The following is a 115,343-nucleotide window of genomic DNA, read 5'->3' as shown; positions in this document are numbered from 1 at the left end:
GCACTCTATGATGATGCAGAAAAATCTGTTACCTTTCATCGTGATGAGAAAGGCAATATTATATGGGATGCAGGCTTAGCCAGTTTGATTCCAACTTTGGTGGTAGGTTACTATGCGTTCCATGGCTTTTCAGCTCCAAAGGCATATATGGATGCACCCAGTATGACCTATCGTGCTACATCGCCACTTACACCTTTTGATGCAAATACAGGCGCTAGCAAATCTAATAGTGTAAGAGTGGCTAGGACTATTAATGAGATGACTAGAAATCGTTACAATACTAAAACGAGTAATCGAGCACATAGAATTGGTGAAAAGTATGGCTTTGGTAGTGTAGGGGCTCGAACTTCGAGCGGTGCCTCTTAATGAAAGGATGAACAATGAAATCCTATATTGATGAGCTTGATAGAAATATATTTAATTTCGTAGAATATGAAGGGTATGATGATCGGTATCCTTCCTTGTCTATGCAGGCCTTTTCATCCGACTTTTACGATGAAATTCGCCATGCTTCACGTAGATTATTTCAAATATTTTGTAAAGCTGCAAAAGTATTTCAAATGGCACCAGATGACTTTGCTCGAAATATGGATATGCCAGACAATTTAATTCCTTATTTACATAAGTCGAATGCCTTAGGGTTACCAACGTGGTTATCACGCTTTGATTTTGTTCTCGATGTAAATGGCAATTTGCGGATGGTAGAACTTAATGCGGATACGCCATGTTTTCTTATTGAAAGCTATTATGCCAATGAAGTTGCAGCTAATTATGTAGGACGAAAACATCCTAATATAGAATGCCGAAAAGAATTACATACATTTTTAAAGCGCATGTATGATGTTGTTTTATCTGCTAAGTATGGTAGAAACCAATATGAATCTATGCGGGCAAATAGAGAGAGCTTACCTAAGGATCCTTTTGTATTCTCTTGTTTTCATGATTATTTTGAAGACTACGGTACAACACAATTCCTTATGAAGGAATTAAAAACAGCCTGTCCTGAGGCAGATACGCGATTCATATCCTTTTATGATATGAAGATTGATGATGAGGGCATTCCTTTAGAAGATGGTAGTCATGCGACTCTATTATATCGATTGCATCCTATGGAACTTTTGATTGATGAACAAACACCAGATAATGAACCTTTGGGTGAGATGTTTTTAGATCTTTACGAGGAGAATAGATTTGCTCTTTTTAATCCGCCAGAGTCCATTATTTTACAAAATAAATCATTTATGTCCTTAGTATATGCATTGTATTTAACAGAACAATTTTTTACGAAACCAGATCGAGATATCATCGAGCGTTATTTGGCACCATCCTATTTTGAAAATGATTTTTCCTCTCTTGATGATGGCCTTTATATTCAAAAGGAGATTTGGGGCCGTGAAGGAAGGCATGTACAAGTTGTTCAAAAGCGTGGTGATATATCTGAGCTTTACATGGAAAAGTTAGTTGATAACTATGACGATATTGTTTGTCGCGATAGTAAAAAGGTTATGTATCAAGACTTTATACAGCAGAAACGTTTTACTCATACAGTTGATTGTGGAGTGAAAGATGGATTTTTAACCTTATCCTGTTTTATGCTTGGTGATCAAGCTTCTGCGGTAGGATGCCGTTTTTCTCCGGAAGAGATAGCTGGTACAGAAGCATACTTTGTACCATTACTAATAGAGTAAGTGAAATACTATGGAATTTGTGGATATATAGTATGTTAAACGAATGATAATAGGTTTACTTCGCAGCAGTTGTGGTTATGTCTATTTTAGCGAGGGTGCGTATGGAGTTTAATTGTTATGATGTCTTAGAGGTTCATGGCAGCCGTTATGTAATCACTGAGAAAATTAAATATATAGAGATTATTCCAAAAGCAGATAAGGAACAATCCTATAGGGGCCAGCCGTCTATGACAAAATCACCAGGTGATTATTGGCATGAATATGGACTAGAGGCTGTTGAGGGAATCGATAAAATATGGTTAACCATTGAGTACAATGATAATGAATGGTGTACCGTATCTAGAACATCCTTTCATACACGGCCGGGGAAAGATTTTACATTACATCAAATCGGCTTAGAAAAGGTTGTCGATGTGGATGGTGAAAGTGGTGCCTCCGTAGGGGACCGCGCAGGATATAGAGAATATCAGCTACCTTGTGAAGGTGGTGCTAGTGTATTCTTTGAAGAAGAGTGGTTTGAAGGTAAAAAAATGTTTGCCGAAGGATCACGAGTACCCTTGGTGAACATTCGTCTTTGTAATGATGCAGCCGCTCAAGCTATTAAGCAAAAGATGCGTAACAAATCAATGAAAAAGAGGTTTGGATCTATTGCTGTTGGCGTGGGGTATGGTGTACTATTTTTACTATTTCTATTTTGGTCGGACAATGATTTGTCTTGGCATAGTATACGCGCTATGTTTGGAGTGCCTTACACGGCAAAAGAACATATGCATGACACATCTGCATATTATACAAAAACAGATTCGGATAGCGACTATGTATACACGTCTACACTAGATCCTGTTAGTACCGCATTAGACTTGATTGATTCTGTGAATGGTGATATTAAGAATGAGCGGGATAACTTAGAAGAGGGACATGAAGTTATTGTATTTTATTCTGGGGACTTGGTGTATCTCATCACTAATACGGATGGACAAACTAGAGTTAAGGTATGTGAACAATCAAAATTAACACAAGAGGATTGGAAAATTATTGATCGTACATTAATCAGCTCTCATATACTCGATAACTATGCGACCATGGTTCGACTAGGGGATAATACGGGACGCGAACGATTGTATCCTACTAGCAACTCTAACAACACATCCAATACAAAATTATATTATTAGGAGGCTTATTATGATTTATATACCAGATGTATTATTGACAATTTTTTATGCTTGTTTTGGCATTATGCTGATGTTGACAGCGAACACGGTTATCGATTTCTTCGTGCCTGGAAAATTTAGTGAAGAAATTAAGCGTGGTAACTGTGCTGTGGCGTGGCTTTCAGCGGGATCATTTATCGGTATCGGTGAAATTTTGCGCGCTGTTATTATGTCACCAGCCGTGACTACGGCTGATACGTCCCTGTTACATGGCATTGTAGCCAGTGTTGTATACGCTGTACTAGGTATTATACTATTTGTAACGGGCTATATGTTTATCAATATTTGGCATCGTAAATATAAATTATCCGAAGAAATTATGCGTGGTAATACAGCGGCTGGTATTCTTGTATTTGGCATTTTCGTTGGTCTTGCTCTTGTTATTAGCGGTGCTGTGCACTAAGGGAGCGTTTTATGTATAAGCCAAGTAAGAAAACCATATACCTTACAGGTGCTTTCGCCGCAGTTGCTGGTCTTGTAGGTGTGTATTCATACTGGAACGATATCTCCTATGCTGTGTGTGATAAGGTTTATCCAGAGGCAAATGAGGGGGAGGTTCGATTAAAGGATAGTCAAGGTAATCGGTATTCTCTTTTAAACCATGGCGATGGAAAAGAAACCGCCTTGTATGACGATAATCGTTCAGTTACCTTTCACCGTGATAATGGTGGAAACTTAGTGTGGGATGCTGGTTTGGCAAGTTTGTTACCAACTATTGCAGCTGGGTATTATATATTTCATGGGTTTAATCCTCCTACGGCACGTATGGATGGACGAACTATGACGTATCGCGCGGTATCGCCATTAAAACCGTATGAACAACCTAATGAATATACGTCATCAGGATCAACTATACATGGCTATGGAGGTGGAAGAAGCTTTCGTAGTTATGAGAATAATAGAAGTAAGAAAGCATCATCTATAGGGCAAAAGTCTGGCTTTGGCAGTGCTGGTGCACGGTCTAGTGCTTCATAATGGATGCGATGACACTATATGTTGATGGAAGTTGTTTAGAAACCAGGAGATTTAGCATTGGCTAATTTATATATCGGACTTGTTCATTATCCGATTATGAACAAACATAAAGAGGTCATTACGACGGCCATTACCAATTATGATATTCACGATATTGCACGCGCATCTATCACCTATGATGTATCTAAATATTTTGTGATTCATAATATACCGGCCCAACGAGAATTAGCAGCTACCATTATGGAGCATTGGAAGTCAGGCTTTGGTAGTACCTATAATCCGGACAGAAAAGATGCTTTTACAGGCGTTGAACTCGTTAATTCTATCGCTGTTGCGGTGCGTACTATCGAGGAGCTGGAAGGGGTAAAACCTATCGTAGCAACTACCGATGCTAGAACTTATGATAATACAATTTCCTATGCACGGATGCGTGAACACCTTGAAAATGAGGGCCGCCCTGTGTTAGTATTATTTGGTACCGGTTATGGTATGACAAAAGAAACGATGGAAAGCTTTGACTATATTTTAGAACCTATATATGGCCATGGTGAATACAATCATTTATCTGTGCGTAGTGCCGTTTCAATCATCTTAGATCGATTGCGGGGCGAGGCATGGTGGAATAAATAGGAGGCGTCTATGTCAGGACATTCAAAATGGGCAAATATTAAACATAAAAAAGGCAAAACTGATGCTTTGAAGGCTAAACTAGCTACAAAAATCGGTCGCGAAATTACCGTTGCAGCACGCATGGGTGGTGCCGATCCAACAGGTAATATGCGTTTGAAATTGGCTTTGCAAAAAGCTCGTGAAAATAATATTCCTAAGGATAATATTCAACGTGCCATCGATAAAGGCGTTGGTGCTACGGATATGAACGCATACGAAGAAATCGTATATGAAGGGTATGGTCCAGCTGGTGTGGCTGTTACTGTAGAGGTTATGACGGATAATCGTAACCGTGCGGCTGCCGATGTACGTCATGCATTTTCTAAACAAGGTGGTAACCTTGGTGAAAGCGGTTGTGTAGGTTGGATGTTTAAATCTAAAGGCGTATTCGTTATCGATAAAGAAGGTCATGACGAGGATGAATTGACTATGCTAGCTCTTGAAGCAGGTGCAGAAGACCTTAAGTCCGAAGATGATGTATTTGAAATTTATACTACTCCTGAAGATTATGATGCGGTAGAAGCAGCTCTTGCTGATGCGGGCATTGAAACAGAAGTAGCGAAAATCACAATGATTCCAGATACTACAATTGAATTGACTGGCGATGATGCTGTAAAAATGCAAAAAATGCTCGACGTATTGGATGATCTTGATGATGTACAAAACGTATATCACAACGGTATTTTGCCAGACGACGAAGAAGAATAATATTAAGGAGTACTCTGAGGGGTGCTCCTTTTTATTGATTCATGAAATTTAGATTTTTTGTAAATGTTAAGAATACTAATAGATTTCTTATAAATTTTATATTGAAATTCATGAACTTCGATGTGGTATTGTGCTATAATAAAATAGATTATGTAATGGAGGTAGGCGACAGCTTATCTCATTTTTAAACTAAGGTGGGTTGAGGTGCGAATAATAGGTATTGACCCAGGCACGGCCATATGCGGGTATGGCATTATTGACGTGAAGGGTAGCAAGTTAACACCAGTAGTCTATGGGGCTATTACCACTCCTAAGGAATTAACTGATTCACAACGGTTAGAAATTTTATTTAATGATCTAAGTGATATTCTAGAGGAATTTAAACCGGATAAGTTCGGCGTAGAGGAATTGTTCTTCAATCGCAATGTAACGACGGCGATTAAGGTTGGGCAAGCACGTGGAGTTATCTTGTTAGCAGCTGAACAACAGCGTATTCCTATTTATGAATATACACCGCTACAAATCAAGCAAGCTGTTACAGGATACGGTAAGGCTGATAAGAATCAAGTTATTTATATGACGATGAATATTTTGGGGATTCGTGAGAAAATTAAGCCCGATGATACAGCGGACGCATTAGCTGTTGCTATCTGTACGGCCCATAGTTCTCACAATGATAGATTGAAGAGGTTGGTATAATGATAGGGTATGTACGGGGCATCGTAACACATCTCTTTAAAGAGTCTTGTTACGTAGATGTACATGGTGTAGGGTATCGCGTTTATGTGCCGACCACTACGCGTCAACAATTGATCGAAGGTCATGAGGCAACGCTATTTACGTATTTGAATGTGCGGGAAGATGCAATGCAACTCTATGGCTTTTGGACGGAAGAGGAATATGAGTTGTTTATTTTACTCATTTCTGTTTCTGGTATAGGGCCTAAGGTGGGGCTTGGCATTTTGTCTGGCATGACACCAGAGGCTTTCAAATTAGCTGTTATCAATGGACAAGTGCAGCAATTAACGAAATTGCCGGGCATTGGTAAGAAGTCTGCAGAGCGACTTGTTCTTGAATTAAAGGATAAGTTAGCGAAGATGACGCATATATCTGCAGAATCTCCAGCAGCTATACAGCCTATTGGCGTTGCTGCTAGTGGTGCTGCCGGAGAGGCCATTGAGGCTCTTGTGTCGCTAGGCTATTCAGAACGAGATGTGGCTGACATTGTAGAGTCTTTAGATGATGGTAAGCGCGATGTATCTGAGTTGATTAAAGTCAGCTTGATTGAGCTTGGGAAAGGACGATAAGGATGAACGAAGAAGTACGCCTTGTCGGAAATGGCGAGCACGAAGAAGATATGTGGCAATATAGTCTACGACCAAAGTTCTTTAATGAGTATGTAGGTCAAGAAGAGGCTAAAGGTAATCTAAATGTGTATATTCAGGCGGCTAAGCAACGTGGTGAAGCCTTAGATCACGTATTGCTCTATGGTCCACCAGGTCTTGGGAAGACTACTTTGGCAGGGATTATTGCGAATGAATTGGGTGTTAATTTTCGCATAACCTCTGGGCCTGCCATTGAAAAGTCTGGTGACTTGGCTGCGATCTTAACAAATTTAGATGACCACGATGTACTATTTATCGATGAAATTCATCGCTTGTCTCGTAGTGTAGAGGAAGTATTGTACTCTGCAATGGAGGACTATGCTATCGATATCATCATCGGTAAGGGCCCAAGTGCTCGAACGGTACGCATCGATTTGCCAAAGTTTACTTTGGTAGGTGCCACTACACGGGCCGGGGCTTTGGCGGCACCTTTAAGGGACCGCTTTGGTATTATTAACCGGTTGGAATATTATAAACAAACGGAATTAGAGTTTATTGTGACTCGGGCCGCAGAAATACTCAATATTGGTATTGAGCCAACTGGGGCTAGCGAAATTGCGCGTCGTTCAAGGGGGACGCCGCGTATCGCAAATCGTCTACTTAAACGGGTACGTGATTTTGCACAAGTTATTGGTGATGGGGTTATTACTCAAGACATTGCAGATGATGCGTTACAACGTTTATATATAGACAAAGAAGGACTCGATCGAATCGATCGACGTGTGTTGGAGTGTATTATTGAAAAGTATGATGGCGGTCCAGTAGGTATCGATACTATTGCGGCAGCTATCAGCGAAGAGAGAGATACCATCGAAGATGTGTATGAACCATATTTGATGCAACTAGGATTTTTAGGACGTACACCGCGTGGGAGGGTGGCTACTAAACTTGCCTATGAGCATTTAGGTATTTCACAGACAGGGAAATAACAATGAAAACGAAACGATTACAATTGATGATAATGGCAACTTTGTTTTTAGGTGTAAATATTGGCGGTGCTTCTGTTGCGCAAGGGGCAACATTGCAACATAAAAGTACAGTAGTAACTAAAAAGCCAATGCCGAAATCAACAGTATCTACAATAAATGTATCGAAAGTAAATACGACGAAGCGGTCAACTTTTCGACCACTTGTAACTAAACCGGCTCCAAAGCCTGTGCCAAAAGTGACTCCGAAGTCAAATGCAACTAAGGCTGCAACAACGGCTCAAAAGCCTGTTGCAAAATCTACAGTTACTAGTGCTAAGGCTACAACGGTAAAGCCTGCTGCCTCTAAGGCTGTAAAAACTTCTGATGCCAATAGTATTAAAGCTAATACGGCTGCTATTACGCGTAATAAAGTAGGGTCTGTTGTTACACCTGCTACGGAGCGTGTAGAAAATGTACCAAATGTACGCGTGTTATTGGGGAGTCGCAGTTCCGATGCTACAGTTACATCTACTGCTAATATGGTTGTGTTAAATAGTGCTAATGGTCAAGTTAGCACAATCAGTGCAAACCGTGGAACCTCTGTTGGTATTCGAAGTGGTAAAATTGCTGTCAATGGCAAGGTCATTGATACAGTAGTTACATTAAAACCAGCCAATAGTGATGCACCATTCTTGTTTGAAGGCAAAGGCTATCGTGGAGGACTTACATTACGTGCTAATAATGGAAAGATGATGGTCATTAATTCTGTGCCTCTTGAAGACTATCTTTATGGCGTAGTTCCGCAAGAAGTCGTTCCATCTTGGCCAGCAGCTGCACTAGAAGCACAAGCTGTAGCTGCTCGAACTTATGCTCTTCATACTATGGAAGAGAATAAAGGTAAGCTGTATGATGTGAGTACGTCCACAGATCACCAAGTTTATAATGGGGTTAGTGGTGAAACGCAAGCTACTACAAATGCAGTTAATAAAACAAAGGGGATGGTTATGTTATATAACCAACGCCCTATCAATGCTTTATTCCATTCTGATGGTGGCGGTTATACTGAGGATAGTGTCAATGTTTGGGGTAGTGATGTACCGTATTTGAAAGGTGTAAAGGATTTTAGTACTGGCACATCTACATCGAACTGGACGGTTACTACTTCTCGTCAGGCCCTTGAAAGTAAGCTTAACGCAGCTAGTAAAGGGGTTGGCAAATTGAAGAGCATTCAATTGACACCTCTTGGCAAGCCAGGTCAACAAACATCTGACCGCGGCGTATCTGGTCGAATTAAGAGTGCTACTTTCATAGGTACCTCTGGAAAAACGACTATTGATGGGGATTCTTTACGTAGTATTTTAGGCTTGAAATCGACACTATTTGATTTTTATGTAAATCATAACCCAGCTAAAGATACAGGTAAGGCGTATCATAATTTTACTGGTAGTAATGATACTGTCTATATTAAAGGCCACGGTTGGGGACATGGTCTTGGTATGTCTCAATGGGGCGCTGCAGAAATGGCTAAGCGTGCGACACCAGGGGATACAAATTATTACCAAACTATTTTGCGTCACTACTATAGTGGCATTACATTAAAGAAAATGTACTAATAAGGATTGCGATGAAAGTTACAGATTTTGATTATGAATTACCAGAGGAACTTATTGCTCAACATCCTGTAGAGCCTCGTGATACGGCGAGACTGTTGACCTTGGACAAGGTTACAGGTGAGGTTGCGCATAAAGAGCATTTTTACGATTTGCTAGATGAACTCCATGAAGGGGATGTACTTGTATTTAATAATACAAAGGTTATTCCTGCGAGATTATATGGGCAACGTCAAGGCTCTGGTGGCAAGGTTGAGGTATTGCTCCTCACACCATGTGGTGAAAATCGCTGGGAATGCCTTGTTAAACCTGGTAAAAAATGTCCTATTGGTCAAGTTATCGAATTTGATGACCGATTAAGTGGGACCGTTATAGATAAAACTGAGTTTGGAGGTCGTATCATTGAATTCACTTGCGATGGTGTATTTGATGATGTGATACAAGAAATCGGTGAAATGCCATTACCTCCATATATTCATGAGAAGCTAGAAGATAAAGATCGTTATCAAACCGTTTATGCTAAGGAAAAAGGTTCAGCGGCTGCTCCAACAGCAGGGCTTCACTTTACACCTGAACTATTAGAAAAGATAAAAGCGAAAGGTGTAGAGCTAGAATTTGTTACCTTGCATGTTGGTCTTGGAACATTTAGACCTGTATCAGCAGAGACAATTGAGGACCATGAAATGCATAGTGAGTTCTTCGTGGTATCTCAAGATACAGCTGATCGTATTAATGCAGCTAAGCGAAACGGACGCCGTATCATTGCGGTAGGTACTACTTCTGTGCGTACCCTTGAGTCGGCTACCAATGATGATGGTGTCCTACAAGGTATTAGTGGATGGACACAAATCTTTATCTATCCTGGCTACAAATTTAAGATGATTGATGCATTGGTAACGAATTTCCACTTGCCTCAATCTACATTATTAATGTTGATTAGTGCATTGGCTGGTCGTGAACATTGTTTGGCGGCCTACGAAGAAGCTGTACGCGAACGTTATCGTTTCTTTAGCTTCGGCGATGCTATGTTTATACGTTAGGAGGGACTATGCCGAGTATTACTTATGAATTACAAAAGACATGTCCTCACACGGGGGCTCGTGCTGGTTTATTGCATACGCCACATGGTACCTTCCAAACGCCTATGTTTATGCCTGTAGGTACACAAGCTACAGTTAAAACTATGACGCCTGAGGAATTAAAGGCAATGGGATCTCAAGTTATCTTGAGCAATACGTACCATTTATTCCTTCGTCCTGGTCCTGAACTCGTAGAGGAAGCAGGTGGCTTACATAAATTTATGAACTGGGATCAAGCTATTTTAACTGATAGCGGTGGGTTCCAAGTATTTAGCTTAGGCGATATGCGTAAGATTACTGAGGAGGGTGTAACCTTTAGATCTCATATTGATGGGTCTAAACAGTTTTTATCTCCAGAGGTGGCAACAAAGGTACAAGAGCAATTAGGTTCTGATATTGCGATGGCCTTTGATGAATGTATTCCCTATCCTGCGGACCATGATTATGCAAAGCGCTCAACAGCTCGTACCACACGTTGGGCTCATCGTTGCCAAGAGGCTCGTAAAGCGCATGACCGACAAGGGATGTTTGGCATCGTCCAAGGTGGTATGTACAAAGACTTGCGCAAACAAAGTGCGGAAGAGCTGGTAGCTATGGACTTTGAAGGCTATAGTATCGGTGGCTTATCCGTTGGGGAACCTCATGATTTAATGAATGAAATTCTTGAATACACAACACCGCTATTACCTACTAATAAGGCTCGTTATTTGATGGGCGTTGGTACGGCGGATTGTCTTGTAGAAGGCGTAGCACGTGGTATTGATATGTTCGACTGCGTATACCCTACACGGGTTGCCCGAAATGGGATGGCTATGACTTGGAACGGTCGCCTTAATATTCGAAATGCGCAGTTTGCTCATGATTGGGGTCCGTTAGAAGAAGGCTGCCAATGTTATACATGTAAAAATTATTCTCGTGCTTATATTCGTCACTTGTATAAGGCGGAAGAAATTTTGGCATTGCGTCTCGTAACATACCATAATCTTTACTTCTTGCTTGAGTTTATGCGTCAAATGAGACAAGCCATCTTAGAAGATCGGTTCCCACAATTTAGAATGCAATTTTGGGATAGCTTTAAAAAATAGTAATTAAGTCTAGTCAAATCTATATTAGGTGGCTATACTAGAAAAGAAAAACATATTTATTATACTAGGAGGATAAAATGGAAGATATTTTACAAGTGTTGCAAACTAGCTGGCCTATTTTGTTGATGGTCGTAATCTTTTATTTCTTATTGTGGCGTCCACAAAAGAAACAACAAAAAGAGCGCGCTAATTTGTTAGGCAGCTTGAAGAAAGGCCAAAAAATCGTTACTATTGGTGGTATTTATGGCGAAATCGTTGAACTTGATGATGAAAAAGTAAAGGTTCAAGTATCTGAAAAAGTAGAGTTAACATTTGCACGTTCTGCAATTGCTAACGTTCTTTCCAAGAAAAACAAGGAAGAAAAATAATGAATACAAAGGAAGCAGTGCGCCGGGCGTGCAAGGCCCAGCGCGCTGCTTTATCCGTTGCTGATTGTAATACATGGATTGCGCTTTTAACAGATCAAATTGTTAATAGTCCTGAGTATATATCAGCTAATACCATTATGGCCTATTTGGCGATGCCCAAGGAGGCCAATTTAGACGATGTTATTCGTCATGCTTTAGAACATGGTAAATCCGTATATGTTCCAGTATGTACAGATAAGACGACCATGATTGCAGTTCGTCTTAAGTCTCTAGAATCTATCACTCGGGGTGTGTTAAATATACGCATTCCCTCTGAGCCATACGAGGTTATTAATCCACATGACTTGGATTTGATTTTAGTGCCTGGTGCTGGCTTTGACCGTCAAGGCGGTCGCATGGGGATGGGGAATGGGTATTACGATCGATTTCTCAAGGAACTTTCACCACGTACATTTATGGGCGTATGCTGGTCAGTACAATTGTGGGATACACCAATCCCAATGGATGAACTGGACCAACGGATGAGCAAAATTGTAACGGAGCAAGGCGTTATACATTGCGTATAGTAGTAGAAGGGAGCAACTATTTTGAACGGTAAAGCTATTATCAAGTTTTTAGTAGTCATTGCTGCCATCATTGGATTATTTGCGTATTTTATTCAACCATTAGCAGGCTCTTTGAAACAAGGTCTAGACTTGCAAGGTGGTACGCACATCGTATTGGAAGCAGAGGACTCTGCGACTGGTACAGCTGACAATGATGCAGTGGAACGGGCGAAGCAAATCTTAGAGCGTCGTATTAATGAAATGGGTTTGTCTGAACCACTAGTACAACGTGAAGGTGCTCGTCGTATTATCATCGAATTGCCAGGTGTAAAAGATCCTGACGAAGCGATTAAACGTATCGGTAAAACAGCGGTCTTGGAATTTAAAAACGACCAAGGTCAAACTGTTATGACTGGTGATGATTTAAAAGATGCAAAAGAAGAGTTAGGTCAAAATAAACAACCACTCGTTGCTATTGAATTAAGCGATGAAGGGGCTAAGAAGTTTGCTGATTTAACATCTAAAAATATTGGTCGTCGTATTGCCATTACATTGGATGGTAAAGAATTGACTAATCCTGTAGTACAACAAGCAATTACAGGTGGTAAAGCAACTATCTCTGGTAGTCAAAGCTTAGAAGAAGCTAAAGACTTGGCTATTTTATTACGTTCTGGTGCATTGCCTGTTAAAATTAATGTATTGGAAGTGCGTACAGTCGGTCCTTCTTTGGGTCAAGACTCCAAGGATAAATCTGTTGTAGCCTTCAGTGCTGGTATTGCCATGATCATGATTTTCTTGGTTATTTTATATCGTTTTTCTGGTATCGTAGCTAATATTGCATTACTTGTATATGTTATGCTCTTATTGCTCGTATTAGGCAAAGGCTTTAATGCAACTATGACATTGCCAGGTATCGCTGGTATTATCTTATCCATGGGTGTTGCTGTAGATGCGAACATTCTTATCTTTGAACGTTTCAAAGAAGAGGTGTTCTCCGGTAAGTCCATGCGTGTAGCCATGGAAGCTGGTTTCAGTCGTGCTTTAGCAACAATTACAGATGCGAATGTATCCGTTATCATTACTGCTGCTATCTTGACAATCTTAGGCTCTGGCCCTGTAAAAGGTTTCGCTATCAGCTTAGGCGTAGGTGTTGTTGTAAGTATGTTCACAGCGATTACTGTGAGCCATTTCTTATTACGCTTACTTATTGACTGTAACTTTACGAACCATCCATTCTGGTTTGGTGCGAATATCTCTCCAAGCACAAGTGCTGACGCATTTGCACCAAAATCTTTGAAAGGAGGTAAACGCAAATGACATTAGACGTAATTAAGCATCATCGTTGGTGGTTTGCAATTTCCTCCACACTTGTTATTATCAGTTTGATTTCCATCTTTACTAAAGGCTTTAACTTTGGTATTGATTATACTGGTGGTACGATTGTTGAAGTTGTATTTGATCAACCTGTAGAGGTTAGTCAAGTTCGTGACGTATTAAAAGAATATAATCTTGAAAACGCACAAATTCAGCTTTCTGGCGATACTACTGGTGATACAGCGGGCGAAGACGTAATGATTCGTACACGTAATCTTGAGCCTAGTGAAAGTGCCGCTGTGATTGAATCTTTGACTAAATCTATTGGTAACAATACAGTTAAACGTATTGAAACTGTAGGTGCTGTAATTGGTTCCGAAGTTACAGAACATGCGTTGTTAAATCTTGTTATAGCGTTTGCGGCATTAGCATTGTATATTTCTTATCGCTTTGAATATAAAGTTGCTATTTCTGCGCTCGTTGCTATTTTCCATGATTTGATTATGGTTCTTGGTGTATTCTCTTATTTCCAATTAGAAATTGATGCGTCTTTCTTAGCGGCTATTCTTACGGTTGTAGGTTACTCCATGAATGAATCTGTAGTTATCTTTGACCGTGTTCGTGAAAATACACATACACATAAACGTTCTGATACATTTGCAGATCTTGCGAATGCATCTATTACACAAAGTATTCACCGTAGTTTCTATACATTGGCTACCGTTATGTTTGCCTGTGTATCCCTTTATCTATTCGGTGGGGACACTACAAAGAACTTTGCTCTTTGTATGATTATCGGTTTTGCTAGTGGTGCGTACTCCTCTATCTGCGTAGCTACATCCTTATGGGTTATGTGGAAGAGTCGCAATAAAAACGATATCCGCAATCAACAATAATATATAACTGCTTTTACTATAATAATGGTAAAAGTACTGAACCTCTCTAGCATACAGTCTAGAGAGGTTCTTTTTAGTCTGTGGCATATTATATATGACTCATTATGTATTGGTAGCTGCATTACCTATAGTGATTACTTCCGAACTAAGCGGTAGTGATTTAGATGCAGGTCTGGCGATGACGTATTGCTGTTAAGTAATGTTATTCCTCTTTCAAAAGAGTTAGCCTTACCAAAACTGTCTAAGCGCAAAGGCTGGCATATTTCTCAATTTATAGAAAGTAAAAGTTTGCCTTGGGCATTAATGGGTTTATTCATAGGTTTTACTTATTCAGGTGTTTTAGTATTTATTCCTATCGAGCTGAATAGTATGGGCGCAGGTATTTGGGGTAGTGCTTTTTTTGCTATCTTTGCTTTGATGATTATAATCAGTCGACCTTTGGTGGGGAAAGTCTATGCTCGTTATGGATCTAAATTCATTATTTATCCTGGGTTAGGCTTATTTATATTAGGCCTATTTGGCTTAGGCCTTGCCACAACACCAATGGCTATTATTCTTACAGCCCCATTATTGGGCTTAGGCTATGGGGCGGCCCAGCCGGCATTTCAAGCGTTAGCCATACAATCAGCACCTATTGAACGAGCAGGTGTATCAACGGCGACATATTTCTTAGCTCTTGATATAAGTGTAGGCGCTGGTTCAATTATACTTGCATTACTGGCAAATGCATTAGGATATCAATACCTATATATTATTGCTGCGTTAGTTATGGTCATAGCGCTCAGTTTATATCATGTATGGATTAAAAAATATACTCCATTAGAAATATAGTTATATAGGGATTTTATTTGTGAAAGTTTCCCTTCGTAGATTTAGATAAAACCATAAATCCTTATAGGATACTTTTGAAAGTATCCTATAAGGATTTTTTTGCTTTAGTAGTAATTAGTGAAAGTTAGTTAAAAATAAAATGAACTAAAGTAATTGAAAAAAAGGTGTTATACAATTTAAAACCTGAATTAATAAGGAATTAAGGCGTGCTTATGATGAGATGTAGTGAATTTAAAATGAAGTTGTAAAAACAAGGTTTTTATATGTTGACGATTATTTTATTTGTGCTATACTTATACAAGTCGTTAGGACACAGCACAAACGATGAGCACAAAAAACTTCTGAAAAAAGTTTTAAAAAGTGCTTGACGTAATGAGCTGAACTTGATAGAATAATCAAGTCGCCAGTTGATGAAACACTTCGAAAGAAGGTAGTGGAAACTGGTACAGATCTTTGAAAACTGAACAATGATAGGTAATCAATCAATACGATTGAACATATGCCAGAGTGCGGGTTTTGACAAAGTCAAAACCAACCATAATTCAAAGTTACTTAAATGTAACGACAACAAATAAAATGAGCTATTCAAATAGCTTCAAGATATCTTGGAGAGTTTGATCCTGGCTCAGGACGAACGCTGGCGGCGTGCTTAACACATGCAAGTCGAACGAAGAGCGATGGAAGCTTGCTTCTATCAATCTTAGTGGCGAACGGGTGAGTAACGCGTAATCAACCTGCCCTTCAGAGGGGGACAACAGTTGGAAACGACTGCTAATACCGCATACGATCTGACCTCGGCATCGAGGATGGATGAAAGGTGGCCTCTATTTATAAGCTATCACTGAAGGAGGGGATTGCGTCTGATTAGCTAGTTGGAGGGGTAACGGCCCACCAAGGCGATGATCAGTAGCCGGTCTGAGAGGATGAACGGCCACATTGGGACTGAGACACGGCCCAGACTCCTACGGGAGGCAGCAGTGGGGAATCTTCCGCAATGGACGAAAGTCTGACGGAGCAACGCCGCGTGAGTGATGACGGCCTTCGGGTTGTAAAGCTCTGTTAATCGGGACGAAAGGCCTTCTTGCGAATAGTTAGAAGGATTGACGGTACCGGAATAGAAAGCCACGGCTAACTACGTGCCAGCAGCCGCGGTAATACGTAGGTGGCAAGCGTTGTCCGGAATTATTGGGCGTAAAGCGCGCGCAGGCGGATTGGTCAGTCTGTCTTAAAAGTTCGGGGCTTAACCCCGTGATGGGATGGAAACTGCCAATCTAGAGTATCGGAGAGGAAAGTGGAATTCCTAGTGTAGCGGTGAAATGCGTAGATATTAGGAAGAACACCAGTGGCGAAGGCGACTTTCTGGACGAAAACTGACGCTGAGGCGCGAAAGCCAGGGGAGCGAACGGGATTAGATACCCCGGTAGTCCTGGCCGTAAACGATGGGTACTAGGTGTAGGAGGTATCGACCCCTTCTGTGCCGGAGTTAACGCAATAAGTACCCCGCCTGGGGAGTACGACCGCAAGGTTGAAACTCAAAGGAATTGACGGGGGCCCGCACAAGCGGTGGAGTATGTGGTTTAATTCGACGCAACGCGAAGAACCTTACCAGGTCTTGACATTGATGGACAGAACCAGAGATGGTTCCTCTTCTTCGGAAGCCAGAAAACAGGTGGTGCACGGTTGTCGTCAGCTCGTGTCGTGAGATGTTGGGTTAAGTCCCGCAACGAGCGCAACCCCTATCTTATGTTGCCAGCACTTCGGGTGGGAACTCATGAGAGACTGCCGCAGACAATGCGGAGGAAGGCGGGGATGACGTCAAATCATCATGCCCCTTATGACCTGGGCTACACACGTACTACAATGGGAGTTAATAGACGGAAGCAATACCGCGAGGTGGAGCAAACCCGAGAAACACTCTCTCAGTTCGGATCGTAGGCTGCAACTCGCCTACGTGAAGTCGGAATCGCTAGTAATCGCAGGTCAGCATACTGCGGTGAATACGTTCCCGGGCCTTGTACACACCGCCCGTCACACCACGAAAGTCGGAAGTGCCCAAAGCCGGTGGGGTAACCTTCGGGAGCCAGCCGTCTAAGGTAAAGTCGATGATTGGGGTGAAGTCGTAACAAGGTAGCCGTATCGGAAGGTGCGGCTGGATCACCTCCTTTCTAGGGAGACATACACCGAGCCAAGAGCTTGGATGTCACTTAGGTCGACACTTTGGCACCTAACATTGTTCGGTTTTGAGAGATCTGTAAAGACTCTCAAACATAATATGAATATGTCGCAAGATGTAGTCAGATTATTGTTCTTTGAAAACTGCATAGAAGATAATTATTATATTTGTAAGGTCATCTCTTAGAATTTCTAAGTAGGTTGACCCGAGCACATAGGAATAATTCTCTGACTTAATGGTGACGTACATGAAAATGTACGGCTACAAAAAACGACAATGTATCTAATGCATGTCAATAAAATCTCAAATACGAAAGTATTTTAAGTAAAGATTTTAAGGGCGTACGGTGGATGCCTTGGCGATATCAGCCGAAGAAGGACGCGGTAAGCTGCGATAAGCTACGGAGAGGTGCAAGCAACCTTTGACCCGTAGATTTCCGAATGGGGGAACCCGGCAGTGGTTATGCACTGTCACCCATAGCTTAGACTATGAGGAGGGCACCTGGGGAACTGAAACATCTAATTACCCAGAGGAAAAGTAATCAAACGAGATTTTCTTAGTAGCGGCGAGCGAACGGGAAAGAGGCCAAACCGGAGCGGGCAACCGCACCGGGGTTGAGGACAGTCATCAAGTGTAAATGAGGTAGAAGAATCGAGCTGGAAAGCTCAGCCGCAGAAGGTGAAAGCCCTGTAATCGAAACCTTGCATACATGGGACTGTATCCAGAGTACCACGAGACACGTGAAACCTTGTGGGAAGCAGGGGGGACCACCCTCCAAGCCAAAATACTGATATCGACCGATAGCGCATAGTACCGTGAGGGAAAGGTGAAAAGAACCCCTGGCGGGGAGTGAAAGAGAACCTGAAACCGTATGTCTACAAACAGTCGAAGTCTGTATATATATCAGGACGACGGCGTGCCTATTGAAGAATGAACCGACGAGTTACTGTTGCTAGCGAGGTTAAGTGGAAAACACGGAGCCGCAGCGAAAGCGAGTCTGAACAGGGCGTTTAGTTAGTAATAGTAGACCCGAAACCGTAGTGATCTATCCATGGCCAGGTTGAAGCACAGGTAAAATTGTGTGGAGGACCGAACTCGTGAGCGTTGAAAAGCTTTGGGATGAGTTGTGGATAGGGGTGAAATGCCAATCGAACACGGAGATAGCTGGTTCTCCCCGAAATAGCTTTAGGGCTAGCCTCGAGGTTGAGAGTATAGGCGGTAGAGCACTGATCGGGCTAGGGGCCATACCGGTTACCGAACCTAGTCAAACTACGAATGGCTATACTTATACTCGGGAGTCAGACAGTGAATGATAAGGTCCATTGTCAAGAGGGAAACAGCCCAGAACACCGACTAAGGTCCCAAATGTTACACTAAGTGGCGAAGGATGTGGAATTTCCAAAACAACCAGGATGTTGGCTTAGAAGCAGCCAACATTTAAAGAGTGCGTAATAGCTCACTGGTCGAGAGACTCTGCGCCGAAAATGTCCGGGGCTAAAGTGTAAAACCGAAGTCGTGTCATATGCAGCAATGTATATGGGTAGGGGAGCGTTCTCATCGGGCTGAAGCAGTACCGTAAGGAGTTGTGGACTGATGAGAAGTGAGAATGTCGGTATGAGTAGCGAAAAGAATGGTGAGAATCCATTCCACCGAAAGCCTAAGGGTTCCTGAGCAACGATCGTCGTCTCAGGGTAAGTCGGGACCTAAGCCGAGGCGGAAAAGCGTAGGCGATGGACAACAGGTTGAAATTCCTGTACCGGTGTGAATCGTTTGATCGATGGAGTGACACAGTAAGGTAGGTCAGCACGCGATTGGAAGTGCGTGTTTAAGCATGTAGGTTGAGCTATAGGCAAATCCGTAGCTCTAAAAGCTGAGATGTGATGACGAGTTACTAGCGATAGTAACGAAGTGATTGATCCTACACTGTCGAGAAAAGCTTCTAGGTAGAGACACATCGCCCGTACCAAAACCGACACAGGTAGGCGGGGAGAGAATCCTAAGGTGCGCGGGAAAACCCTCGTTAAGGAACTCGGCAAAATGCCTCCGTAACTTCGGGAAAAGGAGGACTCATGTAGTGTGAAGTGCAGCAACGCATGGAGCATGAATGAGTGGCACAAGAGAGGCGCAAGCGACTGTTTACCACAAACACAGGTGCCTGCTAAAGCGAAAGCTGATGTATAGGTGCTGACACCTGCCCGGTGCTGGAAGGTTAAGAGGAGGGGTTAGACTTCGGTCGAAGCTCTGAATTGAAGCCCCAGTAAACGGCGGCCGTAACTATAACGGTCCTAAGGTAGCGAAATTCCTTGTCGGGTAAGTTCCGACCCGCACGAAAGGTGTAACGACTTGCGCACTGTCTCAACGAGGGACCCGGTGAAATTGAAGTACCTGTGAAGATGCAGGTTACCCGCGACTGGACAGAAAGACCCCATGGAGCTTTACTGCAACCTAAGATTGAACTTAGTTAATGAATGTACAGGATAGGTGGGAGACGTAGAACCTAGGACGCCAGTTTTAGGGGAGTCATTGTTGGGATACCACCCTTTCATTAATTGATTTCTAACGGGCCGAGTAACGACCGGCCGGACAGTCTTAGGCGGGCAGTTTGACTGGGGCGGTCGCCTCCTAAAGAGTAACGGAGGCGCCCAAAGGTTCCCTCAGAGCGGACGGAAATCGCTCGAAGAGTGTAAAGGCAGAAGGGAGCTTGACTGCGAGACGGACAGGTCGAGCAGGGACGAAAGTCGGGCTTAGTGATCCGGTGGTGCCGAGTGGAAGGGCCATCGCTCAACGGATAAAAGCTACCCTGGGGATAACAGGCTAATCTCTCCCAAGAGTCCATATCGACGGGGAGGTTTGGCACCTCGATGTCGGCTCATCACATCCTGGGGCTGAAGTAGGTCCCAAGGGTTCGGCTGTTCGCCGATTAAAGTGGTACGTGAGCTGGGTTCAGAACGTCGTGAGACAGTTCGGTCCCTATCCATCGCGGGCGCAAGAAACTTGAAGGGGGCTGCTCCTAGTACGAGAGGACCGGAGTGGACGAACCGCTGGTGTACCAATTATCCTGCCAAGGGTACAGTTGGGTAGCTACGTTCGGGACGGATAAACGCTGAAAGCATCTAAGCGTGAAACCAGCCTTGAGATGAGGTTTCTCATAGCATAAGCTAGTAAGATCCCATGTAGACGACATGGTTGATAGGCCAGGTGTGGAAGAGCCGTGAGGTTTGGAGCTGACTGGTACTAATAGATCGAGGGCTTTACTTAAACAAACATTAAGCGGAATGTGCAACAAATATATATAACTTCTATGTGGTTTTCAGAGTACAAACTCTGACAGATTCAGTGGCGATGGCTATGAGGATCCACCTGTTCCCATCTCGAACACAGTAGTTAAGCTCATAAACGCCGAAAGTACTTGGCTGGAGACGGCCTGGGAGGATAGGAAGCCGCTGATTAAGCTAAAGGCACACCTGAGGGTGTGTCTTTTTTTTATGTATGGCTTCCTATCCTCCCAGGGTACCTGGTAAGCAGGGCAGTAAAAGTAGGGCAGTAGAAGATGGAGGAGCAACGCGACGACAGATTCACTGCATCACTTTCTTCCGAACGTAAGATTTACCGAACTGCGAAGCAGTGAAGGAAAATCCACAGTAAGGAAGCAAGTAGGGAAAGTTAAAGGTAATAAGAATTAAACGACGACAGATTCACTGCATCGCTTAGTTCGGAGCGTAAGATGGACATGTAGCGTAGCTACATAGGTCCATCCACAGCGACGAACACCCAGTATCCTGGAGGGAAGAACCGTACATAAGAACTCGCTGATTAAGCATCCTGCGGCTGGTGGTAGGAGGCAAACTATATCCATACGGTAACGCGGCACAACGTGCCAATATTACCGAACAGTAAAGCCGTTGAGTTACTTTAAATGATGTAATTATAACAAGCCCCGTGATCATAAAATCACAGAGCTTATTTATAACTTATATTATTAATTATATATACAAAAAAAGAGCTGCCTAAGCAGCTCTAATTTTTTATTATTCTACACCAACCATTACGTTAGTTGCTTTGATAACAGCGTATACTTCTTTACCTACTGCTAAGCCCAATTCTTTAACAGATTGAACTGTAATATCTGCAGTAATAACGTTATCATTACCTACATTGATTTTAACGATTGCGTTTACGGCACCTTCTTGAATTTCAACAATTGTACCTTTTAATTGATTTCTTGCACTTAATTTCATATTTTACTCCTTATAAGACGTATACAATACAAATACATGTATATAGTGTATATATAGAAATATATCTATGTATATTATATCATTAATTATAAAATAAGCCGTGATTTATATCACAGCTTAATATGGAGCGGGCGAAGGGAATCGAACCCTCCTCTCAAGCTTGGGAAGCTCGCATTCTACCGATGAACTACGCCCGCATGATGAACATATTGTATCATACTATAATATGTTCATTCAAGTGGAGCTTGTTTATATACTCAATACCTATAGTAGTATCTGTATTGTACTGATATAAGAATAGATGTATAAAATAATGAGGAAGGAGGCATATGTATGTCTAAGATTTATAAAATCCATAAATGGTTATCTATAGTTTCTGTGATATTTTTCTTAATGTTCTGTATTACAGGGCTTATCCTCATGTTCAGAACTGAATTAAATGCGTGGGCTCAAGGGGGCACGAACCATACCTCATCTTCAATGGCTATGGGGCAAGAAGAGACACCTATTTTTGATTATGCTGATGAAGGGGCTCTACTAGTTAAGGCAAAATATCCGTCAAAGGATATTTTAAATATTTCTCCTGCCATGGGTGCTTCACATCTTTTACGGTATCGTATTATTGAATCATCAGCTACCGTAGCACCTCCAGCACGTATGGGTATGGGTGGAGATTATGCATTATATAATCCTGAAACAAAGGCTCTCATTACTACCCATCATGAAACACCTGCTCATCCTTGGGTTCGAAGTGTATTACATACGCTTCATCAACTACATACAAGATTGGATCTTGGAAAGACAGGGATTTACATTGTAACAATTTTATCGTTCCTATGTGGTGTATCTATTGTTTCTGGTATTTTTTTATACGGGCCATTTCGTAAAAGTTTTGCAAAATCTGCAGTATTGTCAAATCATATGAAATTAAGTTCATTGCATCGAGAGTTTGCAATGGTTGCTACTGTATGGGGATTTATCTTATGTATTACAGGTGTATGGATAGGTGGATTTTTTATTGCCAATGACAGTTATAATGCAGATGTACTACATACTGCAAAGCAAGAGCTTTCATCGGATCAATCCGAAATTTTACAACCATCCGAAGCTATTTCTCGCATTATGAAAGCTTATCCAGATCGTCAGCTTATATCTATTGATTATCCATCCAAATTTAATGACCATCACTATGCATTTTATTTAGGTGCTGAAAATGATGATGATCCTGCTATGTTTTTGGGACAGCCTGTCTATGCTAATTTACATGCTGATTCTGCTAAGGATATGTATTCTACAAAAACAATACCATGGTATTTTACTAGTATGACTACAATGATTAATCTCCATATTCATAATCATAATACAATGGTGCTTAAAATATTATGGGCCATCTGGGATATAGTTCTTATTATAGGTATTATAACAGGCATTATGATGACTATTATAAAGAAATTTGTTAAATCTCGTGCTATGGAATCTAGAGCACCCGTTGAGATACAACATGTTTGGCGTAAACCTATCCTTTATAGTATTTTAGTTCTCCTAGGTTTTATTGTGCCTCTTTGGTCTAATCCAATCACAAATAGTATAGCTGCCATTTGTTTAACCATTCCACTTATTGGATTCTTAATTTCTCTGATCAGAGGGAATAATTATTAATCAGTATTTTATTAGCTTGCTCCATAAGTATAAGTATGTCGCAAATGTTTGATTACTCTAGACTTAATCCGCATGGTTCATCATTAGTTTATTGATTATTTTCGAAGTGAAATGATATAATAAATTTAAATAAATAGTTTTTATGTATAAAATTCTGTATTTATATTTATAATTGAGAAAGTGGTAGTTACTATGAATTATATAAAAGCATTTATTCAGTCTGAATCATCTGGCGGTATTATGCTCTTACTTGCCGCTATTCTTGGTGTTATTACAGCAAACTCTCCATTAGCAGAACAGTATTTTTCATTAATGCACGTCTATTGGGGACCGATGGATATATTGGAATGGGTTAATGATGGGTTAATGGCACTCTTTTTCCTATATGTAGGGCTAGCGATTAAATCAGAAATGATTTCTGGCGAATTGAATACAAATTCAAAAAGAGTATTACCACTCTTAGCCGCTTTTGCAGGTGTTGTTACACCCGCTTTAGTATATTTCTTAATTGCTGGTTCTGTTCCTGAGTATACCCATGGATGGGGGATTCCAACAGCTACAGATATTGCATTTGCCATAGGTGTTATTATGATGCTTGGTAAACGTGTATCTCAAGCTATGAAAGCTTTTCTTTCTGCCTTAGCTGTTATTGATGATTTAATTGCTATTATCGTTATAGCTATCTTCTACGGTGCCGGTGTAGACTTTCCGTATTTGATTGGTGCCGCTATCGTAACAGGCGCATTGTGGTATACTAATAAACAGGGGTATGTGAGACCTGTATTATATGGTGTATTGGGTGCAGTTCTTTGGTATTTTGTATTAAAATCTGGCGTTCATGCAACTATTGCTGGGGTTGTCTTAGCTATGACGATTCCTGCAACAGGTAAACTTGACGGTGAAACAGTATATCCTATGCAGAAATGGGCAGATAAACTGAAGCATTGGGTTAATTTTTTAATTATTCCTTTATTTAGTTTCTTAAATGCAGGGGTATCCTTTGCTGATGTTTCAGTAGATCACTTATTCCATCCTGTTGTACTAGGCGTTTCATTAGGCCTTATTTTAGGTAAACAGTTTGGTATTTTCTCTGCAGTTTTCGTTTTGGTTAAATCTAAGATTATCAAGATGCCTACTAATACAACATGGCCAGAGGTTTATGGTACTGCCATCGTTTGTGGTATTGGTTTTACTATGAGCTTATTTGTAGCTACATTGGCATTTCCACCTGGTGTCAATCAAGAAATGTCTAAAATTGGTATCTTTATAGGTTCTATTATTTCTGGTTTATTAGGTGCTATAGTCTTAATTTTGGCATATAAAATAAGAACTTTTAAGCATAAATAATGAACGTATTATATTAGGAAGGAATCATATGGAACGGATATTTGTATTTTTACGTTCTCCTGGTTCGGCGACTGCTGTTCTACTAGGAGCTACACTTATTGCATTAATCGTAGCAAACTCTCCATTAGCGATACAGTATATGTCACTTGTTAATTTAAAGCTAGGTCCATTAACAACTATGGAGTGGGTTAATGATGCACTAATGGCAATTTTCTTCCTCTTTGTTGGGTTAGAAGTAAAGCGTGAATTAGTAAGTGGTGAACTTAATACGAATGCTAAGCGTATTATGCCAGGTGTTGCTGCATTATTTGGTGTGTTAGTACCTGCTATTATTTACTATCTTATTGCTGGTTCTAGTGAAGTGTATGTTCATGGTTGGGCTATTCCAACTGCGACTGACATTGCTTTTGCTATAGGTGTTATAACTGCTTTAGGGTCTAGAGTTCCTAACTCTATGAAGGTGTTTTTGACAGCCTTAGCGGTTATTGATGACTTAATTGCCATCATTGTTATTGCTATTTTTTATGCATCGAATCTTAATCTTTTTTATCTAGTAGGTGCTGTTATTGTAACGGGCTTATTGATTTACTGTAATCGGTCTGGTTACGTTAGATCTTTATCCTATATCATTCTTGGCTTAATTTTATGGTATTGCATTCTTCGCTCTGGATTACATGCTACTATGGCTGGTGTAATCTTGGCGATGACAATTCCTGAACGGGGTAAGATTGGTCGTAAATATGTTAGACCAATGCAACATTGGGAACATTATTTATCTAACTGGGTAAGCTTTGTGATTGTTCCTATTTTTGCTTTCTTTAATGCCGGTGTAAGTCTTGCTGGATTCGGTGTAGCAGATTTAACACATCCTGTTGTTTTAGGTGTTGCACTAGGCCTTATTTTAGGTAAACAAATCGGTATCTTTGGTGCTATGTTTGGGATGATTAAGTTAGGTATTGTACCTATGCCAGCAGAAGCTAACTGGAAATTTATTTATGGTACCTCCATTGTATGTGGTATTGGTTTTACTATGAGTATATTTGTTTCCGTTTTAGCTTTTGATCCAGGTCATGCTCAAGAGATGGCTAAGGGTGGCGTATTAATCGGTTCCATCATTTCTGCTGTTATTGGCTATACATACTTACGTATAGTTGGTGCTAAGCGTAAGGAATGCCATATAGGTGTATATCATAACTGTTAAAATTAAATAGGTATTATAAAAGTCTCCATTATTGACTGTCTATATAATCAAAACGTAAAAACTTTACTTGATTGGGCAGACTATAATGGAGATTTTTCATTGCTATACTATATTTCTATGCTATATATGTAGTACTAGATTTGAGATATAGTTAAAAACGTGCATTATATATGCATTTTTTGTATTGCTATCTCAATATGGTTTATAGATTATTTAAAACTGTATAGTATACTACTGATGTAAGGTGAGGTGTATATGGTTAAGAAAATAATTATCGCATGTACGCTTGTTTGTATGACTACAATGGTATCTTCCGTATCATTGGCAAAAACGATTGATCGGGGACAACGGGGGCACCATGTTAGCAAGGTGCAAACCATGTTAAAGCATCAAGGTTTTTTAGATGATTCTGTAGATGGTATTTACGGTCATAATACGGAACAAGCTGTACGGAAATTTCAAAAGTCAAAGGGACTCGCTGTAGATGGTCGCGTTGGTCCTAGTACGATGAATGCTTTAGAAAAGATGGAGACTCGTTATGGTGGACATGGTACAGAATTAAGTCATAATGGTGTACCAAATAAATACTCTCGCGTTTTAACTATGCAAGCTAGTGCTTATTCTGCTCAAGATCCTGGCAATGGTAATTATACGGCTACAGGTAGTCGCTTAAAGAAGGGCATCGTATCTGTAGATCCAAAATTAATTCCATTAGGTACGCGATTATACATTGAAGGTTATGGTTATGCTGTAGCTGATGATGTTGGTGGCGCTATCAAAGGTCATAGAATTGACTTAGCTTATGATTCTCGTTCTGAAGCATTGCAGTTTGGTCGTCAAACTGTGAAGGTTTACGTTTTATAATAAAAACTCTCTAGTACATATAATAGTGTAATAGACTATAAGGTCTAAACTTACAGTATTATATGAGGACTAGAGAGTTTTTATTTTGCCGAATTATAATGTTTCTATAACCTCGAATATTCGGAAATTATGGTATAATAAACACAGATATATTTGAAATAACTCATGACATTTGTCACATGAGTGTAATCAATAGTTATATGATGAATGGTAAAGGAAATTCTATGGATAAAGTACGGCGTGTGGAACGCATGGTGGCAATGACTAAATTGTTAGTTGATTCACCGCAAAAATTGATTCCTTTAAATTATTTCTGTGACTTCTTTGGCATGGCAAAGTCTACGGTTAGTGAAGACTTAACCTGTGTGAGACAGTCTATGGAGCATTTTCAGCTTGGTACATTAGAAACCGTAGCTGGCGTAGCAGGCGGAGTGCGTTTCATTCCTCATCGTAAGGGTGCTCAAGCTAATGATATTTTACGAGATGTGCAAACTCGCTTGATGGAGCCAGACCGTATCATTCCTGGTGGGTTTATTTACATGTCTGATATCTTATATGATTGGCATGTAATGACACGCCTTGGGGAAATCATTATGACCCGTTTTATGGACCGCAACCCTGATTATATTCTGACCGTTGAAACAAAGGGGATTCCTTTAGCTGTCATGGTAGCACGAGCTTTCAACAAACCTCTCGTCATTGCTCGTCGTGATAGTAAGGTAACAGAAGGATCCGCTATTAGTATCAACTATGTAACAGGATCCTCTGGTCGTATTCAGACCATGACGTTAACAAAGAGAGCGATTCCTCCCAATGCTAGGGTTTTAATTATCGATGATTTTATGAAAGCAGGGGGCACAGCAAAAGGTCTTAAAGAACTTGTTTTAGAAATGAGTGGTGTCGTTGTTGGGACCGGTGTTCTTGTAGCAACGGCAGAGCCAAATCCAAAATTAATCGATGATTATGAATCATTATTTACGTTCTATGGTATTGATGAAAATACAAAGAAAATTAATATAGAACCAGTATTTGATGAAGAATAAACAATTAATATTAGATACATTATAGTTAGATATAATGACTTTATATCGCATATTGGACAATGGGCTAATATGATGTAAGTACTATTAAAAAGTCAGATATATGAGAGATAACAGATAGGAGATTACTATGAATATTGCAAGCCTTATTTTAGCTGCTGGTAAGGGTACGCGCATGAAGTCTAAATTGCCAAAGGTATTGCACAAGGTTGGCGGTAAGGCGATGGTAGAGCGCGTTCTTGAAACGGTTCAGTCTATCGGTACAAATCGCGATGTGGTTATCGTAGGCTTTGGCGGTGATGCGGTACAAAATTACTTGGGGGACCGCGCTGAATTTGTTCGTCAAGAAGAGCAAAATGGTACAGGTCATGCTGTAAAAATGGCTCAACCAGTACTTGGTGATTATGACGGAACTATCTTATTACTTTGTGGCGATACACCACTTGTTACAAAAGAAAGTTTAGAAGCACTGTTAGAAGAACATAAAAATTCTGGTGCAGCAGCGACAATTTTAACCGCTCATATGCCAGATCCAACAGGTTATGGCCGTATTATCCGCAATGAAGAAGGTTCTGTAGTTCGCATTGTAGAGCAAAAAGATGGTAAACCAGAGGAATTAGCTGTTCAAGAAGTTAATACAGGCATGTATGCTTTTGATAGTAAAAAATTATGGCCTTGCTTAGATCAATTATCTGATGATAATGCACAAGGTGAATTGTATATCACTGATGTAGTTGGTATTCTTGTAAATGGTGGCGACAAGGTAAGCGCGTATATGACAAAGGACTTTGAAGAGTCTCTAGGCGTAAACTCTCGCTTGCAATTAGCGGAAGCTGAATCTATTTTGAAGCATCGTAAAAATGTTGAGCTAATGACAGCTGGTGTTACTATTATTGATCCTGCCAATACTTATGTAGATCCAGAGGTAACAGTAGGGGCCGATACAATCTTGCACCCTGGTACAATCCTCGAAGGAAATACTGTCATTGGTGAGCGCTGTGAAATTGGTCCACATACTCGTTTGACGAATGTAAAAGTAGGTAATGATACGATTATTCACTTCACATATGGTCATGACTGCGAAGTAAAAGACGGTGTAGATGTAGGTCCATATGTTCACTTGCGCCCTAATACCGTGCTTGGTAACAAGGTCCATGTAGGTAACTTCGTAGAGGTTAAAAACTCCAATGTTGGGGAAGGTACTAAGTTCCCACATCTTTCCTACATCGGCGATAGCGACGTAGGCTCTGGTGTTAATATTGGCTGCGGTACGATTACTGTAAACTATGATGGTAAAGTTAAACATCGTACTACAATTGGCGATGGCGCTTTCGTAGGCTGTAATAGTAATTTAGTAGCTCCTGTAACAGTAGGTAATTATAGCTATGTAGGTGCAGGTTCTACCATTACTAAAAATGTACCAGATAAGGCGTTAGCCGTAGGCCGTAGCAAGCAAATTGTGAAAGAAAATTGGGTAACTGATGATACTTTCAAAAAGAAATAAAAAAATATTATAATTTTTTAACACAATTAGGGCAAAATAGTATACAATAAAAAGGCAATAGTGTGTATCTGTAATGGATGATTATGGATAAGTAACCAGTATAGGAACAAATGAAAGGGTAACAAAATGGCATTTGAAGACGGCAAAAAACTTAAAATTTTCACAGGTAATGCGAATCCTGCATTGGCAAAGGAAATTTGTGATTATTTAGGTTTGCCTTTAGGTGAAGCATTTGTAGGTCGCTTTAACAATGGCGAAGTACAAATTATGATTGATGAAAGCGTACGTGGCAAAGATGTATTTATCATTCAACCAACTAGCTATCCTGTAAACGACAATTTGATGGAATTAATGGTTATGGCTGATGCGTTAAAACGCGCTTCTGCACGCCATATTACTGCTGTAGTACCTTACTATGGCTATGCTCGCCAAGACCGTAAGACTCGTGGCCGTGAACCAATTACTGCAAAATTAGTAGCAAACTTGATGCAAACTTCTGGTATTACACGTCTTGTAACAATTGACTTACATGCAGGTCAAATTCAAGGCTTCTTTGATGTGCCAGTAGATCATTTATATGGTGCATCCATTTTAGCTAAATACATTAATGAAAAAAATCTTGAAGATGTGATTGTTGTATCTCCAGACCTTGGCGGTGTAACTCGTGCTCGTGATTTGGCTGACCGCATCGGTGCGCCAATCGCAATTATCGAGAAAAAACGTCCTGAACCAGGCGTAGCTAAAGTTATGAATCTTATTGGCGATGTAAAAGGTAAAAACTGCATCATCGTTGACGATATTGTAGATACAGCAGGTTCCCTTGTAGAAGGCGCTAAAGCATTAGAAGAATTTGGTGCAAAATCTGTTATGGCTGCTGTTACCCATGCTGTATTAACAGATCCAGCAAGTGAACGCATTGCAAACTCTAACATTAAAGAGCTAATCGTAACAAACACAATGCCATTACCAGAAAATTGCAAATTAGACAATGTAACGCAATTATCTGTAGCTCCATTATTGGGCGAAGCAATTATGCGTATCTTTCATGAAGTTTCAGTAAGTAATTTATTTGATAAATAATAGGTGATTCTTGAAATTAGTAGTAGGCCTTGGTAATCCAGGCAAGCAATATGAAGCGACAAAACATAATATTGGATTTATGGTTATCGATGCCATTGCCGATAGCGTACCTCACACGCCTTGGAAAGAGGAACAACGTGCAGAGGTGTGCAGTATTACTGTAGATGGTGAGAAGGTATTGCTTGTAAAGCCACAAACATTTATGAATGCCAGTGGTGAATCTGTAGGTCCGTTGATGCGGTATTATAAGATTGACCCATCTGACGTGTATTGCATTTATGATGATATGGATTTACCGGTAGGCAAATTACGTATTCGACCAAATGGTAGTTCTGGTGGGCATAATGGGATTAAATCCTTAATCTCCCATATAGGCACAGAAAACTTTCCGCGTTTCCGCGTAGGCATTGGCCGTCCGTTGCCACAATGGACTGTCATTGATCATGTGTTAGCACCATTTAGTGAAGAATCACAAGAGAAGGTACAAAAGGGTATCAAGAATACTGTGAAAGCTGTATTAGGTACTTTAGAGGTGGGCATCGATAAAGGGATGAATCAGTTCAATCCTAAGCGTCGTCCACAGCGATAAATAACATGCATAAGGGCATGAGTCTCATTGAGATTCATGCCTTTTTTACGAGGTAAATATGAGTAATCAAGAAAGAATGCCTTTTGTAGAGGCCTTAGAATCATATAAAAAACAACATTTTGTCCCTTTTCATACACCAGGCCATAAGATTGGTGTAGAAGCACCTCAACTACTAAAAGACTGGATGGGACCGGCACTACCCTATGACTTAGGTGTTATGTATGCCTTAGATGATTTACATGAACCTGAAGGGGAATTAAAAGAGGCTCAGGACTTAACAGCACGGTTATATGGAGCTGATCATTGTTGGTTCTCCATTAATGGTACTACTGCTTTGATTGAAGCGATGATTATGGGCACTGTAGGTCCTGATGAAACGATTATTATTCCTCGAGAAGCACATCGTTCCGTTATTAGTGGCTTAGTGTTATCTGGCGCCAAGCCGGTCTATATGGATTGTCAATTTGATGAGCGTTGGGGTATTCCTTTAGGTGTATCGTTAGATGATGTCGTTAAAACCATGGATGCACATCCAGAAGCAAAGGCTATCCTCTTGGTGTATCCAAACTATTATGGTGTAGGTGTCGATATTGTAAATATTGTGAAAGAAGCGCATAAACGAGGTATGATTGTTCTTGTTGATGAAGCTCACGGACCTCATTTACCATTTTCAAAAAATTTACCTATCGAAGCCATTGCAGCAGGTGCAGACTTAGTAGCACAAAGCACACATAAATCGGTAGGATCTTTGACACAAACCTCTTGGCTATTAGGCCAAGGGGATAAAATCAATCAGCGTCGCATTACGCAAATGCATCAAATGCTACAAAGCACGAGTCCCAATTACATATTCCTTGCTTCTTTAGATATGGCGCGTCATCAATTAGCCACCGAAGGTAAGGCGTTAATAAGTCGAACCGTAGAATTGAGCTTATATTTGAGTCATGAGCTCAATAAGATTTCAGGTATTACTACTATGGAATATATAGACATTCAAGAACGAGTAGTAAACTATGATTGTACAAAAGTACTAATTGATGCTAAAGCACTTGGACTGACAGGTATTGAGTTTGAACGGATGTTGCGAGAATATCGTATTGAGGTAGAGTTAGTGGAAGCGCACCATGTGTTAGTACTCATTACTATTGGCGATACAAAAGAGTCTGTAACGTCCCTCATTCAAGCCGTACAAACTATAAGTGATACGATATTACATACATCTAAAGTAGATAATAGTAACGTGGTGGAGAATGCAGAAAATCTTAGTAAAGATTCTTCATTGCTACCAAAACCTATTGTGCGTGTAACTCCTCGCAATGCTATGTATGCTAATCGTGAGCAAGTGCCTTTACGAGATGCACTGCATCGTATTGCAGGAGAGACTATTGCTTATTATCCTCCAGGGATTCCTTGTGTAGCGGTAGGTGAAGAGATTAGCTCCTCTGTGTTACAATATATAGAGAATCGGAAGGCTCTAGGGTATGTGCCGAATGGAGCCGATGATATGTCATTGGAAACAATTTGGGTGTTACAGGAGTAATTATGGGGACTTTAATCATACTAGAAGGTGGAGATGGTAGCGGTAAGGCTACGCAAACTAAACTATTAGTAGAGCGATTAACCAAGGAAGGTCATGCAGTTAAATCTGTAAGCTTTCCGAATTATGATAGCGGTGCTGCTATGCCTATAAAAATGTATCTAGCTGGAGAATTTGGCAAAGATGTGCATGATGTAAATCCTTATGTGGCAAGCTCTATGTACGCTATCGATCGCTTTGCTTCTTTTAGAACTGATTGGGAACAGTTCTATAAAAATGGTGGTATCATCATTGCAGATCGTTATACAACATCTAATATGGTGCACCAAATGGTTAAATACAATGATCCAAAGGAACGTACTGCATTTTTAGATTGGCTTGAAGACTTTGAATTTAACAAATTTGCTTTGCCCACACCTGATGCGGTATGTCTCTTAGATATGCCACTCGAAGTGAGTGAAGCCTTAATGGCTGAGCGCACTGGTAAAACGGGCGGTAATACAGGGGATATTCATGAAGGAAATCATCAATATTTAGTAGCTGTTCACGATGCCTATGAAGAGCTAGTAGAACGCTATCAATGGCACCGAATTCCTTGTGCTACAAAAGATGATTCCAGTCAATATGCATTGCGCACCATTGAAGAAATTCATAACGATGTATATCAAGCAGTAGTAAATCTACTACCTTAGGATAGGGCGACTCTTTTAAAAGTCGCCTTTTTCTTATATAATATTAATATTGAGCATGTATTGATAGGAGGGGCTATGACATATTTTGATTCTATAATTGGTCAAGATTCGATCAAGGCACACCTATCGGAACTTGTAAGTCGCAATGCATTGCCACATAGCCTTTTGTTTTATGGTGAAGCAGGTCTTGGTAAGCTAGATATGGCAATCGGTTTGGCATCCTTATTATTAGGACGTCAAGTATTCTCTCAACCCAAGGGAGAATCGTATTTAGCTGACGTTAAAGGAGCACGTCTTGCTAATGGTGAGACTGAAAAACGTATTGAAGCAGAAGGTTTGCCTATCTATATGGATAAGGGGGATGCCTTTTGGATTCGTCCTATGAAGACGACCTTAAAGGTGGAACAGTGGTATTCCTTATTGCAAGATCATCTGTCAGTAGCAGGTAATGGTAACCGCGTAGTTATTGTAGAGGATTTTCATACGGCTAACGCAGTCATGGCAAATGCTATGTTAAAAACCATTGAAGAACCGCCAGAACAGGTGTATTTCATCATTATTACGAATAAAATTAACACCGTATTGCCGACCATCGTTTCAAGATGTATGGGCGTTGGTTTTAACAGTGTTGATGTAGATACGATTCGCACGGCACTTGTGGCACGTGGCATCACAGGTGATATTGAGCAGGCTTTGTTAGCCGGTCATGGCAATCCACAGTTAGTGGAAAAATTGGCTACTCAAGGTCGCATTGAAATGCTAGAGTTAGCTGTTAAGGTAATGGACATGCTCGCTTTTGAAACAAGATGGTTTTCTATGATTTCTCTAGCTTGTGAAAGCTTACCTCGTGAAAGTCTAACAGAATTGATGCATTGGTTACGTCTTGTAAGTAGAGATATGATGGCTCTTAAAATGGGGGCTCAAGACGGACAATTACAAGTACCTATGTACAAAACTCAATTATTACGATTATTACCGCGCTGGTCTATGCAAGCATTGTCTCAGGTCATTACTGAAACATTGCAAGCGGAACGGGCTTTGCGCTTACATATAAAAACCGCTCTCGTGGTGGACGGTCTTAGTATCGCCCTTCATGATGCTCGGGAGGAGGATTAAATGCTAACCATAGTTGGCGTACGCTTTAAAAAGGCTGGGAAGATTTATTATTTTCTGCCTGAACAATTAGAACTATCCGTTGGTGATGGGGTTATCGTTGAAACGGCACGTGGCGTTGAATACGGTACAGTTGTGATCGGACCAAAAGAGGTCTTTGAAGATACTGTTGTAGCCCCTGTTAAGCCAGTTATTAGAAAGGCGACACCAAAGGACTTAAAACAAATTGAGAAGAATAAAGAGCGCGAAGAAAAAGCCTTTGATATTTGTCTCGAAAAAATCGAAAAACGTAAGTTACCTATGAAACTTATCAATGTGGAATACACATTTGATATGAATAAGATTATATTTTTCTTTACCGCTGATGGTCGTATTGACTTCCGTGAGCTCGTTAAAGATTTAGCAACAGTATTTAGAACGCGCATTGAGTTGCGTCAAGTAGGCGTCCGTGATGAGGCTAAGGTCCTAAATGGTATCGGCGCTTGTGGTCGACCTTTATGTTGCTCTAACTTCTTAGGTGACTTCACACCTGTATCGATTCGTATGGCTAAGGACCAAAATTTGAGTCTGAATCCTACAAAAATCTCAGGTGTATGCGGTCGTTTAATGTGCTGTCTTAACTACGAAGATGACTTATATAAAAAAGGTGGCGACCTATATGTGAAGAAGGAACGCCCTCAAGCCCCTCAAGATGTGGCGCCTCCAGGTATTGGTAAGGAGGTCGTCACCGATGAAGGCATCGGTAAGGTCTTGAAGGTAAATCATCACAAGCATACTGTAAAGGTACAGCTTGAAGCAGGTCGCACCATTGATTTGAAATGGTCCGAGGTGGCATTGCCTGATGAATGATCAAGAAAGACTTGATGATTTAATTATAGATGGCTTACAGCTTTATCAGCGTACTGATATGTTTCGCTTTTCCTTTGACGCTATTGCGCTCATTCACTTTTGCGGTTTTAATGGTCGTCATACCTATGTTGATCTAGGCACGGGAACGGGTGTTATGCCACTCATTGGTACGTCATTAGGAGCGGGCCATATAACGGGCATTGATATTAATAAGACTATCATTGAGTTGGCTCAACGTAGTGTTGAATACAATCATAAACAAGATGTGGTAACGATGTTATGTGGCGATTATCGTCATATGTCGTATCGGGATGTACAAGACAAGCCTTTTGATGGAGTTATTGTAAACCCTCCTTTTTATGATTGTGAAAGCGGTGGAAAGCCTGTATCTGAAGAACGAGCCCTAGCACTTCATGATGGACATACAACATTAGAAGAGGTTTTGAACGCTGTACAGTCCTTTATCAAGTGTAAAGGTCGTTTATGGATGATTTATAGTGCTAGTCGCTTACAATATGTGCTGCATGAACTGGAAATAGCTAACTTTCAAGCTAAGCGAATTCGCTTTATTCACGGTATGATAGATAAACCTGCGAAACTTGTACTAATAGAGGCTCTCTATCAAGGTCAGGCTGGTCTTGTGTTAGAGCCACCACTAATCGTTTATGAAAAGCCTAATGTGTACACAAAGGAGGTGTCCTCTTGGTATGAACGATAACGAATGGGGCATCTTATATTTAGTGCCTACACCGATAGGTAATTTAGAAGATATGACCTATCGGGCAGTTCGTATCTTAGGTGAAGTAGATGCTATCGCTGCCGAAGATACGCGCCATACAGGCATATTATTAAAACATTTTGACATTAAGAAGCCTTTGATTTCGTATCATGAACATAATAAGGAAGAAAAGGGTACTTATATTATGGAGCTTTTATTAGAAGGCCAGTCCATTGCTTGCGTTAGTGATGCAGGTATGCCTGCTATATCTGATCCAGGGGCTGACCTAGTAACGAAGGCTATTGAAAAAGACATAACGGTAGTACCATTGCCTGGTGCTAATGCAGCACTGACCGCACTTATTGCATCTGGCTTAGATACTAAATCCTTTACCTTTGCAGGTTTCTTACCGAAGCGGGGTAAACATCGAGTTGAAGAATTACAACGACTTTCACAAGTAACGGGCACCTTGATGTTTTATGAAGCACCCCACCGATTGCAAGAGGTCTTACAAGATATGTATGAAGCCTTTGGGAATCGATCCATAACGGTGGCAAGGGAATTGACGAAGAAGTTTGAAACCTTTGTGCGCACCGATTTGGAAAACCTTGTAAATGATTTGGATCAGCTCACCTATAAAGGGGAATTTGTTCTCATCGTAGGTGGCGCTGATACGATTGAGTCCGATACTAGTGAAGTTTCGGGTGAACCAGTATCGTATGTAGATGCTGTACAAGCCCTTGTAGATACAGGGATACCTAAGAAAGAAGCAATTCGCCAGGTGGCAAAACGTTTTAACGTTTCCCGCCGGGATGTATATAATATTGTAGAACGTTAAACCTTCCCATTCGAAGGTTAGAAGGAGACTCATCATGGGAGACACAAAAAAAACGTATTATATTACGACACCAATTTATTATCCAAGTGCTAAGTTGCACATTGGTCATACCTATTGTACATCTGTAGCCGATACAATTGCGCGCTTTAAACGCTTAGCTGGCTATGATGTGCGTTTCTTAACTGGTTCTGATGAACACGGTCAAAAAATTCAACGCGCTGCAGAAGCACAAGGTATTACACCTCTTGAATATACTACAAATATCGTAAACGGCTTTAAAGCATTGTGGGAAAAAATGCATATTTCCAACGATGACTTCATTCGTACTACTGATGAACGCCATGAGAAGGTAGTACAAGAGCTTTTCACTAAAGCGTATGAAAAAGGCGATATTTACAAGGCTGAGTATGAAGGTTGGTATTGTACACCTTGTGAAACATTCTGGACTGAGCAAAAGCTAGGTGAAAATCATACATGCCCAGATTGTGGTCGTCCTGTAGAAAAGGTTAAAGAGGAAAGCTACTTCTTTAAACTCGCTAAATATACAGATCAATGGTTGAAATTTATCGAAGAAAACCCTGATTTTATTCAACCTGAATCTCGTCGTAACGAAATGATCCAATTCGTAAAACAAGGACTTGAAGACTTAGCTGTATCTCGTACATCCTTTGACTGGGGTATCAAGGTACCATTTGATCCTAAACATGTCGTATATGTTTGGTTCGATGCATTGGTAAACTATATTAGTGCCCTTTCTCCATTTGATGGTGATGGTGAATTATATAAAAAATACTGGCCAGCAGATCTTCACTTAGTAGGTAAGGAAATCGTACGTTTCCATACAATTATTTGGCCTATGATGCTCATGAGTCTTGAATTGCCATTACCTAAAAAGGTATTTGGCCACGGTTGGATGATCGTTGACGGTACAAAGATGAGTAAATCTTTGGGGAATGTTATTGACCCAATTCCATTGATCGATACCTATGGTGCCGATTCTTTGCGTTATTATTTATTAAGTGAAATTACGCTTGGCAATGATGGTAACTTCACATTGCCTAATTTCGTTACAAAAATCAATGCCGACTTATCTAATGACTTAGGTAATTTGTTGAATCGTACCATCGCCATGATTGAAAAATACCATGATGGTGTGATTACAAAATGCGATGATATGGATGATTTGGATCGTGATGTTTCCACATTGGCTGTTCAAACGGCAAAAGATTTTGAAGCAGCTATGGAAAATATGGAGCTTAATAAAGCTATTAAGTCCGTATGGGCATTTATTGGTCGCATGAATAAATACATTGATGAAACAATGCCTTGGGTATTAGCTAAATCTGAAGAAGCTCATGATAAAGCACGCTTGCAATCTGCTATGTATCACTTGGCAGAAGCATTGCGTATTATTGCAATATTAGTAAGCCCTGTTATTCCTGTAGGTGCTCCAAAAATCTGGGACCAATTAGGACTTGCTGGTTTTAGTGATGCTACATTAGAAGATGCTAAAACTTGGGGGGCAATGCCAACAGGTACAAAGGTTGTAAAAGGTGATCCTATTTATCCACGTTTTGAAATTCCTGAAATGGTAGAGGTTGTTGTGGAAGAAACAGTTGAAGAAGCTGTAGATACATCTAATATTCCACCATTAAAAGAAAATATTACGTACGATGACTTTGAAAAATTAGATCTTCGTGTAGCAAAAGTTGTTAGCTGTGAAAAGGTTCCTAAGTCTAAAAAATTGTTGAAATTCGTATTGGACATCGGTGTTGAAGAACGTACGGTATTAAGTGGTATCTCACAATATTACGAACCAGAAACTATGGTTGGTAAAAAGGTAATTTACTTGGCTAACTTGGCTCCTAAAAAGATGATGGGCATTGAGTCTTATGGTATGATTCTATCTGCATCTGATTGGGAAGAACATTTAGAAGTAACCAATATCGAATCTTTACCAGCAGGAAGTGTGGTTAAATAATGAAACTCTTTGATACACATGCTCATGTAAACGACGGTCGTTTTGATAATGATCGTGATGAGATGCTACAAGCCTGCTTTGATGCAGGTGTAGAATACATTATGATTCCAGGGGTAGATAGAGGTACTGTTGAATCAGGACTAGCTTTAGCAAAACAGTATGATCGTTTATATGCCGCTGTAGGTACACATCCTCATGAGTCTAAAGATTTTACAGAAGAAGACTATGAGTTCTATAAGGATCAAGCCCTTAACAACGATAAGGTCCGCGCTATCGGTGAAATTGGATTAGATTATTACTATGATTTTTCTGACCGTGAAACACAGAAACGCGTATTCATTCGTCAATTAGAGCTTGCTCGTGAAGTAGATTTGCCAATTATCATTCATGACCGCGATGCGCACGGGGATATTATGAATATCTTGCGCAATGAAGGTAAGGATAATTGGGGCATTTTCCACTGTTATTCTGGTAGCTGGGAAATGGCAAAAGAAGCTATTAAATTAGGATTCTACATATCCTTTGCGGGCCCTGTGGTATTCCCTAAGTCTACAAACCTTAAAGAAGTAGCTAAACAAGTACCATTAGATCGAATTCTTATTGAAACAGACTCACCATATTTGACACCACCTCCATTTAGAGGCCGTCGCAACGATCCAAGCAAAACTCAATTTGTAGCAGAGGAAATTGCAAGTCTTAAAGGCATTGATGTTGATGAGTTTTCAGAGATTGCCTATAATAATGGTAAACATGTATTTGGTATTAAATAACTTGAATGCTCGTAATCATGTATGCTAGTAAATAATATTGGTAAAATTCTAATAGCTTTAGTATTAGATATTATAAAATTCACCAAGAATAACTAGAATAATAAATTGTAAAACGCGATTCTCCCATATCGGTGAGAATCGCGTTTTTCTATGGTATACTTAAGTATATTCATACTGAACTATAATAAGTCGAGGTTAGTAGCATGAAACGTATTGCATTTATAGATTTAGGATCCAACTCCGTTCGTTTTGTCATTTATGAGATTTCTAAGACCGGTAGTTATCGACTCATATATCAAGAAAAAGAAAGTGTCCGCTTAAGTGAAAATATGTGGGGCAATCATGAGTTAACGAAAGAGGCTATGGAGCGTTCTTTGCGCTCTCTAAAAGGTTTTGTTCACATGGCTGATGCTATGGAGGTAGATACCATAAAAGCTGTTGCTACGGCTGCAGTACGGTTAGCAAAAAATGGAGATGCTTTTATTAAAGCCGTAAAAGAGCGAACTGGACTCGATTTAGAATGTATTGCAGGCGAAGAAGAGGCTCGCCTTGGGTTTCTGGGAGTTATCAATACAATTGGTCTTAAAGACTTTATCATCTTTGACTTAGGTGGTGCTAGTACAGAGGTAACGCTAGTAAAAAATCGACATATTGTGAAAGCTGTTAGCTTGCCTATAGGGGCGCTCACATTAACAGGAACCTACCAAAAAGGAGATGAGTATACCCCTAAAGAATTAGAAAAAATGACAAAGGTCGTAAAGAAAACGATTAAGGAACATACGTGGCTCCAAAATATAAAACTTCCTTTATTAGGTATAGGTGGTACAGCTCGTAATATTGCTAAAATAGATCAACGTAAGCTATCGTATCCTATTACGAAACTACATAATTATGAACTACCATATCATAGATTTCACGAAATCTTGGAAGATGTAAAAGGTAAATCCTTAGAGGCTCGTAAAAAAATTAGTGGTTTATCATCGGACCGTGCAGATATTATCATTGCAGGGCTTACTATAGTGGATGAACTATTTAACTATGTAAATACTAAGACACTCGTTGTGGGCGGTTGCGGTTTGCGGGAAGGTTTATTTTACGATTATTATGGAGAGAATTATTTAGGTGGAAATCCAATTATCGACGATATTTTACTCCACTCTGCGGAGAATGTATTACTAGGTATGACAAAGCATGAGCTAGTGCATGCTAAATATATTACGAAATTAGCCACTACTTTGTATGATGCATTAGAGCCACTTCATAAGGCGGATAAGAACTTTAGACGATGCTTAATCGCAGCGGGATTATTGCATGATATAGGCAAACGAGTTAACTATTATAGTCATGCTCGTCATGGTTGTTACATGTTAGTTAATAGTAATTTATATGGTATTTCCCATGTGGAACAAGCGTTCAGTGCATTTTTAGTGATGAACTCTCATGGATTGACGCCAAAAGAATATAAGAATTTCTTGTATGGTAAATTGTTAGACCAAGAACAACGTCTTCTAGGACAAAAACTTTCCATTATTTTAGCCATAGCAGAGGCTCTTGATGAAAGTCATGAACAATTTATTAAGAGTTTAGAGGTAAATATTAAATATACGAGTGTAGCTATAAAGGTATTTTACCTAGAGGGACGCGATGTAAGTGTCATAAAAACTGCTGTAGAAAAACTTTCAAAATCTTTCAAAAAGGAATTCAATAAAACATTAGAAATAGAGTGGCATGAATCTCGTAAGGAGGCATAATGGCATTACCAAAAGCATTACGATATGCGGTGTTACATGTGGGCTCCAGTAGCATGAGCATTACCATATTAGAATATAAAGGCATAGACGATGTACGTGTTATCGATTATGCAGCGCGAGAAGTAACCTTTGGGGAGGAGTTATTTCAAACCTCTCGGTTGAGTTTTAAAACAATTGAAGAAATCTGTCATATTTTAAAGGGATATAAGCAATTAATGGCCGATTATGGCGTGACTCGTTCCAAACTATATGGTACGACAGTAATACGTGAGGCTACTAATCGTCGTAGTATTTTAGATCAAATTTATATTCAAACAGGGATGCGTGTTGAGGTCATCGATATGCCGAAAGAGGTATATTACAAATATGCTTTGTTATATTACAAGATGACGCATCAATATAAACTGACAGATCCTACTAAGGCAACATTATTCTTAGATATTACATCTGGTGGGGTCGGTTTAACAGTTTGGCGCGGTGAAAGCTTACTGTTCCAACGCAATATGCATAGTGGTTCCTTACGTGTTATGGAGTCATTTAATCGAAATCAACGATCTTCTATATCGTTTCCAAGGGCTATTACGGAATATTTACATCGTATGATTGGACCACTCCGTGAAGAACTACAAACCTTTAATATTGATAGTATTGTCTTATCTGGTGACGAAGCGCAATATATGACTCATTTAATGGGACAAGAAAATAATAAAGAAGATATCATTACTGTTGAGCCAGAACGATTTAAAGGTCTTATTAATTCTTTTGATGGTGTAACTGCAACAAAGTTGATGAACCGTTATAAATTACCTGAATATAAGGCTAATATTTTAATGCCTACCATGATTTTATTTAATGAAATTATTACGGCTATAGGGCCGAAATCTTTAATTTTTAGTAGCTTTTCATTCTCTCAAGGCATTAGTTGGTTCTACGGTGTGGAAACCGAGAATAATCCGTTTATGTATCAATTGCGTGAACAAAATGCACAGTTAGCGCGTGCTGTTGCTGCAAGATATCATACAGACCGAATTCATGATGCCGAGGTAGAGCTATTTAGCTCCTTATTCTGTAAAGCATTGCGACATAAAGGTTTACCAGAACGGTGGGGCTATCTATGTCGTATTGCAGCCATTCTTTGTTCTGTAGGCAAGTTCGTTAATTTACGAAATCATGGAGAGCATGCGTATCATATTGTAATGGGGACAGATATATTTGGCCTTTCAGAAGAAGAAAAACAAGTAGTTGCTAATGTTGTGTATTACCACTACAAGGGAACTCCAAATGATGACGACGCATATTTCAATGCATTAACAGAATTACAAAAAATTCAAGTTACCAAGCTGGTAGCCATCATTCGGGTTGCTTGTGCACTCGACGCGGGGAGCAATCAAAAAATCTCTGATGTAACATTGGAAGAAAGAGATAATGTACTTTATGTATTCTGTCGTACTAATGAGGATATTTCATTAGAATGGTGGACCTTTGACCGTGATTCGGAATATTTTACAGAGGTATTTGGTATGGAAATTGTACTAGTAAGGGGAGGGGATCGTCATGTTCAGTAATGCAAAGTATTATTTTAACCGTGAATTATCTTGGTTAAAGTTTAATCAGCGCGTTTTATTAGAGTCTATTGATACTAATACTCCTTTATTAGAACGACTTCGATTTATTGCTATTGCTAGCTCTAATTTAGATGAGTTCTTTATGATTCGTGTGGCTGGATTACGTCATCAAGTTGTGAATGGCATTGTTAAGTACGATGCGGCTCATATGGATGCTAAGGCACAGTTAAAGGCTATTGATGAGTCTGTACAGCGCCTCGTATCGATGCAAAGTACATATTTAAAGAATGTATTGTCTGAATTAGAATCTCATGGATTTTATTTTACCTATCCAGAACAGTTAGATGTGAAATCTAAGGCTTGGTTACGTCACTATTTTGAAGAACATATCTACCCTGTTGTAACACCTCTAGCCGTTGACTCTGGACACCCATTTCCATTTTTAACAAACCATACCATCAATGCCATTATACGTATTTTTCAAGTATTGCCAGATGGTACAAAAGATTATAAAATCGCAATCTTACCAATTCCGTCTGTGTTAAATCGTATCATTGAAATACCTAGTCGTAGTAATAAAGAGCATCGTTTTGTATATTTGGAGGATGTGATTACCTATTATGCTACTCAATTCTTCCAAGGTTATGGTATAGAAGATTTTATGGTGTTCCGTATTACTCGTGATGCGGATTTAGAAATTGATGAAGAAGAAGCAACAGATTTGCTTTCTGAGGTAGAAGCATCTTTGCGTCGTCGACGTCGTGGTGATGCAGTACGATTAGAGGTTTGTGGTGATGTAAAGGATAATCTATTGGACTTTGTGCTCACTAGTGTTGAATTAGAGCCAAAGGATGTATACCGTATAGACGGTCATCTTGATTGTCGTATGTACTTTAATTTCTGTAACTACCCAGGCCTTGACCAGCTTCGTTATGTACCATTTGAACCTAAACTACCTAGTGAATTAGTAGAGCACGAAGGGGAAAGTCTATTTTCTGTTATTGGAAAACAAGATCTTTTCGTCCACCATCCTTTTGAGTCTTTTGCTGTAGTAGAACAATTTATTGCACAAGCAGCTACAGATCCAGATGTGCTCGCTATTAAACAAACCTTGTATCGCGTAAGTGGGGATTCTCCAATTATTGCATCCTTGATTAAGGCTGCGGATAATGGGAAGCAAGTAACCGTACTTATGGAGGTTAAAGCACGCTTTGATGAAGAGAATAATATCCATATGGCACGCCGCTTAGAAAAGGCAGGTTGTCATGTAATTTATGGTTTGAAAGGTCTTAAAACTCATTCTAAGATTACCATGGTTGTGCGCAGAGAGGATGCAGGTATTAGACGTTACGTTCATTTAGCTACAGGTAACTATAATGGTAAGACGGCTCGAATGTATACGGACTGTGGCATATTTACGTGTAACGATGAATATGGCGATGATGCATCTCGTTTCTTTAATTTAATTTCTGGCTATTCCGATCCTCCAATTTGGAATAAATTTATTGTAGCCCCTTTAAATTTGCGGGAAAAAATAATGGAATTAATTGACCGTGAAATAGAATTCGCTAAACAAGGTGAAGAAGCATATATTATTGGTAAAATGAATTCCTTGCTCGATAAAGAAGTTATTGCTAAATTATATGAAGCCTCTGCTGCAGGTGTTCGCATAGATCTTATAGTTCGTGGTATTTGTACACTAAGACCTGGTATTGCCGGTGTCAGCGATAATATAACGGTACGTTCAGTGGTAGGACGGTTCTTGGAACATCATCGTCTATTCTATTTCCGAAATGGGGGAAATGAAAGTCTATTCTTATCTAGTGCAGACTGGATGCCAAGAAATTTAAATGAACGTGTAGAACTTATGATTCCTATTGAAGATAAACGCCATAAGGAGCGCGTTAAAGCTATATTGGATTTATATTTAGAAGATACCTTAAAAGCTCATATTATGAGAGCCGATGGTTCATATCGTAAAATTAATGATCGAGAACATCCAATTTCTGCTCAAGAAGAACTTATGAAAGAGGCTATTGCCCATGAGCATAAGGAGTCAATGACCGTAATTGAGCGTTTACAACCAATGTTTAAGATGAATAAATAGTGAAATTCATACGTAGTGTTGAATGATGAATTTTAATACATTTTCATAATAGTGAAAAAGCCTGTTTTTACAGGCTTTTTTACATGTATACATATTTAAAAATGAGATAAAAATGAAGTTTCGGGATGTGTAGAAAAAATTGGTAACAATTCAAAAACACATAAAAATACAATTTATATTATAAAAAAAACCAACATACTATATATAGTAGTGGTATCGTATATATGTACACAATTCGGAATATATTGTATAGTATTAAGAAATATCGATATGTACGTACACAGTGGACTTTTGCGAAAAATATAGAAAATAAAATAACTTAAAACTCAGTATTTACAAGCGTTTATCTCTTATTGTTAACCTATATTGTTTGACAGGTTATATCTATCTGTAGTAGAATAGTTACATTACAGGAGGGATTACAATATGAGAATTCATAAGACACACAAACGATATATTTCGTCTGTTGTTGCAGGATTGATTGTAACAGCTGTAACTATGACAGGTTTTTCTTATAATGATAAAACTGTTACCGTTATGGTAGATGGTGCAGCACACACTGTTAGAACGCATTTAAATTCTAACGAAGGTATCGTACGCGATGCTGGGGTTAAATTAAATCCAAATGATAAAGTTATTTCCAGCTCAACATCTGTTCAAAATGGTACAACATTAACTGTTGTACGCGCCATTCCAGTTTACGTAACTGTTAATGGTAAAACTAGAGCTGTTTTCACTACAGAAACAACTGCACAAGGCGTTGCTAATGAACTTGGTTTTAAAATGCCTAACTACGCCGTAGTAGGTGATGCAAATGGTTCTGTATTAAGTGGTACACATATCACAATTGCACAAGTAACAAGCCGCTCCTTGTCTACAGTAGATCAAGAAATTGCTATTCAAGTAATTCGACAAAAAGATGATACAATGGCACAAGGTGAAGAAGAGGTTGTTCAAGTTGGTCAACCTGGTTTAGAACGTGTACAACGTGAAACATTATATAGTAATGGTACGGTTATTAAGACAAATGACGTATCTAAAGTAACACAACGCGAAATGGTACCTACTATTATTAAAGAAGGTACTCGTGAAGTGACTACATCTCGTAATATTGCTGGTCGCTCATCTCGTGCTATTGTAATGGAAGCTTCTGCTTACCTTGCTGGCGATGGTGATGGCGCTGGTATTACAGCTACTGGTGTACCTGCAGTACGTGGTATTGCAGCTGTTGACCCAGATGTTATTCCATTAGGCACACGTTTATTTATTCCTGGTTACGGTGAAGCTATTGCAGCCGATACAGGTGGTGCTATTGTGGGTAATAAAATCGACCTTGTAATGGACTCTTATGGTGAGGCTATGGACTTTGGTCGCCAAGACGTTACAGTATACGTGTTGGATTAATATAATAATTTAGAGGATATATCTAATAGATATATCCTCTTTTTATATGGTTTATATAGTTACCGTCTACTTAGTAAATATGTATCATAATATATTATACTTAGTAAGCAATCATTATGTATACTAAAAGGACGCCTTATGATTAAGGCGCCCTTTTTTAGTCTTCAATATATGGAATTAGATATTCGTATTTTGTACCTTTTAATTCATCTTTCGGGATAAATCGTAAGGCAGATCCATTGATACAGTAGCGAAGTGATCCATTAGGTCCATCTTCAAATACATGGCCTAAATGGGCGTTACCAATGCGGCTACGCACTTCGATACGCTTCATGCCATGTGAGTCATCTTGATAATATTTAATAACATCCTTCGCAATTGGCTTTGTGAAACTTGGCCAACCACAGTGAGATTCGAATTTATGAGCAGAAACGAAGAGAGGTTCTCCCGTAGTGATATCTACGTAGAGACCTGCTTTAAATTCATCTGTTAATTCATGACTAAAAGGCGCATCTGTAGCAGAGTTTTGTGTAACTTCGAACTCTTGCGGAGATAAAGCCTTAAGGTCTTCTTCGGAAGGCTTGTTATATGCGTTGTCATCTATAAGTGGTTCATTGGATAAGCCTAGTGGAATATGACAATAGCCATTAGGATTTTTATCTAAGTAATCTTGGTGATATTCCTCTGCAGAGTAGTAGTTTGATAGAGGTAATACTTCAATAGCAAATGGCTTTCCTTCGAAGGATTGGGCACGAGCCAAGGTACTTTCAATAATAGTTTTGTCGGCTTTATCTATATAGTAAATACCAGTTCGATATTGAATACCTACGTCACCACCTTGTTTATTAACACTGAATGGATCAATGGCGCGTAAAAAGTATTGAATTAAGTGATCTAAGGAGAGTACATCCGCATCGTATGTAACTTTTAGAGCTTCCACGTGACCACTATCGTGACAGACATCTTCATAACTTGGATTTTCAGTAGGTCCATTAGCATAGCCTACTTCAGTGGAAATGACACCAGAGATTTTTTTGATATACCCTTGAAGGCCCCAGAAACAACCGCCTCCTAAATATATGGTGTGTTCGTTCATTTAATCACCCCAAACTTCGTGAGCTATTTCTTTAACTAATGTAAGTTTAGCCCATTGTTGTTCTTCAGTCAATTGGTTACCAATTTCACAAGATGCAAAGCCACATTGAGGGGATAGGCAAAGTCTATCGAGTGGAATATATTTGGTAGCTTCTTTGATTCGTTCTTTGATGACTTCTTTATCTTCTAATTCTGGGCGTTTAGATGTAATAAGACCTAATACGACCTTTTTATTAGGAGACACTTCACGCAATGGTTCAAAGCCACCAGAGCGATCATCGTCAAATTCTAAGTAGTAAGCATCTACATTTTCTTTTGCAAATAGAATTGGTGCAACTGGTTCATAGCCACCGCTAGCAGCCCAAGTAGAGTTATAATTACCACGGCATACATGGGTTGTGAACGCTAAGTCATGAGGGCGACCTTCAAGCGCTAAGTTGTTTAAGCGTAGGTACTTAGCTGTTTCGCCTTCAATAGTAACACTTTTATCTTTTTGGCGACCAGTCCAGTAAGCGTGGTCACAGCACATACCCCAAGTGCAATCATCAAATTGGATGTTGCGGCAACCTGCTTCATAGAGGTCTTTAATTACTTGACGGTATGCAGCAGCAATGTCTTGAATTAATTCTTCTAAATCAGGGTAGAAGGAGCGTGTTGTAATACCGTTATCCTCGCGGAATAATTCGGCTAAGAATTGGGATGGAGCAGGAATTGTTTGACGAGCTGTAGTATGTTCATCTTCAAATTGTTTTACGAATTTGAAATGTTCTACAAATGGATGGTTAGTACCTGTAATTTTACCAGTAAGGGCGAGGGATCCTGGCGCAGTTTCTTGACCAACGAATTTGTAACCGTGTTCAAGTTCAATTTCTTTTACGCCATTGAATCCCCACATGAAGTCTAAGTGCCAGTATGCACGGCGAAATTCACCGTCAGTAATAACAGGAAGACCTGCAGCTTTTTGTTTTTGAATGAGGTCTGTAATGAGACGATCTTCAACAGCTGTTAGTTCTTCTCTTGTAATATTTCCTTTTGTAAAAGCTTCACGAGCTTCTTTTAACTCTGCTGGGCGTAGGAAGGAACCTACGATATCAAAATGAAATGGTGCTAATTGTTTGGACATATATAATCCTCCTTATATAAACGGTAAAACCGATAGATTCGATAGGTTTATTATAACTAAGGATGAGCATATATAAAAATATCAATATATTAATGTTGTATATAGTTTTAAGTTATATCAGCGGATTATTTTTTGGTTTCAGTTATATCGAGATATGAAAGTAATATAGTATCAACTCAATTGTAGAGTATCCTATGCTTTTCTTCGGCGTATTTGATAGTAGTTAGATATTCTACATATATTAAAAAGCACTCTCTAAATGAACTGTACCCAAAAAATTGGATACAATTTTTCGAGGTACAGTTCAAAATCGAGAGTGCTTTTATTTAAAGTTAAACTGTTATGTAGAGCAGTTGAAATATAATCAAGAATCCTACAATATTATTCTTTTGTTTCAGGTAGTTTAATATGTCTGCCGTAGTTGCCTACATACTGTTCTAAGGCTTGAATATATTCTTGCCCTAAACGGCTGCGATGCATCTTGTTATTAGTAATGTAACCAATATGCATCAAACCTTCTTCGGCGAGAGGTACAGAGATAATATTTTCCCCATTTACTTCTTCATCGATGACACCACTAGATACGGTATATCCATCTAGACCAAGCAATAAACTAAAGAGGGAAGCTCTATCGCGTACACGAATATGTTTTGGTCGTACAACGGTACTAAAGATTTCTTCAGAAAAATAGAAGGAGTTGTGATCGCCTTGTTCAAAGGAGATATATGGATATTCCTCTAATTCGTCCATAGACACAACCTTTTTATTAGCTAGTGGATGGTTTTTGCCTATGAAAATATGTGGGTGTGCAGTAAATAATTCTGTAAATGTTAATTCATTAGTGTGAATTAATTTCTCTAGTACAGGTCTATTAAAATCATTATAGAAGAGTAAACCAATCTCACTCTTCATATGAGCTACGTCATCAATGATTTCATAGGTTTGAGTTTCCCGTAAGGATACATCATATTGATCGATGCCTGCGCCTTTTAAAAGCTCTACAAAGGCGTTAACTGCAAAGGAGTAATGTTGCGTAGAAACAGAGAATTGTTTTTTACCACCGCTTTGGCTTTTATATTGCTCTTCCAATAAAGCAGCTTGTTCTAGTACTTGGCGTGCATAGCCGAGGAAACGTTCCCCTTCTTTAGAAACAGTAATCCCTTTATTGGTACGGTCGAAAATGGTAATGCCCATTTCCTTTTCCAATTCCTTAATAGCCTTTGTTAGACTTGGTTGAGACACGAAGAGTCTCTTAGCAGCTTCACTAATACTGCCTATATTTGCAATTGTTGTGACATACTTTAATTGTTGTAAGGTCATAATGGCCTCCTTTTATATATTACACTACTTATACTACTCGATTATAAGTATTTAAGCAATGTTATATATATGTTACAATGTACTAATAGAATAAAGGAGGACCTATGCTTAAACAAGTCATCGTCGTAGAAGGAAAATCTGATATACAACGTATTGCACAAGCCGTGGAAGCAGACTGTATTGCTACAGAGGGGTTTACACTTCGTAAAGGTGTTATTGATATGATTCGTGTAGCTTATGAAAAGCGAGGTATTATCATATTAACCGATCCTGATACAGCAGGGGAGAGAATTCGTCGTGTATTAACAAAAAAATTCCCTAATGCACAGCATGCTTTTGTCCCTCGTGATGAAGCGTTTGCAAATGATGATATTGGCATAGAACAAGCATCTCCTGAATCCATTAGAAAGGCTTTATCTTCATTACATGTAGAATCCTTGGAATCATCTAACGAATTTTCTATGGTAGATCTAGTTCGTCATGGGTTATCAGGCATGTCAGATAGTGCTGCTCGCCGTGCGGTTATTGGTGCTAAGTTAGGCATTGGTTATGGCAATGGGAAACAGTTTTTATACCGTTTAAATCACTATGGTATAAGTCGAGATGCTTTTGAAGAGGCTGTAAATAGTTAAAATAGGAGTTAAGATGTTAGAATCAGTAATTGCAAGCCCTGAAGTAGTACATTATATATGTAAACGCTTCGATATTAAAATGAGTAAGAAATTAGGGCAGAACTTTCTTATTAAGAGAGGTATTGTAGACGAAATTGTACATGCTGCAGAATTAACACCTGGTGAACCTGTACTAGAGGTAGGTCCTGGTATTGGGACATTGACACAGGGGTTAGCACAAAGTGGTGCTGATGTAACTGCCATTGAATTAGACCGTCGCTTATTAGAGGTTCTAGATACTACATTGGCCTCTTATGACAATGTACGTATTGTCCATGGTGATGTGTTGAAACTCGATGTGCCAACCATTATGAACCATAAACCATTTAAAGTGGTTGCTAATTTGCCATACTATATTACAACACCTATTATTATGTCTCTATTGGAAAGTAAATTACCGATAGAACGCCTTGTTGTAATGGTGCAAAAAGAGGTGGCCTTACGTATGGTGGCTAAGCCAGGTACAAAGGATTATGGTGCACTATCTGTAGCTGTACAGTACTATACTGAGCCCAATATTGTACTTGATGTACCGCCTAAATCTTTCTTGCCGGCTCCAGCTGTAACGAGTTCTGTTATTCGCTGCGTATTGCGTGACAAGCCTCCTGTTGATGTTATTGACGAGAAACTATTCTTCCGAGTTGTGAAAGCTGGTTTTGCGCAACGACGTAAAACATTCGCTAATACAATGAAAACAACGGGCTTATCAAAAGACAGAATCGAAGAGCTATTAGCAAAAGCTAATATCGATGGGCAACGAAGAGGAGAGACATTCACTCTTCAAGAGTTTGCTGATGTAGCCAATGCATGGGCTGCTTTAATTAAATAGGATAATGTAAAAGAGCTCATTAGATTGATAACATATCATTCTAATGAGCTCTTTTCATGAAAAAAGGACCCAAATGGGTCCTTTTTATTTAGTAAAGAATGCCAGCCATTGTTGTAATTAGGAAAGCATTAGCAAAGTCGATTAAGAATGCACCTACCAAGGAAACTACGAGCCATGCACGAGGGGATGGACCATGTTTACTTGCTAAGGATAACATATTAACCAATGCATTTGGTGTAGCACCTAAGCCGAAGCCGATGGCACCAGCGCCAAGCATAACAGCATCGTAGTTGCGACCAAAGATGAAGTAGATAAGGTATGCAAATACACAGATAAGTACACATTGTGCTAGTAAAATTGTAATAAGTGGTAAAGCAAGATCGATTAATTGAACTAGTTTCAAGCTATTGATAGCCATAGTTACGAATAGAGATAATGCTACATTGGATACTGCATCAAGAGCTGCATCGTTGATTTTGTAAGCTTTAGTGAAATCACCGTAGTTACGGATTACAGCTGCACAAATCATTGCGCCGATATATGCAGGAAGTGGAGTTAAGATAGATAAACCAGCACTTACGATAGTACCGATACCTAATGCAAGGCCAATCCACATACAGATTGTTAAAAGATCTTGGGAATTGAACTGTTTGCCACCACTTTCAACGTGATCTTCGATCATGTCAATGCCTTCATCTTCCATTAACTCTGGGTTTTCGTAAGGTGTTTTAACTTTGTGCATTTTAATAATGCGTTCACCTACAGGAGCACCGAGAATTGTACCTGCTACCATGCCGAATGTTGCGGCTGCAACCGCTGCGGATGCTGTACCAGGGATACCAAGCAATTGTTCGTAATATGGACCGAAGGCGCCAGCAGTACCAAGACCACCAATCATGGATACGGAACCAGCCATAATACCGATGATTGGTTCAATACCTAACGCTTTAGCAATCATAATACCTGCTGTGTTTTGTACAACAATCCATACTGCACAAGCGAGGAAGAAGAAGAGAATGAAGATACCGCCTTTTTTGAGGACTTTCAAAGAAGCCATCAAACCGATAGTAGTAAAGAAGGCAAGCATTAAGAATGTTTGTAGGGAGCCTTCAAAGGTAATGTTCAAAATCTTATAGTAAGAAAGAATGGCAGTTAAGAATGCAAATGGCAAAGCCCCTACAGCTGGTGCAGGCATACACATACGTTGCAAGAACTTGGAATGCTTGTTAATCCAAGTACCAATGAATAACGTGATTACAGCGAGGCCTACAGTTTGGATCATGGACAGTTTCAATGTCCATACATCGTTGACTAACGCTAAGTCAATAAGTGGCATAAAATCACTCCTTTAAAATAAAAAATAAAACTTATATTTTATGGTATCATGAATGGTCGAAAAAAACTATAGAATATATAAGGTATAATAATTATATATTATTTATTTTCAACACTCACAACAACAGTAAAACCATTAGATAATATATAACTATGTTAAGTATATATCATTTTATAATACATTTATATTATATACAAAAATACAAGAAAGTAATAGTATAAATTACTTCCCTACATAATCATACTATATGTATTCGACTAAATTCTGTGATTTTCCTGCCTGTTATAAAAAAATAAACTGGAATATATTTCTAATTTTTATATATTGAGAAATATATTCCAGTTGTTATTATCTGAGGATTTATAGTGTGCTTAACTATTGAGGTTTGCAGTTAAGCCACTGTCTGCTACATAGTACATCTCGCATTTAGAAGTGCGAAGTATAGATTTAGAAAGATAAGCTATAAACGGCAATACTATAGTTCGTGATGAAGTTTTGGGGTTGTTAAGAATGTAACATCAGGATTACGCTCTTGAACCCAACCCATTTGCCATTCATTGGAGATAAGCACTACAGTACGATCGCGATTATCCTTAACAATCATCGCATTATCTACACCTTTTAAAGACGCAATATCTACTTCACCATCAATCCAACGAGCAACACTGTATGGCAATGTATTATTTAATAAATCAACACCATATTCATTTTTTAAACGGTATTCTAAAACTTCAAATTGAAGCATACCTACGGCACCAACTACGAAGGAGTCGAGAGCACCTGGTTGTTCGAAGATTTGGACAGCACCTTCTTGGGCTAATTGAGTCATGCCTTTTTGGAATTGCTTACGCTTCATAGTATCTTTTGGAGATACGCGGGCGAAGAATTCTGGTGGGAATACAGGGAAGTCTCCAAATGTTACCTTGTGTTTTTGTGCACATAGTGTATCGCCTACGCCCATTGTGCCAGCATCAAAGACACCGATAATATCACCAGGATATGCATCTTCTACGATGGTACGTTCTGTAGCCAAGAATTGTTGAGGCTGAGACAAGCGAATCGTTTTGTTAGATTGGCGATGCAATACGGACATACCCTTTTCGAATTTACCAGAGCAGATACGCATAAATACGATGCGGTCATGGTGATTAGGGTCCATATTCGCTTGAATTTTAAATACTAAAGCGGAGAAGTCTTCGCTCGTAGGTTGCACCATTTCTTCCACGGCTTGTCGTGGAGCAGGGGATGGAGCTAGTTCTAAGAATTTTTCTAAGAATGGTTTTACCCCAAAGTTAGTCATAGCAGAACCGAAGAACATAGGTGTTAATTCGCCTGCACGAACTTTATCAAAATCGAATGGATCGCCAGCAACGTCTAATAATTCGATATCATCAAGCAATGCTTGATATACATCGTCACCTAATAATTCTTTCATACGAGGATCAGTCAAAGCACCTTTTTCAGAGGCTAGCTTTTCTTGACCATGTGTTTCGTCTTTTGCGAAGAGCTCGATAGTTTCGTGTTCTCTATCGTATACGCCTTTGTATTCACCGTTGATACCAATTGGCCAGTTCATAGGGCATGTACGAATGCCAAGAACGTTTTCGATTTCTTCCATCAAGTCAAATGGGCTGCGACCGAAATGGTCAATTTTATTTACAAAGGTAAAGATAGGAATACCGCGTTCTTTAGATACGGCAAATAGTTTTTTCGTTTGTGCTTCGACACCTTTTGCAACGTCGATAAGCATGACAGCGCTATCGGCAGCCATCAATGTACGGTATGTATCTTCAGAGAAGTCTTGGTGACCAGGAGTATCAAGAATGTTGACACGACAGCCATCGTAGTCAAATTGTAATACGGAACTCGTTACGGAGATACCACGTTGTTTTTCGATTTCCATCCAGTCAGATACGGCGTGTTTTGCTGTTTTACGAGACTTAACGGACCCCGCTAAGTGAATGGCACCACCGTATAAAAGTAGTTTTTCTGTTAATGTAGTTTTACCCGCATCCGGGTGAGATATGATAGCAAACGTACGCCGACGTTGCACTTCTTCTAAAAATGTCATAGTTCACCTCTATTGTTTCGTTTGTGAAAGTCTTATTTTAATATATCATCTTCACACCATTCATATCTTTAAAATTATACATGATTTTGGTAGTTATGACCACTAAATTGTAGTATAATGAGATTTCAAAGAGCGGCTTGGGGAATAGCCGTTATTTTATGTTAAGGAGGGGGACCATGAGGTTATTTATTGCGGAAAAGCCATCCATGGCTCGCGAAATTAGTAAATGCTTGCCAGAAAACAAGAATATCCAAAAACGGAATGGCTATTTTATCCAAGGTGATGATGTGGTGACTTGGGTTGTAGGGCACGTATTACATCAAGCAGAACCTGGTGATTACGATGATAAATATATCCGCTGGCGCCCTCAAGATTTACCTATTGTGCCTGATGAGTGGAAATTACTCGTTACGGATAGTAGTCGTCAACAGTTTGAGACTGTAAAAGAATTAATCGGTAAAGCGGACATTATCGTCAACGCAGGTGACCCGGACAGGGAAGGTCAATTGTTGGTTGATGAAGTATTATATTATGTAGGAAATACAAAACCTGTACAACGTATCTTGCTAAATGCATTGGACGAAAAATCTGTTCGTGCCGCATTAAATGATCTACGGGATAATAAAGACTTTCACAATCTATATCAATCTGCATTGGCTAGAGCACGTGCAGACTGGCTTATTGGCATGAATTTATCTCGTGCCTATACATTGTCTGAACGTTATAAAGGTAATAAAGTAACATTACCTATCGGTCGTGTTAAGACTCCAACATTAGCCCTTGTTGTGCGCAGAGAGCGAGAACTAGCGGCATTTAAACCGGTCGATTATTTTACATTAAAGGTTTTATATAATCATCCAAATGGTGTATTCTGGGCTACGTGGCAGCCTACAGACGAACAAAAGGGGCTTGACCCAGATGGACGTCTTATTAATAAAGCCATAGCCGATGAATTAGTAGAGCGCTTACAGGCGGGGTCAGATGGAGTTATTAAAGCTGTTACAAAATCTAAAAAGAAAGATGTACAGCGTTTACCATTGTCTCTATCATCTTTGCAGGTATTAGCTGGTAAAGCTTTTTCCTATGATCCGCAAACTGTACTTGATACAGCACAGAAACTATATGAAAAGAAATTGACTACATACCCTCGTTCTGATTGTGAATATTTACCACCAAATCAATATGGTGACCGCAATGCAATTCTCAATAATTTACAGAATGCAGGAGATGAAAGACTAGCACAGTGGGCTACTGATGCAGACCGCTCCATTAAGAGCCGCGCTTGGAATGAAAAGAAGATTACAGCCCATCATGCTATAATTCCTACGACCGTAGCTTGTAATATAAATAGTTTGTCCCGTGAGGAACGCAATATTTACTTCCTCATTAGTCAGGCCTATATTGCTCAGTTTTATGGCGAACATATTTATGAGCAAACTAAAATCGTCGTGGAGCAATGCAAAGAAGAGTTTGTTGCCAATGGCCGTGTAGTTATAGACGAAGGATGGAAATTACTTTATAAACGACAAAAGTCTAAATCTGTGACAGATAATGATGAACCTGATTTAACTGATGAACGTGGTGCAGAAACAGACTCTAAAAAAGAGGCTATTGAAGAAACAGATCATTTGCCTGCGGTTAAGAAAAATGATTCTGTGCTTTACACGGATTCCTCTGTAGAGGCGAAGCAAACTAAGCCGCCTTCTCGCTTTACACCGTCTACGTTGTTACAAGCGATGAAGGAAATTCACAAGTTTGTAAAAAATGAAGACTTGAAAAAGCAATTAAAGGCTGTATCTGGTATTGGTACAGAGGCGACTCGTGCCAATATTATTGACGAACTTATCAGTCGTGGCTTTATGAAAACATCTGGTAAGAAGCAAGTTCTATCACCTACGGAAACGGGCTACCTTTTAGTAGATGCTTTGCCTGATGAATTGTTATATCCTGATGAAACGGCTGTTTGGGAAGAACGCTTGGCCCTCATGAGTGAAGGGGAGGATACCTTAGATTCCTTCTTATCTGATCAAGTTAAGTTTTTGCAATTATTGATCGATAAGCTTGGCTTTGATAAACAGGTAAACTCTGGTCAGATGATGCCCAATGTAGTTCGTACCATAACGAATCAAAATCGGAAACGTCCAATGGATAATACTGATGTAGATCTATCTTCTTTGCCGGTCTGTCCTAAGTGTAATAAGGGCAGAATGCAACAACGTAATGGTAAATTTGGTGCTTTTTTAGGCTGTACTAATTATCCGGCTTGCAAACATACACAACCTGTTGAGGGGGATACTTCAAAGGGTGAAAGTAATATCACTGTGTCTGACGAAGATAAGCAATATAAATGCCCGCGATGTAAAGAAGGGTATTTTGTTAAACAAGAGGTGAGAGGACGTATTAACTGGATATGCAGTAATCGATCTCAATGTAAAACTCAGTGCTCCGATGTAGATGGAGTACCAAGTATTTACGTAAACAAGTAAATACTATTATAGTTAAATATATAATAAAATATAGAAACTACAAATGTAGTTTGATTATAAAAAGACGCGCACAGCATAGCTGTACGCGTCTTTTTATTGATATATTTTTTGAAGATAAATAATATCTTTATCTACTTATGATATCTTCATCTACTAAACAATAAATATAAATGTTCTATTATCTACGTTTGCCACGACGTCCTGTTTGGGATGTGGATGTACGGCGTTGGCGTGTATTAGCGCCTTTGTGGCCACGAGCTTTATGAGCTTTAGCCTTTGTAGATTGATAGGAACTTGTAATCTTAGGTTTGCCAGATGACTTTGCACGTTTAGGTGCCGCACTTGCATTACCTTTAGTCTTAATTTGTCCATCTTTAGTGTATTTAGTAAGCGTTGCTTGGATGGCGCGCTCAATGCGACGTAACCAAGATTCATCTTGCGGCGTAGCAAATGTAACGGCCACACCAGAGTTGCCTGCACGACCAGTACGGCCAATACGGTGGATATAGTAATCTACGTCACGTGGTACGTCGTAGTTATAAACATGTGTAATGCCTTCAATGTCAATACCGCGAGCTGCAATATCTGTTGCTACTAAGATTTGTGTTTTAGCCTTTGCGAAATCACGTAATATTTGAGTGCGTCGACCTTGTGTCAAATCGCCATGTATTTCAGCAATATTTAGGCCTGCTGCAGTTAACTCATAGGATAAGCGAACAGCACCTTCACGCTTATTACAGAACACAATTGCTAAGAATGGGTTGTCTTCTTCGATCATTTTGATGAGACGTTGCGTTTTTTCTTCTGGGTTCATCATGTATACGCGTTGATCGATTGATTCAAGTGTAACATGTTTACCCTCAGCTGTTACAGAAGCTGGTTTGGACATATACGCTTTTGCAAGATTTCTAATCTTATCAGGAATCGTTGCAGAGAATAATAGAAGTTGTCTGTTTGCATCTGTTTGGCTAATGAGGTTTTCAATGTCTGGTAAGAAACCCATATGAAGCATTTGGTCAGCTTCATCGAGTACGACACGACGGATACAATCTAAGTGGAGTGAACCCCGTTTAGCATGGTCTAATAGGCGACCAGGCGTACCTAAGATAACTTGCGGACGGCGTCCTAATTGTTGTAACTGGGCTTCAATCGTTTTACCGCCGATAAGAGGAAGAATGTCTACATTTAAAATAGAACCTATTTCTTTTGCTTCATCGGAGATTTGTTTTACAAGCTCACGGGTAGGTGCAATAATGAGCACTTGTTCTTGATGCACATCGGTGTGAACACGTTGCAGAATCGGCAGTAAGAAGGCTAATGTTTTGCCTGTGCCTGTTTGAGCTTTTGCTATAACATCATTCCCTTTAAATACGACAGGAATGGCTTGTTCTTGAATTGGAGTTGGCTCCTTGATACCTTGTTTTTGAAGGGCTTGGATGAGTTCATCACAAACGCCTAGAGATTTAAAAGATTTCATGGATCGTCCTTTCTATAATACATATTATATTAATTATACCTTATGCACATAGTAGGGGCAAATAAATTGAATCATTACATAGAGTACTAATTTTATATGGCTAATTTTACATGGCACTATAGTAAATTTGTAAAACTAATGATGCGATTGTTGAAGATACTAATTGATAATAAATTGAGAAATGACGATTTGAATAAATGTTTATGAGAATAAAAAACATTAAAATATTCATATTAAAATAAAATTTAAAAACATAAATGAGAATGATTAAATTATCAATAATGATTATCTTAGTAGTGATTCTTATTTTTTAGGTGTTCTTTTTTATTGGTGACAGCGCGAATAACACCATACCTCATAGGGTTTTATGAGGGATTAATAAATCAATTCTCATATTTAATATGAGAAAAAAATATATATATGAGATATAAAATCACCATAAAAATGATAATAATTGTTGAAATTCCTAATTAGTTTGGTATAATAATTTAAGATATTAATACGCATTATTACTTGGTGTGTTTAATATGAGGTTGTTAGGTACAATAATTAGGAGGTGTCGTATGGCTATCAAAAAGTTAAAAGACATGAAACCAGGTGAGTCTGGTCTTATTGTTGCACTACATGGCAGTGGCAATGTTAAGCATCGTCTAATTGACATGGGTCTTGTAAATGGTACAAAAATCCATGTTATGAAGTTTGCCCCTTTGGGGGATCCGGTGGAAATCAAAGTAAAAAACTTTGAATTAGCACTTCGTACAAGCGAAGCTGGCATGATTGATGTAGAGGTTCAATAGGAGGTTCACATGGCAGAAAATGGGCAAATTCGCATTGCCTTAGCAGGTAACCCTAACTGTGGTAAAACTACAATGTTTAACAATATCACAGGGGCGAAGCAACACGTTGGTAACTATGCCGGCGTTACAGTAGAAAAAAAGGAAGGCCATACGAACTTTGATGGCCATGAGTTATTGTTTATTGACTTACCAGGTACATATAGCTTAACTGCACGTTCCTTGGATGAGTTAGTAGCGCGTAATGTTATCGTAAATGATAACCCAGATGTTATTGTTAATGTTCTTGATGCATCTAACTTGGAACGTAACTTATATTTAGCTGCACAATTATTGGAACTTGAAAAGCCAATGGTTATTGCTCTAAACATGGCTGACGTTGCTGAAGAAATGGGCATCAAATACGACCTAAAAAAAATGGCAGAAATGACAGGGGCTACAATTGTTAGCACAGTAGGTCGTACAAACATTGGTACAAAAGACTTGTTAGAAGCAACAATTAGTGTAGCTGCTTCTCAAAAAGCTCCTGGTGTAACAATTAACTATGGTGATTTGTTAGAAGGTAAAATTAGTGAGCTTGTAGAATTGCTAAAACAAGCGGGCACTGTTACATATCCACTTCGTTGGATTGCTGTTAAGTTGTTAGAAAAAGATGCTGACGTTATTGGCAAAGTTATGCGCTTTGATAATACGGAAGCTGTTATTCAAAAGGCTGAAGCTATTCGTGAAGAAATTAAGGATCAAGTTGATCTTGATATTGTCTTCCAAGAATATCGTCACCGCTTTGCAGTAGAAGTATATAATACATGTTTAACACAAGCGCCAACTCAATTGGAAACACGCTCTGACCGTTACGACAAAATCTTAACGCATCGAATTTGGGGTTTACCAATCTTCATGGTTGTTATGTACTTATTGTTTGCGTTCGTTAACTTCGTTGGTGGTATTCCTCAAGGTTGGATCGAGGATGGTTTCGCTGCATTACAAGCTTATGCGGTTCAGACTATTCCAGAGGGCCAATTACAGTCACTCGTATCTGATGGTATTATTGCCGGCGTAGGTGCGGTACTTTCATTCTTGCCATTAATTTTATTACTCTTCCTTGGCATTTCTTTCTTGGAAGATACTGGTTACATGGCTCGTGCAGCCTTCGTTATTGACCGTGTAATGCGCGCATGTGGCTTGCATGGTAAATCCTTTATTCCTTTGCTATTGGGATTTGGTTGTTCCGTACCATCTGTAATGGGCGCTCGTATCCTTGATAATTATAAGGATCGAATGGTTACTATTTTGATTACACCATTCATGAGTTGTTCTGCTCGTTTACCAGTATATATCTTATTTGCAAATGCGTTCTTCCCAAATGGTTGGGATAGTACTTTAGTTGTATTCTCTGTATACTTCTTGGGTATCATCTTCGGTATTATCTTTGCAAAAATCTTCCGCAAATTCCTATTTGCTGGTGAAGCTGAACCATTTGTAATGGAATTACCTCCATATCATTTGCCTACATTGAAAGCTACTTGGATGCATATGTACGAACGTGCTAAATTGTACATCATTAAAGCTGGTACTTTCATTATGGCCGCATCTATCTTGATTTGGTTCATTACTGCATATCCTATGGATGTTGAATACTCCAAAGATTATGATGCAGTGAAAGAACAAGTTGCTCAAGAGTATGAAGTGAAAGATGCTGCTACATTAGCTCAATTTGGCATCACTACAGATGATCAAAAAGAGGCAGTAGATAAAATTGTAGAAGATATGAAAACTACAGTACAAGATGCTACTGATGCGGCTAAAAATGCGGGAGAAGATGAACCTGAAATAGCGGTTGAAGAAGATTCTGAAGCACCTGAATTATTTAATGATATTAAAGATGAAAACCAAAAATTGTTCCCTGCAGCATGGGCTATGTACAAAAATAGTGCTAACCTAGATGCTGAAAATGACAAACTTGATAAAGAACAAGCTTCTGAAAAAATTGAACAGTCCTATGCAGCATCCTTTGGTAAAGCAATCAACCCAGTTCTTGAACCATTGGGCTTCGACTGGAAGATGGGCTTGTCTCTCGTGGCTGGTTTAGCTGCTAAAGAGGTAGTAATTTCTACATTGGGTACAGTATATGCAGTAGGTGGTGATGATAAAAATCCAGCTCCATTGACTGATTACTTACAAAATGATCCAAACTTCTCACCATTGATTGCATTAACAATGATGTTGTTCGTATTAATTTACCCACCTTGTTTGGCAACATTAGCTGTTATCAAACGTGAAACAGGTTCTTGGAAATGGGTTGCATTCATGTTCTGCTATGAAAATACATTTGCATGGATTGCATGTTTCATCTTCTATAACATTGGTCGCGCATTAGGTTTCTAATCTAGAGTCGCTAAATAGGAGAGTTTAGCCACTTTTAGATTCTTTAAACAAAAATGAATAGAAAAAATGCGATTTTGTTATAAGTAATTTAGAAATAATACTTGATAATTATCAATATTCGTGGTTAAATGATAATGAGAAAAGGGAAATATCCTTTAGATATTGCTTTTATCTTGTTTATCACTAAGACACATATTGTAATTTAGTAGATATTGAGAAAGAGGCATAATAATGGATAATCTTGTTATAGGACTCATAGTTGTATTAGCAATAGCTTATATCGGCAATAAATTTTACAAACAAATGTCTGGTAAAGGTGGCTGCGGCTGTGGTGGCGGTGGTTCTGATTCTAGCTCTAAGAAAACTTCTGGTTGCGGTGGTAACTGCAGCTGCGATGGTTCCAACAAGGCACTAGGCATTAAACGTACCGCTAAGTAAGCTAATACGAATTCTGAATTTGAATGAGGGGTCTTTATAATGGGCTCCTCTTTTCAAATATAGTAAGTAAATTTTTTATATATTTATTAGTAGAAAGGGATATTATCATGTTCAACTTCAACCAAAACAATCTTAAAAACGCTAACTTATTCGCAGCAGGTCTTGCATTGGGTACTGTAGGTCTTAAAGTGTTAACTTCCAAAGACGCAAAAAAAGTATATGCTGGTATCGTAGCAGCTGGTCTTCGCGCTAAAGAAACTGTATTAGAAACAGCTGAAAAAGTACAAGCATCCGCATCTGATGTATTGGCAGAAGCTCAAGAAATCAACGAAGCACGCAACGAAGAAATCTTTGAAGAAAACAAATAATAGAAGGATTTAACTATGTTACAATTTTCTGTTGTACGAAAACTCAGAAATCGCTTGCATGTTAAGGTAACTGGTCATCGCTTTACAGAGGCTGAAGCAGCCTATGTAGAGGATACATTGCTCCTTAATGATGCAATTGTAGATGTAACCTTCTTCACTCGTAGCAGTCAAATCGCCATTAAACATAATGGCGATTCTGATTCTGTGCGTGATGCAGTGTTAGCTCTACGCGATTTAGATTTGTCTGAAGCTCCTGCTTTAAACGAATATTCTCCTCGCTTGGTAAATAAAAAATACCGTGAAATGATGATCAACCGTACTGCACTTTACTTAGGTAAAAAAGCAGTGCTTCCTGCACCGATTGCAGCTGCATGGGCTTGGTTTGACGGTATTAAATTTATCGGTAAAGCGATTAAAACATTGTGGCAACGTAAGTTAACTGTCGAAGTACTTGATGGTGTAGCTATTGGCGCTGCATTACTTCAAAAGGATTACCCTACAGCTGGCGCTGTTATGTACCTATTAGGTATTGGTGATATCTTAGAAGAATGGACTCACCGTAAATCCGTATTAAATCTCGCTCAAAGCATGTCCTTGAACGTAGATAAAGTATGGGTTTTAGTTGATGACATTGAAGTGAGCAAGCCAGTTAACGAAGTTGTGGCAGGTGATAAAATCATTATTCGCCAAGGCGAAGTGATTCCATTGGATGGCGTCGTTATCGATGGTGTTGTTCTTGTTAATGAAAGCTCCATGACTGGTGAACCAGAAGCGGTTCGTCGCGATCAAGACAGTTCTGTATATGCAGGTACTGTTGTTGAAGACGGTAAAGCTATTGTAGAAGTACGTAGCACATCCAAAACATCTCGTTACGAAAAAATCGTTAACCTCATTGAAGAGTCTGAACAAATGAAATCCGGTATGGAACAACAAGCATACCGCATGGCAGATAAATTAGTTCCAATAAGCTTTATTGGTGCTGGTTTAACATACTTGTTGACTCGAAATGTAATGAAAGCATTGTCTTTCGTAATGGTTGACTTCTCTTGTGCTCTAAAATTATCCATTCCATTAGCAGTACTTTCCGCTATGCAAGAAGCATCTAAACGCGGTATCACTGTTAAAGGTGGTAAGTTCTTAGAACAAATTGCACAAGCAGATATGATTGTGTTCGATAAAACTGGTACTCTTACAAAAGCAGAACCTGAGTTTGAACAAATCATCCCGTTCAACGGTCATGATGCAGATGAAATGTTGAAATTAGCTGCATGTATTGAGGAACATTTCCCTCACTCCATGGCAAAAGCAATTGTACGCGCTGCTAAGGATCATGACTTGCCTCACAAGGAAATGCACTCTGACGTAGAATACGTTGTAGCTCATGGTATTGCATCTAAAGTTGGCCGCTACCGTGTACGCATTGGTAGTGCTCACTACATCTTTGATGATGAAAAAACAAAGATTCCTGCAGATGAACAAGAAAAGTTCAATAATTTACCAAATTCATCTTCCCATATTTACCTCGCTATTGGAGGTACACTAGCAGCGGTTATTTGTATTAAAGACCCTGTTCGTGAGGAAGCAAAACAAGTTATAGCTGATTTACATACATTGGGCATTAAAAAGGTTGTCATGATGACTGGCGACTCCAAACGTAATGCACAACGTGTAGCTGACGAACTCGGCATCGATGAATTGCATGCTGAAGTATTGCCAGAAGATAAAGCAGCTTATGTAAAACAAGCAAAAGCTGAAGGCTATACTGTTATGATGGTAGGGGATGGTATTAATGACTCCCCAGCAATTTCCGAAGCACATGTTGGTATCGCTATGAATGAAGGCGCTCCAATTGCTCAAAAAATTGCAAATGTTACTATTTCTTCCGATAACTTACAAGCTCTTGTAGATTTACGCCGCATTTCTATGGCATTGATGAAACGCATCAAAGCAAATTACAATGGTATCGTTGGTTTCAATGGTGCTCTTGTAGGTGGTGGCGTACTCGGTATTATGCCGCCAAGCCAAACAGCATGGTTGCATAATCTATTCACATTGGGTATCGGCTTAGAAAGCATGACTCCATTGTTGAAAAAAGAAGAACCAAAGGACGCTGTTCCTACAATTGATGTAACAGCTGACTCTGTAGTAGCTTAATTAGAAGCCTCCATATAAGGTATTCATTTACCTGTATGGAGGTTTTTCTTTTTTGATGACATTTATCTATGATTATTGTAAAATACAAAGAGATTACATATCATAGGAGATCTATATGAACACATTAATGGATATTTGTAAAAGATCCGTTTATTTGAATCTATTTATCGTAGTAATTCCTATTATTGCATATATGATTCATAATGGATCAAGTGCTACCGTAGCACTTGTATGGTATTTACTTTTATCACTAATAATGCCTTGGGCATATTTATCGTTTAAAAGTAGTGCCTTTGGAGATGGAAAATCGATTAGCCGTATTGCTTATGTTGTAAGTTGGATTATAATCCACGGCATTAGCTATAAAGGTATTTTTCTCGGTGTAGATTTATCGATGCTATGGAGCTGGCCTACAGCTGGCCGAGATGTAGCTTTTTTAGTAGCTATGTATATTGGTGTTACTATTAGCTTGCTTTTGGCATATGGTCTTACTCGTTTAGTAGGAGGCCGTAATGAATAAGAATTTCTGGTTATTCACCGTCGTTTGTGCTTTATTTGTAAGTGCTGTAACGACAGTTCTTTCCTTGAGTGGAGCGCTAGCTTTACCAATCTTAGTATTCCCTGTATTGTCCCTCGTAATACCTCTTATGGTACGAAGACTTAAGAATGCTAAATTTAACGATGACCTACCATTGAGTATGGGATATCATACGTATAGTTGGGCTTGGTGGACTGTATTTTCATTTCTTCATACGCCCTTTAGCTTTACTGCAGATAGTGGAATTGTAACAGCGTTGCTTCTCTTCGTGGTGTATTTTATAGTTCAAGTACTTATTGAACTTTGTGGATTGTTAGCTACTAAGTTTTTCAATCGAAATCATCGATGGGGAATGGTAGATGAAGCACTCGATATAATTGGATATACTATTCCAATTCCATTCTTATATATTGGTTCACTTCTCTATATTGATCTACAAGATCCAATGGTTTATTTCATGTATGCGTCATCTATGAATGTGAATATACTCTTTGCAGAATTGGTGTCATTACTTATATCCTTATTGGTATTCGTATTCTATTTATACCCAAGAGAAATAGCCTATAAAGGTATACGATTATTTCGTATTGTTTTAACTGCTGGTTTATGGCTCGCTATGAATGCCCATATTTTATATGGTGGTTATATTCCAGAGTTTATTTTATCTTTAGTTCCCACCGTTTTTCCAACGTATCAAGGTAATCCACTAGTGTTTGTTACCCCAACTTTGTTAGAAGCTGGTATGACAGGTGTAGCAGTGATTATAGGTGCATTGGTAGAGCGTGGTATTATTTCACGACGCCGTGAACGTATTTAATTTCTAGTTTCGACTTATATCCGTAAGGAATGAGAACGAAGGAGGATCTATGAACAACAATGAACGTCCAGTGGATGATAACTCAACTGTATCAATCCCAGGCAATGAAACGACTAGCCCCGTTGAACGTAAACAGGTTAAAAAAGAGAAAAAGAGTGGTATTACTATTCGTGAGCTTACCATTATTGGTTTGTTGGCGGGGATCACAATCGCATTAGGTGTATCTGGCTATGGTATTATTCCGTTAGGTCCGCTTAATGTAACTACTTTACATGTACCCACACTTATTGGTGCAATTGTAGAGGGGCCTAAAGTTGGTGCTTTTGTAGGGTTTATCTTTGGTTGCTATAGCTTGTGGCAAAATATTACAGCTCCAAATATTTTATCTCCACTATTTATTAATCCAATCATTTCTGTGTTACCACGTATACTTTTCCCTGTATTAGCATATTTAGTATACTTATTATTGTGGAAAGCACCTCAAGGTCCACGCATTCTGGTATCTGCATTTATGGGGACTGTATTCCATACAATTATGGTTATGGGACTTATCTTCTTGCTTTACGCAGATATGTTTGCTATTAAAATGAACCTAAGCCCAGATCAAGTATTAGGGTCTATTGTATTCTTATCTGTTACGCATGGTATTCCAGAAGCTGTTTTTGCAGCTGTTATCGTTACTCCAGTTGCATTGGCATTACGTAAGGTATTGCGTAAGGATACTCCTAAGAAAGAAAAAACTGATGCTGTTACAAGCGCTGCAACAACAGTAGGAGCGGATGCAAATAAAACTACAGAAGTTAATAAAATCAAATCTGTAGAAGAAAACATAACTAAATAGTATTTTACAGGCTTTTCATAAATATGATAAAATAAATATCATTCGATAAGTATTGAGGAGGATAACCATGGCTAAACGTATTCGTACTATCAACACTGAATCCTTACAAAAAACTGCTAAAACTGGCGGTTGTGGGGAATGTCAAACATCTTGCCAATCTGCTTGCAAAACAAGCTGCACAGTTGGTAACCAAGTTTGCAAACAAAAATAATAAAGAGGCTCGCTTAGCGGGCCTTTTTTATTTATGTGTATAATACATACTTTGTATGGTATATCTTTATGACTCTTTTCATAACGTTTAGCGTGGAAATGTGGTACAATTATCTAGAAAGTTCTATATAGTAGAACTTTTACCATACATAATAATTGGAGGTACCATGTTAGAATTAAAACCAATGATCCATAAGTTTCGGATGAAGGATAACTATTACTGCTTAGATGTTAATAGTGGTATTATTCACGTTATCGACGAACTCATTGATAGAGTTCTTGACATATATGATGGCACTAATCGCGATGCAGTACATGCTGCATTAGATGCTAAGGAAGATGCCGTAGAGCTTGATGAGATTATGGATGAGTTAGATGAGCTCATTAAAGCAGAGCAATTGTTTGCTCCGATGAGTAGAGAGTTTAAACTTGTAGTAGGTGAAAAACCTATTGTTAAGGCATTATGCTTAAATATTGCTCATGATTGTAATTTAGCATGTAAATACTGTTTTGCCAGCCAAGGTGATTACGGCGGTGTAAAACGTGAATTAATGAGTTTTGATGTGGCGAAGCGTGCAGTGGACTTCCTCATTAAAATGAGCGGCCCTCGTCAACATTGTGAAATAGACTTCTTTGGTGGAGAACCTTTATTGAACTGGGATGTTGTTAAACAAACAGTTGAATATATTGAATCCATTCAAGAAAAGCACAATAAGATTTTCAAGCTTACATTGACTACAAATGGTATGCTGTTAACACAAGATAAAATCGACTATGTAAATGAACATAAGATGAGCCTTGTATTATCTTTGGATGGTCGTGAATCTGTACATAATGCGATGCGTCCTGTAGCTGGTAGTGGTGCGGAATCTTACAAATATATTGCTAAAAACCTTATTAATGCAGTAAAACAACGCCATGGCCTTGAATACTACGTACGTGGTACGTATACACATAAAAACTTAGACTTTACAAAAGACGTTATGGCTATGTCTGATCTTGGCTTTGAACATTTATCCATGGAGCCTGTAGTAGGTGAAGAGGGGGACTATGTTCTTCGCGAAGAGGATTGGCCTGTATTGGAAAAAGAATATGAAAAATTAGCAGATATTTATTTACAACGTCAATTAGATGGTTGGGGCGAGAAGTTTAACTTCTTCCACTTCCGTATGGATTTATATCGCGGTCCATGTATGGCTAAACGCCTTCGTGGTTGTGGGGCAGGTCATGAATATATGGCAGTCGTACCTAATGGCGATATTTACCCATGTCATCAATTCGTAGGTAAAGATGGATATGTGCTTGGCAATGTGTATGATGGATTACAAAATACAGAAATTCCTAAAGATTTCCGTAATACACATGTATTCTCTAAACCAACTTGTGCTGAATGTTGGGCGAAATTCTTCTGTTCTGGTGGTTGTCATGCTAACAACATTACATTAGGTGGCGATTTAGAAACACCTTATGAATTTGGCTGCCGCTTACAAAAGAAACGTATTGAATGCGCTATTATGATTCAAGCCGAGTTAGAACAAGCTGGCATTGATGGCAGTATTCCTGTAGCATTAGGTTAATAGCCATTAATTCTCCGTCTATAGTAGGAGTTTATATGAAACAAAATAGTAATCAAACTATAGAACGCTGGGGAATTCGTTATACCGGTATAGTTCAAGGGGTCGGATTCCGGCCCCTTGTTTCTATGTGGGCACATTCTCTGGGGTTAACTGGTTTTGTTTATAATGATAGCCAAGGTGTTTACGTTGAGGTACAAGGTTGTGTCGGTGATTTACAGCTATTTTTAGATGCTATTCAAGATGACCGACCTAGACTGTGCCGTATTACAAGTAAAACGGTACAACATCTTACTATAAAAGATAATGAAGTTGACTTTTCTGTGAAGCCATCTCCATTAGGTGAAGCAGTTAGCACATTTATTAGTGCTGATACGGCACCATGTGCTGATTGTCTTAAAGAACTACAACAGGACAAGCGTAGAAAAGAATATCCTTTTATTAATTGTACAAATTGTGGCCCACGATATACGATTATTAAATCACTTCCCTATGATCGGGAACGAACGACGATGGACGAGTTTCCTATGTGCGAAGCTTGTAAGGCTGAATACGAAGATATAGAGGGGCGCCGTTATCGTGCTGAACCAAACGCATGCGTTCAATGTGGCCCTCATTATACTTTATATAAACCTAATCGTACGGTTGTGGATACTGTAAATGTTTGGAATACTACCCGTGAATTAATCAATGAAGGTAGTATTATTGCTATAAAAGGGATAGGTGGATACCATCTAGTTTGTGATGCTCGAAATGATACGGCGGTCCAACGCTTGCGTAAGCGTAAGAATCGACCACATAAACCCTTAGCAATTATGGTAGGGTCCCTAGATACAGCAATCGAGCTTGTTCATCTTAGTGATGAAGAACTTGATGTTTTGACGGGAATGGAACGTCCTATCGTATTATTAAAAAGAAATACTGATAGTTTAGTGCGTTTGAGTCCCCATGTGGCTCCGGATAATCATATGCTTGGCGTAATGTTACCATATACACCAATGCATGAGGTACTATTACCGTCAGATGCGGCATGGGTCATGACAAGCGGTAATCGAAGTGGTGATCCAGTTTTATATGATGATGATCAAGCCTTTGAAGAGTTAGAATCGGTTGCCGATTATTTCTTGGTGCACAATCGTCAAATTTATGCACCTCTCGATGATTCTGTCGTAACTGTTATTCATAAGAAACCTCGATTTATTCGTCGTAGTCGTGGCTATGTACCAGAACCTATTCATTGTGAAATTTCAGGGCAAACTTCGATATTAGCCATGGGGAGTGATTTAAAAAATGCTTTCGCTATGAATAAAGGTTCTGAAGTTCTTGTAGGACCACATATTGGTGATCTACAGAATGCATCCACTCATGCAACTTTGGAGTGGACTATTGACCGATATGAGAAATTATTTTCTATACAACCAGAGAAAATCATTGTAGATAGTCATCCTCAATTTTTCTCTTCTCACTTAGGAGAACGTATTGGTAAAAGTTCACAGATTTCTGTTATACCTGTCCAACATCATCATGCTCATATTGCATCAGTTATGGCAGAACACAATCTAGAAGGCCCTGTACTAGGGATTGCCATGGATGGTACTGGATATGGTCCAGATGGAAGCGTATGGGGCGGTGAATTCCTTCTTTGTAAAGGCAACGAATATCAGCGATTAGCTCATATCCATGAAGCGCCGTTACCAGGTGGAGAAAAAGCGGTTTCTGAGCCATGGCGTCAAGCCTTATGGTATATCAGAAATTATTATGGTAATGATATTCCACCTATTTACCAAGATTGGATGAACAGGCTACCTAAAGGTTGGGAAATATTAGATAAAGCATTACAATCTACAATGCCTATGATTCAAGCAATGAGCTGTGGACGTTTATTTGATGCAGCAGGTTCTCTTTTAGGCCTAGGCATGATTCATACCTATGATGCGCAAATTGCTATTGCATTAGAATCTTTATGTGGTGATGAAAAAGGCATATTGCTTGATTATAACTATGACGGTCGAATTCTTGATTTTACTCCAACTGTTCAATCTATTATGGATGGTGTCGTTAAAGGTGAATCTAAAGCTCATCTTTCAGCATCATTCCATAAAACCGTTGCCATTGCATTATGTGAAACTTCAGCCGATTTAATGGAGCGATATAATATTAGTGATGCGGCCATATCAGGCGGTGTATTTCAAAATCGCAAATTAGTAGAGTTAATATATCGCGCTTGGCATGTAGGCAATTTATATATGAATGAGGCTGTTCCTTCCAATGATGGGGGCTTAGCACTCGGCCAATTATGGATTGGTAATCAGAAATAGTTATATACTCATGTAGCTAGTATCACTTAATGAATACTATAATTGTGATACAATAATATTAGAAATATTTATATATATTGAGTTTACTTACATAAAAGTAAACTTATAGAATTTGTTATTAAAGTAATATATAAGGAGATAATATGTGCTTAGCTGTACCAGCACAGTTAATAGCTGTGAATGATGTTATTGGCACTGTAGAATTAACAGGTGCTACCCGTGACTGCAGCTTACTCCTCGTACCAGAAGCAAAGGTAGGGGACTGGTTGTTAGTCCATGCAGGTTTTGCTGTACAAATTGTTGATGAAGAAGAGGCACAAAAAACATTAGAGGCCTTTAAGGAGCTAGAAGAACTTGAAGAAGCTTACTTTGCAGGAAAAGTATAACAGTGCTGATGCATTGTTAAAACGTATCAATACTCTTCATAAGCCAGGGGAAACCGTGAGACTTATGGAGGTTTGTGGTACACATACTGTATCGATTTTCCGTGAAGGTCTTCGTCAGTTATTGCCAAGTGGCATTGAACTTGTTAGTGGACCAGGATGTCCTGTATGTGTAACGGATCAAACGTATATGGATAAGGCTTTGGCTTATGCTGAACGTGATGATGTTATTATTGCAACCTTTGGGGATATGTTAAAGGTGCCAGGTAGTTATAGTAGTCTTAGTGAAGCTCAAACAAAGGGCGCGCATATCCATGTAATTTATACGCCTTTAGAGGTAGTAGAACTTAGTAAGAAATATCCGGAAAAGAAAATCGTATTTTTAGCCATAGGTTTTGAAACGACTATTGCCGTTATTTGTGCAACTGTAAAAGCAGTTCATGCAGCAGGCTTGAAGAACGTTTTCTTCCTTGTATCTCATAAATTAGTGCCTCCTGCATTGCGAGCTTTATTAGATAAACAAGAAGGTCATATTGATGGTTTTATTTTGCCGGGTCATGTGAGTGTTATTATCGGAGAAGAACCATATCAATTCTTACCTGAAGAGTATCACATACCATCATGTATTGCTGGTTTTGATGGAATTGAAATTTTATCTGCTATAGCAAATATTTTAGAGCAACGAAAAACTAGTAATTTTATAGTAGGCAATACATATCATTCTGTAGTTATGCAGAAGGGTAATCCCGTAGCGCAAGCGATGATCAAAGAGGTATATGATGTATGTGATGATGCGTGGCGTGGTATAGGTGTCATTCCAAATTCTGGTTTAAGATTAAAGGACGAATATGCAGCCTATGATGTAGAACGTGCATTACCTATCCATCTTGAACGACCTTCTCTTGATCCGAAGGGGTGTCAATGTGGCCGTGTATTGCAAGGTCTTATTAAACCGAGTGAATGTCCATTATTTGGTAAAAGTTGTACTGCTGACCATCCAGTTGGTGCCTGCATGGTATCTGTAGAAGGTAGTTGTGCTGCATGGTATAAATATGGTTATTCCAGTGGTGGATCGACGTGGGAGGATTAATATGGAGCGAGTTCGCTTAGTCCATGGAAACGGTGGTCGATATAGTCATGAGTTGACCGAGCGTTTTATTTTGAAATATTTTACAAATGATTTATTAGCTCCTTTACACGATGGTGCTCAATTTCCCGTTACAGCAGGACGTATGGCGTTCTCTACAGATTCCTATGTAGTACAACCAGCGTTTTTCCCTGGCGGAAATATTGGTAAATTAGCTGTATGTGGTACAGTGAATGATTTAGCTATGAATGGTGCTATTCCACAATACTTGAGTTGTGGGCTCATTTTAGAAGAAGGCCTTGCCTTTAATGAGTTAGATGAAATCCTTCATACCATGTCAGATATGGCAAAAACTGCAAATGTACAAATTGTTACAGGAGACACTAAGGTTGTTAAAAAGGGTGAGGTAGACAAAATCTACATAAATACTGCGGGGATTGGTATGATTCCAACAGGGATAGATATTGGTCCACATCGCGTAAAGCCGGGAATGGATGTTATCTTATCTGGTGCTATAGGGGATCATTCTGTTGCTGTTATGGGACAACGGTTTGGATTAGACCTATCTGATTCTTTAAAAACTGACTGTGCCCCTTTAAACAATATGGTTCATGCCGTACTTGATAAAGTGGGGCCTCAAGTGGCTCTATTGCGAGATCCTACACGTGGTGGTTTAGGTACTGTTTTAAAAGAAATTGCAGACCAAAGTCAAGTTGGTATTAAGGTGGACGAAGCAGCTATACCGATTCACGCTGAAGTGCAATCTGTTTGTGATATTTTAGGGTATGATCCATTATATTTAGCTAATGAAGGTAAGGTAGTGCTTGTGGTAGACCCATCGGTTACTGATGAAGTTTTATCTATTCTTCGTGGCTTTGAAGAAGGTAAAGAAGCTGTATTAATCGGTAAAACATTAGATAAAAATATTGGCAAGGTTGGATTGCAAACCGCAATTGGTGGTGTCCGTTTAATTGATTTGTTAGGTGAAGATCAAGTCCCTCGTATCTGCTAATTATATAGACTAAGATTATTTTATATTTAGCTGATTTTATATGTATAAAAAGAATTTTTGTACTTATAGATTGTGAAGAATAGTAGATGTTGACAATAATCTTTTGGGATAGTAGTATTAAATTAAGTTGTGTAAAATTCATTGATTGTTCATCGGACTTTTATACAATGCTAGTATCTTTATGTGTAAGTTCTTATACTTTCACTAGAATCTATGTATAGAATTTGTTAAAATATAAGTATCTATAGGAGGCTTATTATGAAAAAGAAGATTATTACAGCTGTTCTAGGGATTTGTTTAACTACAACTGCATTTGGTGGCATCTTGACTACTCAAGCTGGCGGCCTTAGCAGTATTCTTGGTGGTGCAGCTAAAATTGGTGGCATCGGTATTGTTATCAATAAATTCGGTCCTCAAATTGACTCTTTCTTAAATAAATTATTGAAACAAAATAACTTAAGCACAGAGTATACAACTAAAGTTGTACCTATTATCAGTATTGGTACAAAAGGTTATATTGGTGCTGCTCAAGTAACTGGCCCAGCATCTAGCATTGAACAAGTTAAAGCGGTTGCTCAAGTTGAAGGTAGCTTTAACGGTATGGTTCGTGTAAAAGGTTTAGTACCAGTTGATAGCACAAACCCAGTTGGTGCATCTCGTGTTCAAGGCGTAGGTGTATCTGCTATTATCGATTTGAAAATTTAATGGCCACTGAGCATATAAAATAGTAGACTCAGGGAATAAGCACGGTCTTAGGCCCGTGCTTATTCTGTTGTATAACAGTTATACATTAGATACGTTGTGGAGGAATTTATGAAGAAGCAAGTACTTACACTTTTAATGGCATCCTTGATTTCAGGCACTGCATTTGCTGCTCCTGGTACAGTTACAGAAAAAACAAATGTTTTAGAGACTACTGTATATGGTGCTGTACAAGATGGTGCTGTAGTGGACCGCATTAATCAACTTGATGAAACCGTGTATGGTACTGGTTTCAATGGCAATTCTGCTACATTGAGCAAACGTGTCGATTCCCTTTATAACTCCGTAGAAGGTAGCGGCACAAATATTTCTTTGCGCGAAGAAATGGACGCACTTGAATATACATATCAAAATAGCATTAATGCAGGTTCTCTTGTTGATCGTGTAGAAAAGATGGAACGTAGCGTTAATGGTCGTATTGGTAGCGGCTCTCTACAAAAACGTATTATTTCTTTAAAAACAAAAGTATATGGCAGCAATGTAACGCTCACAAATCAAGTGGGTACATTAGCTGGCAATCAAGTTTTCAAAGTTACATTGAATGATGCTGTTTCTTCAAAAACTAGCCATGAAGGCGACACTGTTGCTTTCACAGTAGCTGAAAATGTTATGGATGGTAATGTGTTATTAGTTCCTGCAGGTACAGTAGGTTCTGGTACAATTACTTCTTTGAAAAAGGCTCGTTCCTTTGGTCGTAATGGTGCATTAGATATTACATTCGATACTATTCCTGCTATTGATGGTACAGAATTCACTGCTGTACAAGGTAAAGAAGCTAAAGACAAAACTCGTAATGAAGTAAAAGCTGCAGGTGCATCTGTAGCTGGTGCTGTTTTACTTGGACCAGTAGGTTTAGTAGGTGGCGCTTTTGTTAAGGGGAAAAATATTGAGTACCCTGCTGGTGCAACAATTTATGTACAACCTCAAGATTCTGTAACAATTCAAGGTCTTGTAATTGGTGGTGACGGTTTAGCTCATAGTGATGATGAATTGGCTGAAGCTGTAACTGTACCGAATGCAGCAGATGAATCTGAAGAAACTGTAGATACTAATGAAGCGGCTGTTGATGAAAATGAAACAACAACAGAGGAACCAGCAGCAGTAGAAGAACAAGAAGAGCAAGTAGAAAATGTTTCTCAACCTATCGTAGTTGTAAAGCGTAATCAATAATTAACAAATTCTTAAAGCAAGAGGAGTTCTAGTAACCATGAGGAAACGTAAAGTACAATGGCTGGCAGCGGCATGTGTTTTCTGTTTAGCACAACCAGTATGGGCCGCTACAGAGTCAACCACGGTATATCAAGATCAATTGGATAGCGTTGATCAATCCTATCTTGGAGAAATCTCTAAAGCATCTACACCTGACAATAGTAATATCCGTGTTGTACGTCGTGGTGAAAAGGCAAAGTCTGATCAACCTACAGAACAGTTGCCGACTCGTATTGATGCAGACAAAATGTCCTATATAGGGTCCACTGGTGATGTATATGCGCAAGGTGATGTAGTAGTGACTCAAGGTAATCAAACTTTGATGTCTCCGCGTATAGAAGGTAATACGAAAACTACAGAATATCGTACTGTTGGTGGATATCACTTTTTAGAAAATGGTGGTAAAACTAAGGATATTACAGGTCAAAATATGACATATCGTACTAGTGATCACCATTTTACAGCCGATCAAGCTTTTGGTTGGAATGACCCTTACTATGTAAAAGGGCAAAATGCTACATTTGATGGTGAAACTGGTCATATGGAAAAAGGCATGGTTACCACAAAACATGCGATGGCTTTTAAACATACACCTGACTATCGTGTAGAAGGTCAAGATATCAAGGTATATCCTGGCGATAAAGTAGTTATCAAAAAACCATCCTTCTATATTAAAAACTTCAAGGTTTTATCTTTGCCTTCTTATACAGCATCTCTTCGTCATGATAAAGAGGGTAAATTTAGTATTTTTTCCTTGGTTCCAAAACCTACATATAGTAGTGATGATGGCATTGGTTTGCATGGTAGTACAGAGTATCCAATCGGTAAGCATGGTGAAGCCTATATTGATTACCGTTGGTATTCAAAGTCTGGATTTAAACCAAAAGTAGGCTATAGACATTATTTGCCTTGGGCTACTGCATCCATAGGTTACAGTAAAGAATCTAATGAGTATAACGATGAAACTGTATGGGTAGAAAAGATTGGTGAAGTTCGTTTAGATACTCATACATATCATGTTGGTAAATCTCCTGTTACTGTACGTGGTGGTGTAAACGCGGGCTATTGGAAAGAGGGTTCTGTAAAAGGTTCTCATAAAGAGTATTATACAGAAGTATCTCATGATCCAATTAAGCTTTGGAAAAATGCAGATTTACGTTTCTTAGGTGGTTACCAACGAGATTATTATGGTTATAATGGTACGATTCGTAGCATGCCTTATTGGGGCGCTCGTTTCCAATCTAAAGTGGGAAATCGTGCTAATGTATGGGTTAGTTATAATCAACGTAATATTTCTTACAACAACTCTCCATACCGATTCGATACGACAGAGCTTCCTAAGGAGCTTATTTATGGTGGCTCTTATAAATTAACTCGCTTGGATGATGTTTCTGTCAGTGTGAAAACAAATATGATGAGTGGTGACATTGATTCTGTGTACTATACATGGCATCGTGATTTGCATTCCTTTGATATGTATTTGACATATAAAGATGCTCATAGAAGCAACAATGATCAATGGAAGATCAAATTTGTTGGCAAAGACTTTTAATTAGGAGATAACTATGCAACGTATTAGAAAGGCCGTTATTCCAGCAGCTGGCTTTGGTACACGGTTCTTACCAGCTACTAAAGCACAACCAAAGGAAATGCTTCCTATTGTAGATACACCAGCTATCCAATATATTGTGAAAGAAGCACTAGATTCTGGTATTGAAGAAATCCTAATCATTACAGGTCGTAATAAACGTGCTATTGAAGACCATTTCGATAGCAGTGTTGAATTAGAATTATTGTTACAAAGCCAAGGTAAAAATAAACAGTTGGCTATGATTAAGGATTTAGCAGATATTAAGGTTCACTTTATCCGCCAAAAGGCACCACGTGGTCTTGGTGATGCTGTACTATGTGCCAAAGCCTTTATTGGTGATGAACCATTTGCTGTGTTACTTGGTGATGATATTGTATATAATCCTGAAAATCCATGCTTAAAACAGTTAATTGAGTGTTATGACGAACATCCTGGTATTATTCTAGGGGCTCAATTTGTACCGGAAGATAAAGTTAGCTCTTATGGTATCGTATCTGGTGAAGCATTAGCGGATAATTTATATCGCGTTCATAACTTGGTGGAAAAACCAAAAAAAGAAGATGCGCCGTCTACACTTGCTGTATTAGGTCGTTATATTTTAACTCCAGATATTTTCAATATTTTGGAAAATACAAAACCAGGCGTAGGTAATGAGGTTCAATTGACTGATGCGTTAGCAGCATCTAAAACTGACACGTATGCATTGGCCTATGAAGGCATTCGTTACGATACAGGTGATAAACTAGGTTACTTGAAAGCTACTGTTGAGTATGCATTGCGCAATGAAGAATTAGGTGAAAACTTCAAGGCATACTTAAAAGAGCTAGATCTTAAATAACAAATCTATAAGATTTAACCTTATGAAAGAACCTATGATATATCATGGGTTCTTTTCTTTTAGTAGTACATTTAGCTAATATAGATATATTATTTTATATTTGTTAACAAATGGATAATGACTTTTGTTGACGAATGAAAAGATGTTGATTATAATCAATTTATTGAATAAATAAAGGACTGTGATTATATGAGAACATTATTTAAAGCATTATGTAATAATGACTTAGATCTACCAGGACATAGTATTATTAAGCATATGCATTATGATGCTTCAGGAAGTGATCAATCTATCTGTGGTATTTTATATCAAATCGCTAAAACTACTACAATTGGTATTCTAGATAAATCAGGTTTTTTAATGGTTGATTTACGACCGGTGCCGAGAAAATTTAGCATTCGCACTACCGTACATCATGATGAAATTAGTGGAGCTATATCGTTTTCCAAGAAAGATATAGTACAATTCGTAAATGATATTAATGACACGAATCCAATTCATCGAGAGGATCCTTATGTCGTACCTGGATGCATGATTCTTGAAACATTGTGGAATTATTGGAACATTAGTAAATCTGCACAGCAGATGGCGATTTATTTTCATGCCCCTGTCATTGCAGGGGATATGGTGACTTTAGTGGAAGTCCCTGAGGATGCTCATGTAGAAGGTTATGTAGGTGATACATTGGCATTTTCTGCTACTTTTTTTGGTGAAAATGAAGATTCAACATCTTTGAAACAAAGATGTATTAGTTAGAGGTAATTATGGAAGCAAGACGTTTAACAAAAATGGCTTTATTGACAGCCTTATTATGTATTTCAGCATATATTTCATTTCCATTGCCATTTAGTCCGGCAATGGTAACCGCATTGACTTTGGTGGCGACATTAACAGGCTTATTATTGCAACCAAAGGATGCTTTTATAGTATTTATCGTGTATGTTCTGCTAGGAGCCGTTGGTCTACCTGTATTCGTTGGGGGTACAGCTGGTCTTGGTAAATTATTGGGACCTACAGGGGGATTTATCTTCTCTTGGCCAATAGCATATACTTTACTAAGTGTATTTAAAGGGCCTAAAAAGAGCTTTTTCTCTTATGCGTGGCGCTCTCTTGTAATTACAATTCCTGTAGTATACCTATTTGGTGTGGTAGGCTTTATGATTGTTACCAAAACAGAACTTTGGGCGGCGTTGCCTGTAGTTATGTTCCCATTTATTCCTGGGGATATCGTAAAATGTCTCGTTGCATCCTGGCTAGCAACTAAAATTAAAATTTAGCATGTAATAATGAAAAGAGGCATTCCTTGGGGTGCCTCTTTTGTGCATTTGTTATAGGAGCTTATATGTCAGTATATATTCATGGTGGGCTTAGAAGCCCTATAGGTGTGTTAAACGGCCAATATAAAAATACAAGACCTGAGATATTGGGTGCACAATTGATTAATGAGTTGATTAAAGGATATGAAATTAACTCTGTAGATGGTATTTTTTGTGGTAATGCAGTTGGTACAGGTGGAAATATTGGACGATTAATGGGTTTAATGTCTAATTTATCGGTATCGACGCCTGCTGTAACAATTGATATGCAATGTGCATCAGCATTGATGAGTATTGAGATGGCCTATACACATATTGCGTCAGGCGTGATGAATTCTGCTATTGCTGGTGGCATTGAAAGCTCTTCATTACAACCAGACCGAATTTATGCAACTGGAGATAATCGAGACGGTTTATATAAGGTGGCTCAATTTACGCCTCAAGATCGGTCTCCTTTAGCTATGTTAGAAGGGGCAGAAAGAACCATTCATAAGCACAATATAACTAAGGAAGAGTTATATCCATATATTATTGAAAGTCATCAGAGAGCTACTAAGGCTTTAGACAATTCATTTTTGCAATCTTATATAATGCCTTTTTCTATAGATGGAAAAGAGTGTGTAGACGAATGTATTAGGCCAAAGATGAATGAAAAACTTTTATCTAGGATGAAACCATTATTAGGTAAGGGTTCTATTACAAATGCTGGCAATGCTTGTTTAACTCATGATGGTGCTGCTTTTGTATACATATCTAATGAAAAAGGGCCGTTTAGAATTCATAGTATCATGCCTTGGGCTGGAAATCCTCAGTTTAGTCCAGAAGGTGCTCTTGAAAGTACTAAAGCTATTTTAAAACGGACAGAATTGACCATGGATGATTTGGACGTGGTGGAATGGAATGAAGCCTTCGCCATCATTGATGCTCTCTTTGATAAGTCCTACCCTGATCATATGGGGAAATATAATATGCTTGGTGGTGCATTAGCCTATGGACATCCTTATGGCTGCTCTGGGGCTATTTTAGCTCTTCATTGCATGGCTGCTTTAGAATCCTGTAATGGTCGATACGGTTTGTGTGCTATTGCCGGCGCAGGCGGTACAGGAACTGCTTTAATTATGGAACGAATGTAAAATGACAATTATTGAACGTTTACGACAATATAAAGAATTAGATCCTCACAAGATTGCTCTAATTGTAGATGATAAAAAGTATACATACGGTGATTTGTATGATGCTATTTTATCCATAGATATTAATGATACTAGTCGTATAGTAAATGTTGCTCAAACTAAAGAATCACCGAAACATATAGTTGCTTTAATTCAGAGTCAATCATTTGTGGAACAACTTGTACAGTGGTTGGCGGGATTGTATACCGGTTATATTCCTATGGTATGCCATAACGAGATGGATACAGAGTATGTTGAGGAATTGGCTCGTATTATAGCATATAAAGGGGTGGCACCTTTAGCTGACTTTGGTGTACTTACCTCTGGGACTACTGGGCGTCCAAAACCTTTGTGGCGTAGTGAAAGCTCATGGAGAGAGTTCTTTGATATCCAAAACGATATTTTCCATATAAATAAAGATACAAGAATATTCTTACATGGAAGCTTTAGCTTCACTGGTGTTAGTAATATGGTTATTGCTGTACTATGGTCTGGAGGAACAGTTATTACAACGAGTTCGTTGCGCCCAAATCGATGGATACAGCTTATTAAAGAATATCATGTGGACCATATATATGCATTACCAACAAAATTACGATTATTAGTACGTCATTGCAAAAGTAAAGTAGACTCTATTAACTATATCATCGCAGGATCACAAGTACTGGATCGACAGTTGATGGACCAGTTAGAACGAATATGTCCGAACATGGAGTTCATTCTTTATTATGGTGCTTCTGAGCTTAACTATATAACCTATTGCACAGGTAAAGAGTGGCTAGACCGAGAAGGCACTGTGGGCAGGCCATTCCCAACGGTCCGAATTAAAGCAGATGATGGGGTTATATATGTAATTACAAAGTATCATATTGAAGGTATTTCAGATACATATACGGTTAATGATTGTGGTTATATTGATTCAGAGGGGTACCTTATGTTTAACGGGCGACAAGGTGATGTAATCAATAAAGGGGGATATAAAATTTCTATTCCCGAAATGGAATTGTATTTACAATCCTTACAGGGCGTTTCTGAAGTGGCTGTTATTACGATTAATGATGATATACGTGGGGAAGACTTTATTGCTTATATGGTATTAGAGGATATTACTGAATTAAGTAAAATTATAGAAATTATTCATCACGAAAGACCTTCAGTTGAATGGCCAAAAGCAGTTCTAGAAATTCCTATGTTACCACTTACAGAATGCTCAAAAGTTGATAAACGAAAGCTAAAAGAGTGGTATAATAAAGGGTAATCGTTTTTACTGTTATAAGGAGGCATCATGCAGATTAATAAGGCGGCGCTAGAGATTTTCGACTTTACGTCCTCTTTAGCCGTATACTCTGAACATGAATTAAAGGTTGGAGATCAAGCTATACAAGATTATATTGCCAATCATGTAGCTAAGGCGTTCAAAGATCCAGCTGCTAGAACAGGTACCTTGCATGATGCAAGTCCATTTGGTAAACAATTAGTTGATTATAAAAATGGAAATCTCAAGTTTATAGATTTATCTAAGAACTTAGGTGAAAGCTTATTTACCTATATGAAGCAAGCAACGGATTCTGTTGTTATTGATACGATTATCTGTGAAGCTATTACAGATGCATCTTATATCTGTATTCTTTTGTGCCAAGCTCATGATGCTTTTACACATCAACTATTTAGTGAAGATGATGGCAGCTTAGCCACAGAACTTGTTTCTCATAAGGCTGTGTTGCCGATGCCATCACAGAAATTACGAGCTTTTGCATCTATTAATCTACTTGATTTTAGTGTTCGCATTTTTGAACCGAAAGGTGAATTTGATGGTGAAGTATCCTATATTTTAGCCGATAAGGTGTTACAATTAGGTACTAATCAATCCTCTCGAGATACAGTGAAAAAGGTAAAAGCCATTGTAGACAAGGTAGCTCAAGCACACGAGTCGGACGGTATTGTTGAATTGACGACGGCAAAGTCTATGATTGCTAAAAATGCTGAAGTATCTGATACAGTAGATCCTGTTCGTATTGTGGAAGAGGTATTTAAGGCGAACCCCATTCAACAAGAGGCGGCTAAAAAGGAATTAGCTGATGCAGATATGATGAGGCCTTTACCTGTAAACCGTGAGTTTGCTACGAAGGTCGGTGAGCATCACAAAATTAAAACTGACACGGGAATCGAAATTTCATTTCCCGTAGAATATATGAAAAATCGTGAATTCATTGAAATTAAAACTAATGATGATGGAACTTTACGCATTGAATTGAAAAATATTAATAAAATTGTAAATAAATAAGAATAAGGCTATTTCTATTGATATATAGAAATTTATTATATATTGATAAGATTTATTTGTTACGCTAATATATAAGGTGGAATATAGTGAGTAAAGAGAAACATAAAAAAACAAACGCATTACGTATTTTAGACACCCATAAGGTTCCTTATAGTATTAGTGAATATGAGTGGTCTGAAGAGCGGGCAGCAGGTCTTCATGTAGTTGAGGCATTAGGGCTTGATGAAAAACAAGTTTTTAAAACATTAGTTGGTAAGGGCGACAAAACAGGATATGTAGTATTTTGCATTCCTGTTGTAGCTGAATTAGATATGAAACAAGCTGCTCGTGTCAGTCATAATAAGTCTGTAGAGCTTGTTCATGTCAAGGACCTGCTAGGTATTACGGGCTATCTACGAGGAGGATGTTCTCCAGTGGGAATGAAAAAATTATTTCCCACATATTTTGATGCTACTATGGAGCCTCAAGACTTTGTATATGTAAGTGCTGGTCTTCGAGGGATGCAAATGAAGGTAAATCCAAAAGATTTAGCATCTGTTGTTAATGCTGAATTTATAGCACTTACAATGGATCATTAAGAGGTACGTATGGCAAAGAAGTATTATGCAGTTCGTCAGGGTCGTGTACCAGGTGTATATACCACATGGGCTGACTGTGAGAAACAGGTAAAAGGCTTTGGTGGGGCTATCTATAAGTCTTTTCCTACGGAAGCAGAAGCTCGTGCCTTTGTAGAAGATTCAGGTTTATCCTTAAGTGATTTTATGAGCGCTCATAAGAGTGAATCAAAATCTTTGCAAGGGACAAAGAAGATAACTACAAAGGTTGGTACTGACATTAAAAATAAGGTATCCGCAAGTGTGACAAAACCAGATTTTACTAAGCAAAATCATGTAGTTGCTTATATTGATGGTAGTTATAATAAAGGGACTAATACTGTTGGCGCAGGTGGTGTTATCTTCTTGAATGGGACTAGAAAGACTTTTTCCTTTCCCTCTACTGATGAACGATATACGGCTTTTTGGAATGTGTCTGGTGAGCTATTAGCTGCGATGTATGTTATGAAATATGCTGTTGATCATGGTATTCCTGAATGTTCCTTATATTATGATTATATGGGAATTGAAATGTGGGCTACAAAAAGATGGAAACGCAATAATGCACTAACTCAACAATATGCTGCATTTTATGACTCTCTAAAAAATCGTGTGCGCGTACACTTTCACAAGGTGGCAGCACATACGGGCGATACATATAATGAAATGGCTGATGTATTAGCCAAAAAAGGTGCGGGAATTTAGATTTCTCAGAAAGGAGGGTGCTATGAATATATGTGTTACTGGTGGAGCTGGATTTATTGGCTCTCATCTCGTTGATCGATTAATTGGATTGGGGCACAATGTGCTTGTTATAGACAATCTATCTACAGGTATGCGTTCTTTTGTACATGAGTCTGCTCAATTTATTGAGATGGATGTACGGGACCCAAAATTATTATCTGTATTTGAAAGGTTTAAGCCCTCTATTGTATTCCATGAGGCTGCTCAAACTATGGTGCAGTCCTCAATGGAGAATCCGGGATATGACTGTGATGTTAATTTACTAGGGCTAATAAATGTACTTGATGCCTGTCGTAAGGTGAAAGTTGAACAATTTTTAATGCCATCTTCAGCTGCTGTTTACGGGGACTTAGCAGTGTTACCATTGACTGAAGAACTTAGTGGTATGCCATCATCCTTCTATGGGTTAACCAAGCTTACAGCGGAAGGGTATTTGCGTATTTATCGTGAAGCTTTTGGATTAAATACAGTATGCTTTAGATATGCTAATGTATATGGACCACGTCAAGGGGATGGTGGTGAAGGCGGCGTTATAAGTATTTTCAATCGTTTAATTGTTGAAGGTAAGCCTTTAACCGTATATGGTGATGGGGAACAAACAAGAGACTTTATTTACGTAGAAGATGTGGTAGAAGCTAATATTAAGGCTATGGGAAATAATAACTGCACAGGTATTTATAACGTTTCTACCAATACGGGAACATCTGTAAATGAGTTGATTACGCGCTTTAGATCTATTAGTGGTGCCGACTTTATGGTTCATTATGAGGCTGAACGCATAGGTGATATCAAACATTCACGGTTAAGCAATGCAAAGGCGGAACGCGATTTTGGATTTGTAGCGTCTACAACATTAGATGATGGCTTACAAAAAACATTAGAATATTTTAAGGCTCATCATAAGTAAAAAATATAAGGTTTGGGGACATGAGTGATACACAATTTTGGGTTACTGTAGGCGTATGGAATCTAATTGTATTTAGTATGTATGGCTATGATAAGTTATGTGCTATAAAGGGATATGATCGAATTTCAGAGTTTACATTATTATTTTTAGCATTTGCCTTTGGCGGCATTGGTGCTCTATTAGGTATGGTTATTTGGCGTCATAAGACTTTAAAGCTTAAGTTTAAACTAGCTATTCCTATCGCATTGTTATGGTCTGTTTATGCAGTGGGTTTTGGCTATGGTTTGTGGGTAAAATGATTGCATAAACTAATATTTTATTCATTGTTTTATGATATAATGAGTAGAATATTGTACATAAAATGTCAGTAAAGGAGATATTTGATGTTGCGGTTACAATCGGGGTTCGAGTTAGATTACGCTAACATATATAATGAAAGTTGCATACAAGAACGAGACGTAAATAACTTTGAGCGTGCTATACAAAATGTTTGGCGTCATACAAATATTTTGCGTTCTACAGGCTTTGAAGAAGGACATGTTTCTAAGGATGGCTTGCCTGAACCGGTATTGTTTTACCAACTTCCTTATATTTCAGAAGATGGTATTAATACACCTGCAATGTTGAAACGACTTTATGAACTGCGGGACTATGCTCGCCATAATATTGACACAGTTGTATCTGTAGGTATTGGTGGCTCTTACTTGGGTAGTAAGGTTATTTTCGATGTCGAATGTGGTGCGTTTTGGAATAATCTCAGTACGGAAGAACGAAACGGATATCCACGCATGTATTTTGCAGGCTTTAATGTAGATGGTGACTATTTAGCTGGTCTTATTCGCACTTTAGAGTACCAAGCTCAGACAAAAGGATCAGACTATAAGGTGATGCTCGTTATTACATCTAAGTCAGGTTCTACCATCGAGCCAATGGCTAACTTCATGATTTTGGAAAAAGCTTTACAAGATCGTAATATAAATTATGAAGTGGTAGCTGTTACCGATATGTCTGATGATGAACATCCTACAGTTTTACGCTCTATGGCGATAGAGAATCATTGGAAGACCTACAGTATTCCTTATGGTGTAGGTGGTCGTTTCTCTGTATTTACTGAAGTAGGTTTTGTTACAGCTGCTCTCGTAGGATTTGATATTGAAGGTTTCTTGGCAGGTGCAGCTTCAATGGATGCGGCTTGTCAAGAAGAGGATATTTTTAAGAATCCTGCTTTATTAAGTGCTTTACTAAAATATATTGCGTCTGAACGGTACGGTCGTATTATTGAGGTGTTTATGCCTTATGGTGAAGCTCTTCACTCCTTATCTGATTGGTATGTACAACTATTATCCGAATCTTTAGGGAAGATGAGTAATACTTGCTTACCATATGGTCGTACGCCGGTTGCTGCAGTAGGGACTATGGATATGCATGCTCAAGTACAAGAGCATCAAGAGGGCCGTCTTAATAAGGTGGTTCAATTTATTAAGGTTAAGGATTGGAAACATAATCTCGTAGTGCCTAATACACATAGTCAATATGAACGATTGCAAGCACTTGGAAATGTAGGTATTTGTGATATTTTGAATATTGCTTTAGATGCCAATAGAGAGGCTTTATCTAGTGACAATCGCTTTAATATGACGATAACTGTACCAACATTAAATGCATTCCATTTAGGGGAAATCATGTTTATGCATTGTTGGGCTGTTTACTTTGAATCTATTTTTGCAGGTGTAGACGCTTTTGATCAACCAGGTGTTGAAGTTTATAAACGTCTCATCGGGCCAAAATTGGCTCGTGCAAAGGATACACATAATTCATAAGGGGGAACTATGAATATTTTAGTAACAGGTGGGGCTGGTTATATTGGGAGTCACACTGTACGTGCTCTAGAACAATCCGGTTACACACCGATTATTGTAGATAATTTATCTAGAGGGCATGTAGAATCTATTCCTGAAGGGGTTACATTCTACAATATGGATATTGCAGATCCTAAGTTGATAGATATTATGAAAGAGCATCATATCATTGGGGTTATGCATTTCGCTGCCCATTCTCAAGTTGGAGAATCAATGGTAAATCCAGCTATTTATTATGAAAATAATGTAGTTGGCTCCTATCACCTTATTGAATCTGCTCGTACTGCGGGTGTAAAACATTTTGTGTTTTCTAGTACGGCTGCTGTATATGGCGAACCAGAGGTAGTGCCAATTCGTGAAGATGCGCCATTACATCCAACTAATGTATATGGTCGTACTAAACTGATGATTGAAGAAATGTTATCTGATTATAGTTATATTTATGGTTCTACGTATGTTGCATTGCGTTACTTCAATGCGGCTGGTGCGGATCCGTCTGGTATGATTGGAGAAGATCATCACCCAGAAACACATTTGATCCCACTTGTGCTCGATGCAGCTCGTGGTAAAAGAGAACATATAACTGTATTTGGCACTGACTATGATACAGCTGATGGTACATGTGTGCGCGATTATATTCATGTTAATGATTTAGCTGCAGCCCATGTTTTGGCTATGAATTATCTACGTAAAGGCGGCGAGTCCCAAGTATTTAATCTTGGTAGTGGAAATGGCTTCTCCGTAAAAGAAATCATTGAAACTGCAAAAGAGGTTACAGGCATCGATATTCCTGTTCAATATGGTGATCGTCGTGCAGGGGACCCTGGTACATTGATTGCTTCTTCTGAAAAGATTAAAAACTTACTTGGTTGGGACCCTAAATTTAGTAATGTAGCTGATGTTATTAAGGATGCTTGGAAATGGCATACATCTCATCCAGAGGGTTTTAATAGTAAATAAAATGAGCACGAATCGGTTTGATTTGTCAATATAATGAATGACTCTATTAGTCACCTAGGTGACTGGTAGAGTCATTTTTTTGTAGGAATTTAAAAGGACCTCCTAGAAATAGTCTGCAGGAGGTGAATTATGAACTTACAAGATTATATACAACGTATTAAGTTATGGATTAATAAACAGTATTTTATTATTCGGCACTACCGAATTGTAATTATTATTTTTCTTGTAATTGCACTAGGGGTAATATCAGTTGGTATTTTTTATCCTTCTCAGGAGGATAAGGTTCAAATACAATCAGGCCAATTCAATGACGAGGCTAGTGAACAAAGACCAGAAATTTCAAAAGACAAAACGGAGGATACATTTACTAAGAGAAACAATGGTAAATATAAGGGGAAATCTAGTATAGATGGAGTTGATCATAAACCTATAAGTAAAAGGAGCGATGACTCTAATGGTAAGGGACGATTACTATATGATGTGAGTAGTGTAGAGCGTTCTCATCCTTGGCGAGAGGTCTTTAAAAATATTTCTAGTACAGATTTGTTACATCAAAATGATGGGACTAGAGATTTTGATGATGATTATGAGGAAATGGATGATTTAAATAATATGAGCGATGATGAATGGGCGATTGTCAATGGTAATCTATCAAGTGAAAAAAAGGGAGTAAGGAAATATAGACGCACTAAGAATAAAACAATAAGAACAGATAGAAAGAAGCCTAAAGAGCTTAATGGCGATACGACTTACGATAAGATTAATAATTTTAGTAGTGCACGTGTTCCTTCAAAAATAGCTATTAATACTAATTTATCAAGCTTACAAGAACCAATTGAACTGGTGGGCATCATTGAAGGAAATCAAAATATAGCTATTTTACAAAAAGGATCAGAGGAACAGATGGTTACAGTAGGGAGTAGTTGGCAAGGAATATCCATATCTAATATTACTGCAAGTGGTGTAGAAATCATTGAAGGAGGTTCGTCGCGATGGCTAAAAATCGAGTGATCATAAAAATAGTTATATTAATAGTTGCACTAATATATTTTTTATTAGCACAAATGTTAGTTGTAACAGGAAATACTATAGAAGATAAGGTAATAAAAAATGTAGGAAATAATGCAACAAATAATTCAGTAAAGAGCGTAGAACCTAATAAAGATAAAGAAACAATTACAATATCTGTACGCAATGCCTCTTTAAAGGATACTGTGTTAGGTATTTGTCGCAGTTATGGTATATCAGTTATCGGAGTAGAGTCATTAAAGGGCAATATTACGGCAAGTGTAAAAGGAGAGTCTCCAGAAGAGATTATAAAAGAGCTAGGGCGGTTATATCATTTTACGGTAACAAAACAACATAAGACTCTTCTTATTGAATCTGAGGATACTGCACTAGAGAATAGAGAGCTCTATGTAGTTTCTCCTGAACATCTGCCTGCAGAGTCTTTATCAAATATAATGGGAACAATAGTAAAAAATGATAAAATGGCTGTGCTTTCAGAACAAAACGAAGTAATTATGCATTTAACGAGCGGAGAAAAGAGGCGTGTAGAAACCCTAATCAATGCAGTTGACAAGGAACCTAAACAAGTACAATTAGAAGCAACCATCATTGCTATGGAACAATCTTATGCAAAAGAGCAAGGGTTTAGATGGTCATGGCTCAGCTTGACTGGACATGGAGAAGATAAGACTAATTCCTATGGGGCTGTTACCTTTGGTAAAACACCAGGCGGTGAAGCTTACAAATTTTTTGTAAAACCTGAGTTAAGTTTGATGGAAAGTTCAGGAAAAGCGGTTCTAATCGCTAAACCATCCATTATGGCCCTCAATGGTGAGACTGCACATATATTAATAGGTGAACGTATCCCTGTTATAGAAGAGTCAGAGGTGAATGGAGAGCGCAAGCGATCTACTCGCTATGAAGAGGTGGGGATTAAGTTAAACTATACTCCTATTATTACCGCTAATGGCGGTGTAGACGCAAAAATACATGCCGAGGTAAGTACACCGATTATGGTTTCGGAAATGAAAGCTTATAAAATTAGTACGCGGCAAGCACATACAAGAGTGCGTTTACAACCAGGAGAGGTACTTGTTATAGGCGGTCTTATGGATAATCGCGATCAGCACCAAATACAAAAGATTCCTATATTAGGAGATATTCCGTTATTGGGCAAATTATTTCGTCATAGCAGAAAAACAAAAGATTCTGTAGAGATGTTGATGTTGGTACGGGCAACTGTGGTATAATAAAGGATAAATGATTAGGAGGTTGTGAATGGAACGCATTCGAATGATAGGCCTTGGAAAATCATTTGGGGTGCGCCAAGTATTTTCCAATGTGTCCTTTGAGATAAAAGAAGGTGATCGCCTAGCTTTAGTAGGTCCTAATGGGGCTGGGAAATCGACCTTATTAAAATGCATATTAGGCTATGAAGATCTTGATGAAGGTAATGTAGTTAAGTCGCCTGTTGCAAGCATTGGCTACTTACAACAAGATGTAAATCTTGGTGATGATAGTTTAGCTACTGAGATTGAAAAGGCATGGGCTGATGTACATGCATTGGAAGAACAATTTAAAGAACTTACTACACGCTTAGAAACAGAAGCAGCTAGTGAATCTGATTTACAACGCTTAGATTATTTACAAAATCGCCTTGAATGGTTAGGTGGCTATGATTACGAGCAAAAGACTAAGCGCATCATTTATGGTCTTGGCTTTACTGATGAGGATTTAGATAAACCAGCAAGCGCTTTTTCTGGTGGTCAAAAGACTCGAATTAATTTAGCTAAAGCATTGGTACGGCGTCCAGACTTTTTATTTTTAGACGAACCAACTAACCATTTAGATATGGACATGTTAGAGTGGCTTGAAGGGTATTTGTCTGCCTATCATGGTGGGATTCTCATTGTCAGCCATGACCGTTATTTCTTAGACCGTATTGTCACTGGTGTTGTAGAATTGGATAACCATAAGGCTACAACTTATCGTGGTAATTACAGTCGTTATATTCAGCAACGAGATGAACGGTTGAAAGCGGATATGGTAGCCTATGAGAAACAACAGGAGTACATCAAAAAGACAGAGGCTTATATAGATAAATACCGGGCAGGTATTAAATCTAAAATGGCTCGTGGTCGTCAGTCTCAATTGAATCGTTTAGAACGACTTGATGCACCGGTAACTTCACATCATTTACAATTTTCTTTTCCCCCTGCTGCGATGAGTGCCGATAAGGTTCTTGTTCTAGATCATTTATCAGTAGGATATGGTGAAGATCCTATAATTGATGATATATCACTCGTAGTACGACGTGGAGAATCAGTAGCCCTTATTGGACCTAACGGGGCTGGTAAATCGACACTCGTAAAAACTATAGTAGGTGAATTATTCCCTGAGAATGGTCACGTAGATATTGGTAACCGCGTACAAGTGGGATACTTCTCACAAGAGCATGAGGAATTACATGATTCTTGGCAGGTAGTAGAAGAGGTTATGAACCATTTTAACTATACTGAAGAAAAAGCCCGCAATGTATTAGGCTCATTTCTATTTAAAGGGGATGATGTATTTAAGCTAGTAGGAGACTTATCCGGTGGTGAGAGAGCTCGGTTAGCATTGTTAAAATTATTCCTTCAAGGAGATAATTTCCTTATCTTAGACGAACCGACAAACCATTTAGATATTCCAACGCGTGAAATTGTAGAAGAAGCATTACAACAATTTGAAGGTACTTGCTTTATTATTTCTCATGACAGATATTTTTTGGATCAAGTTTCTACAAAAACCATTGTTCTAGATGATGGAAAAATTACTGAATATCTCGGTAATTACTCGTATTACAAAGAAAAGTTAAAAGAACAGGAAGATTTGTTAGCCATAGCTAACGAGCAAAACTTAGAAAACAGTGTTAGTGATAATAAACATACTTCTATTAATGAACCTATACTTTCAGTAGAAGAATCTATAGAGGCATCGCAGAAGAAGCCGAACGCCTATATGATAGAAAAGCAATTAGCTGAGGTGGAATCTGAAATTGCTCGATTAGAAGCAACTATGAAAATGTATGAAGTTCAATTAGCTAATCCTGTAGTACAGCAAGATTTAGATGAAATGTCCAAAATTTCCATACAAATTGAATCTACACAAAGTGAGTTAGATACATTGTATGAGAAATGGGAACGATTATCTGAATAACTTATAATAGTATATATTATTATAGAGTTATTTTAATTGACAAAAAATTAAAAACTCTAATAATATAGATATAGATTTAAAGTTTTATGTTTCAAAGGAAGGGTGTAGCATGAATAAATCCATGTTAAAAAAAGCAGCCATTTTTGGTCTTGCTGGTGTAATGGCAGTTGCTGCTGGTTGTGGCAGTAATAAAGATGCAGGTAATGCAAATAGCAATGAGGCTAAAATTGCATTGTTAACAACAACAACTGGTGGTGCAGCAGCATATGGTGAGTCCATTAAAGCTGGTGCAGAATTGGCAGTAAGCGAAATTAACGCTGATGCAAATGCTGTAAAAATCAACTTATTAGTAGAAGATACTAAAGGTGATAAAAACGAAGCAATTAATGCAATGAATAAAGTAATTTCTAAGGATAAAGTTGTAGCTGTTATCGGCCCAATGTTATCTGGCGAAATGATGGCAGCAGGTCCTGTAGCAAACAAAAGCAAAATCGTAGCTCTTGGCACATCTACAACTGCTGAAGGTATTACAGATATCGGCGATTACATTTTCCGTAACGCTGTACCTGAATCCTTGGCAGTAGATACTGCAATTAAAGAAGCACATAAAACTTTAGGCTTCAAAACTGCAGCTATTATGTACTCCAACAACAATGACCAAATGGTATCTGTAAATAATACAGCTCGTAAAGCATTGGAAGCTGAAGGTGTACAAATTGTTGATACTGAAACATTTGCAGATAAAGATACTGACTTCTCTGCACAATTAACTAAGATTCAACAAGCAAAACCTGATGTTATCGTAGTTGCTTCTCTTTACCAAGAAGGCGCATTAATCATGAAAAAAATGCGTGAAATGGGTATGAATCAACCTGTAATTGGTTCTAATGGTTTCAACAGCCCTGAATTCATTAAAATTGCAGGCGCTGCAGCTGATGGTGTTATCGTAGGTACACCTTGGTTCCCTAACAAAGACGATCAAAAGGTAAAAGACTTCCGTAAAGCTTACAAAGATAAATACGGTAAAGAACCAGACCAATTCGCAGCTCAAGCTTATGATGCAGTATACCTCTATGAAGCAGCTTTGAAAAAAGCAGGTTCTACTACAGATCGTGAAAAATTCCGCGAAGCTTTGAAAAATATTGCTGACTTCGTTGGTGTAACTGGTCAATTCAAGTTCAACGAAAAACGCGATCCTTCCATGGAAGTTCAAGTTTTACAAATTAAAAACGGTCAATTTGACGCATTAAAAAAATAAAAGTTGAGGTAATATAGTGTTTTTACAACAATTAGTTAACGGGTTAACCCTCGGTAGCTTATATGCTGTACTCGCTATTGGCTTAACACTTGTGTTTGGCGTTTTAAATATCATCAACATGGCACACGGAGGCATCTTTATGATAGGTGCCTTCGTTGGTCTTTTTATGGTAACTGTTTTTGACGTTAACATTTTTGTAGCCCTTATCGTAGCTATGGCTGTCGGTGCTATCCTCGGTTATCTTTTAGAATTTGTGGCGCTTCGTCCACTCCGCAAGAAAAAGGTGTCTCACTTGGCACCACTTATTAGTACCATTGGTGTTTCTATTTTCCTTGAAAGTTTGGCATTATTGCTTTGGGGCCCTCAAACAAGATCTTTCCCACCAGATTATATTGGTGGCCTAATCGACTTTGGAGCTTTCAAAATTTCCATGGTACAAATTATTGGCTTAGGCGTTTCTGTTGTGTTAATGTTAATTCTTAATGTAGTTATTAAGAAAACTAAAATTGGTAAGGCTATCCGCGCTGTATCCATGAGCACTGAAACGGCAGCTTTGTTGGGTATTAATCCAACCATGATTATATCTGTTACTGTTATGATTGCATCTGCCTTAGGTGCTGCTGCAGGCGTATTAGTAGGTTTGTCCTTTAATGCTATTGAGCCTACAATGGGCGTTATCATCGGCTTTAAAGGCCTTGCAGTGCTTATCTTAGGTGGCCTTGGTAATATTACAGGCGCTATGGTTGGCGGCTTCATTTTAGGCGTAGCAGAAATCTTCTCTGTTGCCTATGGCGCATCTACATTCCGTGATGCTGTGGCCTTTGGCCTCATCATCCTATTATTATTCTGGCGCCCACAAGGCTTGTTTGGTTCTAAAGATAAAGGGGGGAGACCATAATGGATTTATTGAATCCGTATTATCTACAGATCGTGATGTTCTTCATCATCAATGCCATCATGGGTATCTCTATTTACTTTACACTTGCAAGTGGTCAGCTTTCTTTAGGGGCTGCTGGCTTTATGAGCGTTGGTGCATATGTAGGCGCTATCCTTTCTTTGAAAGCTGATTTGCCTATCGTTGTAGGCATCATTGTTGGTGGCCTAGTTGCTAGCTTTGTAGCCGTTATTATCGGCTTGCCAACAACACGTCTTCGCGGTTTATATCTTGCCATTGCTACTCTTGGTTTTGGCGAAGTTGTGCGTGTTATTTTCTTGAATTTGGACATTACTAATGGTGCGTTAGGCCTTTCTGGTATTCCATCTATTCCTCAAGAATTAACAAATTTAGCCTATGAACTTGATATCGATGGTTTAATGGGCATCGATGCTGTTGCATGGGGCAACTTAATGGCTATTATTATTTTGCTAATCATTTTAGTATTGATTATTGCCTTCTGTGTGCGCATTAATAATAGTCGTGTTGGTCGTGCCTTTGCAGCGATTAAGGCGGATGATCATGCAGCAGAATTAATGGGGATTAACGTTGTATACTACAAGATGATGGCCTTTATCATTGGTGCTTTCATCGCTGGTATTGGCGGTGGTTTGTATGCTCATATTACAAACTTTATCAATCCTACAGACTTTAGCTATCACAAGGTAGTACAAATCTTATTGTTCCCTGTATTTGGTGGTTCTAATGTAGTATGGGGCTCCGTATTAGGTTCTTTTATTCTTACATTATTGCCAGAAGTATTACGCTTCTTATCCGATTATCGGGACATCATCTATGGTGCATTACTAGTCATCTTGATGGCAGTTCGTCCAGATGGTATTTTAACAGAATCTATGGTAGACAAAATTAGTCGTAAATTAGGCTTTAAGAAAGCACCATATATTCCTGAATCACAAGTATTAACAGAACGTTTTGAAGCGTATAAACGTAAACAAGAAGAAAAACAAGGATAGGAGGGAACTGAATGCTATTAGAATTAAATGACGTAAGTAAAAGCTTTGGTGGCGTTGCAGCTCTCACAGGTATATCCTTTGGTGTAAAACAAGGTGAAGTATTTGGTGTTATTGGGCCAAATGGTGCTGGTAAAACTACATTATTTAACTTGATTACTGGTGTATTCCCTGTAAGTTCTGGCGAAATCGTATTTGATGGTATGTCTGTTGTAGGCATCAAGCCTCATAGAACGGTAGAAATGGGGATTGCCCGTACATTCCAAAACATTCGTCTCTTCGGCAATATGACAGCTTTGGAAACAGTGTTAACTGGTATGCATTGTCGTACTGGATCTGGCTTCTTGTCTAGCTTCTTGAAAACAAAACGCCAACGCATCGAAGAAGAGCGTTGTCGTGGCATTGCGTATGAATTTTTAAAACTCGTAGGTCTTGAAGACGATGCTGAAGAGGTTGCTACATCTTTGCCGTATGGTAAACAACGTCGCCTTGAAATTGCTCGTGCCTTGGCTACACATCCTCAATTAATTTTGCTAGATGAACCAGCAGCAGGTATGAATGATAGTGAAACAGAAGCGTTACGCCAATTGATTGGTAAAATTCGCGACCTTGGTATTACTGTTGTAGTTATTGAACATGCCATGGAATTAATGATGAATATTTGTGATCGTTTGGTAGTGTTCAACTTTGGTAAAAAGATTGCTGAAGGTACACCTCAAGAAATTCAAAACAATGAGGCTGTAATTGAAGCATACTTAGGGAAAGAGGAGGCGTAATATGTTAAAGCTAGAAAACATCGTGGCTGGTTATGGACATATTACAGCCTTAAAAGATATCAGTTTAGAAGTACCACAAGGTTCTATTGTATCCTTGATTGGTGCTAATGGTGCTGGTAAGTCTACAACTATGAAGACCATAATGGGCCTTGTAAAGCCAACATCTGGTAAAGTATTATTTGAAGGCCAAGATATTACTGGTCATAAAACACATCAAATTGTACATGGTGGTATTTCTTTAGTTCCTGAAGGTCGTCAAATCCTTCAAGATATGAGCGTTTATGAAAACTTAGAAATGGGTGCTTATATCCGTAATGATAATGAGATTGAAGAAGATATCAAAAAAGTATTTAAACGCTTTCCAATCCTTGATGAACGTAGTTATCAATTAGGTGGTACACTATCTGGTGGTCAACAGCAAATGTTGGCTATTGGTCGGGCCCTTATGGCACGTCCAAAATTGTTATTATTGGATGAACCATCTATGGGTCTTGCACCATTAGTAGTAAACGAAATCTTTGAAACTATCAAAGAGATTAGTGCTGAAGGAACTACGGTTCTTTTGGTAGAACAAAATGTACGACAAGCATTAAAAATAGCTGATTATGCGTATGTATTGGAAACAGGTAAGATGGTATTATCTGGTCCTGCTGACGAAGTACGTCATGATCCTCGCGTTATGGAAGCATATTTAGGCGGTCGTGTTGAATAATTAATACTTTGAGTCGATAGACTTATCTAAAATTTTTAATAAGGTGTATATACTAGAAAACTAGTATATACACCTTATTTTTTTATTTAATCAATAAAATTGATGAGTGTTTGATGATTTTATGAATCGACTATGAATTGAGTTTATATATTTTTTATTTATATATCTAAAATTAATGAAAAAAACGAGTGAAATATGAGTGAAATGCGTAAAAAAATACACATAATTAAATGGTGAAAACCTTATATTTACGCGATTTATTCTTAAAGGTTTAATGAAGTTAGCTCAGAACGGTCTGCGTTTATGGAAGAAAGTTTAAAATAATGATAAAATAACTTAACCGATTTTTTAGGATTAATAATTCTAAAAAAATAAAGTGTTGTATTGAGTGAGTTGAATGTAAATCAAAGAGGTAAAATATGAATAAAAAACAGTATATGATGATGGCCGCATTCTTATGTGCCACAACAACATCCATGGCTGCACCTGTTAATGTAACAGCTGAACAGTCTTACGATTCTAAAATATTACAAACTGAAGGACACGCACCACTAGAAACTAGTGCATCTGTAGTGAGCTCTGATAAGGTGTATCGTCTACGACAAGGTGATGAACTAACTATTCAAGTTGTACAACAAGCAGATCTTGGTACACGTAATGGTAACGATATTATGTACACTGTTCGTCCTGATGGATATGTATCATTCCCTATGGTGGGACCAGTGAAAGCAGATGGTTTAACCGTCGATGAGTTTACCGCCCAATTACAGCAAGGTTTATCTCGGTACATTATTAATCCGGATATTACTGTAAATGTTACAAAACTCGGAGGAGTTCGGGTGTACGTATTCGGTGAGATTAATAAGCCTGGTGCTTATACATTGACTAAGTCTAGTACTGTTCTTGATGCGATTGGTGCTGCTGGTAGCTTTAACTGGGATACAGCTAAAAAGAAAATTTACTTAATTCATCAAGACAATCCTGAAAAACCAATTCCTATTAATTTAAATCGCATGTTACAAACTGGAGATATGTCCGAAAACTATATTATGCGAGAAGGGGATGTTCTTTACTTGACTAAAAATAGTCGTATTAACTTTGCTCGTGATATTGCTCCAATTTTGACTAGTGCATACATGGTATCACGTATCGGTAAGGATTAAGGATAGGGTTTATCTCACATATAAGGGGGCGTTCTTTTGCGTTCATATTTATTACCAGCCATACTGTTTATTGCCGATATTGCGACGATTGTTATTGTTGCTTTCATTAGTTTATTTATTAGATTTGATGGCTATATTGAACCTCGATATATTGACCAAATGGTAGACGCATTGCCAATATTGCTTATTTCGTATATGTTGATGTTCTTGCTTATGCATTTGTACACGCGTATTTGGCGTTATGCAGGGATGCGAGAGGTATTGGCAGTATTTGTCGCTACGACAGTAGGTACAGCAATCTTTTACTCCTCTATGTTTGTATTTGGTAAATCATTACCAAGATCAATCTATTTTATTACTTGGTTCCTTACAACTGGTGCAGTAGGTATGGGACGTATGTTGCTACATTATGTGGCGCTTCACTATAGTAATGGGGATGATGGTGAAAGTGGCCAAGTAAATACACTCATTATAGGTGCTGGTGATGCTGGTGCAATTATAGCTCGTGAAATTGAACGGTATCATAAGCGTTCAAGACGTATTATTGGCTTTGTTGATGATGATATGTATAAACATAACCGGTTGATGAATGGTTTTAGAATTTTAGGGAATCGTGAAGATATTCCAATGCTTGTAGCAAGATATAAGGTTGAAGAAATTATCATTGCTATGCCATCGGTAAAACGTGATGTTATTCGAGAAATCATGGAAATCTGCTCACCTCTAAAATGTAAAATCAATACATTACCTGGGATGTACCAATTATTAGATGATGAGGTTTTAGTATCTCATTTGCATCCTATTTCCATTGAAGATTTATTGGAACGTGATGAGATTCATCTAGACACATCAAAAGTAGAACCATATTTGAAAGATAAAGTCGTTATTGTTACGGGTGCAGGTGGTTCTATTGGCTCTGAAATTTGTCGTCAAGTATTACGGGTAAGACCTAAAAAACTATTGTTACTTGGTCATGGTGAAAATAGTATTTATCTTATTCACCAAGAGTTGCGTTCAATTGTGCCTGAAGGTACATTGGTTCCCATTATTGCTGATATTCGAGATAAAAATCAGTTAGACCAAATCTTTACCGATTATGAACCAGATGTAGTATTCCATGCAGCAGCTCATAAACATGTACCGCTTATGGAAATCCAACCGATTGCAGCGGTGTTAAATAATATTTATGGCACTCGTAATGTGGCAGATGTAGCGGGAGCACATGGTGTTGAGCGATTCGTTATGATTTCCACAGATAAAGCGGTAAATCCAACAAGTGTTATGGGGGCTACGAAACGGGTGGCAGAAAAGGTTGTACTTGGTATGAATCACAAGTACGATACAAAGTTTATTACTGTTCGCTTTGGTAATGTTCTTGGTAGTCGCGGTTCTGTTATTCCATTATTCCGCAAACAAATTGAAGCTGGAGGACCTGTAACAGTTACAGATCCTGAAATGACTCGTTACTTTATGACTATTCCAGAAGCAAGCCAACTTGTATTACAAGCTGGTGCAATGGGAAATGGTGGTGAAGTGTTCTTATTAGATATGGGTGAACCAGTAAAAATTGTTGATTTAGCGAAAAATATGATTCGTCTTTCTGGATTTGAGCCTGATAAAGATATTCGCATTGAATTTACTGGTTTGCGTCCAGGTGAAAAGCTATATGAAGAATTATTGACTGCTGAAGAAGGTACTAATACAACTACACATAAGAAAATCTTTGAAGCTGCCTTAGAAGATGTAAATCAAGAATGGTTAAGCCGTGAAATTGATCGCTTTGAAACATGTAAATCTGACTTGGATGTAATCAATGTATTACAAGACATCGTTCCTACATATCATCCAAATCATAATGTATAACAATTTAGTTACAATCATTTATTTAGAGCTGTAGTCTACGTGAGAGGGAGATATACAGTAACTATTCCTAAGAGGGAGAGACCCTGTTGTTTGTATACTTTCACAGAAAGGGGTATATGGGTGGAACAAATTATTGATTTAAAAGAGGTCGGTAGAGTCCTCGTTAAACGACGTCGTAAGATTATCAATATTACGGTAGCATGTATAGTATTGGGTGGTGCATATGGTCTCCTAGCACCATCTACATATCAATCTACATCTATGTTGCGCATTAAACAATCTCAAGGATTAAGTAATTCTGTATTATCAAGTGCTAATGGTTATTCTGATTCTATGGCACGCCAATTGATGAATACAGATGCAGAAATCTTAAAGAGTCGTAATGTTGTAGAACCTGTTATTTCAGCGATTGAGGATCCAGAGGGAACAGGTAAAGCACCTACATACGAAGAGTTTGTTAAAACGCGTATCGAAACAAAACCATATAAAGAAACTGAATTATTACAAGTGAGTGTCACAGGTAAAAGTCCAGAGCAAGCACAAGAGGCAAATCAATTATTAATTGATACATTCTTGAATCGCTTAGCAGACATTTCACATGTTGAGCAACGGACGACACGGGAGTTCTTGCAAAAACGCGTAGTAACTGCAAAAGAAGAATTGGAGCAAGCAGAAAAGAAATTGCAACAATTCCAAGTGGATAACAAGGTTTACTCCACCGCAGATCAAATGAAGGGCTTAACGGATAAGATTACCCTTATCGATCGTGAGAAAGCTCAAAACCAATTGGATTTGGAAACGGCGCAAGCGGCTTTAGGCAGTATTAATGAGCAATTAGGCTCTGCAGGTAAAAGTATTGCTGATAGTGCCACTGTTCAAGCATATAAAGGACAATTAGCCGACTTAGAATCTCGTAAGGCCTCCTATGTTGGTAAATATACTGATGAGCATCCGGCAATGAAAGAGATTAACCAACAAATCGAAGAAGCTAAGAGTGGTTTAAATGCTGAAATTAATGCTATTGCATCTCAACAAGCACCATCTAGCAACTCTGCACAGCAAGGTTTGTTAGCAGATAAATTCAGAAATGAAGCGGCTTTAGCCGTAGCACAAGGTAAAGAATCTACATTAGCTAATCTTGATAAAGAGAACGAAGAGGCTATGAAAAACCTACCTGAAAAAGAACGTGGCTATATCCAGGCAAAACGTGATGTTGATGTAGCCCAAGACATTTACGAAATGCTATCTAAGCGTTTGGAAGAAGCTAAAGTAGCTGAAGTAATGGTACCAAATGAAGTTCAAATTGTAGATGCTCCTACATTGCCAGAAAAGGCTATTGCACCTCGTAAAATCCTTATTTTATTAGGATCTGCAATTTTGGGTTTTATCTTAGGCTGCCTTTACACATTGGGTCAGTTCTTCTGCAACCGCAAGGTTCAATCGGTACAAGAAATCAATGATATTCTTGGCATTGAAAATTTAGGTGTTATTCCAAATCATGAAAAAAAGGAATATGAAGAACCAAGCAATCGTATTGTAGCATTGTGGCGTAAAGTGAGAGGTTAATATGATTAGACTAATTTCTAATGAGCGTGGGGATACACCACTTGTAGAAGCATATCGTACATTGCGTAGCAATTTACAATACGTATGTAATCAACATAAATGTAAGATCATTTGTATCACCGCTGCTACTAGTGGAGAAGGCACCTCTGAGGTAGCGGCTAATACGGCATTAGCTTTATCGAAGAATAATAACAAAGTTCTTTTGGTAGATGGTAATTTACGTAATCCAGTTCAGCATGTAGCATTCAACGTGCAAAATAAAGGCCTTACTAACGCAGTTATTATGGATGAAGATTTGACGATTCATCGCAATATTGTCCCTCATTTAGATGTGCTTACTGCAGGCGAAATAGTTGAACATCCTTCTGAAGTCGTAGATTCTAGTAAATTATCTACAATATGGGATTATATCCGCGACGAATATGATGTAGTTATCATTGATACACCACCAGTATTAGATGTTACGGATGCCATTGTATTAGCTGAAAAATCTGATGGTGTTATGCTTGTTGTTAAAAATGAAGTCGCAGGTCCTAAAGATTTAATAGAAGCTAAGAAACGACTTACTCAAGTTGGAATTCCTTTATTAGGTTCTATCGTCATTGATGTGTAGTCAATAATTTAATATATATTCCATTAGATAAATCAAGCGTATCGACAAGGTACAGAAAGTAATGAGGTGATGTATATGAAAATTAATTTTTCCCCTCCTGATATTACAGAGTTAGAAATCAATGAAGTTGTTGAAGCCTTAAAGAGTGGTTGGATTACAACTGGACCGCGTACTAAAGAATTGGAAAAAAAGATTGCGGCACAATTAGGTACACCTAAAGCTGTTTGTTTAAACTCTGCTACCGCAGCGCTTGAGATGTCTCTTCGTGTATTAGGTATTGGACCTGGCGATGAAGTTATTACCAGTGCCTATTCCTATACTGCTAGTGCAAGTCCTGTTGTTCATGTAGGGGCTACACTAGTTATTGTAGATACCCAAAAAGATTCATTTGAAATGGATTATGATGCAGTGGCTCGTGCTATTACACCAAAAACAAAAGCTATAATTCCAGTAGATATTGCAGGAGTACCTTGTGATTATGACCGTTTACGCTCTATTGTAAACGAAAAGAAATCGCTATTTACACCTGCCAATGATATTCAAAAAGCATTGGCACATATTCCTATCGTAGCGGACTGTGCCCATTCCTTTGGTGCTTCATACAAAGGTATACCAACTGGTAATGTAGCTGATTTTAGTAGTTTTTCCTTCCACGCAGTAAAGAACTTTACCACAGCCGAAGGGGGCTGTGCTACATGGCGACATATAGATGGTATTGATGATGAAGTCATTTATAAGCAATTCCAATTATTATCTTTGCATGGACAAGATAAGGACGCCCTTGCTAAGACAAAGGCTGGTGCATGGGAATACGATATTAAGGGTACATATTATAAATGTAATATGACCGATATTATGGCGGCTATTGGTTTGGCTCAATTTGAAAGATACCCAAAACTGTTAGCACGACGTAAAGAAATCATCGCAGCTTATGATGCAGGTTTTAAAGATTTACCTGTTACATTGTTACATCATTATACTGATGAGCATCAAAGTAGTGGCCACTTATATTTAGTACGATTAGATGGTCAAGATGCTGAATACCGTAATAAGGTAATTGAAGCTATGGCTGAAGCGGGTATTGCAACCAATGTTCACTATAAGCCAATTCCTATGCATACGGCTTATAAGAACTTAGGATTTACCATTGATGATTATCCAAATGCTTATAATCAATTTAAAAATGAAATCACATTGCCTCTTCATACATTGCTAACGAATGAAGAAGTGCAATATATCATTGAAACATTTAAAAGGATTATTACCGAATGTTAGTAAAAAACTTTCACGATCTACCACAAGAGTTGCAGTGTGAAGAGGTGCGTCCATATTTTGAAATATTGAATCAAAGACGAACAAGCCTTCTTTGTAAAAGCATATTTGACCGTGTTATAGCCGCAGGGATGCTCATTATTTTAAGTCCTGTATTTCTTGTGTTAGCTATCATGATTAAACGGGATAGCGAAGGAGAGGTTTTCTTTCGTCAAACACGGGTTACACAGTATGGCCGCACCTTTGGAATCTATAAGTTCCGAACTATGGTAAAAAATGCGGAATCATTAGGTGCTCAAGTTACATCACAAAATGATATGCGCGTTACAAAGGTAGGCAATATGCTTCGTAGCTGTCGTCTTGATGAATTGCCTCAGTTAATCAATATCCTATTAGGAGATATGAGCTTTGTTGGTACAAGACCAGAGGTGCCTCGCTATGTGGCGGCTTACACAAATGAAATGAAAGCAACTTTGTTATTACCAGCAGGGGTAACAAGTGTTGCAAGTATTGCTTATAAAGATGAAGATCAACTTTTACAAAATGCTAAAAATGTTGATGAAGTATATATCAATGAGGTTTTACCAGGCAAAATGGCTTGGAATTTAAAGAGTATTAAAGAGTTTTCATTTTTACAAGATATTAAAACGATGATTGATACCGTACTAGCTGTTTTACGTTAAGAGAGGTTCCTATGAGTACATCTATGACAAAGGAAATACAAGAAAAAGAGCTTAGTATGTTGCTGTACTTTAAAGAGTTTTGTGACAAACATAATTTGCGCTTTTATCTCTGTGGCGGTGGCCTCATTGGGGCAATACGTCATAATGGCTTTATCCCTTGGGATGACGATTTAGATTTATTTATGCCACGTCCAGATTATGAAAAATTAGCTGAATTATGGCCTAAATATGCAGATACAGAACGGTATACCTATTGTCGAACTGATCGAAATCATATTTATCATGATGCGGGTGCTTCTATTCGAGATAACAACACGACATTTATTAATCGTCATAGTATGCACGAAGATATTTGTCATGGTTTAGCTCTTGAAATCATGCCCATTGATGGCTGTGCACCAGGTAAAATTAGTCGAGCGCTACAACTTATGTGGGCTATGACCTTTGCACTTTTTAATGCACAACGTTTACCGGATAATAAAGGACCGATGTATCGTGCATTAGCAGGATGTATTTACAAGGTATTCTCTAGTCAGTCATTACGTTACCATATATGGCGATTTGCAGAGAAGCAAATGACCAAATATGATTTTAATACGAGCAAGGAGTGTACTGAGTTAATTGGTAGTTTAAAAGGCATGAAGTTGCGTCATCCTCGCGAAGACTTTGCTTCTGTTGTATATAAAGACTTTGAAGGTCATCAGATACCTGTTATGAAAGGGTATGAAAGATATTTACGTCTTATTTGGGGCGACTATATGCAATTACCACCAGTAGAACAGCGTGTAGCAAAACATGATGCTGTGTTTGCTGATTTACATACACCTTACAAGGAGTATAGAGGCATACATTATGCCAAGAACGAAGCTCAACCTTAAGGAGGGCCTATGAAACGAATAGCAGTAATCTTTGCGGGTGGCGTAGGTGCTCGAATGAATAACAGCAAGACGCCAAAACAGTTTCTAGAATGGAACGGTAGACCTATTTTGATTCAAACTTTAGATGTGTTTGAACAAACCGACTCTATTGACGGTATTGTTTTAGCTTGCAAAGCAGAGTGGATTGATCATACTAAAAACCTCATCAAAGAGGCTGGTTTACAAAAAATTGTATCCATTGTTCCAGGTGGAGACAGTGCTTTAGACTCTCAATATAATGGATTGACAGAGGCAAAACGATTATTTCCTAATGAAGAGGTTACCGTATTGATTCACGATGGTGTTAGGCCACTTGTGGATAAGGCAACAATAGAGAGAAATATTGAATCTGTAGAAACAAAGGGGTCTGCTATTACGGTTACACCTGCTATTGAAACCGTTATGGTTACAGATAATGGCTCTATAAACCGAATTTTAAATCGTAGTGAATGCCTTATGGCAAAAGCACCCCAAAGCTTTAAACTAGATGATATTTTATCGGTTCATGATAGAGCTAAAACAGAAGGCATCCATAATTTTATAGATTCTGCATCCATGATGATGCATTATGGATACACCTTGTATCCAGTATTAGGAGAAACAGAAAATATAAAGATTACTACACCATCTGATTATTATATGTTCACAGGTATTATTAAAAACCGTGAATTAGGAGGATTACAAGATGAGTAATTCCGCTATTAAACGCGAGTTAACAGCTTTATTACAAGACAAAGAGTACTTTGAATTCCTCCGCCATCAGCGCATTCTTGTGACAGGTGCGACGGGACTTATTGGCTCTATGTTTATAAAATTACTTATACTTGCTAATGAGACTTTTAACTTAGACGTAAAGGTAATAGGTCATGTACGAAGTCATGATAAAGCACAGGCTATATTAGGTAACTACTTAGATAATGATTCCATTACACTTATCGATGGTTCTTTAGAATCTATTGATGTGCCTTGTGATTATATCTTACATGGTGCAGCACCAACACAATCAAAGTTCTTTATAGAGCATCCTGTAGAAACGATTCGTACATCAATTCATGGTACTGAAGCTATGTTAGAACTCGGGCATCATAAAACGGTAAAAAAACTTGTGTACTTATCGAGTATGGAACAGTATGGTGTTCCTTATGAATCGGGACAGGTGATGACTGAAGAGCGATTAGGATATTTAGATCATTTAAATGTGCGTAGCTCTTATTCTGAAAGTAAAAGATTATGTGAGTGTTATTGTAAATCTTATGCCGTAGAATTTGGCGTTCCAGCTGTTATAGCTCGATTGGCACAAACTTTTGGACCTGGTGTTCCTGTTTCAGATAATCGCGTATTTATGCAATTCACTAAGAGTGCTCTAAAAAATGAAAATATTGTACTTCATACAAAGGGTGATTCTATGTCTAATTATTGCTATATTACTGATGCATTAACGGGCATTTTAACCCTTATGAAGGACGGAGAAGCTGGTGAAGCATACAATGTATGTCATGATGAGGAAACTCGATCTATAGCAAGTATTGCGCATCTAGTAGCAACTCATGTAAGTCATGATAAGAGTGAAGTCATTTTTGATATTCCAGAAGATGTACAAGGCTTAGGCTATGCGCCGACAGTGCACATGTTCTTGAGTTCAAAAAAATTAAAGTCCTTAGGCTGGCAGCCTAAGGTAACAATGGCGCAGGCTTATGTAAGATTTGCAGAATATATCCAAGAGGAAGGACTATGAAAAAGGAAATAATCATTGTTACCATCTCCCTTGGCAATGATGGAGCTGAACGAATTTTAACAGAGTTAGCTCGTCAATGGGTGCATGATGGTCACCATATTACGGTTATCCAAACAAGCCCTAATCGATATGGTAACGAATATGCTTTAGAGGAGGGTATTGAGCAAATCAAAATTCATACTACTAGCTCTAATAAAGTGATTCGTTTTATGCAAGAAATAAAAGAATTAATCAAGATCTTGAAGACAAGACCTAATGCTACATGCTTATCGTTCTTGTCTGCATCGAGTTTCATCTTGGCGATTAGTTCTTGGTTTGTAAGCAATCGCATTGTCTTTTCGGAGCGAAATAATCCGCGTAAGGTACCTATCGGTTGGCATCAACAAGCGCTGCGTAATTTTGCCTTTCGATTTGCTGATGCGTTAGTATTCCAAACGGAAGATGCACGTTCATATTTCCCTGAATCGGTACAAAAGCGTGGTGTTATCATTCCAAATCCTATTAATGGTAAATTGCCACCACCAATTGAGGGAGAACGGGAAAAGACAATCGTTACAGCATGTCGATTGCATCCGCAAAAGAATTTGCCTATGATGATCAATGCTTTTAGTATGCTAGCAGACGAGTTCCCAGAGTATAAACTCGTCATTTATGGGCAAGGCGTTTTAGAGGATGAACTACGAGCTCAAATTAAATCTCTTAATTTAGAGGATAGAATTTTATTGCCTGGCTTTGCTAGTAATATTTTAGAGAAGGTCGCACCTTGTTCTATGTATGTTTCATCATCTGATTTTGAAGGTATTTCAAACTCTATGCTTGAAGCGCTAGGCATGGGCTTGCCTACAGTTGTTACAGACTGTCCAGTAGGTGGGGCTCGTATGGTCATAACAAGTGGAGAGAATGGTATCTTGGTGCCTGTAGGAGATACACAGGCTATGTATGAAGCCATGCGTAGCGTTCTAAAAGACCCTGCATTGGCAACTAAACTTTCACGAGAAGCCATTAAGGTGCGTGACAAATTCCCACTATGCAAAATTGCTAAACGTTGGTTAGATGTTTTATGAGTTGTAAGGAGGAGAACCATTGAAGTTAAATATTACGGCTATTGCTGACCGCATGATATGGTTCATAACTCTAATTTTTTTAGTGTTGTCGTTGACCATTTCCTTTGCCCTTGGCGATGCGAATTATGGTGCCTATGTATTATTTGTATGCCTATTTGGACTTATTATTTGTTATCTCATTCGAGAGCGGGGAGTTATTAAATTTAGGCTTACCTGGATGCATGGTTATATGCTCCTCTTCATTGGAGCCTGTTATCTGAGTACTATTAATGCTATAGAGCCATCTGTAGCACTCAGTCGAAGCTTTGATATCGTCAAGATATTCTTTATGCTTATCATTCTATACATGTGTTATCAAGATAAAAAATCGGTGGACACATTATTAAAGATTGGTATGTGGACTGGTTATATAGTTTGTTTTTATACTGTATATTTCTATGGTTTAGATTATTTTATTACCGTTTTGTCATCTTCTGCTCGAATTGCCAATGATGCATTAAATGCGAATACAGTAGGTTTATTAGGGGCCAATGCGATCGTTATGACATTGTATTATATGTTGTATGATCGTCCTCGTTGGTGGAATATTATAGCCTTACCTACATTGGGTATTCTAGCGGCTACCGGCAGTCGTAAAGCGTTAGTGTTCGTTGTTGTTGGTACAGTCTTACTATTTGTATTTAAAAGTTTACGCAGTGCTAATGTAGTGAATTCTATTGCGAAAATTATAGGATCCTTATTAGCTCTTACGTTAGTTGGTATTGCAGTTTTACAATTGCCTATGTTTTCAGAGGTACTAGACCGTATGTCGAGTATGGTGGATGCCTTTTCTGGTACTGGTGGCGATTCATCAACTATTATCCGTATGGCTTTGGTTGATATTGGATGGGATTTATTTTATCAATCCCCTATAACTGGGGTTGGCGTAAATAACCCTTCAGTATTTACCTATTTCGTATACGGTAAAGAGAATTACTACTTACATAATAACTATATTGAACTATTAGCAGGTACAGGTGTAATTGGCTTATTGGCGTATTACTCAATGTATATATACATTGCCTATAACTTAATTCGTTATCGGAACTTTCATAGTAATGAATACGTAATGGTACTGATTCTATTCCTTTCTCAAATTGTTATGGATATGGGCATGGTTTCTTATGAAAGTAAAAGTACATATTTTTATATGATGATGTTTTATTTAGAGGTGCAATTGCTCCGGAAAGGACGTAAAAATGAAGCTCAGCAAGTTGTGTAAAGTTGGCATGTCCTTTTTAACAAAACCTTACTATCGCACGAGAGTATTGATCAAATTAGGTTATTATGACTCTTTATCTGATGAAGAGTTTTTAAAGAAGGTATTTCCTAAATACATGGGATATCCTTTAGATTTAGAGAATCCAAAAACTTTCAGCGAAAAGTTACAATGGCTAAAGGTTAATTATAGAGAGCCTGTACAAACGGTCATGGTAGATAAGCATGAGGCTAAAGGTTTTATTGCTCACCGTGTAGGTGATCAATATATAATTCCCACACTTGCTGTTTGGGATTCCGTAGAGAATATTGACTTTGATACGTTGCCTAATCAGTTTGTGTTGAAGTGTACACATGATAGTGGGGGCATCGTTATTTGTAAAGATAAGTCATCCCTTGATCGGGAAGCAGCCAAAGCTAAATTAAGAACATCCTTAAAACGGGATTATTCACGTATTGCTCGAGAGTGGCCTTATAAAGAGGTTCCTCGTCGGATTATCGCAGAGGAATACTTATCTGAATTAGGTAGCAATGAAATCTTAGATTATAAGATGTATTGTTTCCACGGTGAACCAAAGATGACTGTAGTTTGTTCTGACCGTTTTTCTAAAACTGGAACGCGTATGAACTTCTATGATATCGATTGGAAACCTATGGGAATTCATTTTGGTCATTATCCACCGTTGCCAACAGAGTTCCCGAGACCTGAAACATATGATGAGATGTTAAGACTTGCTACGGAACTTAGTAAAGACTGCCCGTTTTTACGTGTTGATTTCTATGAAATAAAGGGACGACTGTATATTGGAGAGTTAACGTTCTTCCCTGGTGCGGGATTAGAACAGTTTCGTCCTATATCAAAAGATTATGAATTGGGAGAGTGGTTACACCTTGAAACTGTACATCGGAGCTGATTTTGTTCCTACGGATATAAATAGAGTATTATTTGAAACTGGTAATGGAGAGGCTTTGGTTGGTAAGGAGTTACTGGGACTTCTAAAGGAATCTGATTTAAATGTATTTAATTTAGAGGTGCCTTTAACAGATGCATCTACTCCGATTAATAAATTTGGTAATAATTTAAAGTCTCCTACAAAAACAATCTATGGTTATAAAGCTTTAGAGCCTATATTTTTAACATTGGCTAATAATCACTCCTTAGATCATGGTGTAGATGGATTAACTACTACACTGGAGTTATTAAAAAAGCATGATATTAAAAATGCAGGTGCTGGTGCTAATGTAAAAGCAGCTAAAAAGCCATTTATCTTTGAAAAAGAAGGTATACGTATAGGATTTTACCTATGTGCAGAACATGAGTTTACCGTTGCTTCTTGTCATACAATGGGGGCTAATCCATTTGATGTATTAGAGAGCTTTGATGATGTAGAAGCTTTAAAGAAAACTTGTGATTATGTTATCGTCCTATATCATGGTGGGAAGGAGTTTTATCGCTATCCATCGCCAATGTTACAAAGATATTGCAGAAAATTTGTTGATAAAGGGGCAGACCTTGTAATTTGCCAACATAGTCATTGTATAGGTTCTCGTGAGGACTATAGTAAGGGGACTATTATTTATGGCCAAGGTAACTTTATCTTTAACTCCGAATCCTATATACATCATAAGGAGTTTGTAAAAGATTCCTTATTAATCAGTGTAGAGGCTACAAAGGATACCTTTGTTGTATCTGAAGTGCCAATTCGTGGTACCGAAAGGGGCACCCGTTTGGCTACTGAATCAGAAGCCCTTGAAACATTGACGGAATATAAAAAGCGAAGTGAAAACATTAGAGATGCTCATTTTGTTGTTCAAGCATATAAGGAGTTTGCTGATACTCATGTAAAGCGATATTTGCGTGAATTTTTAGGTAGATCTTTTATTATCCGCGCAATAAATGGATTATTTGGACGAAAATTAATGCAACTCATTTTAGGAAAAACAAGTTATTTAGCAATTCAAAATTACTTGGAATGTGAAGCTCACCATGAATTATTCTTGCGGGGCATTAAGAATATCAATAAAAAATAATGGATACAAAAATAGTAGCTGCTGCTAAATGGTCTGTCATAACAGAGGTTTTAGCAAAGCTTATTACACCACTAACAAATATAATATTGGCCCATATGCTAGCACCTACGGCATTTGGGATATTGGCAACAATTATGATGGTTATATCCTTTGCAGAAATGCTAGCTGATGCGGGATTCCAAAAATTTCTTGTACAGCATGAGTTTCAAAGTGATAAAGAAAAACAGGAGGCTACAGATGTAGCTTTTATTGCTAACTTAGTTCTTTCTTTACTCTTGTGGGGGGCTATTATAGTCGGTCGTGATGAACTGGCCGTATTAGTTGGAAATGATGGCTTAGGCATACCATTGGCCATAATGGGGGCCATGATTCCGCTCTCTGCTTTCAGTAGTGTACAAATGGCCTTGTATAGACGGGACTTTAACTTTAAGTTTCTTCTTAACATTCGGCTCATCACAATTCTGACTCCTATATTGATATCCATACCTATGGCGCTCATGGGATATGACTATTGGTCTTTAATCGCTGGTATGTTAGGGGCTCAGTTATTTACGGCTTTGGCCTTATTGAAGAGTAGGAAAAATCAAATCCATCTCTTCTTTAGTTCTCGAGTCTTTATGAACATGTTCAGTTATAGTGCATGGTCATTGGCTGAAGCATTTTCTATTTGGCTTACTGCATGGGTGGATACCTTCATTATTAGTCGCTTTTTAGATGCCTATTATTTAGGGATATACAAAATGCCTATGGCTATTGTTACAACTGTTATGGCCATGGCTACTTCATCTTTGGCGCCTGTATTATTTGCCGCTTTAAGTCGAGTTCAACAGGATGAACAGGCATTTTCCAATACATTCTTTACCTTCCAACGCTATATGGCTCTTTTTTTAGTACCTATAGGAATAGGCTTGTTTGTATTCCAAGACTTTGTTGTTGATCTCTTATTGGGACCACAATGGAAGTTAGCAGGTATTGTATTGGGATCTTGGGCCTTGAGTTCCGCTATTATGACAGTAACAGCGAATTTGATTTCTGAAGTATTCCGTGCAAAAGGAGTTCCTAATTTATCATTCTGGACTCAAATATTACATTTAGTTGTATTAATACCGGTAATATATATTTGTATTCAGTATGACTTTAGTACATTTGTCTATGCTCGTTCAATAGTACGTATGGAAATGTTAATGGTTGCCATGATTTTCTTAGCATTATTTATACATATGAGTGCCCTTCGGGTGATTACTAATATAGGTGTATATCTAATTACTGCATCTATTGTTGGTGCTCTTGCATATAGTATTTTACATTTATATGATGCGGTATGGTGGACTATAGCTTGTATGATTTTATGCGTTGTATTGTATGTAGTTATCTTATATCTCATACCATCTGAGCGCACTATTATCACTTCTGGCGTTGATAAATTATTAAGTAAAGTAAGACGATCATAATTAACAGAACTATGAAAGGAGTACATATGCTTTCAAAAAATGTAGACTTAAATAACACGGTGATCCTAGTAACGGGAGCCGCTGGATTTGTAGGGGCTAATCTTGTTATGTCCCTGTTATCTGAAGCAGAAGGAACTCAAATTATCGGAATAGATTCTGTTAATGATTACTATGACGTGGCCTTAAAAGATTATCGATTGCAACAAATTGATGAGATGAGCAAAGATAATAAAAATACGTGGATATTTAAAAAAGGGAATATTGCAGATAAGACCTTTATTGAAGAAATTTTCTCTACGTATAAACCACGTATTGTTGTTAATTTAGCAGCACAGGCGGGTGTGCGGTATTCTATTACGAATCCTGATGCTTATATTGAGTCTAATATTATTGGCTTTTACAATATATTAGAGGCTTGTCGTCATTCTTATGATAACGGTGAAAGTGGAGTAGAGCATTTAGTTTATGCATCATCGTCTTCTGTGTATGGTGCAAATAAACAAATTCCATACTCTACAGATCATAAAGTAGATAATCCCGTATCTCTTTATGCGGCTACAAAAAAATCAAATGAATTATTGGCTTATTCTTATGCCAAGTTATATAACATTCCTAGTACAGGACTTCGTTTCTTCACGGTTTATGGTCCTGCAGGGCGTCCTGATATGGCATACTTTGGTTTCACTAATACATTGCGTAGTGGCGGGACCATAAAAATCTTTAACTATGGTAATTGTAAACGTGACTTTACCTATATCGATGATATTGTAGAAGGCGTATCTAAGGTTATGTGTGCAGCACCAGAGCGTCGTAACGGAGCTGATGGATTGCCAGTACCACCATATGCTATCTATAACATTGGTAATAGCCATCCTGAAAATCTTCTAGATTTTGTACGTATTCTTTCAGAGGAATTGGTTTCTGTTGGTGTATTACCAGAAGATTACAATTTTGAAAACCATAAAGAATTAGTAGCTATGCAACCCGGTGATGTACCTGTCACTTATGCAGATACAAGTGCTCTAGAAGAAGATTTTGGATTCAAACCGAATACATCTTTACGCGAAGGGTTACGGAAATTTGCTATATGGTATAAAGAGTTTTATATGACGGAGGGCAAATAAATGAAGATTGCAATTGCTGGGACCGGCTATGTAGGCCTTTCAAATGGTGTTTTATTAGCACAACATAATGAAGTAGTAGCCCTCGATATTATTCCTGAAAAGGTAGAAATGTTAAATTGCAAAGAGTCACCTATTGTAGATGCAGAATTGCAAGAGTATTTGGCTACAAAAAAATTAAACTTTAAAGCTACCTTGGATCCTGTAGAGGCTTTTACAGGTGCTGATTATGTTATTATTTCAACCCCTACTAATTATGATCCTCAAAAGAATTTCTTTGATACCTCTTCTGTAGAGCAAGTTATTAAAACAGTACTAGATATTAATCCTGATGCTGTTATGGTTATCAAGTCAACTGTGCCAGTTGGGTATACAGTTCAAATGCGTAAAGAATTCAATACAGAAAACTTGATTTTCTCTCCAGAATTTTTACGTGAAGGTAAAGCTTTGTATGATAACTTACATCCTTCCCGTATTGTGGTAGGAGAAGACTCTAAAAGGGCTCGTTGCTTTGGTCAACTATTAGCTGATGGTGCCATCAAAGAAAATGTGCCTCAATTATATACGGATTCTACGGAAGCAGAAGCTATTAAATTATTTGCTAATACGTATTTAGCATTGCGCGTTGCTTACTTTAATGAGTTAGATTCTTATGCAGAGGTGCGTGGCCTTAGTACAAGCCAGATTATTAATGGTGTTTGTTTAGATCCTCGTATAGGCGACTTCTATAATAATCCATCCTTTGGTTATGGAGGTTATTGCTTACCAAAAGATACTAAGCAATTATTAGCTAACTATAATGATGTTCCACAAAATCTAATTTCTGCTATTGTAGATGCTAACAGAACTCGTAAAGACCATGTAGCAGATGTTATTATAGGAAAGAACCCAAAAATTGTTGGTATCTATCGCTTGACTATGAAAATGAACTCTGATAACTTTAGAGCATCTGCAATTCAAGGTGTAATGAAACGAATTAAAGCGAAGGGGATTGCAGTAGTTGTTTATGAACCGACTCTTGATGCAGAAGACTTCTTTAATTCCCCTGTGATTCGTAACTTTGAAGACTTTAAACGTGTTAGTGATGTCATAGTAGCTAACCGTTGGGATAAGAGTTTAGAAGATGTGAAGGATAAAGTTTACACAAGAGACATTTTTGACCGCGATTAATGTGAGTATACGTATTGTGGCGTTTAGGAGAGTAGTATGAAACGTTGGATACTATATATCCTGTTAGGGCTAATAGTATTTTTTATATGGGATAATTCGATGCAGAATGGTGGATCATCAGATGGATTTAGTTTACTTTTTGCAGAGACTTTGACTCCTATAGCAAATAAATTAGGCTTTCATGGAAATATATGGACCTTAAATAGGATTGTTCGAAAGTTGGCACATCTCTCAGAGTTTACAATCCTTGGTGGTGTTTTATATACGATTCTACGTCGATATATTACATATGGTACCGTAATTAAGACTGTAGGTTTAGGAATGTTGATAGCTTGTCTTGATGAATTTATACAAAGATTTTCACCAGGCCGTAGCTCTCAGTTCTCTGATATTTTGATAGACACAGTAGGTGTTGTTATTGGTATTTTAGTGGTGAAATTAGTCTATAATATCAGGTATAAGAGAAGTACATATAAAAATTAAATTGTTAATAATATACAGATGAGTGAAAAATACCTCATAATCTTAGCGATTATGAGGTATTTTTAATGAAGATAATATGAAAATATAAATAATATATTAAATAAACACATTATAATTTATTTATTTTTATATAAAAATCACTATACAAGCTACTTTTCCCTTGATATAATCATGAATAGAAAATGAAAAATAAATGAGAACAACATGAAATTTATAAAGAGAACGATATCTGTAAGGGGTTAT

102 protein-coding genes, 1 tRNA gene and 3 rRNA genes (1 of these 106 running past the window's edge) are annotated in these 115,343 nt (G+C 38.4%); 98 read left to right on the top strand and 8 right to left on the bottom strand.

Annotation, left to right across the window (positions count from 1 at the left end; translation table 11 throughout):
* The 21 genes from VEIS1202513_RS06290 to rrf all read left to right on the top strand — a co-directional run.
* Positions 1–366: the 3' portion of a hypothetical protein gene (locus tag VEIS1202513_RS06290; RefSeq protein ID WP_213467061.1), read on the top strand. Its footprint begins 207 nt before the window's first position; the window shows 366 of its 573 coding nt (coding positions 208–573); the start codon falls outside the window, past its left edge; it ends in the stop codon at positions 364–366.
* A gap of 14 nt (positions 367–380) precedes the next feature.
* Positions 381–1,688 carry a glutathionylspermidine synthase family protein gene (locus tag VEIS1202513_RS06285; protein ID WP_156719934.1) on the top strand — a complete coding sequence of 436 codons (1,308 nt, stop codon included), beginning with the start codon at positions 381–383 and terminating at the stop codon, positions 1,686–1,688.
* A gap of 101 nt (positions 1,689–1,789) precedes the next feature.
* A complete protein-coding gene (locus VEIS1202513_RS06280; RefSeq protein WP_119206523.1) occupies positions 1,790–2,860 on the top strand; it encodes a hypothetical protein in 1,071 nt (356 codons plus the stop codon).
* 10 nt (positions 2,861–2,870) lie between these two features.
* Entirely contained in the window at positions 2,871–3,302 is a 432-nt protein-coding gene (locus tag VEIS1202513_RS06275; protein WP_004698434.1) for a DUF350 domain-containing protein, read from the top strand.
* Between the two features lie 11 nt (positions 3,303–3,313).
* Entirely contained in the window at positions 3,314–3,874 is a 561-nt protein-coding gene (locus VEIS1202513_RS06270) for a hypothetical protein (RefSeq protein ID WP_119206522.1), read from the top strand.
* A 57-nt stretch (positions 3,875–3,931) separates the two neighbouring features.
* Entirely contained in the window at positions 3,932–4,504 is a 573-nt protein-coding gene (locus VEIS1202513_RS06265; RefSeq protein ID WP_038148738.1) for an RNA methyltransferase, read from the top strand.
* Positions 4,505–4,513: 9 nt separating this feature from the next.
* Positions 4,514–5,251 (top strand): YebC/PmpR family DNA-binding transcriptional regulator, encoded by a 738-nt coding sequence (locus tag VEIS1202513_RS06260; RefSeq protein WP_005387348.1) that lies wholly within the window; start codon positions 4,514–4,516, stop codon positions 5,249–5,251.
* Between the two features lie 204 nt (positions 5,252–5,455).
* Positions 5,456–5,950: a crossover junction endodeoxyribonuclease RuvC gene (gene ruvC, locus VEIS1202513_RS06255; protein WP_213467060.1), complete on the top strand. Its 495-nt coding sequence runs from the start codon at positions 5,456–5,458 to the stop codon at positions 5,948–5,950.
* Entirely contained in the window at positions 5,950–6,558 is a 609-nt protein-coding gene (ruvA, locus tag VEIS1202513_RS06250; RefSeq protein WP_005387351.1) for a Holliday junction branch migration protein RuvA, read from the top strand. Before ruvC ends, ruvA begins: the two co-directional genes overlap by 1 nt.
* 2 nt (positions 6,559–6,560) lie before the next feature.
* Positions 6,561–7,565: a Holliday junction branch migration DNA helicase RuvB gene (gene ruvB / locus VEIS1202513_RS06245; RefSeq protein WP_213467058.1), complete on the top strand. Its 1,005-nt coding sequence runs from the start codon at positions 6,561–6,563 to the stop codon at positions 7,563–7,565.
* 2 nt (positions 7,566–7,567) lie between these two features.
* A complete protein-coding gene (locus VEIS1202513_RS06240; RefSeq protein ID WP_213467056.1) occupies positions 7,568–9,157 on the top strand; it encodes a SpoIID/LytB domain-containing protein in 1,590 nt (529 codons plus the stop codon).
* 11 nt (positions 9,158–9,168) lie between these two features.
* Positions 9,169–10,194, top strand: a complete 1,026-nt coding sequence (gene queA / locus VEIS1202513_RS06235; protein WP_005387356.1) for a tRNA preQ1(34) S-adenosylmethionine ribosyltransferase-isomerase QueA — start codon at positions 9,169–9,171, stop codon at positions 10,192–10,194.
* Between the two features lie 8 nt (positions 10,195–10,202).
* Complete coding sequence (gene tgt / locus VEIS1202513_RS06230; RefSeq protein ID WP_105090334.1) at positions 10,203–11,318, top strand: tRNA guanosine(34) transglycosylase Tgt; 1,116 nt, start codon at positions 10,203–10,205, stop codon at positions 11,316–11,318.
* A gap of 77 nt (positions 11,319–11,395) precedes the next feature.
* Entirely contained in the window at positions 11,396–11,686 is a 291-nt protein-coding gene (gene yajC, locus VEIS1202513_RS06225) for a preprotein translocase subunit YajC (protein ID WP_005387358.1), read from the top strand.
* Positions 11,686–12,252: a 5-formyltetrahydrofolate cyclo-ligase gene (locus VEIS1202513_RS06220; RefSeq protein ID WP_213467055.1), complete on the top strand. Its 567-nt coding sequence runs from the start codon at positions 11,686–11,688 to the stop codon at positions 12,250–12,252. Before yajC ends, VEIS1202513_RS06220 begins: the two co-directional genes overlap by 1 nt.
* A gap of 21 nt (positions 12,253–12,273) precedes the next feature.
* Positions 12,274–13,548 carry a protein translocase subunit SecD gene (secD, locus tag VEIS1202513_RS06215; protein ID WP_005387360.1) on the top strand — a complete coding sequence of 425 codons (1,275 nt, stop codon included), beginning with the start codon at positions 12,274–12,276 and terminating at the stop codon, positions 13,546–13,548.
* The gene (secF, locus tag VEIS1202513_RS06210; protein WP_005387361.1) at positions 13,545–14,441 is read left to right on the top strand and encodes a protein translocase subunit SecF; all 897 of its coding nucleotides are present in this window, start codon (positions 13,545–13,547) and stop codon (positions 14,439–14,441) included. The genes secD and secF overlap by 4 nt, the downstream gene beginning before the upstream one ends.
* Before the next feature lie 186 nt (positions 14,442–14,627).
* Positions 14,628–15,272 (top strand): MFS transporter, encoded by a 645-nt coding sequence (locus VEIS1202513_RS06205; RefSeq protein WP_244856222.1) that lies wholly within the window; start codon positions 14,628–14,630, stop codon positions 15,270–15,272.
* Between the two features lie 602 nt (positions 15,273–15,874).
* Positions 15,875–17,437: ribosomal RNA gene (locus VEIS1202513_RS06200) — 16S ribosomal RNA — on the top strand.
* Between the two features lie 331 nt (positions 17,438–17,768).
* A 23S ribosomal RNA gene (locus VEIS1202513_RS06195) occupies positions 17,769–20,703 on the top strand.
* 74 nt (positions 20,704–20,777) lie between these two features.
* Positions 20,778–20,894, top strand: a 5S ribosomal RNA gene (rrf, locus tag VEIS1202513_RS06190).
* Together the 16S, 23S and 5S rRNA genes form the textbook arrangement of a ribosomal RNA operon.
* 579 nt (positions 20,895–21,473) lie before the next feature.
* On the opposite strand, the gene VEIS1202513_RS06185 is transcribed toward rrf, so the two are convergent.
* Both VEIS1202513_RS06185 and VEIS1202513_RS06180 read right to left on the bottom strand, forming a co-directional pair.
* Positions 21,474–21,683: a TOBE domain-containing protein gene (locus VEIS1202513_RS06185; protein ID WP_105088956.1), complete on the bottom strand. Its 210-nt coding sequence runs from the start codon at positions 21,681–21,683 to the stop codon at positions 21,474–21,476.
* A 123-nt stretch (positions 21,684–21,806) separates the two neighbouring features.
* Positions 21,807–21,880: transfer RNA gene (locus tag VEIS1202513_RS06180), tRNA-Gly, on the bottom strand.
* A gap of 136 nt (positions 21,881–22,016) precedes the next feature.
* Here VEIS1202513_RS06180 and VEIS1202513_RS06175 point away from each other — a divergent pair.
* From VEIS1202513_RS06175 to VEIS1202513_RS06080, 20 genes are all read left to right on the top strand, one after another.
* Positions 22,017–23,342 (top strand): PepSY-associated TM helix domain-containing protein, encoded by a 1,326-nt coding sequence (locus VEIS1202513_RS06175; RefSeq protein WP_213467053.1) that lies wholly within the window; start codon positions 22,017–22,019, stop codon positions 23,340–23,342.
* 192 nt (positions 23,343–23,534) lie between these two features.
* Positions 23,535–24,689 carry a Na+/H+ antiporter NhaA gene (gene nhaA, locus VEIS1202513_RS06170; protein ID WP_213467051.1) on the top strand — a complete coding sequence of 385 codons (1,155 nt, stop codon included), beginning with the start codon at positions 23,535–23,537 and terminating at the stop codon, positions 24,687–24,689.
* Positions 24,690–24,717: 28 nt separating this feature from the next.
* Positions 24,718–25,890: a Na+/H+ antiporter NhaA gene (nhaA, locus tag VEIS1202513_RS06165; RefSeq protein WP_213467049.1), complete on the top strand. Its 1,173-nt coding sequence runs from the start codon at positions 24,718–24,720 to the stop codon at positions 25,888–25,890.
* A gap of 255 nt (positions 25,891–26,145) precedes the next feature.
* Positions 26,146–26,754: a peptidoglycan-binding protein gene (locus tag VEIS1202513_RS06160; RefSeq protein ID WP_213467047.1), complete on the top strand. Its 609-nt coding sequence runs from the start codon at positions 26,146–26,148 to the stop codon at positions 26,752–26,754.
* A gap of 224 nt (positions 26,755–26,978) precedes the next feature.
* Positions 26,979–27,797: a pur operon repressor gene (purR, locus tag VEIS1202513_RS06155; RefSeq protein WP_105088960.1), complete on the top strand. Its 819-nt coding sequence runs from the start codon at positions 26,979–26,981 to the stop codon at positions 27,795–27,797.
* A gap of 127 nt (positions 27,798–27,924) precedes the next feature.
* Positions 27,925–29,298 (top strand): bifunctional UDP-N-acetylglucosamine diphosphorylase/glucosamine-1-phosphate N-acetyltransferase GlmU, encoded by a 1,374-nt coding sequence (glmU, locus tag VEIS1202513_RS06150; RefSeq protein WP_213467046.1) that lies wholly within the window; start codon positions 27,925–27,927, stop codon positions 29,296–29,298.
* Positions 29,299–29,424: 126 nt separating this feature from the next.
* Entirely contained in the window at positions 29,425–30,378 is a 954-nt protein-coding gene (locus tag VEIS1202513_RS06145) for a ribose-phosphate diphosphokinase (RefSeq protein ID WP_005387130.1), read from the top strand.
* Between the two features lie 10 nt (positions 30,379–30,388).
* Positions 30,389–30,967 carry an aminoacyl-tRNA hydrolase gene (pth, locus tag VEIS1202513_RS06140; protein ID WP_119206863.1) on the top strand — a complete coding sequence of 193 codons (579 nt, stop codon included), beginning with the start codon at positions 30,389–30,391 and terminating at the stop codon, positions 30,965–30,967.
* Positions 30,968–31,025: 58 nt separating this feature from the next.
* Complete coding sequence (locus VEIS1202513_RS06135; protein WP_213467044.1) at positions 31,026–32,507, top strand: aminotransferase class I/II-fold pyridoxal phosphate-dependent enzyme; 1,482 nt, start codon at positions 31,026–31,028, stop codon at positions 32,505–32,507.
* A 2-nt stretch (positions 32,508–32,509) separates the two neighbouring features.
* Complete coding sequence (locus VEIS1202513_RS06130; protein WP_129822814.1) at positions 32,510–33,196, top strand: dTMP kinase; 687 nt, start codon at positions 32,510–32,512, stop codon at positions 33,194–33,196.
* A 75-nt stretch (positions 33,197–33,271) separates the two neighbouring features.
* Positions 33,272–34,312: a DNA polymerase III subunit gene (locus VEIS1202513_RS06125; protein WP_213467042.1), complete on the top strand. Its 1,041-nt coding sequence runs from the start codon at positions 33,272–33,274 to the stop codon at positions 34,310–34,312.
* Positions 34,313–35,158 (top strand): PSP1 domain-containing protein, encoded by an 846-nt coding sequence (locus VEIS1202513_RS06120; protein WP_024064291.1) that lies wholly within the window; start codon positions 34,313–34,315, stop codon positions 35,156–35,158.
* Positions 35,151–35,876 (top strand): tRNA1(Val) (adenine(37)-N6)-methyltransferase, encoded by a 726-nt coding sequence (locus tag VEIS1202513_RS06115; protein ID WP_213467040.1) that lies wholly within the window; start codon positions 35,151–35,153, stop codon positions 35,874–35,876. Before VEIS1202513_RS06120 ends, VEIS1202513_RS06115 begins: the two co-directional genes overlap by 8 nt.
* Positions 35,866–36,714, top strand: coding sequence for a 16S rRNA (cytidine(1402)-2'-O)-methyltransferase (gene rsmI, locus VEIS1202513_RS06110; RefSeq protein WP_213467038.1), 849 nt, complete (start codon positions 35,866–35,868; stop codon positions 36,712–36,714). Before VEIS1202513_RS06115 ends, rsmI begins: the two co-directional genes overlap by 11 nt.
* Before the next feature lie 34 nt (positions 36,715–36,748).
* Positions 36,749–38,695 carry a methionine--tRNA ligase gene (gene metG, locus VEIS1202513_RS06105; RefSeq protein ID WP_213467036.1) on the top strand — a complete coding sequence of 649 codons (1,947 nt, stop codon included), beginning with the start codon at positions 36,749–36,751 and terminating at the stop codon, positions 38,693–38,695.
* Positions 38,695–39,465, top strand: a complete 771-nt coding sequence (locus VEIS1202513_RS06100; protein ID WP_213467035.1) for a TatD family hydrolase — start codon at positions 38,695–38,697, stop codon at positions 39,463–39,465. The genes metG and VEIS1202513_RS06100 overlap by 1 nt, the downstream gene beginning before the upstream one ends.
* Before the next feature lie 203 nt (positions 39,466–39,668).
* The gene (locus tag VEIS1202513_RS06095; protein WP_213467034.1) at positions 39,669–41,216 is read left to right on the top strand and encodes a Ppx/GppA phosphatase family protein; all 1,548 of its coding nucleotides are present in this window, start codon (positions 39,669–39,671) and stop codon (positions 41,214–41,216) included.
* Entirely contained in the window at positions 41,216–42,781 is a 1,566-nt protein-coding gene (locus VEIS1202513_RS06090; RefSeq protein ID WP_213467032.1) for a Ppx/GppA phosphatase family protein, read from the top strand. Before VEIS1202513_RS06095 ends, VEIS1202513_RS06090 begins: the two co-directional genes overlap by 1 nt.
* A complete protein-coding gene (gene ppk1 / locus VEIS1202513_RS06085; RefSeq protein ID WP_213467030.1) occupies positions 42,771–44,888 on the top strand; it encodes a polyphosphate kinase 1 in 2,118 nt (705 codons plus the stop codon). Before VEIS1202513_RS06090 ends, ppk1 begins: the two co-directional genes overlap by 11 nt.
* Before the next feature lie 426 nt (positions 44,889–45,314).
* The gene (locus VEIS1202513_RS06080; RefSeq protein ID WP_005387109.1) at positions 45,315–46,292 is read left to right on the top strand and encodes a resuscitation-promoting factor; all 978 of its coding nucleotides are present in this window, start codon (positions 45,315–45,317) and stop codon (positions 46,290–46,292) included.
* Positions 46,293–46,449: 157 nt separating this feature from the next.
* On the opposite strand, the gene msrB is transcribed toward VEIS1202513_RS06080, so the two are convergent.
* The 3 genes from msrB to VEIS1202513_RS06065 form a co-directional block, all read right to left on the bottom strand.
* Entirely contained in the window at positions 46,450–47,388 is a 939-nt protein-coding gene (msrB, locus tag VEIS1202513_RS06075) for a peptide-methionine (R)-S-oxide reductase MsrB (RefSeq protein ID WP_213467028.1), read from the bottom strand.
* Positions 47,389–48,510, bottom strand: coding sequence for a 5-methyltetrahydropteroyltriglutamate--homocysteine S-methyltransferase (locus VEIS1202513_RS06070; RefSeq protein ID WP_213467027.1), 1,122 nt, complete (start codon positions 48,508–48,510; stop codon positions 47,389–47,391).
* 381 nt (positions 48,511–48,891) lie between these two features.
* The gene (locus VEIS1202513_RS06065) at positions 48,892–49,830 is read right to left on the bottom strand and encodes a LysR family transcriptional regulator (RefSeq protein WP_005387104.1); all 939 of its coding nucleotides are present in this window, start codon (positions 49,828–49,830) and stop codon (positions 48,892–48,894) included.
* Between the two features lie 104 nt (positions 49,831–49,934).
* Between VEIS1202513_RS06065 and rnmV the strand changes: the two genes are divergently transcribed.
* Both rnmV and rsmA read left to right on the top strand, forming a co-directional pair.
* On the top strand, positions 49,935–50,462 hold the full coding sequence (rnmV, locus tag VEIS1202513_RS06060; RefSeq protein WP_213467025.1) for a ribonuclease M5: 528 nt from the start codon (positions 49,935–49,937) through the stop codon (positions 50,460–50,462).
* A gap of 13 nt (positions 50,463–50,475) precedes the next feature.
* Positions 50,476–51,330, top strand: coding sequence for a 16S rRNA (adenine(1518)-N(6)/adenine(1519)-N(6))-dimethyltransferase RsmA (gene rsmA, locus VEIS1202513_RS06055; RefSeq protein WP_213467023.1), 855 nt, complete (start codon positions 50,476–50,478; stop codon positions 51,328–51,330).
* Between the two features lie 88 nt (positions 51,331–51,418).
* Here the strand turns inward: rsmA and VEIS1202513_RS06050 are convergent, their stop codons facing one another.
* Together VEIS1202513_RS06050 and VEIS1202513_RS06045 are read right to left on the bottom strand one after the other, a co-directional pair.
* Positions 51,419–52,666, bottom strand: a complete 1,248-nt coding sequence (locus tag VEIS1202513_RS06050) for a sodium/glutamate symporter (protein WP_213467021.1) — start codon at positions 52,664–52,666, stop codon at positions 51,419–51,421.
* A gap of 475 nt (positions 52,667–53,141) precedes the next feature.
* Entirely contained in the window at positions 53,142–54,737 is a 1,596-nt protein-coding gene (locus VEIS1202513_RS06045; RefSeq protein WP_060924805.1) for a peptide chain release factor 3, read from the bottom strand.
* 176 nt (positions 54,738–54,913) lie between these two features.
* On the opposite strand from VEIS1202513_RS06045, the gene VEIS1202513_RS06040 reads away from it, so the two are divergent.
* Positions 54,914–57,223: a DNA topoisomerase 3 gene (locus VEIS1202513_RS06040; RefSeq protein ID WP_213467020.1), complete on the top strand. Its 2,310-nt coding sequence runs from the start codon at positions 54,914–54,916 to the stop codon at positions 57,221–57,223.
* A 178-nt stretch (positions 57,224–57,401) separates the two neighbouring features.
* Here VEIS1202513_RS06040 and VEIS1202513_RS06035 read toward each other — a convergent pair whose 3' ends face one another.
* A complete protein-coding gene (locus VEIS1202513_RS06035; protein ID WP_213467019.1) occupies positions 57,402–58,700 on the bottom strand; it encodes a DEAD/DEAH box helicase in 1,299 nt (432 codons plus the stop codon).
* Positions 58,701–59,263: 563 nt separating this feature from the next.
* Between VEIS1202513_RS06035 and VEIS1202513_RS06030 the strand changes: the two genes are divergently transcribed.
* The 54 genes from VEIS1202513_RS06030 to VEIS1202513_RS05765 all read left to right on the top strand — a co-directional run bounded on the left by VEIS1202513_RS06030 (position 59,264) and on the right by VEIS1202513_RS05765 (position 115,100).
* Positions 59,264–59,497: a FeoA family protein gene (locus VEIS1202513_RS06030; protein ID WP_004697076.1), complete on the top strand. Its 234-nt coding sequence runs from the start codon at positions 59,264–59,266 to the stop codon at positions 59,495–59,497.
* 9 nt (positions 59,498–59,506) lie between these two features.
* Positions 59,507–61,879: a ferrous iron transport protein B gene (feoB, locus tag VEIS1202513_RS06025; protein WP_105088980.1), complete on the top strand. Its 2,373-nt coding sequence runs from the start codon at positions 59,507–59,509 to the stop codon at positions 61,877–61,879.
* Between the two features lie 231 nt (positions 61,880–62,110).
* Positions 62,111–62,317 carry a FeoB-associated Cys-rich membrane protein gene (locus tag VEIS1202513_RS06020; RefSeq protein ID WP_213467018.1) on the top strand — a complete coding sequence of 69 codons (207 nt, stop codon included), beginning with the start codon at positions 62,111–62,113 and terminating at the stop codon, positions 62,315–62,317.
* A 107-nt stretch (positions 62,318–62,424) separates the two neighbouring features.
* Complete coding sequence (locus tag VEIS1202513_RS06015) at positions 62,425–62,685, top strand: DUF6110 family protein (protein ID WP_005376730.1); 261 nt, start codon at positions 62,425–62,427, stop codon at positions 62,683–62,685.
* Between the two features lie 15 nt (positions 62,686–62,700).
* Entirely contained in the window at positions 62,701–64,839 is a 2,139-nt protein-coding gene (locus tag VEIS1202513_RS06010) for a heavy metal translocating P-type ATPase (RefSeq protein ID WP_213467017.1), read from the top strand.
* A gap of 115 nt (positions 64,840–64,954) precedes the next feature.
* Complete coding sequence (locus VEIS1202513_RS06005; RefSeq protein ID WP_213467015.1) at positions 64,955–65,359, top strand: hypothetical protein; 405 nt, start codon at positions 64,955–64,957, stop codon at positions 65,357–65,359.
* Positions 65,352–66,194, top strand: a complete 843-nt coding sequence (locus VEIS1202513_RS06000) for a hypothetical protein (protein ID WP_213467014.1) — start codon at positions 65,352–65,354, stop codon at positions 66,192–66,194. Before VEIS1202513_RS06005 ends, VEIS1202513_RS06000 begins: the two co-directional genes overlap by 8 nt.
* A gap of 49 nt (positions 66,195–66,243) precedes the next feature.
* Complete coding sequence (locus tag VEIS1202513_RS05995; RefSeq protein WP_213467013.1) at positions 66,244–67,035, top strand: ECF transporter S component; 792 nt, start codon at positions 66,244–66,246, stop codon at positions 67,033–67,035.
* A gap of 67 nt (positions 67,036–67,102) precedes the next feature.
* Positions 67,103–67,246: a six-cysteine ranthipeptide SCIFF gene (gene scfA / locus VEIS1202513_RS05990; RefSeq protein WP_004693318.1), complete on the top strand. Its 144-nt coding sequence runs from the start codon at positions 67,103–67,105 to the stop codon at positions 67,244–67,246.
* Positions 67,247–67,412: 166 nt separating this feature from the next.
* The gene (gene scfB, locus VEIS1202513_RS05985) at positions 67,413–68,822 is read left to right on the top strand and encodes a thioether cross-link-forming SCIFF peptide maturase (RefSeq protein WP_213467012.1); all 1,410 of its coding nucleotides are present in this window, start codon (positions 67,413–67,415) and stop codon (positions 68,820–68,822) included.
* A gap of 35 nt (positions 68,823–68,857) precedes the next feature.
* Complete coding sequence (gene hypF, locus VEIS1202513_RS05980) at positions 68,858–71,137, top strand: carbamoyltransferase HypF (protein ID WP_213467010.1); 2,280 nt, start codon at positions 68,858–68,860, stop codon at positions 71,135–71,137.
* 143 nt (positions 71,138–71,280) lie between these two features.
* Positions 71,281–71,523, top strand: a complete 243-nt coding sequence (locus VEIS1202513_RS05975) for a HypC/HybG/HupF family hydrogenase formation chaperone (protein WP_213467008.1) — start codon at positions 71,281–71,283, stop codon at positions 71,521–71,523.
* Positions 71,492–72,610 carry a hydrogenase formation protein HypD gene (gene hypD / locus VEIS1202513_RS05970; RefSeq protein WP_213467007.1) on the top strand — a complete coding sequence of 373 codons (1,119 nt, stop codon included), beginning with the start codon at positions 71,492–71,494 and terminating at the stop codon, positions 72,608–72,610. The genes VEIS1202513_RS05975 and hypD overlap by 32 nt, the downstream gene beginning before the upstream one ends.
* A 1-nt stretch (position 72,611) precedes the next feature.
* Positions 72,612–73,619, top strand: a complete 1,008-nt coding sequence (hypE, locus tag VEIS1202513_RS05965; protein ID WP_213467006.1) for a hydrogenase expression/formation protein HypE — start codon at positions 72,612–72,614, stop codon at positions 73,617–73,619.
* Positions 73,620–73,877: 258 nt separating this feature from the next.
* Positions 73,878–74,324, top strand: a complete 447-nt coding sequence (locus VEIS1202513_RS05960) for a hypothetical protein (protein ID WP_005387067.1) — start codon at positions 73,878–73,880, stop codon at positions 74,322–74,324.
* 108 nt (positions 74,325–74,432) lie between these two features.
* The gene (locus VEIS1202513_RS05955; RefSeq protein WP_024065495.1) at positions 74,433–75,551 is read left to right on the top strand and encodes a hypothetical protein; all 1,119 of its coding nucleotides are present in this window, start codon (positions 74,433–74,435) and stop codon (positions 75,549–75,551) included.
* Positions 75,552–75,588: 37 nt separating this feature from the next.
* Positions 75,589–77,142, top strand: coding sequence for an LptA/OstA family protein (locus VEIS1202513_RS05950; protein WP_213467005.1), 1,554 nt, complete (start codon positions 75,589–75,591; stop codon positions 77,140–77,142).
* Between the two features lie 13 nt (positions 77,143–77,155).
* On the top strand, positions 77,156–78,019 hold the full coding sequence (gene galU / locus VEIS1202513_RS05945; protein WP_155086914.1) for a UTP--glucose-1-phosphate uridylyltransferase GalU: 864 nt from the start codon (positions 77,156–77,158) through the stop codon (positions 78,017–78,019).
* Between the two features lie 189 nt (positions 78,020–78,208).
* On the top strand, positions 78,209–78,775 hold the full coding sequence (locus VEIS1202513_RS05940; RefSeq protein WP_213467003.1) for a hotdog family protein: 567 nt from the start codon (positions 78,209–78,211) through the stop codon (positions 78,773–78,775).
* Positions 78,776–78,783: 8 nt separating this feature from the next.
* On the top strand, positions 78,784–79,296 hold the full coding sequence (locus tag VEIS1202513_RS05935) for a biotin transporter BioY (protein WP_213467002.1): 513 nt from the start codon (positions 78,784–78,786) through the stop codon (positions 79,294–79,296).
* Positions 79,297–79,361: 65 nt separating this feature from the next.
* Positions 79,362–80,468, top strand: a complete 1,107-nt coding sequence (locus VEIS1202513_RS05930; RefSeq protein WP_213467001.1) for a thiolase family protein — start codon at positions 79,362–79,364, stop codon at positions 80,466–80,468.
* A gap of 1 nt (position 80,469) precedes the next feature.
* Entirely contained in the window at positions 80,470–81,765 is a 1,296-nt protein-coding gene (locus tag VEIS1202513_RS05925) for an AMP-binding protein (RefSeq protein ID WP_213466999.1), read from the top strand.
* Between the two features lie 27 nt (positions 81,766–81,792).
* Positions 81,793–82,791 (top strand): nucleoid-associated protein, encoded by a 999-nt coding sequence (locus tag VEIS1202513_RS05920; protein ID WP_213466998.1) that lies wholly within the window; start codon positions 81,793–81,795, stop codon positions 82,789–82,791.
* A gap of 86 nt (positions 82,792–82,877) precedes the next feature.
* Positions 82,878–83,369: a Cys-tRNA(Pro) deacylase gene (gene ybaK / locus VEIS1202513_RS05915; RefSeq protein WP_213466997.1), complete on the top strand. Its 492-nt coding sequence runs from the start codon at positions 82,878–82,880 to the stop codon at positions 83,367–83,369.
* 9 nt (positions 83,370–83,378) lie between these two features.
* Positions 83,379–84,089 (top strand): ribonuclease H1 domain-containing protein, encoded by a 711-nt coding sequence (locus VEIS1202513_RS05910; RefSeq protein WP_213466995.1) that lies wholly within the window; start codon positions 83,379–83,381, stop codon positions 84,087–84,089.
* A 22-nt stretch (positions 84,090–84,111) separates the two neighbouring features.
* Positions 84,112–85,035, top strand: coding sequence for an NAD-dependent epimerase/dehydratase family protein (locus tag VEIS1202513_RS05905; protein WP_213466993.1), 924 nt, complete (start codon positions 84,112–84,114; stop codon positions 85,033–85,035).
* Positions 85,036–85,055: 20 nt separating this feature from the next.
* Entirely contained in the window at positions 85,056–85,334 is a 279-nt protein-coding gene (locus VEIS1202513_RS05900; protein WP_213466992.1) for a DUF1294 domain-containing protein, read from the top strand.
* An 84-nt stretch (positions 85,335–85,418) separates the two neighbouring features.
* A complete protein-coding gene (locus VEIS1202513_RS05895; RefSeq protein ID WP_213466990.1) occupies positions 85,419–86,855 on the top strand; it encodes a phosphoglucose isomerase-related protein in 1,437 nt (478 codons plus the stop codon).
* Between the two features lie 9 nt (positions 86,856–86,864).
* The gene (gene galE / locus VEIS1202513_RS05890; protein ID WP_213466989.1) at positions 86,865–87,854 is read left to right on the top strand and encodes a UDP-glucose 4-epimerase GalE; all 990 of its coding nucleotides are present in this window, start codon (positions 86,865–86,867) and stop codon (positions 87,852–87,854) included.
* A 129-nt stretch (positions 87,855–87,983) separates the two neighbouring features.
* The gene (locus VEIS1202513_RS05885) at positions 87,984–88,865 is read left to right on the top strand and encodes a hypothetical protein (RefSeq protein WP_213466988.1); all 882 of its coding nucleotides are present in this window, start codon (positions 87,984–87,986) and stop codon (positions 88,863–88,865) included.
* Positions 88,847–90,112 (top strand): type II secretion system protein GspD, encoded by a 1,266-nt coding sequence (locus VEIS1202513_RS05880; protein ID WP_213466986.1) that lies wholly within the window; start codon positions 88,847–88,849, stop codon positions 90,110–90,112. The genes VEIS1202513_RS05885 and VEIS1202513_RS05880 overlap by 19 nt, the downstream gene beginning before the upstream one ends.
* Positions 90,113–90,140: 28 nt before the next feature.
* Complete coding sequence (locus tag VEIS1202513_RS05875) at positions 90,141–92,060, top strand: ABC-F family ATP-binding cassette domain-containing protein (RefSeq protein ID WP_213466984.1); 1,920 nt, start codon at positions 90,141–90,143, stop codon at positions 92,058–92,060.
* A gap of 109 nt (positions 92,061–92,169) precedes the next feature.
* Positions 92,170–93,318 carry an ABC transporter substrate-binding protein gene (locus VEIS1202513_RS05870; RefSeq protein WP_213466983.1) on the top strand — a complete coding sequence of 383 codons (1,149 nt, stop codon included), beginning with the start codon at positions 92,170–92,172 and terminating at the stop codon, positions 93,316–93,318.
* Positions 93,319–93,334: 16 nt separating this feature from the next.
* Complete coding sequence (locus VEIS1202513_RS05865; RefSeq protein WP_005387034.1) at positions 93,335–94,216, top strand: branched-chain amino acid ABC transporter permease; 882 nt, start codon at positions 93,335–93,337, stop codon at positions 94,214–94,216.
* Positions 94,216–95,226, top strand: coding sequence for a branched-chain amino acid ABC transporter permease (locus VEIS1202513_RS05860; RefSeq protein ID WP_213466982.1), 1,011 nt, complete (start codon positions 94,216–94,218; stop codon positions 95,224–95,226). The genes VEIS1202513_RS05865 and VEIS1202513_RS05860 overlap by 1 nt, the downstream gene beginning before the upstream one ends.
* A gap of 11 nt (positions 95,227–95,237) precedes the next feature.
* Complete coding sequence (locus tag VEIS1202513_RS05855) at positions 95,238–95,999, top strand: ABC transporter ATP-binding protein (protein WP_213466981.1); 762 nt, start codon at positions 95,238–95,240, stop codon at positions 95,997–95,999.
* A 1-nt stretch (position 96,000) separates the two neighbouring features.
* A complete protein-coding gene (locus VEIS1202513_RS05850; RefSeq protein WP_060924775.1) occupies positions 96,001–96,711 on the top strand; it encodes an ABC transporter ATP-binding protein in 711 nt (236 codons plus the stop codon).
* A 419-nt stretch (positions 96,712–97,130) separates the two neighbouring features.
* Positions 97,131–97,874, top strand: a complete 744-nt coding sequence (locus tag VEIS1202513_RS05845; protein ID WP_213466979.1) for a polysaccharide biosynthesis/export family protein — start codon at positions 97,131–97,133, stop codon at positions 97,872–97,874.
* 36 nt (positions 97,875–97,910) lie between these two features.
* On the top strand, positions 97,911–99,737 hold the full coding sequence (locus VEIS1202513_RS05840; RefSeq protein WP_105094449.1) for a polysaccharide biosynthesis protein: 1,827 nt from the start codon (positions 97,911–97,913) through the stop codon (positions 99,735–99,737).
* A gap of 120 nt (positions 99,738–99,857) precedes the next feature.
* Positions 99,858–101,303, top strand: coding sequence for a GumC family protein (locus VEIS1202513_RS05835; protein ID WP_213466978.1), 1,446 nt, complete (start codon positions 99,858–99,860; stop codon positions 101,301–101,303).
* A gap of 1 nt (position 101,304) precedes the next feature.
* Positions 101,305–101,916 (top strand): CpsD/CapB family tyrosine-protein kinase, encoded by a 612-nt coding sequence (locus VEIS1202513_RS05830; RefSeq protein ID WP_213466977.1) that lies wholly within the window; start codon positions 101,305–101,307, stop codon positions 101,914–101,916.
* A gap of 69 nt (positions 101,917–101,985) precedes the next feature.
* Positions 101,986–103,191, top strand: coding sequence for a DegT/DnrJ/EryC1/StrS family aminotransferase (locus tag VEIS1202513_RS05825; protein WP_371732204.1), 1,206 nt, complete (start codon positions 101,986–101,988; stop codon positions 103,189–103,191).
* Positions 103,185–103,871, top strand: coding sequence for a sugar transferase (locus VEIS1202513_RS05820; RefSeq protein ID WP_213466976.1), 687 nt, complete (start codon positions 103,185–103,187; stop codon positions 103,869–103,871). The genes VEIS1202513_RS05825 and VEIS1202513_RS05820 overlap by 7 nt, the downstream gene beginning before the upstream one ends.
* An 11-nt stretch (positions 103,872–103,882) precedes the next feature.
* Positions 103,883–104,749, top strand: a complete 867-nt coding sequence (locus VEIS1202513_RS05815) for a LicD family protein (RefSeq protein ID WP_213466975.1) — start codon at positions 103,883–103,885, stop codon at positions 104,747–104,749.
* 9 nt (positions 104,750–104,758) lie between these two features.
* Positions 104,759–105,481 (top strand): IspD/TarI family cytidylyltransferase, encoded by a 723-nt coding sequence (locus VEIS1202513_RS05810; protein WP_195185978.1) that lies wholly within the window; start codon positions 104,759–104,761, stop codon positions 105,479–105,481.
* A complete protein-coding gene (locus VEIS1202513_RS05805) occupies positions 105,474–106,523 on the top strand; it encodes an NAD-dependent epimerase/dehydratase family protein (protein WP_213466974.1) in 1,050 nt (349 codons plus the stop codon). Before VEIS1202513_RS05810 ends, VEIS1202513_RS05805 begins: the two co-directional genes overlap by 8 nt.
* Entirely contained in the window at positions 106,520–107,587 is a 1,068-nt protein-coding gene (locus tag VEIS1202513_RS05800) for a glycosyltransferase (RefSeq protein WP_213466973.1), read from the top strand. The genes VEIS1202513_RS05805 and VEIS1202513_RS05800 overlap by 4 nt, the downstream gene beginning before the upstream one ends.
* Before the next feature lie 19 nt (positions 107,588–107,606).
* Entirely contained in the window at positions 107,607–108,848 is a 1,242-nt protein-coding gene (locus VEIS1202513_RS05795) for an O-antigen ligase family protein (protein ID WP_213466972.1), read from the top strand.
* Entirely contained in the window at positions 108,826–109,758 is a 933-nt protein-coding gene (locus VEIS1202513_RS05790; protein WP_213466971.1) for an ATP-grasp fold amidoligase family protein, read from the top strand. The genes VEIS1202513_RS05795 and VEIS1202513_RS05790 overlap by 23 nt, the downstream gene beginning before the upstream one ends.
* The gene (locus VEIS1202513_RS05785; RefSeq protein WP_213466970.1) at positions 109,736–110,875 is read left to right on the top strand and encodes a CapA family protein; all 1,140 of its coding nucleotides are present in this window, start codon (positions 109,736–109,738) and stop codon (positions 110,873–110,875) included. The genes VEIS1202513_RS05790 and VEIS1202513_RS05785 overlap by 23 nt, the downstream gene beginning before the upstream one ends.
* Entirely contained in the window at positions 110,875–112,326 is a 1,452-nt protein-coding gene (locus VEIS1202513_RS05780; RefSeq protein ID WP_105085433.1) for a lipopolysaccharide biosynthesis protein, read from the top strand. The genes VEIS1202513_RS05785 and VEIS1202513_RS05780 overlap by 1 nt, the downstream gene beginning before the upstream one ends.
* Before the next feature lie 26 nt (positions 112,327–112,352).
* Complete coding sequence (locus VEIS1202513_RS05775) at positions 112,353–113,450, top strand: NAD-dependent epimerase/dehydratase family protein (RefSeq protein ID WP_213466969.1); 1,098 nt, start codon at positions 112,353–112,355, stop codon at positions 113,448–113,450.
* On the top strand, positions 113,451–114,617 hold the full coding sequence (locus VEIS1202513_RS05770; RefSeq protein ID WP_213466967.1) for a nucleotide sugar dehydrogenase: 1,167 nt from the start codon (positions 113,451–113,453) through the stop codon (positions 114,615–114,617). It begins immediately after the preceding gene.
* 36 nt (positions 114,618–114,653) lie between these two features.
* Entirely contained in the window at positions 114,654–115,100 is a 447-nt protein-coding gene (locus VEIS1202513_RS05765) for a VanZ family protein (RefSeq protein ID WP_213466966.1), read from the top strand.
* Positions 115,101–115,343 lie beyond the last annotated feature (243 nt).

It is taken from the genome of Veillonella orientalis (assembly GCF_018406505.1).
Classification (GTDB): domain Bacteria; phylum Bacillota; class Negativicutes; order Veillonellales; family Veillonellaceae; genus Veillonella; species Veillonella nakazawae.
This window is presented reverse-complemented; position numbering and strand designations above follow the sequence as displayed.

Excerpts from the sequence above, each read along its gene's own strand:
- VEIS1202513_RS06285 (WP_156719934.1), top strand. The coding sequence starts at position 381 with ATGAAATCCTATATTGATGAGCTTGATAGAAATATATTTAATTTCGTA.
- VEIS1202513_RS06280 (WP_119206523.1), top strand. The coding sequence starts at position 1,790 with ATGGAGTTTAATTGTTATGATGTCTTAGAGGTTCATGGCAGCCGTTAT.
- VEIS1202513_RS06275 (WP_004698434.1), top strand. The coding sequence starts at position 2,871 with ATGATTTATATACCAGATGTATTATTGACAATTTTTTATGCTTGTTTT.
- VEIS1202513_RS06270 (WP_119206522.1), top strand. The coding sequence starts at position 3,314 with ATGTATAAGCCAAGTAAGAAAACCATATACCTTACAGGTGCTTTCGCC.
- VEIS1202513_RS06260 (WP_005387348.1), top strand. The coding sequence starts at position 4,514 with ATGTCAGGACATTCAAAATGGGCAAATATTAAACATAAAAAAGGCAAA.
- ruvA (WP_005387351.1), top strand. The coding sequence starts at position 5,950 with ATGATAGGGTATGTACGGGGCATCGTAACACATCTCTTTAAAGAGTCT.
- ruvB (WP_213467058.1), top strand. The coding sequence starts at position 6,561 with ATGAACGAAGAAGTACGCCTTGTCGGAAATGGCGAGCACGAAGAAGAT.
- VEIS1202513_RS06240 (WP_213467056.1), top strand. The coding sequence starts at position 7,568 with ATGAAAACGAAACGATTACAATTGATGATAATGGCAACTTTGTTTTTA.
- queA (WP_005387356.1), top strand. The coding sequence starts at position 9,169 with ATGAAAGTTACAGATTTTGATTATGAATTACCAGAGGAACTTATTGCT.
- tgt (WP_105090334.1), top strand. The coding sequence starts at position 10,203 with ATGCCGAGTATTACTTATGAATTACAAAAGACATGTCCTCACACGGGG.
- yajC (WP_005387358.1), top strand. The coding sequence starts at position 11,396 with ATGGAAGATATTTTACAAGTGTTGCAAACTAGCTGGCCTATTTTGTTG.
- VEIS1202513_RS06220 (WP_213467055.1), top strand. The coding sequence starts at position 11,686 with ATGAATACAAAGGAAGCAGTGCGCCGGGCGTGCAAGGCCCAGCGCGCT.
- secF (WP_005387361.1), top strand. The coding sequence starts at position 13,545 with ATGACATTAGACGTAATTAAGCATCATCGTTGGTGGTTTGCAATTTCC.
- VEIS1202513_RS06185 (WP_105088956.1), bottom strand. The coding sequence starts at position 21,683 with ATGAAATTAAGTGCAAGAAATCAATTAAAAGGTACAATTGTTGAAATT.
- VEIS1202513_RS06175 (WP_213467053.1), top strand. The coding sequence starts at position 22,017 with ATGTCTAAGATTTATAAAATCCATAAATGGTTATCTATAGTTTCTGTG.
- nhaA (WP_213467051.1), top strand. The coding sequence starts at position 23,535 with ATGAATTATATAAAAGCATTTATTCAGTCTGAATCATCTGGCGGTATT.
- nhaA (WP_213467049.1), top strand. The coding sequence starts at position 24,718 with ATGGAACGGATATTTGTATTTTTACGTTCTCCTGGTTCGGCGACTGCT.
- VEIS1202513_RS06160 (WP_213467047.1), top strand. The coding sequence starts at position 26,146 with ATGGTTAAGAAAATAATTATCGCATGTACGCTTGTTTGTATGACTACA.
- purR (WP_105088960.1), top strand. The coding sequence starts at position 26,979 with ATGGATAAAGTACGGCGTGTGGAACGCATGGTGGCAATGACTAAATTG.
- glmU (WP_213467046.1), top strand. The coding sequence starts at position 27,925 with ATGAATATTGCAAGCCTTATTTTAGCTGCTGGTAAGGGTACGCGCATG.
- VEIS1202513_RS06145 (WP_005387130.1), top strand. The coding sequence starts at position 29,425 with ATGGCATTTGAAGACGGCAAAAAACTTAAAATTTTCACAGGTAATGCG.
- VEIS1202513_RS06135 (WP_213467044.1), top strand. The coding sequence starts at position 31,026 with ATGAGTAATCAAGAAAGAATGCCTTTTGTAGAGGCCTTAGAATCATAT.
- VEIS1202513_RS06130 (WP_129822814.1), top strand. The coding sequence starts at position 32,510 with ATGGGGACTTTAATCATACTAGAAGGTGGAGATGGTAGCGGTAAGGCT.
- VEIS1202513_RS06125 (WP_213467042.1), top strand. The coding sequence starts at position 33,272 with ATGACATATTTTGATTCTATAATTGGTCAAGATTCGATCAAGGCACAC.
- VEIS1202513_RS06120 (WP_024064291.1), top strand. The coding sequence starts at position 34,313 with ATGCTAACCATAGTTGGCGTACGCTTTAAAAAGGCTGGGAAGATTTAT.
- VEIS1202513_RS06115 (WP_213467040.1), top strand. The coding sequence starts at position 35,151 with ATGAATGATCAAGAAAGACTTGATGATTTAATTATAGATGGCTTACAG.
- rsmI (WP_213467038.1), top strand. The coding sequence starts at position 35,866 with ATGAACGATAACGAATGGGGCATCTTATATTTAGTGCCTACACCGATA.
- metG (WP_213467036.1), top strand. The coding sequence starts at position 36,749 with ATGGGAGACACAAAAAAAACGTATTATATTACGACACCAATTTATTAT.
- VEIS1202513_RS06100 (WP_213467035.1), top strand. The coding sequence starts at position 38,695 with ATGAAACTCTTTGATACACATGCTCATGTAAACGACGGTCGTTTTGAT.
- VEIS1202513_RS06095 (WP_213467034.1), top strand. The coding sequence starts at position 39,669 with ATGAAACGTATTGCATTTATAGATTTAGGATCCAACTCCGTTCGTTTT.
- VEIS1202513_RS06090 (WP_213467032.1), top strand. The coding sequence starts at position 41,216 with ATGGCATTACCAAAAGCATTACGATATGCGGTGTTACATGTGGGCTCC.
- ppk1 (WP_213467030.1), top strand. The coding sequence starts at position 42,771 with ATGTTCAGTAATGCAAAGTATTATTTTAACCGTGAATTATCTTGGTTA.
- VEIS1202513_RS06080 (WP_005387109.1), top strand. The coding sequence starts at position 45,315 with ATGAGAATTCATAAGACACACAAACGATATATTTCGTCTGTTGTTGCA.
- msrB (WP_213467028.1), bottom strand. The coding sequence starts at position 47,388 with ATGAACGAACACACCATATATTTAGGAGGCGGTTGTTTCTGGGGCCTT.
- VEIS1202513_RS06070 (WP_213467027.1), bottom strand. The coding sequence starts at position 48,510 with ATGTCCAAACAATTAGCACCATTTCATTTTGATATCGTAGGTTCCTTC.
- VEIS1202513_RS06065 (WP_005387104.1), bottom strand. The coding sequence starts at position 49,830 with ATGACCTTACAACAATTAAAGTATGTCACAACAATTGCAAATATAGGC.
- rnmV (WP_213467025.1), top strand. The coding sequence starts at position 49,935 with ATGCTTAAACAAGTCATCGTCGTAGAAGGAAAATCTGATATACAACGT.
- rsmA (WP_213467023.1), top strand. The coding sequence starts at position 50,476 with ATGTTAGAATCAGTAATTGCAAGCCCTGAAGTAGTACATTATATATGT.
- VEIS1202513_RS06050 (WP_213467021.1), bottom strand. The coding sequence starts at position 52,666 with ATGCCACTTATTGACTTAGCGTTAGTCAACGATGTATGGACATTGAAA.
- VEIS1202513_RS06045 (WP_060924805.1), bottom strand. The coding sequence starts at position 54,737 with ATGACATTTTTAGAAGAAGTGCAACGTCGGCGTACGTTTGCTATCATA.
- VEIS1202513_RS06040 (WP_213467020.1), top strand. The coding sequence starts at position 54,914 with ATGAGGTTATTTATTGCGGAAAAGCCATCCATGGCTCGCGAAATTAGT.
- VEIS1202513_RS06035 (WP_213467019.1), bottom strand. The coding sequence starts at position 58,700 with ATGAAATCTTTTAAATCTCTAGGCGTTTGTGATGAACTCATCCAAGCC.
- VEIS1202513_RS06030 (WP_004697076.1), top strand. The coding sequence starts at position 59,264 with ATGGCTATCAAAAAGTTAAAAGACATGAAACCAGGTGAGTCTGGTCTT.
- feoB (WP_105088980.1), top strand. The coding sequence starts at position 59,507 with ATGGCAGAAAATGGGCAAATTCGCATTGCCTTAGCAGGTAACCCTAAC.
- VEIS1202513_RS06020 (WP_213467018.1), top strand. The coding sequence starts at position 62,111 with ATGGATAATCTTGTTATAGGACTCATAGTTGTATTAGCAATAGCTTAT.
- VEIS1202513_RS06015 (WP_005376730.1), top strand. The coding sequence starts at position 62,425 with ATGTTCAACTTCAACCAAAACAATCTTAAAAACGCTAACTTATTCGCA.
- VEIS1202513_RS06010 (WP_213467017.1), top strand. The coding sequence starts at position 62,701 with ATGTTACAATTTTCTGTTGTACGAAAACTCAGAAATCGCTTGCATGTT.
- VEIS1202513_RS06005 (WP_213467015.1), top strand. The coding sequence starts at position 64,955 with ATGAACACATTAATGGATATTTGTAAAAGATCCGTTTATTTGAATCTA.
- VEIS1202513_RS06000 (WP_213467014.1), top strand. The coding sequence starts at position 65,352 with ATGAATAAGAATTTCTGGTTATTCACCGTCGTTTGTGCTTTATTTGTA.
- VEIS1202513_RS05995 (WP_213467013.1), top strand. The coding sequence starts at position 66,244 with ATGAACAACAATGAACGTCCAGTGGATGATAACTCAACTGTATCAATC.
- scfA (WP_004693318.1), top strand. The coding sequence starts at position 67,103 with ATGGCTAAACGTATTCGTACTATCAACACTGAATCCTTACAAAAAACT.
- scfB (WP_213467012.1), top strand. The coding sequence starts at position 67,413 with ATGTTAGAATTAAAACCAATGATCCATAAGTTTCGGATGAAGGATAAC.
- hypF (WP_213467010.1), top strand. The coding sequence starts at position 68,858 with ATGAAACAAAATAGTAATCAAACTATAGAACGCTGGGGAATTCGTTAT.
- VEIS1202513_RS05975 (WP_213467008.1), top strand. The coding sequence starts at position 71,281 with ATGTGCTTAGCTGTACCAGCACAGTTAATAGCTGTGAATGATGTTATT.
- hypE (WP_213467006.1), top strand. The coding sequence starts at position 72,612 with ATGGAGCGAGTTCGCTTAGTCCATGGAAACGGTGGTCGATATAGTCAT.
- VEIS1202513_RS05960 (WP_005387067.1), top strand. The coding sequence starts at position 73,878 with ATGAAAAAGAAGATTATTACAGCTGTTCTAGGGATTTGTTTAACTACA.
- VEIS1202513_RS05955 (WP_024065495.1), top strand. The coding sequence starts at position 74,433 with ATGAAGAAGCAAGTACTTACACTTTTAATGGCATCCTTGATTTCAGGC.
- VEIS1202513_RS05950 (WP_213467005.1), top strand. The coding sequence starts at position 75,589 with ATGAGGAAACGTAAAGTACAATGGCTGGCAGCGGCATGTGTTTTCTGT.
- galU (WP_155086914.1), top strand. The coding sequence starts at position 77,156 with ATGCAACGTATTAGAAAGGCCGTTATTCCAGCAGCTGGCTTTGGTACA.
- VEIS1202513_RS05940 (WP_213467003.1), top strand. The coding sequence starts at position 78,209 with ATGAGAACATTATTTAAAGCATTATGTAATAATGACTTAGATCTACCA.
- VEIS1202513_RS05935 (WP_213467002.1), top strand. The coding sequence starts at position 78,784 with ATGGAAGCAAGACGTTTAACAAAAATGGCTTTATTGACAGCCTTATTA.
- VEIS1202513_RS05930 (WP_213467001.1), top strand. The coding sequence starts at position 79,362 with ATGTCAGTATATATTCATGGTGGGCTTAGAAGCCCTATAGGTGTGTTA.
- VEIS1202513_RS05925 (WP_213466999.1), top strand. The coding sequence starts at position 80,470 with ATGACAATTATTGAACGTTTACGACAATATAAAGAATTAGATCCTCAC.
- VEIS1202513_RS05920 (WP_213466998.1), top strand. The coding sequence starts at position 81,793 with ATGCAGATTAATAAGGCGGCGCTAGAGATTTTCGACTTTACGTCCTCT.
- VEIS1202513_RS05910 (WP_213466995.1), top strand. The coding sequence starts at position 83,379 with ATGGCAAAGAAGTATTATGCAGTTCGTCAGGGTCGTGTACCAGGTGTA.
- VEIS1202513_RS05905 (WP_213466993.1), top strand. The coding sequence starts at position 84,112 with ATGAATATATGTGTTACTGGTGGAGCTGGATTTATTGGCTCTCATCTC.
- VEIS1202513_RS05900 (WP_213466992.1), top strand. The coding sequence starts at position 85,056 with ATGAGTGATACACAATTTTGGGTTACTGTAGGCGTATGGAATCTAATT.
- VEIS1202513_RS05895 (WP_213466990.1), top strand. The coding sequence starts at position 85,419 with ATGTTGCGGTTACAATCGGGGTTCGAGTTAGATTACGCTAACATATAT.
- galE (WP_213466989.1), top strand. The coding sequence starts at position 86,865 with ATGAATATTTTAGTAACAGGTGGGGCTGGTTATATTGGGAGTCACACT.
- VEIS1202513_RS05885 (WP_213466988.1), top strand. The coding sequence starts at position 87,984 with ATGAACTTACAAGATTATATACAACGTATTAAGTTATGGATTAATAAA.
- VEIS1202513_RS05880 (WP_213466986.1), top strand. The coding sequence starts at position 88,847 with ATGGCTAAAAATCGAGTGATCATAAAAATAGTTATATTAATAGTTGCA.
- VEIS1202513_RS05875 (WP_213466984.1), top strand. The coding sequence starts at position 90,141 with ATGGAACGCATTCGAATGATAGGCCTTGGAAAATCATTTGGGGTGCGC.
- VEIS1202513_RS05870 (WP_213466983.1), top strand. The coding sequence starts at position 92,170 with ATGAATAAATCCATGTTAAAAAAAGCAGCCATTTTTGGTCTTGCTGGT.
- VEIS1202513_RS05860 (WP_213466982.1), top strand. The coding sequence starts at position 94,216 with ATGGATTTATTGAATCCGTATTATCTACAGATCGTGATGTTCTTCATC.
- VEIS1202513_RS05855 (WP_213466981.1), top strand. The coding sequence starts at position 95,238 with ATGCTATTAGAATTAAATGACGTAAGTAAAAGCTTTGGTGGCGTTGCA.
- VEIS1202513_RS05850 (WP_060924775.1), top strand. The coding sequence starts at position 96,001 with ATGTTAAAGCTAGAAAACATCGTGGCTGGTTATGGACATATTACAGCC.
- VEIS1202513_RS05845 (WP_213466979.1), top strand. The coding sequence starts at position 97,131 with ATGAATAAAAAACAGTATATGATGATGGCCGCATTCTTATGTGCCACA.
- VEIS1202513_RS05830 (WP_213466977.1), top strand. The coding sequence starts at position 101,305 with ATGATTAGACTAATTTCTAATGAGCGTGGGGATACACCACTTGTAGAA.
- VEIS1202513_RS05825 (WP_371732204.1), top strand. The coding sequence starts at position 101,986 with ATGTATATGAAAATTAATTTTTCCCCTCCTGATATTACAGAGTTAGAA.
- VEIS1202513_RS05820 (WP_213466976.1), top strand. The coding sequence starts at position 103,185 with ATGTTAGTAAAAAACTTTCACGATCTACCACAAGAGTTGCAGTGTGAA.
- VEIS1202513_RS05815 (WP_213466975.1), top strand. The coding sequence starts at position 103,883 with ATGAGTACATCTATGACAAAGGAAATACAAGAAAAAGAGCTTAGTATG.
- VEIS1202513_RS05810 (WP_195185978.1), top strand. The coding sequence starts at position 104,759 with ATGAAACGAATAGCAGTAATCTTTGCGGGTGGCGTAGGTGCTCGAATG.
- VEIS1202513_RS05805 (WP_213466974.1), top strand. The coding sequence starts at position 105,474 with ATGAGTAATTCCGCTATTAAACGCGAGTTAACAGCTTTATTACAAGAC.
- VEIS1202513_RS05800 (WP_213466973.1), top strand. The coding sequence starts at position 106,520 with ATGAAAAAGGAAATAATCATTGTTACCATCTCCCTTGGCAATGATGGA.
- VEIS1202513_RS05790 (WP_213466971.1), top strand. The coding sequence starts at position 108,826 with ATGAAGCTCAGCAAGTTGTGTAAAGTTGGCATGTCCTTTTTAACAAAA.
- VEIS1202513_RS05780 (WP_105085433.1), top strand. The coding sequence starts at position 110,875 with ATGGATACAAAAATAGTAGCTGCTGCTAAATGGTCTGTCATAACAGAG.
- VEIS1202513_RS05775 (WP_213466969.1), top strand. The coding sequence starts at position 112,353 with ATGCTTTCAAAAAATGTAGACTTAAATAACACGGTGATCCTAGTAACG.
- VEIS1202513_RS05770 (WP_213466967.1), top strand. The coding sequence starts at position 113,451 with ATGAAGATTGCAATTGCTGGGACCGGCTATGTAGGCCTTTCAAATGGT.
- VEIS1202513_RS05765 (WP_213466966.1), top strand. The coding sequence starts at position 114,654 with ATGAAACGTTGGATACTATATATCCTGTTAGGGCTAATAGTATTTTTT.